Source organism: Celeribacter halophilus (genome assembly GCF_018860305.1).
Lineage (GTDB): Bacteria > Pseudomonadota > Alphaproteobacteria > Rhodobacterales > Rhodobacteraceae > Celeribacter > Celeribacter halophilus_A.
In genome coordinates, this window is the sequence record NZ_JAHKPE010000028.1 from 110,030 (window position 1) to 205,971 (window position 95,942).

94 protein-coding genes (1 of these 94 cut by a window edge) are annotated in these 95,942 nt (G+C 58.6%); 52 read left to right on the forward strand and 42 right to left on the reverse strand.

Translation table 11 applies throughout. The features are described from left to right. The 12 genes from KO492_RS10135 to KO492_RS10190 all read left to right on the forward strand — a co-directional run. Nucleotides 1-3,369, forward strand: partial view of a DUF2126 domain-containing protein gene (locus KO492_RS10135; RefSeq protein WP_216044842.1) — the 3' portion only. 66 nt of this gene lie to the left of the window's left edge; only the last 3,369 of its 3,435 coding nucleotides appear in the window; its start codon lies off the left edge, out of view; its stop codon occupies nt 3,367-3,369. A gap of 28 nt (nt 3,370-3,397) precedes the next feature. Next, nucleotides 3,398-5,818, forward strand: coding sequence for a circularly permuted type 2 ATP-grasp protein (locus tag KO492_RS10140; protein WP_216044843.1), 2,421 nt, complete (start codon nt 3,398-3,400; stop codon nt 5,816-5,818). A gap of 3 nt (nt 5,819-5,821) precedes the next feature. Next, the gene (locus KO492_RS10145; RefSeq protein WP_216044844.1) at nt 5,822-6,712 is read left to right on the forward strand and encodes a transglutaminase family protein; all 891 of its coding nucleotides are present in this window, start codon (nt 5,822-5,824) and stop codon (nt 6,710-6,712) included. A 206-nt stretch (nt 6,713-6,918) separates the two neighbouring features. After that, on the forward strand, nt 6,919-8,094 hold the full coding sequence (locus tag KO492_RS10150; protein WP_216044845.1) for an efflux RND transporter periplasmic adaptor subunit: 1,176 nt from the start codon (nt 6,919-6,921) through the stop codon (nt 8,092-8,094). A gap of 1 nt (nt 8,095) precedes the next feature. Then, nucleotides 8,096-10,042, forward strand: coding sequence for a MacB family efflux pump subunit (locus KO492_RS10155; protein WP_216044846.1), 1,947 nt, complete (start codon nt 8,096-8,098; stop codon nt 10,040-10,042). A 96-nt stretch (nt 10,043-10,138) separates the two neighbouring features. Next, complete coding sequence (locus KO492_RS10160; RefSeq protein WP_216044847.1) at nt 10,139-10,819, forward strand: MotA/TolQ/ExbB proton channel family protein; 681 nt, start codon at nt 10,139-10,141, stop codon at nt 10,817-10,819. Nucleotides 10,820-10,822: 3 nt separating this feature from the next. Further along, nucleotides 10,823-11,200, forward strand: coding sequence for an ExbD/TolR family protein (locus KO492_RS10165; RefSeq protein ID WP_216044848.1), 378 nt, complete (start codon nt 10,823-10,825; stop codon nt 11,198-11,200). A 5-nt stretch (nt 11,201-11,205) separates the two neighbouring features. Then, entirely contained in the window at nt 11,206-11,637 is a 432-nt protein-coding gene (locus KO492_RS10170; protein WP_216044849.1) for an ExbD/TolR family protein, read from the forward strand. Then, complete coding sequence (locus KO492_RS10175) at nt 11,634-12,470, forward strand: energy transducer TonB family protein (protein WP_216044850.1); 837 nt, start codon at nt 11,634-11,636, stop codon at nt 12,468-12,470. Before KO492_RS10170 ends, KO492_RS10175 begins: the two co-directional genes overlap by 4 nt. Nucleotides 12,471-12,579: 109 nt before the next feature. Continuing rightward, nucleotides 12,580-13,473, forward strand: a complete 894-nt coding sequence (locus KO492_RS10180; protein WP_216044851.1) for an NAD-dependent epimerase/dehydratase family protein — start codon at nt 12,580-12,582, stop codon at nt 13,471-13,473. Then, a complete protein-coding gene (locus KO492_RS10185; RefSeq protein ID WP_216044852.1) occupies nt 13,470-14,087 on the forward strand; it encodes a sugar transferase in 618 nt (205 codons plus the stop codon). The genes KO492_RS10180 and KO492_RS10185 overlap by 4 nt, the downstream gene beginning before the upstream one ends. A 132-nt stretch (nt 14,088-14,219) precedes the next feature. Then, nucleotides 14,220-16,118 (forward strand): polysaccharide biosynthesis protein, encoded by a 1,899-nt coding sequence (locus tag KO492_RS10190; RefSeq protein WP_252735475.1) that lies wholly within the window; start codon nt 14,220-14,222, stop codon nt 16,116-16,118. A 70-nt stretch (nt 16,119-16,188) separates the two neighbouring features. On the opposite strand, the gene KO492_RS10195 is transcribed toward KO492_RS10190, so the two are convergent. Further along, a complete protein-coding gene (locus KO492_RS10195; protein WP_216044853.1) occupies nt 16,189-17,589 on the reverse strand; it encodes a calcium-binding protein in 1,401 nt (466 codons plus the stop codon). 169 nt (nt 17,590-17,758) lie between these two features. Between KO492_RS10195 and KO492_RS10200 the strand changes: the two genes are divergently transcribed. Then, entirely contained in the window at nt 17,759-18,055 is a 297-nt protein-coding gene (locus KO492_RS10200) for a DUF5665 domain-containing protein (RefSeq protein ID WP_216044854.1), read from the forward strand. Between the two features lie 141 nt (nt 18,056-18,196). Then, nucleotides 18,197-18,466, forward strand: coding sequence for a 30S ribosomal protein S15 (gene rpsO / locus KO492_RS10205; RefSeq protein WP_066604314.1), 270 nt, complete (start codon nt 18,197-18,199; stop codon nt 18,464-18,466). Between the two features lie 89 nt (nt 18,467-18,555). Here rpsO and KO492_RS10210 read toward each other — a convergent pair whose 3' ends face one another. Further along, nucleotides 18,556-19,308: an SGNH/GDSL hydrolase family protein gene (locus KO492_RS10210; RefSeq protein WP_303578329.1), complete on the reverse strand. Its 753-nt coding sequence runs from the start codon at nt 19,306-19,308 to the stop codon at nt 18,556-18,558. Nucleotides 19,309-19,605: 297 nt separating this feature from the next. Between KO492_RS10210 and pnp the strand changes: the two genes are divergently transcribed. Beyond that, the gene (gene pnp, locus KO492_RS10215; RefSeq protein WP_216044855.1) at nt 19,606-21,738 is read left to right on the forward strand and encodes a polyribonucleotide nucleotidyltransferase; all 2,133 of its coding nucleotides are present in this window, start codon (nt 19,606-19,608) and stop codon (nt 21,736-21,738) included. Between the two features lie 103 nt (nt 21,739-21,841). Here the strand turns inward: pnp and KO492_RS10220 are convergent, their stop codons facing one another. From KO492_RS10220 to KO492_RS10235, 4 genes are all read right to left on the reverse strand, one after another. Further along, nucleotides 21,842-22,735, reverse strand: coding sequence for a glycosyltransferase family 92 protein (locus KO492_RS10220; RefSeq protein ID WP_216044856.1), 894 nt, complete (start codon nt 22,733-22,735; stop codon nt 21,842-21,844). 77 nt (nt 22,736-22,812) lie between these two features. Further along, nucleotides 22,813-23,466 (reverse strand): peroxiredoxin, encoded by a 654-nt coding sequence (locus tag KO492_RS10225; protein ID WP_216044857.1) that lies wholly within the window; start codon nt 23,464-23,466, stop codon nt 22,813-22,815. Between the two features lie 102 nt (nt 23,467-23,568). Continuing rightward, complete coding sequence (locus KO492_RS10230; RefSeq protein WP_216044858.1) at nt 23,569-24,216, reverse strand: RluA family pseudouridine synthase; 648 nt, start codon at nt 24,214-24,216, stop codon at nt 23,569-23,571. Nucleotides 24,217-24,228: 12 nt separating this feature from the next. After that, nucleotides 24,229-24,690 (reverse strand): GAF domain-containing protein, encoded by a 462-nt coding sequence (locus tag KO492_RS10235; RefSeq protein WP_216044859.1) that lies wholly within the window; start codon nt 24,688-24,690, stop codon nt 24,229-24,231. Nucleotides 24,691-24,834: 144 nt separating this feature from the next. On the opposite strand from KO492_RS10235, the gene KO492_RS10240 reads away from it, so the two are divergent. Then, nucleotides 24,835-25,179, forward strand: a complete 345-nt coding sequence (locus KO492_RS10240) for an STAS domain-containing protein (RefSeq protein WP_216044860.1) — start codon at nt 24,835-24,837, stop codon at nt 25,177-25,179. Between the two features lie 58 nt (nt 25,180-25,237). Next, nucleotides 25,238-25,672 (forward strand): ATP-binding protein, encoded by a 435-nt coding sequence (locus KO492_RS10245; protein WP_252735476.1) that lies wholly within the window; start codon nt 25,238-25,240, stop codon nt 25,670-25,672. A 31-nt stretch (nt 25,673-25,703) separates the two neighbouring features. On the opposite strand, the gene hspQ is transcribed toward KO492_RS10245, so the two are convergent. Then, nucleotides 25,704-26,030, reverse strand: a complete 327-nt coding sequence (gene hspQ / locus KO492_RS10250; protein ID WP_066604283.1) for a heat shock protein HspQ — start codon at nt 26,028-26,030, stop codon at nt 25,704-25,706. Between the two features lie 85 nt (nt 26,031-26,115). Here hspQ and KO492_RS10255 point away from each other — a divergent pair, with 85 nt between their 5' ends. Together KO492_RS10255 and KO492_RS10260 are read left to right on the forward strand one after the other, a co-directional pair. After that, entirely contained in the window at nt 26,116-26,997 is an 882-nt protein-coding gene (locus KO492_RS10255; RefSeq protein WP_216044862.1) for an AEC family transporter, read from the forward strand. An 86-nt stretch (nt 26,998-27,083) separates the two neighbouring features. Then, on the forward strand, nt 27,084-27,665 hold the full coding sequence (locus KO492_RS10260) for a lytic transglycosylase (RefSeq protein ID WP_066604706.1): 582 nt from the start codon (nt 27,084-27,086) through the stop codon (nt 27,663-27,665). Nucleotides 27,666-27,677: 12 nt separating this feature from the next. On the opposite strand, the gene KO492_RS10265 is transcribed toward KO492_RS10260, so the two are convergent. From KO492_RS10265 to KO492_RS10280, 4 genes are all read right to left on the reverse strand, one after another. After that, nucleotides 27,678-28,292: a LolA family protein gene (locus KO492_RS10265; protein WP_216044863.1), complete on the reverse strand. Its 615-nt coding sequence runs from the start codon at nt 28,290-28,292 to the stop codon at nt 27,678-27,680. A gap of 75 nt (nt 28,293-28,367) precedes the next feature. Next, nucleotides 28,368-31,343, reverse strand: coding sequence for a DNA translocase FtsK (locus KO492_RS10270; protein ID WP_216044864.1), 2,976 nt, complete (start codon nt 31,341-31,343; stop codon nt 28,368-28,370). A 14-nt stretch (nt 31,344-31,357) separates the two neighbouring features. Beyond that, nucleotides 31,358-32,539, reverse strand: coding sequence for an aminotransferase class I/II-fold pyridoxal phosphate-dependent enzyme (locus KO492_RS10275; protein ID WP_216044865.1), 1,182 nt, complete (start codon nt 32,537-32,539; stop codon nt 31,358-31,360). A gap of 129 nt (nt 32,540-32,668) precedes the next feature. Continuing rightward, nucleotides 32,669-33,997 carry an amidase gene (locus KO492_RS10280; protein WP_216044866.1) on the reverse strand — a complete coding sequence of 443 codons (1,329 nt, stop codon included), beginning with the start codon at nt 33,995-33,997 and terminating at the stop codon, nt 32,669-32,671. 210 nt (nt 33,998-34,207) lie between these two features. Here KO492_RS10280 and KO492_RS10285 point away from each other — a divergent pair, with 210 nt between their 5' ends. After that, the gene (locus KO492_RS10285; protein WP_216044867.1) at nt 34,208-35,443 is read left to right on the forward strand and encodes an FAD-dependent monooxygenase; all 1,236 of its coding nucleotides are present in this window, start codon (nt 34,208-34,210) and stop codon (nt 35,441-35,443) included. An 82-nt stretch (nt 35,444-35,525) separates the two neighbouring features. Here the strand turns inward: KO492_RS10285 and KO492_RS10290 are convergent, their stop codons facing one another. The 5 genes from KO492_RS10290 to KO492_RS10310 form a co-directional block, all read right to left on the reverse strand. Further along, nucleotides 35,526-35,732: a Trm112 family protein gene (locus tag KO492_RS10290; RefSeq protein WP_216044868.1), complete on the reverse strand. Its 207-nt coding sequence runs from the start codon at nt 35,730-35,732 to the stop codon at nt 35,526-35,528. After that, nucleotides 35,732-36,367, reverse strand: a complete 636-nt coding sequence (locus KO492_RS10295; RefSeq protein ID WP_216044869.1) for an LON peptidase substrate-binding domain-containing protein — start codon at nt 36,365-36,367, stop codon at nt 35,732-35,734. Before KO492_RS10295 ends, KO492_RS10290 begins: the two co-directional genes overlap by 1 nt. Before the next feature lie 26 nt (nt 36,368-36,393). Beyond that, nucleotides 36,394-37,296: a thioredoxin family protein gene (locus KO492_RS10300; RefSeq protein ID WP_216044870.1), complete on the reverse strand. Its 903-nt coding sequence runs from the start codon at nt 37,294-37,296 to the stop codon at nt 36,394-36,396. Between the two features lie 54 nt (nt 37,297-37,350). Then, complete coding sequence (locus KO492_RS10305; protein ID WP_066604251.1) at nt 37,351-38,139, reverse strand: exodeoxyribonuclease III; 789 nt, start codon at nt 38,137-38,139, stop codon at nt 37,351-37,353. Nucleotides 38,140-38,366: 227 nt separating this feature from the next. Then, the gene (locus KO492_RS10310; protein ID WP_066604248.1) at nt 38,367-39,053 is read right to left on the reverse strand and encodes a response regulator transcription factor; all 687 of its coding nucleotides are present in this window, start codon (nt 39,051-39,053) and stop codon (nt 38,367-38,369) included. Between the two features lie 168 nt (nt 39,054-39,221). On the opposite strand from KO492_RS10310, the gene ribA reads away from it, so the two are divergent. Beyond that, a complete protein-coding gene (gene ribA, locus KO492_RS10315) occupies nt 39,222-40,310 on the forward strand; it encodes a GTP cyclohydrolase II (RefSeq protein WP_216044871.1) in 1,089 nt (362 codons plus the stop codon). Further along, on the forward strand, nt 40,307-40,807 hold the full coding sequence (locus tag KO492_RS10320; RefSeq protein WP_216044872.1) for a L,D-transpeptidase family protein: 501 nt from the start codon (nt 40,307-40,309) through the stop codon (nt 40,805-40,807). The genes ribA and KO492_RS10320 overlap by 4 nt, the downstream gene beginning before the upstream one ends. Nucleotides 40,808-40,974: 167 nt before the next feature. On the opposite strand, the gene KO492_RS10325 is transcribed toward KO492_RS10320, so the two are convergent. Beyond that, a complete protein-coding gene (locus KO492_RS10325) occupies nt 40,975-41,628 on the reverse strand; it encodes a YggS family pyridoxal phosphate-dependent enzyme (protein ID WP_216044873.1) in 654 nt (217 codons plus the stop codon). Nucleotides 41,629-41,964: 336 nt separating this feature from the next. Between KO492_RS10325 and KO492_RS10330 the strand changes: the two genes are divergently transcribed. The 6 genes from KO492_RS10330 to KO492_RS10355 all read left to right on the forward strand — a co-directional run bounded on the left by KO492_RS10330 (nt 41,965) and on the right by KO492_RS10355 (nt 49,173). Continuing rightward, a complete protein-coding gene (locus KO492_RS10330) occupies nt 41,965-43,149 on the forward strand; it encodes a porin (protein ID WP_216044874.1) in 1,185 nt (394 codons plus the stop codon). A 150-nt stretch (nt 43,150-43,299) separates the two neighbouring features. Next, entirely contained in the window at nt 43,300-43,869 is a 570-nt protein-coding gene (locus KO492_RS10335) for a DUF3576 domain-containing protein (protein WP_216044875.1), read from the forward strand. 102 nt (nt 43,870-43,971) lie between these two features. Beyond that, entirely contained in the window at nt 43,972-46,620 is a 2,649-nt protein-coding gene (gene leuS, locus KO492_RS10340) for a leucine--tRNA ligase (RefSeq protein WP_216044876.1), read from the forward strand. Further along, a complete protein-coding gene (gene lptE / locus KO492_RS10345; RefSeq protein ID WP_216044877.1) occupies nt 46,607-47,092 on the forward strand; it encodes an LPS assembly lipoprotein LptE in 486 nt (161 codons plus the stop codon). Before leuS ends, lptE begins: the two co-directional genes overlap by 14 nt. Continuing rightward, nucleotides 47,089-48,114, forward strand: a complete 1,026-nt coding sequence (gene holA, locus KO492_RS10350) for a DNA polymerase III subunit delta (protein ID WP_066604223.1) — start codon at nt 47,089-47,091, stop codon at nt 48,112-48,114. The genes lptE and holA overlap by 4 nt, the downstream gene beginning before the upstream one ends. Nucleotides 48,115-48,177: 63 nt before the next feature. After that, complete coding sequence (locus KO492_RS10355) at nt 48,178-49,173, forward strand: LLM class flavin-dependent oxidoreductase (RefSeq protein ID WP_216044927.1); 996 nt, start codon at nt 48,178-48,180, stop codon at nt 49,171-49,173. Here KO492_RS10355 and KO492_RS10360 read toward each other — a convergent pair. From KO492_RS10360 to KO492_RS10370, 3 genes are read right to left on the reverse strand one after another with little or no spacing between them, the layout of a single operon-like run. After that, complete coding sequence (locus KO492_RS10360; protein ID WP_303578328.1) at nt 49,157-50,335, reverse strand: TIGR03862 family flavoprotein; 1,179 nt, start codon at nt 50,333-50,335, stop codon at nt 49,157-49,159. The two genes, KO492_RS10355 and KO492_RS10360, sit on opposite strands and share 17 nt — an antisense overlap. Continuing rightward, nucleotides 50,332-50,946, reverse strand: a complete 615-nt coding sequence (locus KO492_RS10365) for an enoyl-CoA hydratase/isomerase family protein (protein ID WP_216044878.1) — start codon at nt 50,944-50,946, stop codon at nt 50,332-50,334. Before KO492_RS10365 ends, KO492_RS10360 begins: the two co-directional genes overlap by 4 nt. Further along, a complete protein-coding gene (locus KO492_RS10370; RefSeq protein WP_216044879.1) occupies nt 50,943-51,698 on the reverse strand; it encodes an SDR family oxidoreductase in 756 nt (251 codons plus the stop codon). Before KO492_RS10370 ends, KO492_RS10365 begins: the two co-directional genes overlap by 4 nt. 116 nt (nt 51,699-51,814) lie before the next feature. On the opposite strand from KO492_RS10370, the gene KO492_RS10375 reads away from it, so the two are divergent. The 3 genes from KO492_RS10375 to KO492_RS10385 all read left to right on the forward strand — a co-directional run bounded on the left by KO492_RS10375 (nt 51,815) and on the right by KO492_RS10385 (nt 55,565). Then, nucleotides 51,815-53,365, forward strand: a complete 1,551-nt coding sequence (locus KO492_RS10375; protein ID WP_216044880.1) for a DUF2125 domain-containing protein — start codon at nt 51,815-51,817, stop codon at nt 53,363-53,365. Nucleotides 53,366-53,452: 87 nt separating this feature from the next. Continuing rightward, entirely contained in the window at nt 53,453-54,799 is a 1,347-nt protein-coding gene (locus KO492_RS10380) for a TldD/PmbA family protein (RefSeq protein WP_216044881.1), read from the forward strand. After that, complete coding sequence (locus tag KO492_RS10385; RefSeq protein ID WP_216044882.1) at nt 54,786-55,565, forward strand: 3'(2'),5'-bisphosphate nucleotidase CysQ; 780 nt, start codon at nt 54,786-54,788, stop codon at nt 55,563-55,565. The genes KO492_RS10380 and KO492_RS10385 overlap by 14 nt, the downstream gene beginning before the upstream one ends. Nucleotides 55,566-55,586: 21 nt before the next feature. Here KO492_RS10385 and KO492_RS10390 read toward each other — a convergent pair whose 3' ends face one another. Then, nucleotides 55,587-56,807, reverse strand: coding sequence for a glycosyl transferase (locus tag KO492_RS10390; protein WP_216044883.1), 1,221 nt, complete (start codon nt 56,805-56,807; stop codon nt 55,587-55,589). Between the two features lie 3 nt (nt 56,808-56,810). Further along, nucleotides 56,811-57,623, reverse strand: coding sequence for an HAD-IIB family hydrolase (locus tag KO492_RS10395; protein WP_216044884.1), 813 nt, complete (start codon nt 57,621-57,623; stop codon nt 56,811-56,813). A gap of 159 nt (nt 57,624-57,782) precedes the next feature. On the opposite strand from KO492_RS10395, the gene KO492_RS10400 reads away from it, so the two are divergent. From KO492_RS10400 to lpxK, 3 genes are read left to right on the forward strand one after another with little or no spacing between them, the layout of a single operon-like run. Continuing rightward, nucleotides 57,783-58,028 (forward strand): DUF4170 domain-containing protein, encoded by a 246-nt coding sequence (locus KO492_RS10400; RefSeq protein WP_066604203.1) that lies wholly within the window; start codon nt 57,783-57,785, stop codon nt 58,026-58,028. A 12-nt stretch (nt 58,029-58,040) separates the two neighbouring features. After that, nucleotides 58,041-59,330 (forward strand): 3-deoxy-D-manno-octulosonic acid transferase, encoded by a 1,290-nt coding sequence (locus KO492_RS10405; protein ID WP_216044885.1) that lies wholly within the window; start codon nt 58,041-58,043, stop codon nt 59,328-59,330. Further along, a complete protein-coding gene (lpxK, locus tag KO492_RS10410) occupies nt 59,327-60,319 on the forward strand; it encodes a tetraacyldisaccharide 4'-kinase (RefSeq protein WP_216044886.1) in 993 nt (330 codons plus the stop codon). The genes KO492_RS10405 and lpxK overlap by 4 nt, the downstream gene beginning before the upstream one ends. Before the next feature lie 3 nt (nt 60,320-60,322). Here the strand turns inward: lpxK and KO492_RS10415 are convergent, their stop codons facing one another. Further along, the gene (locus KO492_RS10415; RefSeq protein WP_066604194.1) at nt 60,323-60,985 is read right to left on the reverse strand and encodes a DsbA family protein; all 663 of its coding nucleotides are present in this window, start codon (nt 60,983-60,985) and stop codon (nt 60,323-60,325) included. Beyond that, nucleotides 60,985-61,512, reverse strand: a complete 528-nt coding sequence (locus KO492_RS10420; RefSeq protein WP_066604192.1) for a DUF721 domain-containing protein — start codon at nt 61,510-61,512, stop codon at nt 60,985-60,987. The genes KO492_RS10415 and KO492_RS10420 overlap by 1 nt, the downstream gene beginning before the upstream one ends. 102 nt (nt 61,513-61,614) lie before the next feature. Between KO492_RS10420 and mutY the strand changes: the two genes are divergently transcribed. After that, nucleotides 61,615-62,664, forward strand: coding sequence for an A/G-specific adenine glycosylase (gene mutY / locus KO492_RS10425; RefSeq protein ID WP_216044887.1), 1,050 nt, complete (start codon nt 61,615-61,617; stop codon nt 62,662-62,664). 36 nt (nt 62,665-62,700) lie between these two features. Further along, nucleotides 62,701-63,840, forward strand: a complete 1,140-nt coding sequence (locus KO492_RS10430; protein ID WP_111481356.1) for an alkane 1-monooxygenase — start codon at nt 62,701-62,703, stop codon at nt 63,838-63,840. Between the two features lie 172 nt (nt 63,841-64,012). Here KO492_RS10430 and KO492_RS10435 read toward each other — a convergent pair whose 3' ends face one another. The 3 genes from KO492_RS10435 to KO492_RS10445 form a co-directional block, all read right to left on the reverse strand. Next, complete coding sequence (locus KO492_RS10435) at nt 64,013-65,113, reverse strand: site-specific DNA-methyltransferase (protein ID WP_216044928.1); 1,101 nt, start codon at nt 65,111-65,113, stop codon at nt 64,013-64,015. 115 nt (nt 65,114-65,228) lie between these two features. Then, on the reverse strand, nt 65,229-65,867 hold the full coding sequence (locus KO492_RS10440) for a ribonuclease HII (protein WP_066604695.1): 639 nt from the start codon (nt 65,865-65,867) through the stop codon (nt 65,229-65,231). Between the two features lie 129 nt (nt 65,868-65,996). After that, complete coding sequence (locus tag KO492_RS10445; RefSeq protein ID WP_216044888.1) at nt 65,997-66,434, reverse strand: hypothetical protein; 438 nt, start codon at nt 66,432-66,434, stop codon at nt 65,997-65,999. Between the two features lie 171 nt (nt 66,435-66,605). Between KO492_RS10445 and KO492_RS10450 the strand changes: the two genes are divergently transcribed. From KO492_RS10450 to KO492_RS10470, 5 genes are all read left to right on the forward strand, one after another. Continuing rightward, a complete protein-coding gene (locus KO492_RS10450) occupies nt 66,606-66,893 on the forward strand; it encodes a hypothetical protein (protein WP_066604183.1) in 288 nt (95 codons plus the stop codon). After that, nucleotides 66,865-67,563 (forward strand): winged helix-turn-helix domain-containing protein, encoded by a 699-nt coding sequence (locus tag KO492_RS10455; RefSeq protein WP_216044889.1) that lies wholly within the window; start codon nt 66,865-66,867, stop codon nt 67,561-67,563. Before KO492_RS10450 ends, KO492_RS10455 begins: the two co-directional genes overlap by 29 nt. A 131-nt stretch (nt 67,564-67,694) precedes the next feature. Beyond that, nucleotides 67,695-68,600 (forward strand): oxygen-dependent tRNA uridine(34) hydroxylase TrhO, encoded by a 906-nt coding sequence (gene trhO, locus KO492_RS10460; protein ID WP_216044890.1) that lies wholly within the window; start codon nt 67,695-67,697, stop codon nt 68,598-68,600. Between the two features lie 89 nt (nt 68,601-68,689). Continuing rightward, nucleotides 68,690-69,433 (forward strand): glycosyltransferase family 2 protein, encoded by a 744-nt coding sequence (locus KO492_RS10465; RefSeq protein WP_216044891.1) that lies wholly within the window; start codon nt 68,690-68,692, stop codon nt 69,431-69,433. Next, nucleotides 69,430-70,236, forward strand: coding sequence for a glycosyltransferase family 2 protein (locus KO492_RS10470; protein WP_216044892.1), 807 nt, complete (start codon nt 69,430-69,432; stop codon nt 70,234-70,236). Before KO492_RS10465 ends, KO492_RS10470 begins: the two co-directional genes overlap by 4 nt. On the opposite strand, the gene KO492_RS10475 is transcribed toward KO492_RS10470, so the two are convergent. The 3 genes from KO492_RS10475 to KO492_RS10485 form a co-directional block, all read right to left on the reverse strand. Continuing rightward, nucleotides 70,140-71,309: an AGE family epimerase/isomerase gene (locus KO492_RS10475; protein WP_216044893.1), complete on the reverse strand. Its 1,170-nt coding sequence runs from the start codon at nt 71,307-71,309 to the stop codon at nt 70,140-70,142. The genes KO492_RS10470 and KO492_RS10475 overlap by 97 nt on opposite strands. A 109-nt stretch (nt 71,310-71,418) precedes the next feature. Continuing rightward, on the reverse strand, nt 71,419-72,237 hold the full coding sequence (locus KO492_RS10480) for a hypothetical protein (protein WP_216044894.1): 819 nt from the start codon (nt 72,235-72,237) through the stop codon (nt 71,419-71,421). Beyond that, on the reverse strand, nt 72,234-73,448 hold the full coding sequence (locus KO492_RS10485) for an acylneuraminate cytidylyltransferase (protein WP_303578326.1): 1,215 nt from the start codon (nt 73,446-73,448) through the stop codon (nt 72,234-72,236). Before KO492_RS10485 ends, KO492_RS10480 begins: the two co-directional genes overlap by 4 nt. Nucleotides 73,449-74,016: 568 nt before the next feature. On the opposite strand from KO492_RS10485, the gene KO492_RS10490 reads away from it, so the two are divergent. The 4 genes from KO492_RS10490 (at nt 74,017) to KO492_RS18890 (ending at nt 76,211) form a co-directional block, all read left to right on the forward strand. After that, nucleotides 74,017-74,382 carry a hypothetical protein gene (locus tag KO492_RS10490; protein WP_216044895.1) on the forward strand — a complete coding sequence of 122 codons (366 nt, stop codon included), beginning with the start codon at nt 74,017-74,019 and terminating at the stop codon, nt 74,380-74,382. Between the two features lie 253 nt (nt 74,383-74,635). After that, nucleotides 74,636-75,574 carry a PepSY-associated TM helix domain-containing protein gene (locus KO492_RS10495; RefSeq protein ID WP_216044896.1) on the forward strand — a complete coding sequence of 313 codons (939 nt, stop codon included), beginning with the start codon at nt 74,636-74,638 and terminating at the stop codon, nt 75,572-75,574. Between the two features lie 40 nt (nt 75,575-75,614). Beyond that, nucleotides 75,615-75,782: a hypothetical protein gene (locus KO492_RS10500; protein ID WP_216044897.1), complete on the forward strand. Its 168-nt coding sequence runs from the start codon at nt 75,615-75,617 to the stop codon at nt 75,780-75,782. Nucleotides 75,783-75,926: 144 nt separating this feature from the next. Continuing rightward, nucleotides 75,927-76,211, forward strand: a complete 285-nt coding sequence (locus KO492_RS18890) for a hypothetical protein (protein WP_216044898.1) — start codon at nt 75,927-75,929, stop codon at nt 76,209-76,211. Nucleotides 76,212-76,247: 36 nt separating this feature from the next. Here the strand turns inward: KO492_RS18890 and KO492_RS10510 are convergent, their stop codons facing one another. From KO492_RS10510 to KO492_RS10535, 6 genes are all read right to left on the reverse strand, one after another. Further along, nucleotides 76,248-77,030 carry an SDR family NAD(P)-dependent oxidoreductase gene (locus tag KO492_RS10510; RefSeq protein ID WP_216044899.1) on the reverse strand — a complete coding sequence of 261 codons (783 nt, stop codon included), beginning with the start codon at nt 77,028-77,030 and terminating at the stop codon, nt 76,248-76,250. A 21-nt stretch (nt 77,031-77,051) separates the two neighbouring features. Next, nucleotides 77,052-78,368, reverse strand: a complete 1,317-nt coding sequence (locus KO492_RS10515; protein ID WP_066604148.1) for a TRAP transporter large permease — start codon at nt 78,366-78,368, stop codon at nt 77,052-77,054. A gap of 84 nt (nt 78,369-78,452) precedes the next feature. Then, the gene (locus KO492_RS10520) at nt 78,453-78,980 is read right to left on the reverse strand and encodes a TRAP transporter small permease (protein ID WP_216044900.1); all 528 of its coding nucleotides are present in this window, start codon (nt 78,978-78,980) and stop codon (nt 78,453-78,455) included. Between the two features lie 3 nt (nt 78,981-78,983). Beyond that, complete coding sequence (gene dctP / locus KO492_RS10525; RefSeq protein ID WP_216044901.1) at nt 78,984-80,069, reverse strand: TRAP transporter substrate-binding protein DctP; 1,086 nt, start codon at nt 80,067-80,069, stop codon at nt 78,984-78,986. Between the two features lie 58 nt (nt 80,070-80,127). Then, nucleotides 80,128-81,639: a class I adenylate-forming enzyme family protein gene (locus tag KO492_RS10530; protein ID WP_216044902.1), complete on the reverse strand. Its 1,512-nt coding sequence runs from the start codon at nt 81,637-81,639 to the stop codon at nt 80,128-80,130. Between the two features lie 28 nt (nt 81,640-81,667). Beyond that, nucleotides 81,668-82,843, reverse strand: coding sequence for a thiolase domain-containing protein (locus KO492_RS10535; protein ID WP_216044903.1), 1,176 nt, complete (start codon nt 82,841-82,843; stop codon nt 81,668-81,670). A 115-nt stretch (nt 82,844-82,958) separates the two neighbouring features. Between KO492_RS10535 and KO492_RS10540 the strand changes: the two genes are divergently transcribed. Beyond that, entirely contained in the window at nt 82,959-83,525 is a 567-nt protein-coding gene (locus tag KO492_RS10540) for a LuxR C-terminal-related transcriptional regulator (protein ID WP_216044904.1), read from the forward strand. A 153-nt stretch (nt 83,526-83,678) separates the two neighbouring features. On the opposite strand, the gene KO492_RS10545 is transcribed toward KO492_RS10540, so the two are convergent. The 6 genes from KO492_RS10545 to KO492_RS10570 all read right to left on the reverse strand — a co-directional run bounded on the left by KO492_RS10545 (nt 83,679) and on the right by KO492_RS10570 (nt 90,480). After that, on the reverse strand, nt 83,679-84,536 hold the full coding sequence (locus KO492_RS10545; protein ID WP_216044905.1) for a fumarylacetoacetate hydrolase family protein: 858 nt from the start codon (nt 84,534-84,536) through the stop codon (nt 83,679-83,681). A 75-nt stretch (nt 84,537-84,611) separates the two neighbouring features. Further along, nucleotides 84,612-85,559, reverse strand: coding sequence for an ABC transporter substrate-binding protein (locus KO492_RS10550; RefSeq protein ID WP_216044906.1), 948 nt, complete (start codon nt 85,557-85,559; stop codon nt 84,612-84,614). Nucleotides 85,560-85,635: 76 nt separating this feature from the next. Further along, the gene (locus KO492_RS10555) at nt 85,636-86,643 is read right to left on the reverse strand and encodes an ABC transporter permease (RefSeq protein ID WP_216044907.1); all 1,008 of its coding nucleotides are present in this window, start codon (nt 86,641-86,643) and stop codon (nt 85,636-85,638) included. Beyond that, nucleotides 86,640-88,166: a sugar ABC transporter ATP-binding protein gene (locus KO492_RS10560; protein WP_216044908.1), complete on the reverse strand. Its 1,527-nt coding sequence runs from the start codon at nt 88,164-88,166 to the stop codon at nt 86,640-86,642. The genes KO492_RS10555 and KO492_RS10560 overlap by 4 nt, the downstream gene beginning before the upstream one ends. A 30-nt stretch (nt 88,167-88,196) precedes the next feature. Next, entirely contained in the window at nt 88,197-88,943 is a 747-nt protein-coding gene (locus tag KO492_RS10565) for an SDR family oxidoreductase (RefSeq protein ID WP_216044909.1), read from the reverse strand. Between the two features lie 13 nt (nt 88,944-88,956). Continuing rightward, nucleotides 88,957-90,480: a UxaA family hydrolase gene (locus KO492_RS10570; RefSeq protein ID WP_252735478.1), complete on the reverse strand. Its 1,524-nt coding sequence runs from the start codon at nt 90,478-90,480 to the stop codon at nt 88,957-88,959. Between the two features lie 98 nt (nt 90,481-90,578). On the opposite strand from KO492_RS10570, the gene KO492_RS10575 reads away from it, so the two are divergent. The 6 genes from KO492_RS10575 to KO492_RS10600 all read left to right on the forward strand — a co-directional run bounded on the left by KO492_RS10575 (nt 90,579) and on the right by KO492_RS10600 (nt 95,747). Next, a complete protein-coding gene (locus tag KO492_RS10575; RefSeq protein WP_216044911.1) occupies nt 90,579-91,277 on the forward strand; it encodes a GntR family transcriptional regulator in 699 nt (232 codons plus the stop codon). An 11-nt stretch (nt 91,278-91,288) separates the two neighbouring features. Next, the gene (locus KO492_RS10580; RefSeq protein ID WP_216044912.1) at nt 91,289-92,338 is read left to right on the forward strand and encodes an aldo/keto reductase; all 1,050 of its coding nucleotides are present in this window, start codon (nt 91,289-91,291) and stop codon (nt 92,336-92,338) included. Next, nucleotides 92,328-92,759, forward strand: coding sequence for an RbsD/FucU family protein (locus KO492_RS10585; protein WP_216044913.1), 432 nt, complete (start codon nt 92,328-92,330; stop codon nt 92,757-92,759). Before KO492_RS10580 ends, KO492_RS10585 begins: the two co-directional genes overlap by 11 nt. Continuing rightward, complete coding sequence (locus tag KO492_RS10590; RefSeq protein ID WP_216044914.1) at nt 92,756-93,598, forward strand: amidohydrolase family protein; 843 nt, start codon at nt 92,756-92,758, stop codon at nt 93,596-93,598. The genes KO492_RS10585 and KO492_RS10590 overlap by 4 nt, the downstream gene beginning before the upstream one ends. Before the next feature lie 665 nt (nt 93,599-94,263). Beyond that, nucleotides 94,264-94,581: a recombinase family protein gene (locus tag KO492_RS10595; protein WP_216044915.1), complete on the forward strand. Its 318-nt coding sequence runs from the start codon at nt 94,264-94,266 to the stop codon at nt 94,579-94,581. Next, nucleotides 94,554-95,747: a recombinase family protein gene (locus KO492_RS10600; protein ID WP_216044916.1), complete on the forward strand. Its 1,194-nt coding sequence runs from the start codon at nt 94,554-94,556 to the stop codon at nt 95,745-95,747. Before KO492_RS10595 ends, KO492_RS10600 begins: the two co-directional genes overlap by 28 nt. The last annotated feature ends 195 nt before the right edge of the window (nt 95,748-95,942 follow it).

Here is a 95,942-nt window from a genome sequence, read left to right on the forward strand (position 1 = left end):
CCGCAAATCATCCGCCTGCGTCCGGCGCCCCATTCACGCACCCGCGTGATTTCCCATTCGCTCAAAGTGACCCCGACGGGGCATTTCGTGAACCACCAGCAAGACCCCTATGGCAACTGGCAATCCCGCTTCGTCTTTCCGGAGCCGGTGCGCGAATTCAAGATCGAGGTCGATCTGGTGGCCGATATGACGGTCTACAACCCATTCGATTTCTTCGTCGAGGAAAGCGCGGAACATTGGCCCTTCGAATATCCCGATGATCTGAAAGACGATCTGGTGATCTATCGCACTCCCGAACCCGAAGGCCCGCTTCTGGCGCAATTCGTCGGTTCGATTGACTATACAGAGACCCGCACGGTCGATTTCCTTGTTGGTCTCAATGCGCGGATTGCCGATTATGTGAATTACACCATCCGCATGGAACCCGGTGTGCAGACGCCGGACGAAACGCTTGAGAAAAAATCCGGCTCCTGTCGTGACAGTTCATGGTTGCTGGTGCAGGTTCTGCGCCATCTGGGATTTGCGGCCCGTTTTGTCTCCGGCTACCTGATCCAGCTCAAACCCGATATCGAAGCACTCGACGGGCCGTCAGGCACGGAACAGGACTTCACCGATCTGCATGCGTGGTGCGAGGTCTACCTGCCCGGCGCGGGCTGGATCGGGCTTGATCCGACCTCGGGGCTTTTGACCGGCGAAAGCCATATCCCGCTGGCCGCAACCCCGCATTACCGCAACGCCGCGCCGATTTCCGGTGGCTATTCCTCTGTCGGCACGCCGGAGGTCTCCTTCGACTTCCAGATGGAGGTCAAACGCGTGGCCGAACATCCGCGCATCACCAAACCTTTTTCGCAAGAGGCGTGGGAGCGCCTCAACGCTCTTGGCCAGAAAGTCGACAAATCGCTCGAAGAGGGCGATGTGCGGCTGACCATGGGTGGGGAGCCGACCTTTGTCTCCATTGACGATTTCGAAAGCGACGAATGGAACACCGCCGCAGTGGGGCCGCAAAAGCGCGGGCTGGCCGACGAGCTGATCCGCCGCCTACGGGACCGTTTTGCTCCCGGTGGCTTCCTGCATTACGGGCAGGGCAAATGGTATCCGGGCGAGAGCCTGCCGCGCTGGACATTTTCGCTGTACTGGCGTCGTGACGGCAAACCCGTCTGGAAAAACCCCGATCTCATCGCCAAGGAAAAGCAGATCACCCCCGCTGGCGCCAAGGATGCGGGCGAGTTCATGACACTGTTTGCCAAGAACCTTGGCGTCGATCCGGTCTGCGCCCAGCCCGCCTATGAAGATCCCGGCGAGTGGATTTTGAAGGAATCCCTCCTGCCGCCCAATGTCAGTCCTGACAACAGCAAGCTCAAGAACCCCGAGGACCGCGCACGCTATGCCCGCGTGTTCGAGCGCGGCCTGACCGAGCCCTCGGGCTATGTGCTGCCGATCCAGCGATGGCAGTCGAAAGCCGGATCGCACTGGCTCTCCGAAGTCTGGAAAACCCGTCGCGGGCATCTGTTCCTCGTGCCCGGCGACAGCCCTGTCGGCTTCCGCCTCCCGCTTGGCGCGCTGCCGCACATTCCGCCGGAGTCATTCCCCTATTCCTACCCATCCGATCCGATGGTCGATCACGGGGCCTTGCCGGACTTCCATGCCGAAGTCTCGGAACGCCGCAAAAAGATCGAGGCCGAAATCGCACGTCTGGCCGCCGAGGAAGCCGTAAAAGAGGCCCAGGAAAAGGCCGATCTTCTGCCGGAAACCTCTCAAGACCATACGCAGATCGTCTCCGAGAGCCAGCGTGACGAAACCGAACGTCAGGCCCTCATCGGACAGGGGGTTGATCCATCCAAAAGCGAGGTCCGCACCGCCATAGCGATTGAACCGCGCGACGGGCGTTTGTGCCTGTTCATGCCGCCTTGCGAGGCGCTGGAAGATTATCTCGAACTCCTGACAACTGCCGAAGAAACCGCCGCCGAGTTGGGGCTGCCGATTCATGTGGAGGGGTATTCCCCGCCCGAAGACCCGCGTCTCAACGTGATCCGCGTGGCTCCTGATCCGGGGGTGATCGAGGTCAATATTCATCCCGCCCATAGCTGGGACGAATGTGTCGCCACCACCGAAGCGGTCTACGAAGAGGCGCGTCTGTCGCGTCTTGGCGCCGACAAATTCATGATCGACGGGCGTCATACCGGCACGGGGGGCGGCAACCATGTGGTCGTCGGCGGCGCGACACCTTCGGACAGTCCGTTCCTGCGGCGGCCCGATTTGCTCAAATCTCTGATCCTCATATGGCAGCGGCACCCGTCCCTGTCCTATCTCTTCTCCGGCCTGTTCATCGGCCCGACCTCGCAAGCCCCGCGCATTGACGAGGCGCGCCATGACACGCTTTACGAACTGGAAATCGCTCTCAGCCAGATCAAACCACCAGCGGAAGGCTCCGTGCCGCCGCCGTGGCTGGTGGATCGCTTGCTGCGAAACATGCTCACCGATGTGACCGGCAACACGCACAGGGCAGAGATTTGCATCGACAAGCTCTACTCCCCCGACGGGCCGACCGGACGTTTGGGGCTGGTGGAATTCCGCGGTTTCGAGATGCCGCCCGATCCGCGCATGAGCCTTGCCCAACAGCTTCTTTTGCGCGCCATCATTGCACGCTGCTGGAATGCGCCGGTGGAGGGCAAACCCGTGCGCTGGGGCACTGTCCTGCACGACCGGTTCATGTTGCCGCATTATCTCTGGGAAGACCTCCTGTCGCTTCTCGCCGACCTGAAACACCACGGTTTCGAGATGGACCCCGAATGGTTCAAGGCACAGGCCGAATTCCGGTTCCCCTTCTGCGGCCAGATCGAGGCCGAAGGCGTGCATCTCGAAATCCGTCAGGCACTGGAGCCGTGGCATGTGCTTGGCGAGACCGGCGCAATCGGCGGCACGGTGCGCTACACGGACAGTTCGGTTGAACGGCTTCAGGTGAAGTTGACCACGCTGCATCAGGACCGCTACCGCGTCATGTGCAACCGCCGACCGTTGCCTCTGGCGAAAACCCAAACGTCAGGCGCGTCCGTCGCAGGTGTGCGATTCAAGGCATGGCAACCGTCCGAGGCGCTGCATCCGGTCCTGCCGGTCAACGCCCCGCTGCATTTCGACATTTACGACGACTGGACGGGTCGGCCCATTGCGGGATGCACCTATCACGTCGCGCATCCGGGCGGACGCAGCTATGACACCTTCCCCGTGAACGGCAACGAAGCCGAAGCACGGCGTCTGGCGCGGTTTGAACCCAACGGGCATTCGCCCGGCAATTACACACCGGCCACCGAAGTGCCGCATCCGGAGTTCCCCTTGACCCTTGACCTCAGACGGCCCATTGGACTTGTCTGAACGTCAGCCATGAGAGACGACACAAACAATGTCGCAGCGCCTTCCCACGGGCTCCGCCACACCCGATCTCTTTGCCGCATACAGGCAAACTCCGGATGTGGCCGACGAGCTTTTCGACGCCACGGGCCGGATGCGGCCTGTCTGGCGGCGTTTTGTGGACCGTTTCACGCGGCTCACGCCGGAAGAAATCCACACCCGTTTCGAGCGCGGTGACCAATACCTCCGCGATGCGGGGGTGTTCTACCGGCAGTATTCCAACGATCCGCTCACCGAACGCGCGTGGCCCTTGAGCCATATTCCCGTGATCCTGCACGAGCAGGAATGGGATCACATCTGCGCAGGGCTGGCACAACGTGCCGATCTTCTGGAACAGGTCATGGCCGATCTCTACGGTCCGGCGCGTCTGGTGACCGAAGGACATCTGCCCGCCGATCTCATCGCACGTTCGCCGCAATGGCTGCGTCCGATGGTGGGGGTCAAGCCCGTTGGCGGCCATTATCTGCATTTTCTGGCCTTTGAAATCGGGCGCTCTCCCGATGGCTCGTGGTTTGTTCTGGGCGACCGGACACAAGCCCCCTCCGGCGCGGGATTTGCGCTTGAAAACCGCATGGCAACGGGGCGGATTTTTCCGGAGCGTTTCCCGCGCGCGCATATCCACAAGCTCGCCGGTTTCTTCGGGGCCTTTCGTGACGCGATGGAGGATCTGGCCTCTGCCTCCTCCAAACGTCCCCGCGTGACGGGGATCATGACGCCCGGCCCGTCGAACGACACCTATTACGAACACACCTATATCGCACGTTACCTCGGGATGATGTTGCTCGAAGGCGAGGATATTGTCGTCGAGAACGGCGAGGCGATGGTGCGCACCATTGAAGGGCTACAACCGCTCGGCCTGTTGTGGCGTCGGATTGACGCGAGCTTTGCCGATCCGCTGGAATTTGATGCCCGCTCACAGATCGGCACCCCCGGTCTGATGGAGGCCGTGCGCACGGGGCATCTGGCGATGGCCAATGCCTTGGGCTCCGGTGTGCTGGAAATGCGGGCGATGATGGCGTTTCTGCCACGGATCAGCAAGGTGCTGACTGGTGCACCGCTTGATTTGCCCAATATCGCGACATGGTGGTGCGGAGGGCGCGCCGAACGTGCCTATGTGCGCGACAATGCCCAGAACATGCTGATCAGCCCTGCCGATGCGGTGGACCTGCCTTTCGATCTGGATGCGACCACCGCGCTTGGCGGAGAGTTTCGCGGCGCGCCCAAAGGGTCGATTGCCGAATGGCTCGACAGCGAAGGGGACAATCTCGTCGGGCAAGAGGCCGTGACCCTGTCCACCACGCCAAGCTGGGACGAGAGCGCCGAAGGCGGTGCGGTGGTGCCGCGCCCGATGACGGTTCGGGTGTTTGCCGCCCGCACGGCAAGCGGCTGGCAGTTCATGAAGGGCGGCTATGCCCGCATCGGACGCTCCGGCGATGCAACCGCACTGGCGATGCAGCGCGGCGGATCGGTGGCCGATGTCTGGGTCGTCTCGGACCGGCCCCTCCCCAAAACCGGACAGCAACTGCCGGATGAAGGGGATTTTCTACGCTCCAGTCCGGGGTGGTTGCCAGCACGAGCTGCGGACAATCTTTTCTGGCTGGGCCGTTATCTGGAACGGTTCGAGGATGCCGCGCGTCTGGTGCGGGCCTACCATCTGCGCTTGGCGGCAACAGACAACCGCAACGATCCACGGCTCAAATCGCTGCATCTCTATCTCGCGGGATACGGGGTCGATCTGGACCAGACCCTGCCCGAGGCGCTGATTGCCCGCGTGATTTCCGCGCGTGCCTGTGCGACCAAGGTGCGGGACCGGTTCTCCTCCGACGGGCTGGCCGCGCTCAACGACCTTTTGAAGACCGCGTCGCGCATGACCGCAACCGTTCAACCCGGCGATGATTGTGCGCGGGCCATGTCGGTTCTGATCCGCAAGATCGCGGGGATCACGGGGCTTGTGCATGAGAATATGTATCGCTCTGCGGGCTGGCGGTTCTTGAGCTTTGGCCGCGCGTTGGAACGCGCCGACGCGATGGCCGCCCTTCTTGCGCAATTCGCAGACGCGCAGGCACCGGAAGGCTCGCTCGATCTGGCGGTGGAAGTCGGCGACTCTGTGATCACCCACCAAAGGCGTTATCGGGTCGAAACCAGCCGCAACGCGGTGATCGACCTCATGGCGCTTGATGCAGACAACCCGCGGGCCATCCTGTTCCTGATCCGCGCCATGCGCATCCATGCGCAGGCCCTGCCCCGCGCCAGCCTGAATGGCCGTCCGTCCGAACTTTTGCGAACGATCCTGCCATTGGAAGCCCGTCTGGCCTGTGCGCATCCGGGCGAAATCACCTCCGACGATTTGCAGGGTATACGCGCCGAACTGGCGGATGTGTCCGATCTGCTCTCTTCGATATATCTGAGGTGAGCCATGCTGTATGACCTGAGCCTGACCATTGATTACAGCTATGACGCCGCCTCCGACCGGACGCGGAACATTCTGCGTCTGCTGCCTTCGGACATGACCGGCGTGCAGAAAGTGCGTCAGAGGCTTTTGACCGTCAGCCCCCTGCCGGACGAACGCCGTGACGGGACGGATTTTTTCGGCAACGAAGTCAGCATGGTCGCATGGCATCACCCGATTGACGCGCTGAGCCTGCAGTTGACAGCACAGATCGAGCGGTTCGAACCGGCGCCCCTGTTGGACCTGTCGGCTCCTCTCAAAGACCTCTACCGAGAAGTGATCGCGCAGAAATCCCTTGCCCCCGCCGCTCCGCATCATTTCCTCGCCAGCTCTCCGCGCGTACCTATTTTGCCGCAGATCACGGCCTATGGTCGGGAGTGTCTGACACCCGACATGACGGCCCTGAAAGCGGTCGAAGCGGTGGGACAGGCGTTACACCGCGACATGCGGTTCGATCCCGAAGCGACCGATGTCGACACCTCGCCCGAAGACGCTTTCGAGAACCGCCACGGTGTATGTCAGGACTTTGCCCATGTGATGATCGCCGCGCTGCGCGGGGTCGGGATTCCGGCGGGCTATGTGTCGGGCTTCCTGCGCACCTTTCCGCCACCGGGCCAGCCGCGCCTGGAGGGTGCGGATGCGATGCATGCCTGGGTGCGGGCATGGGTCGGTAAGGAACATGGCTGGATCGAATTCGACCCGACGAATGACCAGTTTGCCGGAACGGATTACATCACCATCGGCTATGGCCGCGATTATGGCGATGTGGCACCCGTGAAAGGCGCGGTCCGTTCGGCAGGCGGGCACCGGACCCAGCAGGCCGTGGACGTTATCCCCTATGACGGCCCCCCGTCCTGACCAACGAGTCCATGCCGGACAAAATACCTTCACCTTGACCTATGCCAAAGCGGGGCACGCGCCCGACTGCTAGCCGGAGACAAGCACCGTCTGCGGCCCCCCCCCTGTCCTTCCGGCCCCGCTTCGCGACGGAAACCCGACCTGCGGTCGTATCACAGGTATAAACTCCGACTTGATGGCCCTTGTGGGCCCCTGAAAGGTCTCGCATGAAAACGCTGTTTCGTCTGGTCATTGTCGCTCTTGTTCTTCTGGCCGGATATTTCGGCTGGACGCAGTATCGTGGGGAGGGGGATGTTGTCGTGCCCCAGACCGCAACGGTCACGCGCGGCACGGTGCAGGAAACCGTGCTGGCCTCGGGTGTGATCGAAGCCAGTCAACTGGTCAGCGTCGGCGCGCGCACCTCCGGCCAGATCGAGGCGCTTGTCGTCTCGTTGGGGGACGAAGTGGCGACGGGTGACCTGATTGCGCAGATTGACGACGAAGACCAACAAAACGATCTTTTGCAGGCCAAAGCCGATCTCGCCAATATCGAGGCACAGATCGCAGCGAAAAGGGCCAATATCAAACAGGCGGAACTGACGCTGGCGCGGGAAAACAGCCTGCACGCCCAGAATTACGCCTCTCAGGAAGACGTCGAAGCCGCCGAAGCCGCACTTGAAGTCTATCAGGCCGAACTCGACGCGCTGAATGCCCAGAAAGCCAGTGCCGATGTAACGGTCTCCACCGCGCAGATCGCCTTGAACCGGACACAGATCACAGCCCCTATGGCGGGCACGGTTGTGGCCGTGGTCGTGGACGAGGGCCAGACGGTGAACGCGAGCACCGATACGCCGACCATTGTCAAACTGGCCAATCTCGACAAGATGATCGTGAAAGCCGAAATTTCCGAAGCCGATGTGGTGCATGTCGCCGCAGGGCAAAAGGTGAGTTTTACCATTCTGGGCGAACCGGACGCTCCGTTCGAGGCCATCGTGCGTGATGTAGAGCCCGCTCCCTCCGAAATCGAAGACAGCGACACCATCGATACCGATGAGGCCATCTATTACAATGGCCGGCTCGAAGTGGACAATCCGGACCACAAGCTGCGCATCGGCATGACCACAGAGGTCTCCATCGTTCTGGATGAAGCGGTGGATGTGTTGACGGTTCCCTCTTCGGCACTCAACAGCACGCCCGACGGTCGCTATATCGTCGAGATTTACGACGCCGAGACCGGTGAGGTCCGTCCGCAGCCGGTGGAAGTCGGCCTGAACAACAAGGTGACAGCCGAGATCAAGTCCGGTCTGGAAGAAGGCGATGTTGTGGTCACAGGCGGGGCGGTCATGTCCGCGCCAACCTCCTCCAGCGGTGGCCGGATGGGCCCTCCTCCGGGGATGTTCTAAAATGACCGAACCACTTATTTCCGCACGCGGCATCAGCCGTTCGTTTCAGGCGGGGGATGAAACCATCACCGTTCTGCGCGATGTCGACATCGACATCTATCCCGGTGAAATGGTGGCGATCATTGGCACTTCGGGGTCCGGCAAATCCACACTGATGAATATTCTCGGCTGTCTGGACCGCGCCAGCGAAGGAACCTACCGTTTCGACGGCAAGGACGTGCGCGATCTGGAACCCGATGAACTGGCGCAGCTTCGGCGCGAACATTTCGGCTTTATCTTCCAACGCTATCAGCTTTTGCCCGATCTGGATGCGGTGGGGAATGTCGAAGTGCCCGCCATCTACGCCGGAGCCGGTCGCAGCGCGCGCCGCGAACATGCCCGCGCGCTTTTGGAGCAACTCGGGCTGGACACACGTCTTGACCACCGGCCTTCCGAATTGTCGGGCGGGCAGCAGCAGCGGGTCTCCGTTGCCCGCGCCCTGATGAATGGCGGCGAAGTGATCCTCGCGGATGAGCCCACCGGTGCGCTCGACACCAAAAGCGGCGATGATCTGATCCAGCTTCTGCTGGACCTCAATGCCAAGGGGCACACGATTGTCATGGTGACCCATGACCCGAACGTGGCCGAACACGCGCACCGTATTGTCGAAATCAGCGACGGTCGAATCGTGTCGGATACCCGCAAAGAAACAAGCCAGCCCGCCAAGGCCCAGTGGACACGCCCAACCGCGAAACCTGCGGGCATAGGGGCCGGAATGCGCCGCCTCATGGAAGCGTTCAACATCTCGCTCAAGGCCATGCTGGCCCATCGCACACGGTCTTTCCTGACCATGCTGGGGATCATCATCGGGATTGCCTCTGTGGTTCTTGTGGTTGCGCTCGGCAACGGGTCTCAGGAGAAGGTGCTGGAGAACATCAGTTCGCTGGGCACCAACACCATCACCGTGCGGGCAGGTTCCGGCTTTGGCGCACGCGACCAGAACCGGATCGAAACGCTCGTGCCCTCGGATGCCGATGCGCTCGCGCTTCTGGATCTGGCCGATAGCGTATCGCCTGCCGTCTCCTCGTCCTCCACGGTGCGCTACCGCAACACGGAGGCCACCGCCTCGATCAACGGTGTGACCGGCGACTATTTTCAGGTGCACGCCTATGAAACTGTCACGGGCGCAGCCTTCACCGAAGACGATGTGGACAGCTACGCACAGGTCGCCGTCATTGACGAAGATACACAGGAGACGTTCTTCGATGACGGGGTTGATCCTTTGGGAGAGGTCATTCTCATAGGCCATGTGCCCGTGCGCGTCATTGGCGTCGTGCGATCCACAGGGGCCAGTTTCGGACCGTCCTCGCTCAACGTCTGGGTGCCCTACACGACCTCCATGGCGCGGATTTCCGGTCAGGACAATCTCGACAGCATCGGGGTGCGTGTGACGGATGATTACGATATGACACAGGCCGAGACCGAAATTTCCGCACTGCTGACCTCACGCCACGGCACCACGGATTTCTTTCTGTCCAATACCGATACGATCCGCGAAACCATCACCTCGACCACAGAGACGCTCACCTATCTGGTGGCGATGATTGCGGTGATTTCGCTTGTCGTGGGGGGCATTGGCGTGATGAATATCATGCTGGTCTCTGTCACCGAACGCACAAAAGAGATCGGGGTGCGCATCGCCATCGGGGCGCGACGCTCCGATATTGTCAGCCAGTTCCTCATCGAAGCGGTGATGGTCTGTCTCGTCGGTGGTGTATTGGGCATCCTCGGCGCACTGGCTGGCGGCTATCTCATCGAGGAGTTTGCCAGCTCTGTCCGGTTGAGCTTTTCGACAACAGCGATTGTCGTGGCATTCCTGTCTTCGACCCTCATCGGGATCACATTCGGTTACCTACCTGCACGCAATGCCGCACGTCTCGATCCGGTTGTGGCACTGAGCCGCGAGTGACGCGCAGTTCTTGACTAAAAAACTAGGATAACCTATCCCGTGCAAAAGGCCAGCAGTAGGGCTGCCAGCTGATTCAAAAGACACGGGACCTGGCTCATGAATTATGCGGATGTTTTCACCTCCCTTCTCGACTTCCTGCTGAAAGGCGGGCCGTCGATCTGGGCCATTGCGGCGCTATCCGTGATCACTCTGGCGCTCATTTTCTGGAAAATCTGGGATCTGGCCTATCTCGGCGCGTGGCGCAGCGGTTCTCACGGAGAAAAATCCCTCGCACTTTGGGCGACAGGCGACACCAAAGGCGCCCGCGCATTGCTTGCAAACCGGCGTGGTTTGCGCTCGCGCTTTTTGCGCTCGGCCTATGCCGCCCATGAGAATCCCATGTTCGACGACGAAGCCGCACAGGCCGAGACCACCCGCATCGCCAAGAAAGATCTGGAACGCACACGCAAAGGGCTGCGCTCACTTGAACTGATCGCGACGATTGCCCCGCTTTTGGGTCTTTTGGGCACCGTGCTTGGTATGATCACCGCCTTCCAGACCCTTCAGGAAGCCGGTGCCAAAGCCGACCCTGCCATGCTTGCCGGCGGGATTTGGGAAGCCCTTCTGACCACTGCCGCAGGTATGGCCGTGGCGATCCCCGCCTCTATTGCCTTTACAGGGTTCGAAGCCGTGGCCGACCGTTTACGTCACGAGTTGGAAGACATGGCCACCCGTGTGTTCCTGCGCAGCCGTGACAAAGACCGCACCGCCTTGAGCATCGCACAAGCGGCGGAGTAACCGATGGATTTCGGCGCACCCCGGCGCAAACACCGCATGTCGCTCACCCCGATGATCGACGTGGTGTTTCTGCTCTTGGTCTTTTTCATGCTGGCCTCACAATTCGGCAGCCCCGCGCAGCTCCCGCTGACCTTGGGCGGAGGCGCGTCGAGCACTTACACCGGCCCTGCACGGCTGATCCGTATCGGTGAGGATGGCTTGCAACTCAACGGGTCCCCGCGCACCGAGGCGGAGATCATCGCCGCCCTGCCCGATTTGACCGAAACGCCCGAAGACATGATCATTCTGCGCGCCGAAGAAGACGTGCCGCTCCAGCAGGTGATCGAGACGATGGAATGGCTCGGCTCCGAGGGCTACAGCAATCTCGTTCTGGTGGAGTGAGCAAAATGGATTTCTCCGACGCCCCCCGCAAGACCCCCACCGAGAGCGTTGTTCCCATGATCAACGTGGTCTTTCTGTTGCTGATCTTCTTCCTGATGACGGCCCAGATCGCGCCGCCGGAACCGATTGATGTCGAATTGCCCGACGTAGGGATCGAGACCGAAGTGGCCGCCCCCTTTCAGCTTTTCCTCGGAAGCGATGGCACTTTGGCCTTTCAGGAGGCCAAAGGCACCGATGAGGCGCTACGTGCTCTGGAAGTCGAGCGGGTGAGGGCATGTGCCGATGGCGGCTGCGAAGGGCTTGAAGTCCCCTCTATCGCCCTCCACGCGGACCGGAACGTGCCCGCCTCCGAAGTTGCGGCACTCCTGCCAAAACTGACCGCGTTGGGCTTTTCTCAGGTCGAACTGGTCACCAGTCAAAACGGGGGCGCCCCATGAAGCGCATCCTCACAGCCGCCCTCTTTTTGTCTCTGGCTGTCTTTGTCCATTTTGCAGCGGCTGCAATCAGTATGCTGGACACGTCCGAAGGGGCCGAGTCATCGGGCGCGGGCGGGGATGTACATTTGACGCTTCAGGCCTCCGATCTGGCATTAGCCGCTATGGTTGAGAAGTGGGAAACCCCCGTCGAGCAACCGCTTGATGCGCTGGACACGCCCCAACCACCGACCCCCACCACACCGGCCGAACCGCTTTTGGTGCAGCCCGAAATCGACCTTGCGCCAACCGCGAAGCCTTTGCCCCTGCCCGTGCAACCGACTGAAAAGGCGGAGACTTTCGAGGCTCCAAAGCCTCCGACAACACCGCCGCCTCCCAAACCGCCCGCGCCTCCAAAAAAGGTCGAACAGCCCAAGGCCCAGCCAGCCCCCAAGACACAGCAAGCGCGTGCAGGCAGCGACCACAGCAGTCAGGCCACCCGTGCCGCAGGGAGCGGTGGTGGCGCACAAGCGGGTCAAGCCCGCGCTTCGCAAGCCGCAGGTTTAACCAAAGCCGCCCGCCAATCGGCATTGAGCAAATGGCAATCCGTCATCCGTTCCCGCATCGAGCGTCGCAAACGCGCCCCACGCGGGGCGGGTGAGGGCACTGTGACCCTGCTGATCACCGTGGCCAACAGTGGCGCATTGCAGGGTGTCAGCGTGTCGAGAAGCTCAGGCATTTCCGCGCTGGACAATGCCGCCGTGGCAGCCGTGCGCAGCGCCCGTTTTCCGGCGGCCCCTGCGGAGTTGAGGGATCCGGTGTTCCGTTTCCAACTGCCGATGCGGTTTGACTATTGAACTCTTTCGCGGGCTTTATTCTCTCGAATTGACCCGCGAAAGATCAGAATTCAGGTTTTATTAACCTATTTCCCTTAGCATAGGGCCTCCCATCACACGGAGCGCCCTCATGCCTCGCCCTCATATCGCCTTTCTCGGTGCATCCGGCCGCATTGGCCGCTTGTTGCGCAAGGCGGAGCGCATTGATGGTGATGCCAACGCGCAGATCATATGGCAGTTTCGAGGCCATCTGCCCGATGGCACAAAGGGCTTTCTCTGGTCGGATTTTACCGATCCGCGGCCCCTCATTGCTGCGCAAAACAAAACGCCATTCGCGGCAATTCTCGTCTTTACCGGCCCCTCACAACCGGCACGCAAAGATGACGCTGAGGTCATGCAGGCGCATGTCTCCTTGGTGGATCAGGCCATCACCGCCGCAGCGCTGGCAGGCGTTCCCCGCATGCTCGTTGCGTCTTCCTCTGCGGTCTATGGCGCGGGGAAAGGCCGCGCGTTCCGCGAAGAAGATGATCTCGCGCCGATCAATGCCTACGGTGCGGCGAAAGCCGAGATGGAAGACCTGACTGCGCGGCGTGCGTGTGCCGAAGGGCTCGAAATATGCGCCCTGCGCATCGGCAATGTCGCCGGTGCGGATATGTTGTTGGGCAATGCCTCCGCGCGCACCGAAGATGACCCACCGCTTGATCTCGACATCTTCCCCGATGCGGCGGGGCCACGCCGGTCCTATATCGGCCCGCAGACGTTGTTGAAAACGCTTACAGCCTTATCCCTATCGCCGCGCCCCCTGCCCGCACGCCTGAACCTCGCGGCCACAAAGCCCGTCGAAATGAATGCCCTACTCGACGCCGCGCAAATACCCTGGCGCGGGCGACCTCAAAGCGATCTTGCCCATCAGAACATCACCCTCGACTGCTCGGCTTTGGCCGCGCTGTGCACCGGAGTTGATCTTGAAAGCACCGCTCGAAGTATCGTTGCGGAGTGGGCGGCCTGTCTGGAGCAAACATGACTTTGGGAAAACGGCTTTTTGACATCCTGTTTGCCATCGTGCTCGGCGTATTTCTCTTGCCTGTCATGGCTTTACTTGCACTCATCATACTGGTGCGGGACGGGCGTCCTGTATTCTATCTTTCAGAACGCATGCAAACGCCGGATCGGGCCTTTCGTTTGATCAAGTTCCGCACCATGACAGAAATCGTAAACGATCAGGGCGTCTCCGGCGGCGACAAAAGCAACCGGATCACGACCACTGGCGCCATGTTGCGTCGCACGCGGCTGGATGAATTACCGCAGCTTTGGAACATTCTCAAAGGCGACATGTCCTTCGTCGGCCCGCGCCCGCCCCTTCGCCTCTATGTTGAGGACTTTCCGCACACCTATGCCCGCGTGCTGCGCAACCGCCCCGGCGTCACAGGCCTCGCCTCATTGCATTTTCACGAACATGAGGCCCGCCTTCTCGCCTCCTGCCAGACGGCGAAAGAAACCGACCGTGTCTACAGGCGGCGATGTATCCCGAGAAAAGCGCGTCTCGACCTGATCTATCAGAAACACCGAAACATCTGTTTCGACCTTCTTATCCTCTTCAAAACGCTTGCAAGCGTCCTGCGAAAACGTGGAAAATAGCCGTCTCCGGTCGCGCCATTAACCATTTGTAAATGGAAATTTCCTAAAGTGATTGCACGGCCAGCGGAACTTCTGCGCCGATAAAACACTATGGCTTGAAACCTTTGAGGCGCGTGTAACTTGTATAGGAAAATGCTCATCGCCGGCTTGACCTCCTTGCCGAGAAACGTTGTGCGGGCAATCCTACTGGTGACAGACATTGCGGTGCTCGTGATTGCCTTGTCTCTTGGCAATCTCTTCATACATGGCACCGATTTGGGAGGTTGGCCAAGGGTCAACCTTTGGGCTTGTTCAGGCACCCTGCTGCTCGGCGCGGCTCTGATTTTCGGCTTTCGCCTGCATCGCATCAAGCTGGTCACATTCAACGCAAATGATGTCCTGAATATCGCGCGGGCCAATTTTGTGACCGCCGCAGCCTACCTCATGTTCCTCGCCCTTCTCGCGGCGGAACGACCGGTTGCAACAACATTAATCTTCGGCGCAATTTCTCTCGCAGGTATGGTCTCTTCGCGGGCTATCGCCGTGGCACTTCTGAGCCATCTACGCGACCACATGCAGAGGCGCACAAAAGTCGCGATTTTCGGGGCAGGCGCAACCGGTATTCAGCTTGCCGCCGCACTCAACCAGTCCTCAAATACCAGAGTTGTCGCTTTTTTTGACGACAACCCCGCCCTGCACGGCATGGAAATCGGCGGGATTCCGGTATTCCCGTCCAAGAATTTCATGGCGCACATGTTTCATAATTCCATCTCGAAAATGATGATCGCGCTCCCGGACACCGCACAACAGCGACGCGACAGCATTATAAAACAATGTGAATATGCCGATCTGGATGTACAGGCCCTCTCCTCTTTCGCCGACCTACTGGTTGAGCGCGGATCTTCCAAGCTCCGCACGGTTGAGCCTCACGAGGTTCTCAATCGCGACAAGGTTAACCTTGACGCTCCGGAGGTGGCGAAAACCTATGCCGGACGTGTGGTCATGGTCACCGGTGCCGGCGGTTCAATCGGGGCCGAGCTTTGCCGCCAATTGCTCAAGTGTCGGCCCGCAAAAATCATTCTCTTCGAAATTGGGGAATACAACCTTTACAGGATTGAACGGGATCTGCGGGAGCTGGCGCAGCAACATGACATTTGTATCGCTGCGTATCTCGGCTCGGTCACAAATGAAAACCGCCTGCGTCATGTGATCCGCAGAGAAAACGTTGAGATTATTGTCCATGCCGCAGCGTACAAACATGTACCTTTGGTAGAGCACAACGAAGTCGAAGGCGCGCGGAACAATATTCTCGGCACCCGAACACTTGCACATGTCGCTGTTGAGGAAGCGGTCGGACGCTTCATCCTCGTATCGACAGACAAGGCTGTACGCCCCACCAGCATCATGGGGACCACAAAGCGCATAGCAGAACTTCTTGTTCAAGACATTCAAACACGAGCACCGGAAACGACCTTCTCCATTGTGCGTTTCGGCAATGTCCTCGGGTCATCCGGCTCGGTTCTGCCGCTGTTTCAAGCCCAAATCGAATCCGGCGGGCCGGTTACCGTCACCCATCCCGAGGTGCAGCGCTATTTCATGACCGCGACCGAAGCGACCCGGCTTATTTTGCTAGCCGGGGCCTTTGCCAGCGGCGGCGATGTTTTTGTGCTCGACATGGGCAAACCACAAAAAATCATCAATCTCGCGCGCAAGCTCATTCGTCTATCAGGACGTCAGGAGTTTGATCCCAAAACGGGAAAAGGCGATATCGAGATCAAGGTCACGGGACTACGCCCCGGAGAGAAACTTTATGAAGAGCTTTTTATCTCCCCCAAGAACCTGCGTGCGACGCCACATGCAAAGATCTTCCGAGCTGAGGAAGACATTTTAAGTGAGATAGAAATCGCCGGACTAATGCGTGAAATCCAAAACGCCATTGAGAAAGAAGACGCGGGGATGCTGCGTAAACTCTTTGTCACAGAAAGCCAAAAACTGTCCGGCAAACGTACCGCTCAAACAGAGATCATAACCCAAAACGGCACTCACCAGTAAATTGTCCACCCGCAAATTTTCATACACAGAGAACCCTCGATTTCATTGTGAAACCCGTTGCTGGAGCAAATCAAATTATGGGGAAGGTCTCCGAACTGAATTCCACGACAACATCATCCGAAGTGACATTCGGAGCCCCCTGCAACACGGCGACAACATCTCCATTTATGGTCACGTGGCTGGAAAGCCCATCCTCCGTCACATTGACCTCTACATTGGCAGCACTAGCATCTTCATCCCGAGGATCAAAAGTGATCCGCAGCATATCCTCACCTTTGGAAAAGTCGGTGATCACAACCGCATTGCCAACCGGCGTCGCCCCAATGTCGAGCCAGAACCCATCAACTCCGGCCCCGCCAGAGGCCATATCCTGCGTATCCAGCAGAAGCATATCATTCGAAGGACCACCATATAGCAGATCAGCGCCCTCGCCCCCTGCAAGCACATAGGTCGCGTGGACATCATGGCCCGCATAAATCACATCGTCTCCGGCTCCGCCCGATAGAAATACCGTGCCGTCTCCACCATAGATCGTATCATCGCCACCACCCGCATTAACGATTGCCGCATCATCCCCCGCCGCGATGACATCGTCTCCTGCCCCGCCAGTCACGATATTCAGCGCCCCTTCCGTTTCAATCCCAAAGCGGCCATTCTCCAAAGTCAGACGCGCGTCCGTGCCTCCCTGCATCTCGTCATTGGCGAGAACAACAACCTCCCCCTGTTCCGACAACACATATTCGACGACCTCGCCCGTCGAGGCTCCGGTGGCATAAACCTCGGCACCCTCCGGCAATAACACCGCATCATCCTCGCGGCCTACAGGACCGGCCTCGTCAGGTAGATCAGGATCATTGGGGGCCAGCGCCACATCATCTTCCGTGCCCTCCGGTCCGGCCTCGTCCGCAACAGACGGATCATTCGGCGTAATCGGGTCAAAGTCACCCAACTCGCTCAACGCATAAAGGACAGTGCCTCCGCTTTCCGGATCAACCCGTTCGACAGAAATATCACCGGTTGGCAAAACGTCGTGGCCCGGAAATGAGAGAATGGTCTCATCTTGTTCCGTCACATATGACAGGCTTGTCCCGATTGGTTCCGCGTTTTCATCAAGCATTGGCTCAATGGCAAACGCGCCCTCTCCGTCCCCCTCCAGCCTGAAGGTGATATGATCTTCCTCTGCCGTGAAATCAGAAAAGACGGTCTCCCCAGACCCGCGCAACACAAGATAATCATCGCCCGTATCTGCGCCGATTTCGGGTTCAGCAGCCGCGAGGCTATCATCCTCCTCGGGCGTGTCGGCAATGGTTAGTAGATTCTCACCACCGTCTGACATCTCGGAGTTGATGCCCACCTCAAGACCATCCGTGCTCTGCGCTTCATCGTCCGACTCATCCTCAGCCTTCTCACCCAGATCAGCGACCGTCAACGCAGCGGGGACCAATCCTAGCAATGCCAAAGCCCACAACATTTGCCACGCCTCTCACACAATACCCTCATGCGGAATTTAGGTTTCGCCCGTCAAAGCGAAAGAAAATTATAGGGAAAATTTGATCTAACCGGTGGTTAAAGAGGGCTCATTCTCATTTTGAAAAAAATAAGCTACACCAAACACATCAGACATCTGTAAGAGGTCGGGAATGGCAGACGACAAAGTAAACTTATCACAAGATATCAACGGCCTTAGAGACGAACTAGCGCGGTTAAACGGGCACCGGTTCATTCGCGTCTACAATTCCAAATTCCGCATGATGTGGTTTCAGTTTCTAAGAGGGCTCGCGTTCGGCTTTGGCTCTGTCGTTGGTGCCTCGATTGTCGTCTCGATCGTCGGCTTTGTCCTCAACCAGATGGAAGTGGTGCCCATCATCGGTGACTGGGCCAAGCAACTGGCCGGTGAAATCATGACCGAGACCCAGCGCGTGGAAACGGGCCAGTAAAGGAAAAGACTTTCTTTTTTCAGAGAATCCGGCTAAACGCGCGCATTCCTGCACTGAATCTGCGGGACATACTCTCCAAGGGCCCTGCTGGACGACATCCCGGCTTGTGCCATAACTCAATCTTCTCGAAAGGAGACCCCGATGTCGATTACTGCTGAAGAAAAAGCCCGCCTGATCAAGGAATTCGCCACCAAAGAAGGTGACACAGGTTCCCCCGAAGTTCAGGTCGCAATTCTGTCCTCGCGTATTGCCACGCTCACCGAGCACTTCAAAACCCACAAAAAAGACAACCACGGTCGCCGTGGCCTTTTGATGATGGTTGCACAGCGCCGGAAGCTTCTGGACTACGTCAAAGGCAAAGACGAAGCCCGTTACCAGTCCCTCATCGAGCGTCTGGGCCTGCGTCGTTAATCCGACACAGCGCACGTCGAAATTGAAAGGCTCCTCGGATATCCGGGGAGCCTTTTTCGTAGAACCGTTCCGATACCTGCCGAAGGACTTTACCGTGTCTCATCCACCATGCGGATGACTTCCGCCAACTTGTGACCGATCACGCGCGACGCTTTCTTTGACGGATGGATCATGTCCACACCATGAAATGAGCGGTCGCCATCGGGCACCAAATTCGACACATCAAGGAAGTAGACCCCGTCCATAGCCCGCACCATGCGCGCGATCCTAGTCTCGAATTCATCTCCAAGCTCACGACAGGCATCAATCACGGAATCGACGCCCGGAGAGCGCAGATAGCCCAGATAGATGACACGCGCGCCGGTTTCGCGAATCCTCCACACAAGCCGCGGAATTTCGCCGGACTGACCATTGGGCGCGATCATACGCGCCATCTTGCGATCACATTTGCCACAGCCGCAGCCTAGCCAGAGGTCATTGCCGCCCCCGTTTATGACGACCCAATCCGCTTCTTCGCCGCGATACTGTTTCGAGATTTTCATCCCGATCGCGCCCGTCACCGGCAAACCGTAGATGATCCGCGCGCCACCGATTGCCCGATTGTCGACCGGTTCGCCCAGAATTTCGGACATCGCATCCGCGATAGAGCTGTTGGAGATCGCGTGCCACGCCATCATCGAATCTCCAAGCGCCAGAATCCGCGAGGTTTCACTCTCCGGCGCCGCGCGCGCGGACTCGGCCCGCGCCTCGGGCACAGCAAGTCCCGTCATCAAAATACCGACACAAACCACCCCGAAAAGCATGGACATCCGTTTCGGGGTCACAAAATCAAGAAATCGCACAGAATACACCCTCGTCTGTAGCTCAAATTTTCAAAGTCGGCACAGGCCAGAACTGCGTGATGCCAAGAGATCATGTCGAAAATTCGACACGCCGGCAAGAAACGCGCAGATGGGGCCATATTTGCACGAAGTCTTTTACAAAACGCTACTTTTCATGTATGCGCCACATCATCTGAGACGTAACGCAAAAGACCCCGGCGTTGTGAGAGTAAGATATGGGGTCGGCGGCAATGGGGCCGCCACGCAAAACGGGAGACCCGAGAGGGCTCGGGAGTGCTCCCAAACAGGATACGCTGAATGTTCAACGAAGTTAAAAAATCTATCCAGTGGGGCGAAGAAACCCTCACTCTGGAAACGGGCAAGGTTGCCCGTCAGGCTGATGGCACCGTCATCGCCACCCTTGGCGAAACCTCCGTGATGGCCAACGTCACATTTGCCAAGCAACAAAAGCCGGGGCAGGATTTCTTCCCGCTGACCGTGCACTACCAAGAGAAATACTACGCGGCCGGTAAAATCCCGGGCGGCTTCTTCAAACGTGAAGCACGTCCGACGGAAAAAGAGACGCTCACTGCGCGTCTGATCGACCGTCCGATCCGCCCGCTGTTCGTCCCCGGCTTCAAAAACGAAGTTCTGGTGATGTGTACTGTTCTGTCGCACGATCTGGTCAATGACCCGGACATCGTGGCGATGATTGCCGCATCTGCCGCGCTGACCATTTCCGGCGCGCCCTTCATGGGGCCGATCGCCGGCGCCCGCGTTGGTTACGAGGATGGCGAATACATCCTGAACCCGACCGTGGACGACATGCAGGGTCTGCGCAACAATCCGGACCAGCGTCTTGATCTCGTTGTCGCAGGCACCAAAGACGCCGTGATGATGGTCGAATCCGAGGCCTACGAGCTTTCCGAAGACGAAATGCTCGGCGCTGTGACCTTTGCTCACGAGCAAATCCAGCCGGTCATCGACCTGATCATCGATCTGGCCGAAGACGCTGCGAAAGAGCCGTTCGAATTCGAAGCACCGGATTACTCCGAGCTTTACGAAACGGTGAAAGCCGCTGGCGAAACCGCCATGAAAGAAGCCTACGCGATCCTCGACAAACAGGAACGTGTTGCTGCAGTCGCCGCCGCCAAGGAAGCGATCAAAGAAGGTCTCACCGAAGAGCAACTCGAAGACGAGAACCTCGGTGCCGCGCTCAAAAAGCTTGAATCCACCGTGCTTCGCAGCACTGTTGTGAAAGAAGGCAAGCGTATCGACGGTCGTGCTCTGGACGAGGTTCGCCCGATCCAATGCGAAACCGGCTTCCTGCCGCGCACCCATGGCTCCGCGCTTTTCACCCGTGGTGAAACGCAAGGTCTCGTAGTCACCACGCTCGGCACCGGCGACGACGAGCAGATGATCGACGCGCTGCACGGCAACTTCCGCTCCAACTTTCTGCTGCACTACAACTTCCCGCCCTACTCGGTTGGCGAAGTGGGTCGTGTCGGTTCTCCGGGCCGTCGTGAAATCGGTCACGGCAAGCTGGCTTGGCGTGCTCTTCAGGCCGTTCTGCCCGCTGCCACCGACTTCCCCTACACGATCCGTGTGGTCTCCGAGATCACCGAATCCAACGGCTCTTCCTCGATGGCGTCCGTCTGTGGCGGCTCGCTCTCGATGATGGATGCCGGTGTGCCGCTCAAATCGGCTGTGGCCGGTGTTGCAATGGGTCTCGTGCTCGAAGACGATGGCGAATTCGCGATCCTGACCGACATCCTTGGCGACGAAGACCACCTCGGCGACATGGACTTTAAAGTCGCAGGGACCGAAAACGGCATCACATCGCTGCAAATGGACATCAAGGTCGCAGGCATCACGCCCGAGATCATGAAGAAAGCTCTCGCTCAGGCGAAAGCAGGCCGGATGCACATCCTTGGCGAGATGAACAAAGCGCTCTCCGGCGCTGGTGAATTCTCCGCACATGCCCCGCGCATCGAAACCATGCAGATCCCGACGGATAAAATCCGTGAAGTGATCGGCTCGGGTGGTAAGGTGATCCGCGAGATCGTCGAAACCTCCGGCGCGAAAGTGGACATCAACGACGAAGGCATCATCAAGATCGCCTCCGCCAACGGTGAAGCCATCCAGAAAGCTTACGACATGATCCACTCGATCGTGGCAGAGCCGGAAGAAGGCGTGGTCTACAAAGGTAAAGTCGTGAAACTCGTCGATTTCGGCGCTTTCGTGAACTTCTTCGGTAAACGCGACGGCCTCGTGCACGTCTCGCAAATCGAGAACCGCCGCCTGAACCATCCGTCGGATGTCCTCAAAGAAGGTCAGGAAGTCTTCGTGAAATTGCTGGGCTTCGATGACCGTGGCAAGGTACGCCTTGGCATGAAAATGGTCGATCAGGAAACCGGCAAGGAAATCGCTCCGGAGAAAAAAGAGGACTGATCCTCTTCTCCAGTGAAATTGAGAAAGCCCCGCTTCTGGCGGGGCTTTTTGTTGAGTATTAATGGCAGCAAAGGAAACGGATACAGCGTTGCCCGACAAGCGCCTACCGGCTCTCGAACCACCGTTTCGCCACCAGATCCTCGACGCTTTCTGCCTCCGTCTGTTCGACTTTGCGCATCACGCGGCGAAGGTGTGACGCAGCGTTGCGGGTCATGTTAGAGCCGCGTTTGATCTTGGCCTGAAGTTCGCTGTTCGAACGGGTGTAATAGTGATTGAGCTGGATATGATCCGCGGAATAGAACTCCGGTTCTTTTCGGTCCGAGGCAGAGGCTTTCTCCCCCCTGTCATTCACGCTCGCCGTTGAGCCATCCGTTTCAATCGAATGCACCTTGAGCGCCGTAACATGGCACGGATCCACGATCATCTTGAAATTACACATGCCTTTGAGCGAGCTCATCGGGTCCGGATGACGGCGGGTGTAATTCGCGATGATGCCGCCTTCCGGCGGTTCCTCGAAGCCGTTGCGCCCGAACATGTGCCACGGCAGAGAAATATTCACCTCGTTGTCCAGATGGGCCAGACAATCGATCAAAGTCTCGCCCGATTTCGGGACCAGAAATTCGTCAGCATCAATGAAGGTCATCCAGCGGAACTGGTCGCCGAAATTGAGCACGGCATGGGCATAGGCCAGAACCTGATTGTGGATTTCAGCGCCACTGTCCCCGTCGCGGAGCTTCTGGTTCCACGGGATGACGGTGACATTCTGAACGCCCGCCGCCGCCACGATCTGCACCAGAGTGCCATCGGTAGAGCCGTTGTCATAAACATAGAAATGTCGCACACCGGCCTTGAGATGGAACCGCGCCCATTCGCCGATATGGGTTTCCTCATTTTTCACGATGAGAACAATCGCCAAACCTACCCGATCAGGAGAAGGTGCCGGCGGATCAATTGCGATGCGCGAGATGGATTTGGTACGTCGTAAGAAAGATAGCATAAAAAAAACCCCATTCGCGAACATCTTAAAAGAGATCAATGTCCGCGAACAGGGCGATTTTCAAGCAGCTTTAGAGCTTACTTGGGGTCTTTGACAAAACGCAGGTATGGCAGTTTTTTGTCGACCGCACCGAATTTTTCTTCGGCAGCCGCATCATCAAGCGACAGAGCCGCGATCACGTCTTGACCCACGGTCCAGTTCGCAGGGGTTGCGAGCGGAGCACCATAGGTTTTTTGCAGACCATCCAGAGCCCGCAGAACTTCGGCAAAGTTCCGGCCTACGGACATCGGATAGAGCATGGAGAGTTGCAGTTTCTTGTCGGGTGAGATGATAAACAACGCACGCACAGACGCAGCATCCGCAGCAGTAGCGCCTTCATCGAGATAAGCGTCGGCTGGCAGCATATCGTAAAGTTTCGACACGGCCAGATCGGTGTCGCCGATGATCGGGAACCCTGCCGGCGCGCCAGAGAAAGCTTCGATGTCTTTTTTCCACGGACCGTGCTCTTCAACCGGATCGGTAGAAAGGCCGATCACTTTCGTGCCGCGTTTTTCCCATTCATCCGCAAGCTGTGCTACGGCACCGAATTCTGTGGTGCAAACCGGCGTGAAATCTTTCGGGTGGGAGAACAGGATCGCCCAGCTGTCGCCAATCCAGTCGTGGAAGGTGATTTCCCCCTGATCGGTTTGGGCAGTGAAATTCGGAACGATGTCGTTGATGCGAAGACCCATGGTCATCTCCTTTGCAAATGCGTTTCCTTAAACTTAGATACATTCTAAATTTTAAATTTAAACCCCGCAACAGGGGTGCGCGACAATTTTACTCGGACATCATCAAAACGGACACTTCGCGGTGAAGGACATCCCCGCCCCGCCGTCAGGGTGACGCAACCGCAGTTGTTCCGCATGCAGCATCAGACGCGGGGCGGCAAGCGCCTCGCCTGTCGCATAGAACGGATCGCCCATAATCGGATGCCCAAGAGCCAGCATGTGAACCCGCAACTGGTGCGAGCGACCGGTTTTCGGCATCAAACGCACGCGCGTCTGATCGTCCCGATACCGCACCACCCGCCAGTCGGTCACCGCCGCCTTGCCGGTTTCGTGGCACACCATCTGCCTAGGACGGTTTGGCCAATCGACAATCAGGGGCAGGTCCACCGTGCCCGTCTTTTCCGCCATATGACCATGCACCCAAGCCACATAGGTCTTTTTCGTCTGACGCTTTTCGAATTGCAGCCCGATGTGCCGCTGCGCGTGTCGTGTCAGCGCGAAAACCATAACGCCGGAGGTGTCACGATCCAGCCGGTGGATCAGCAGAGCCTCCGGAAACACCGCCTGAATGCGGGACATCAGGCAATCGGCAAGGTGCTCACCCTTGCCAGGAACCGACAGCAAGCCGGAGGGTTTGTTCACCACGAGGATTTCATGATCCATGTGGAGAATGTCCAAAGGCTCTTGCGGTGGATTGTAATCATCTTTCATGTCTGGCGCGTATCATGTCCGGCGGACATTGGCAAAAATCCGGTCCAGCATGGCACCAAGATGCTCTGCATGCTCCTGCGTGAACGCATTCGGGAAATCGCTATCAATATCGAAAACCCCTAAAAGCTCGCCCTTTGCATTTTGCACAGGCAGCACCAGTTCGGACCGTGTTGACGACGCACAGGCGATATGGCCGGAGAAAGCCTCGACATCCGGCACAAGCTGAACCTCCCGAGTGCGTGCACATGCACCACAGACACCTCGGGAAAACGGAATGACAAGGCATCCGTGCCCGCCCTGATAGGGGCCGATCTTCAACACATCCTTCTCAACCACCCGATAGAACCCTGTCCAGTGGAAGCGTTCATCCGACTGGTGCACCTCACAGGCCAGCGTCGCCATCAAAGCCACCTCATCCGTCTCTCCCGCACAAAGCGCATCAATTCGGGCGGACAGGCCAGCGTAGTCGGTCATGATTTTCTCCACTTTCTTCGTCTCGCAAAGCTTTTGGTAAGGTTTTGTCCCTAGGATCAAGCCCAATTTAGCCTTTGCCTTCGACTGGACTTCAAACAAAAGCCCGCCGAACGCAAATCACTTTACGGCAATAGGATATGGCACATGCAACTGACACATCAGGACCTTGATGGGCTGCGCGTTGTTCGCGTCGATGAAACGCGAATTGACGCGGCCTGCGCCATTCAGTTCAAGGATGCGATGCGCGCACTGAGCGACAGTGGGCCCGCGCGTATTATACTGGATATGAAGCGTGTCGAATTTCTCGACAGTTCAGGTCTTGGCGCCGTTGTGGCGGCCCTCAAAGCGATCCGGCACGGGCAAAGTCTGGACCTTGCGGCGCTGCATCCCACGGTGATGCGGGTCTTTCACCTGACCCGTATGGATACAGTTTTCACAATCCATCCGGACGTTACGACGGCCATCGAGGGAATCGCGAATGCATCCTGAGGGGAACCGCACTTGCGAGCCCTCACCAAAGGCCCGCAATGTCCCGAAAGATCATGAGTTGAGGCTGGTTTTGCCGGCAAAAATGGCCGCCGTCCGGCGGGGCCTACAAACGATCAAACATAGCGAAAGGCTTTCGGGACTACCCTTTGACACGCTTTCCAACCTCGAAATCATCCTCGCGGAAGCGCTCAACAATATCGTCAAACATGCCTATGCAGGACATCCGGACGGGATCATCGAACTTTATCTGTCCCGCTCCGAACACGGCCTGCATTGCGTGATATGTGACACAGGCCAGAAAATGCCCAACGGGGAGCTACCGTCAGGTCTTCAATCCGACCTGAGTTGCGCGGTAGCGGATTTGCCAGAGGGGGGATTTGGCTGGTTCCTCATTCGGAAACTGGCGCATGAGGTGGGCTATACCCGTGAAAACGGCCAGAACAGGTTGAGTTTCAGCATGGAGGTCCGAACCAACTCGCCGCCAGAACCGTGACCAAAGCCCGTCCCGCGCGAATGCAGAGCCGTCAATTCAGTTGGAAATGCAGGGGATAGGCCCCGTCACAGAACGGACCGAACAAATCCGGAAGGTCGGGGTGTTCAACCGGTTCGCCCGAATAATCGGCCACGAGGTTCTGTTCGGAAACATAAGCGACGTAATAGCTTTGGTCATTTTCCGCGAGCAGATGATAAAACGGCTGGTCCTTGTCCGGACGAACGTCTTCAGGAATGGCCGCATACCATTCGTCGGTATTGGAAAACATTGCGTCCACATCGAACACCACACCGCGAAAGCTATGCTTGCGGTGGCGCACAATCTGGCCCAGATGATATTTCGCCCGTGTTTTCATCATAACATTGCAACCCCTATAGTTGGTTAGTAGACCCTAAAAACAACGGCTGTCCACGGGGGAAGGCCAAAGAATTGGGAAACAGTCTGTGAACCTTGTCGTGACAGTGCTTGAAATCGTGACCCCGGTGTTCCTTCTGGCGCTGGTCGGGTTCACTTGGGTGAAGACCGGTCACGAGTATCGGTTGGAGTTCGTCACCAAGCTGACCATGACGCTGTCCGTCCCCGCGCTGATCTTTACCGCGCTCGTCAATGCAGATATCGAACCCGCCGCGCTGAAGGCCCTCTCCATTGCCTCCGTGGTCGCATATGGCGGCGTGACGGTTGCCGCGTGGCTCGCAATCAAACTGCTGCGCCTCGACGCGCGCACCTACCTTGCCCCGCTGATTTTCGGTAACACGGGCAACCTCGGCCTGCCGCTTGCGCTGTTTGCCTTTGGCGAAGCGGGATTGAGCTATGCCGTGGTGGTCTTTGCGGTCATGGCGCTTTGGTCCTTCACCTTCGGGGTCTATGTCACGGCGGGCGGAGGGTCCCTCGGCAAGGCCTTCAAAGAGCCTCTGGTCTGGGCAACCGCACTGGGCGCGCTGTTTCTGTGGCAAGGCTGGACCCTGCCCCGTTTTGCCATGAACACGCTCGAACTTCTGGGCCAGATCGCCATCCCGCTCATGCTGATCACGCTAGGGGTCGCGGTGGCGCGTCTGCATCCGCACGGGCTTGGCCGAGCCGCCATCATCTCTCTGGGCAAAGCCATCCTTTGTGCCGGTATTGCCGCGCTGGCTGGCCTGTTCTTCGGACTCGCCCCTGTGCCGCTGGCCGTGCTCGTTGTGCAGGTCGCCACACCCGTTGCCGTGACCTCCTACATGCTGGCGGAAAAATACGGCGCCAATTCCGATGAAGTCGCGGCCCTCGTCGTCTCCTCGACATTGCTCTCCGTCCTCTACCTGCCGCTCCTGCTTGCCATTCTGATCTGAACAGTGGGAAATTGTTCACAGGAATGCCATTTCACAGATTGGCAGAATCCTCTATGATCTCCGGAAATAACAAGCGAGAGGCAGGTATGAGCAGACGTCTTCGCGCATTGGCTTTATGTCTACTGGTTGCCGCCTGCGGTGGAAATTACTCCGCACCGCGCAATCTGGATAACGCCTGCGCCATTGTATCCGAACGCCCGAGATACCATCGGGCCATGAAGAAAACGGAGCGCAAATGGGGCGTTCCGATCTATGTGCAAATGGCCACGTTCTATCAGGAAAGCAAATTCATCGGTGATGCGCGCACGCCCTATCGTTTCGTGCTTGGCGTGATTCCGATGGGCCGTCAAAGCTCGGCCTATGGCTATGCACAAGCGCTGGATGCAACCTGGGACGAATATCGCCGCGAGGAAGGTGGCTGGGGCGCGAAACGCGACCGGATCGAAGACGCCACCGATTTCATGGGCTGGTATATGAACCAGACCTACGAAGACCTCGGCGTCTCCAAAGCCGATGCCCGCGCACAATACCTCGCCTATCACGAAGGGCGGACAGGTTACGCACGGGGCAGCTATCGCTCCAAACCGTGGCTGATGCGCGTTGCCTCCGAAGTGGCCGCACGCTCCGACACTTACCGCAGCCAGCTTCTGGCCTGCGGCAAGCTCTAAACATTACAGGACTCAGTCAATCGGCGTTCCGCGCCGGTTGGCTTCGGCACGGATATTGAACGTGCGATCGGCCACAGAACCGCCAAGCGACATTTTCGTAAGCTGCACGGTTGTCGAGCCGCCCCCCTGATCATGAATGACCCATGCCTTGAGCACGGGAGTCGCGCTAAAGATCAGGTCGATATAGCCATAATCCGGATGGTCCGGATCTTGCGCACGCACAATGGTATCCCCGTTTTGCTCGCGATGGGACACAACCATTTTCGCGGCATTCAGGTCAACATTGCGTTTCAGGATTACGGAAAGCGGGGTCTGGGAGAGAGGAAACCGCTGCGGCGGCTCGTTGGAGCCGGGATCGAATACGGCCACCTGACCGCCGGAAACCAGCACCAATGCGTCGTTATCCCCGCCGTAATCAAGCCGCATCCGTCCGGGGCGTTTGATCGTCACCTCACCTGAGGATCTCGACCCGTCATCATTGGTTTGGACAAAATCGGCCCGAACCGTGCCAAGACTGTTCAGATAGGTCGAGAGCGTGGACAGAGACAGCTTTTCGGCGGCTGCGGGAGCAACAGAAGACAAAGCAATCAGGGCGGCGGGCGCAAGAGCGGTCAGAAATCTTTTCATACCGTAGATATACGCCAGATTTGCCGCCCTTCCACATCTCTTATTCTCACAAGAGAGCGAAAACTGCGTGAAGTCCTATTGCTCCGGCACCAGAATTTCACGTTTGCCCACATGATTGGCCGAGGACACGACGCCTTCATCCTCCATCTGCTCCACCAGACGTGCGGCCTTGTTGTAGCCGATCGCCAGTTTGCGCTGGATATAGGAGGTGGAGCATTTGCGGTCCTTGATCACGATGGCCACGGCCTGATCGTAAAGCGCATCCTCGCCGCCTGTGTTGCCACCGGTATTGAGGCCCAGAACAGCGTCGATACTTGCCGCTTTTTCGTCTTCCGGCCCCTCGACCACGCCGCCGACATAATCGGGCGGACCGTAAGCCTTGAGATAGGAGACCACCTTTTCGACTTCCTCATCCGAGACAAATGGCGCATGGCAGCGCTGGATACGTCCGCCGCCAGCCATGTAGAGCATGTCACCCATGCCCAGAAGCTGCTCCGCCCCCTGCTCGCCCAGAATGGTGCGGCTGTCGATTTTGGAGGTCACCTGGAAGGAAATCCGCGTCGGGAAGTTGGCTTTGATCGTCCCGGTGATGACATCGACCGAAGGCCGCTGCGTTGCCATGATAAGGTGGATACCCGAGGCCCGAGCCATCTGCGCCAGACGCTGGATGCAGGCTTCGATTTCCTTGCCGGCCACCATCATGAGGTCGGCCATCTCGTCCACGATCACAACGATATAAGGTAGGGTTTCCGGTTGAAATTCCTCGGTCTCGAAAATCGGATCACCGGTCTCGTCGTCAAACCCCGTCTGCACGGTGCGCGAGAACAGCTCGCCTTTGGACAGCGCCTCTTTCACGCGACCGTTATAACCGTCGATGTTGCGCACGCCCATTTTGGACATCTTGCGATAGCGGTCTTCCATCTCCGCCACGACCCATTTGAGCGCCACAACCGCTTTTTTCGGGTCGGTCACAACCGGAGACAAGAGATGCGGGATGCCGTCATAAACGGAAAGCTCCAACATCTTCGGGTCAATCATGATCAGGCGGCACTCATCCGGCGTCAGACGGTAGAGCAGCGACAGGATCATCGTGTTGATCGCCACGGATTTACCGGAACCGGTGGTCCCTGCGATCAGGAGGTGGGGCATTTTCGCGAGGTTGGTGACAACCGGATCGCCGCCAATGTCTTTCCCGAGCGCCAGCGGCAAGGACAGCTTGCCATCGCCATAGTCACGGGTCGAAAGAATTTCGCGGAAGGACACCATTTCACGATGATCGTTCGGCAATTCAATCCCGATCACGGAACGTCCCGGCACGGTAGAAACCCGCGCGGACAGCGCCGACATGGAACGCGCGATGTCATCGGCCAGACCGATCACCCGTGAGGCTTTGAGACCCGGCGCGGGTTCCAGCTCATACATCGTCACAACAGGACCGGGGCGCACGGAAACGATCTCGCCCTTGACGCCATAATCATCCAGAACGCTTTCGAGCATCCGCGCGTTTTCTTCCAGCGCCTCGTCAGACAGGGTGTGACGCGGAATATTGACCGGATTTTCCAATAGGGACAGGGGCGGCGTCTCATATTCGGCTTCTTTCGGGTCGAATTTCAACGTCGGCTGCGCCTCGGCCTGCGCCTGTTTGCTCGGGGCAACCGGTTTGCGCACAGGGTGCTGAACCACGCGTTTCGGCTCCGGCACGGCGGGCGCGGAAGGCTCGTAGCGCACAGGCTGCGGAGCCACATATTCCGGTGTTTCCAGCGCCTCTTCGGCAACAGGCACCTCATGGAAGGACATGGCATCGTATTCGACAGGGCCCGGTTCATAGCCGAAGCTCTGCGGCTCATACCCTTCCGAGGCAGACGCGACATGCATCTCGGCCTCAGGCGCAGGTGCGGCAGAAGCTGTGGGGTGATCGGCACTCACAGACGGATCAAAGACAATCGGAGCCGGCCCCTTGCGATATTTGGCAGCGGCTTTTTGCGCCGCCGTCAGCGGAGGCTCGACACGCGAATTTCCCACAACCGCCCCGCGCGGCACAGCACGCGCCCGCGCGCTGATGGCCGAGGAGATTTTCGAGCGGATGCGATCATCCTGTCCGGGTTCTGTTTTCACATCCGGCGCCAGATCAGGCTCGATCAATTCGGGCTCCAAATCCTCGGACGCATTGCGTTTCAAAAGGCTCGGCACTTTGGCAAGGATCGACGGTTTCAGTTCGGGTTGCACCGGATCGCTTTCGACAAGCGGCTGTTCCGCGCGAATGACACGATGGGTCGCGCGCGGCTCCGGTTGCGCCATTTGCGCCTCGAAAGCAGCCTGTTGTTCTGCAAGCATCTGACGTTCAGCACGCCGTTCCTCGCGGCGGGCCGCAGCACTCCGCGCGACCTGCTGCCCCACGGAGACAGATGTGCGCGCGCCCCGTCCAAGCAGGTGCAGGACCAGAGCATAGAGAGACACCATGCCAACAAGCAGGAACCGCCCCGCCAGACGCAATTCCACCATCGTGACACCAAGCGCAAAGAGGCCCAGCGCCACGGTCCCGAAAAAGGCAAGGAACGCGAGGGCTTTCAGGCTGAACGCCGCGCCGAAGGGCAAAATCTGGATGAGCGCCGCAAGCACAGTGTCGCCAAACAACCCGCCGAAGCTCTGAGGTGCGGTCGAGGCATGGGTAGAGGCATAAATCGCGGCCACGGCAATGGCGATGGGCACGAACACGGCCCGCGAAAGAGCGCGTTCTTCACCGCGATGCAGCACGAAGCGCAGCCCCCAAGCCACAAAGCCCAGCACAAATCCCCAGGAGGCCACACCGACAATAATCATCAGCGGTGAAGCGACAGAAGCCCCCAAGCGCCCCAGAATATTGTGCACCGGAGCTTCGGTGGCAGACAGCCAGCTCGGATCCTCGGGCACATATGAGCCCAGCATCAGCGCAATCAGAAACCCCAGCCCCAAAAGCCCAAGGCCGATAAGCTCTTTGCCGCGTCGCTCCAAAAGCGCCTGCGTGTTTCTGTCGAAAAGCGGATCGCGACCACGCGCCTGATAGGATGCCATGACTGCCTCTTACCTTAACCGTACAAACAGTCGCGAAGCCGGATAAGCCCGCGCTGTGTTTCTTCTTTTGGGGCCACAAGTGCGACCCGGATGTAATGCTTGCCGGGGTTGTCCCCGTCCACGTCCCGCGACAGATACGCGCCGGGCAACACCCGAACGCCAGTTTCTGTCCAGAGCTTCATCGCAGCTTCTTCACCGTCATTGACGGGCAGCCAGAGGAAAAATCCGGCCTGCGGCGCCTCGGCACCCTGAATGCCGGAAAACACCTCGTCTGCCATATCGAATTTCTCGGCATAGAGTTTGCGCGAGGCGATAACGTGATCCTCATCGGCCCAGACCCGCGCCGACACGGCCTGAATTGGTGTCGGAAGCGGTGCGCCGGAATAGGCGCGCAGGCGGCGGATATGACTTATATTTTCGGGACCGGACGCCACAAAGCCGGAGCGCAACCCCGGCAGGTTGGAGCGTTTCGACAGGGAATGGAAAATCACCACACGTTCGGGATCAGCCCCCATGTCGCGCGCAACTTCCAAAGCGCTCACAGGCGCCTCGTCGCGGTAGATTTCCGAATAACATTCATCCGAAAAGACTTTGAAATCATGCTTCTCGGCCAACGCAATCAGATCGCGCAGATAGGCACGCGACGCAATGGCCCCCTGCGGATTTGACGGCGAACAAATATAGGCGATACTCGTGCGATCCAGGGTTTCGGCAGGCAAACCGGCGTAATCCGGCAGGAAACCGGTTTCCCGCGTGGCCGGCACAAAGACAGGCTCGGCTCCCACAGTCACGGCTGCGACCGCATAAACCTGATAAAACGGGTTGGGCGTCAGAACGACGGGCTGTTTGCCATTCTTGTGTTCAGGGCACAGCGCAATACAGGCGTTCATCAGCCCCTCGCGCGTACCGTTCAACGCCATAATGTCGGCCGCGGGCGCCACAGAAACGCCAAAGCGCCGGTCAAGCCAGCCCGCAATCGCAGACAAAAGGTCGTCCGTGCCATTGTTGTTCGGGTATTTTGCAAAGCCGGAGAGATTCTCCGCCAGCACATCTCCCACGAAAGGCGGCATCGCATGACGCGGCTCGCCAATGGTCATATGCGTCACTTCACCACCCGGAGCATGCGCGTCGAGAAGATTCCGCAAACGCGGAAACGCATATTCCGGCAGGTTGGAAAACCGCTCAGGAAACGTCATGAAACTGCTACTGCCTCTGTTTTTCCGGATCTTTTTGCCCGGGTGTTTGAGGCCAAGATAACGAGAGCGCAGCCTTTGGTCCAGAGAAAGACGCCCTTGACAGGCGTCCCTGTGGAAAAGCTGTGACTTTTAGGCCAGCGCCTTTTCTGCCGCAGCACCCAGCCGCAACAACCGCGCCTCGCTCATGGGAGGCGTCTGGAACAGGATACCACAAGACGGAATACCCGTAGGAAGCGTCAACGCCGCCAGTCCCATCAGGTTGCCGACACGGGTGTTACGCAACGCCAGAAGGTTCTCCGTCACATAATAATCCGCATCCGTCATCAACCGCTCTGCATCCGGCGGCAGGATCGGAGCCGTGGGCAGGATCACCGCATCATATCCGGCGGTGGCCTTGAGATAGTCATCGCGCAGACGGGCGAGTTTCTTCCAACCGGCCACGAAATCCGCCCCGTTAAAACTGCCCCCTGCGCGGAATCGTTCCAGAATACGGGGATACATGACATCGGGATTGGCCTCGATCCGGTCGCGCCACTCGGCATAGGCCTCCGTGGTGAACAGGATGCCGGACAGGTCCATCGCCTCCGTCACGGCCTCGACCGGCGCGCGGGTGATCTCTGCCCCCGCGGCACGCAGCTTTTCAACCGCCGCTTCAAACGCATCCAGCGGGGCGTCACGAATATCGTCGAAAACAACATTTTCCAGCACCAGAAGGCGCTTCCCCTCAAGCGATGCGCCTTTGAGATCGGGGGCCGGAGACCCGTCGAGAATGGCGAACATCTCAGCGGCATCTTCCACCGTTTTGACCAATGGCCCCACCGTATCAAACCCCGCCGCCAAGGGCACAACGCCATCAAGAGGGATACGACCGGACGTGGTCTTGAGCCCCACAAGGTCATTCCACGCCGAAGGGATGCGCACGGAACCGCCCGTATCGGAGCCGACAGCACCGGGGGCCAGACCGAAGGCGACCGATCCGGCCGCGCCGGAAGACGAGCCACCCGACACAGCATCAGTATCATTCACGCAAGGCGTGGTGGCCGTCACCGGATTGAGCCCGAGACCGGAAAAGGCCAGTTCCGACATATGGGTCTTGCCCAAAGCGACCAGACCGGCATTCGAAGCGCGGCGCAGCACTTCGGCGTCCCGCGTCGGGATGCGGTCTTTGAGAAGCGCGGAGCCCGCTTCCGTCGCCACGCCCGCCGTATCAAACAGGTCTTTCCAAGACACAGGTACCCCGTCCAAAAGCCCGCGACGCACACCGCTTTGCGCCCGTTCATACGCGGCCTGTGCCTCGGCCATTGCGCGCGTTTCCATGAAGCGGGCATAGATACGGTCGGAAAAAGGATGCGCTTTCGCCGCGTCCAGAAAGGCCGCCGCCACGTCGCGCGGGTCAATATCGCCCGATCCGATGGCCCGCCCCAAATCGCACATGCTCATCTTCGTATAATCGACCATCATCTCGCCCTTTTATATGTCCTTGCGGCAACCTAAAGCCATTCGCGGTCAACTTGAAATACAAATTGATTGCAAAACCTGCACTACATCAAGACCTTGCGCTGTGCTTTCGGCAAATCTGTGATTTAGGGTTTCACGAAGCGCTCTCGCGGCGCTACATCGCATGGACAAACCCGCACGGCGCGTCATATTTGCGGCAAGGAGACAATCATGACCTCATCCAAGACAAAGCCAAGTGATCTCATCATTGTCGGCGGCGGGCTGAACGGACCTGCGCTGGCGCTTGCTGCGGCCAATGCCGGATTGACTGTGACGCTGATCGACAGCCTCCCCAAGGCCGCGCGCATGAATGACCAGTTCGACGGGCGCGGCTATGCGCTCTCGCTGGGGTCACAAAAGCTGCTCAAAGCGATCGGGCTTTGGGAGCGGGTGAGCAAGATGGCCCAACCCATTCTCGACGTGAAAGTCACGGACGGCAAACCGGGCGAAGGTCCTGCCCCCTTCATGCTGGAGTTTCGTGATGGCGAGATCGACGAAAGTCCGATGGGCTACATGGTTGAAGACCGGTTCCTGCGTCAGGCTATTCTCGACTCACTGGATGCGCAGCCCCGCATCACACAGGTTGAAGGACTGGTTACAGCGCAAGAGGTTGATTTGCATGGCGCCAGCGTGACCTTGGACACGGGCGCGAAGATCAACGGCAAACTGATCGTCGGCTGTGACGGGCGCAAATCGGGCACCGCCGAACGCGCAGGCATCAAGCGCACCGGCTGGGGCTATGGCCAGACGGCGCTGGTCTGCGCGATCCAGCACGAGCGACCCCACGAGGGCTGCGCCCATCAATATTTCCTCCCGTCGGGCCCTTTGGCAATCCTTCCGCTGCCGGGCAATCAAAGCTCTATTGTCTGGACCGAAAAGGACAAGATGGCAGCCGACATTCAGGCGCTGACCGACGAGGATTACCTCGCTGTCTTGCGCCCTCGCTTCGGGGATTTTCTGGGCGAGATTTCCCTCGTCGGCAAACGGTTCACCTACCCTTTGAACATCACGCTTGCGAACAGCTTTACCGCGCCGCGCGTGGCGCTGGTCGGCGATGCCGCGCACGGGATGCACCCGATTTCAGGACAGGGTCTCAATGCCGGGCTCAAGGATGTCGGGGCGCTGACCGAGGTTCTGGTGGAGGCGCACCGCCGTGGCGAAGACATCGGGCGCGAGGATGTTCTGGAACGCTACGCACAATGGCGGCGGTTTGACGTGGCCACGATGGCTCTGATGACGGACAGTTTCAACAAGCTGTTTTCAAACGACAACCCGATCCTCCGCCTCGCACGGGACCTCGGGATGGGCGTGGTCAATTCGGTCACAGGACTGCGCCGCGCAGCCATCCGTGAGGCCGCTGGCGTCAATGGCGATGTGCCCAAGCTATTGCGCGGAATCGCACTTTGAGAGCCTGAGTATTTGGCGGCACAAAGGAAACGCCGGAGAGAAGCGCGTGCAAGAGGCGCGTGTCACAAGAGCATCCGGAGGATCAGCCCTCCAGTTGACGCGCTTCCGAGACCAGCATAATCGGAATACCGTTCCGGATCGGATAGGCAAGACCCGCCGTTTTCGAGATCAGTTCTTGCGCCTCGGGGTCATATTTGAGAACCGCATGGGTCTGCGGGCAGACCAGTGCCTCCAGCATCCGGCGGTCAAAAGCCTGTTCTGTTGTTTCGGGCGTTACGTCATTGCTCATCACATCATATCCTCGCTGGAGCCGCCATGGAGGGCGAATTCCATAAGCGTTACCAGAGTTTCTCGTCGGGTGGAAAGAGATGGCGCTTCCAAAAGCGCCTGTTTGTCCTCTGGCCCGAAAGGACACAGCATCGACAGGGAATTGATCAGCAGCTCGTCATCCGCCTGACCGAGGCTTCCCCAGTCGGTTTGCAATTCCTCCTCGCAAAAATAGCGTTTCAAGAGGCTCATGAAAGCGGCGCGATCCAGCCCCGGATCGGCCTCTGCCGCGCCGAGATCTTGGGAGAAATCAGCCCAGTTCACCGTGAATTTCCGGTAGGGAGAGAAACCGGTTTCCTCGGACATAAGCCGGAACCGCGACACGCCGGAGAGGGTGACCATATAGCGCCCGTCTTCGGTTTCGGAGAAAGCGGTCAGGCGTCCCGCACATCCGATCGAATTCAGTTTGCCCTCCCCTGCCCCGCTGCGCGGCTGCACCATACCAATCAGGCGCGTAGGGGTTTTCATGCAATCTTCGACCATCTGCAAATAGCGGGGTTCGAAAATATGCAGCGGCAACCGCGCCCGAGGCAGCAAAAGCGCACCGGGCAGCGGAAAGACAGGGATCGTCTCTGGAAGGCTTGCAGAAGTCAACATTGCCTTAAACTAGACCGCAAACACGATCAGGCAAACAACATGGAAGAAAGTTTGCGCCGGCCGGTCAGGGCAATCGGATCATTGGGCTTGAGACTGTCGAAGATTTTGAACAGTTGCTCCTTGATCGCCCCGTCATTCCAGTCGCGATCCTGCTTGAACGCCGCCAGAAGCGTTTCAACTGCAGCTTCGATCTGTCCATCTGCGTGTTGCGCCACAGCCAGATCAAGACGCGCCTGCATATCGGACGGGTCGGCCTCGACCTTCGCAGCCAGTTCTGCCACGGGACCGGCATTCGCCGCCTCTTTCGCCAAAGCGATCTGGGCATGCACGGCTTCAATCGCCGCATCGGAGGAAATCTCCGCCGCTATACCATTGATCAGGGCTTCGGCCTCTTCGACCTCGCCTTTGGCAAGATGGCATTTGGCCAGACCGGCATAGGCCCCCGCGAGCTTGTCGTCTTCTTCGAGGATCGCCGCATAGGTTTGTGCCGCATCCTCGATCTCGCCCGCCTCGAACATTTCGTCCGCAGCCGCAACCGCGTCGCTCAGGCTTTCGTCGACATTGAGCGCCACAACCTTGGCCACAAATTCCTTGATCTGCGACGGCGGCAACGCGCCTTGGAACCCGTCCACCGGCTGACCTTTGAAAAAGGCATAGACCGTCGGGATGGATTGCACGCGCATCTGGCCCGCGATCATCTGGTTTTCGTCGACATTGACCTTGGCCATTTTCACAGCGCCACCAGCGGCATTGACCTCCGCCTCAAGTGCCGGTCCAAGCTGTTTGCACGGGCCGCACCAAGGGGCCCAGAAGTCAACGATCACAGGTGTTTCTTGCGAGGCTTCAATCACCTCCGCCATGAAATCGGCTTCGGAAACATCTTTCACATACGCGCCATGAGCGGCGCCGGTAGATTGTCCGAGATCCATATCGGTTCTCCTTTGTATCTGTTTGGCCCTTATATGCGCCTTCCGGCATCGGTTTTAAAGGTCGAAGGTGGCGAAGACCGGCGCATGGTCGGAGGGTTTTTCCCAGCCGCGCGCATCGCGCAGGACGCGGCTCGAATGTCCGGCGTTGGATATGTCCGGCGTTGCCCAGACGTGATCAAGACGACGCCCCTTGTCCGCAGCATCCCAGTCCCGCGCACGATAGGACCACCAGCTATAGAGCTGGCCCTCGGGAATATCCTGTCGAGTGATGTCGACCCAGTTGCCAGCCTCCTGCGTCTGCGCGAGATGCTCAACCTCAACAGGCGTATGCGACACGATTTTCAAAAGCTGCTTGTGATTCCAGACATCGTCCTCACGCGGCGCGATGTTGAGATCGCCCACGAGAATAGATTTTTCCGGTTTTTCGGCGTGGAACGCATCACGCATCTCGGTCAGATAGTCGAGCTTCTGGCCGAACTTTTCGTTGATCTCGCGGTCCGGCTTGTCGCCACCCGCAGGCACATAGAAATTGTGGATCGTAACGCCGTTCTCAAGTTTTCCGGCGATGTGGCGCGCGTGGCCCAAGGAGGCGTAATCCTCGGCCCCTGCTTCCACCATCGGAATTTTCGACAGGATAGCAACGCCGTTATAACCCTTTTGACCCCGCGCAACCATGTGGGTGTAGCCCAGCGCCCTGAAGCCCTCCATCGGGATTTTGTCGACCGGCGACTTACATTCCTGAAGGCACAGCACATCGGGAGCTTCTTCTTCGAGAAGTTTGAGCACGATCGGTTCGCGCAGGCGCACGGAGTTGATGTTCCATGTGGCAAGGGTAAAGGGCATATCCGGTCCTCAGATGCAATTTCGTCAAACCCTATCCCTATGGACCGGATGACTCCACCCGAAAGCCGCAGGGCTGAGCGCAAAAAAATGCCCGACACAAAGGCCGGGCATAAGTCGTGGAACGAGGGACTGCACATTATCACCCCGATGTGCGCGGGGTCTTCACGGGACTAACTCGTGCAGGCGCAGGAAAGTTCCCGCACAAGTGATTTTTTTCGATTGGCACGTCAGGAGGCCAGACGATACCCGCCCGCTTCGGTCACCAGAAGCCGCGCGTTCGAGGGATCGGGCTCGATCTTCTGACGCAGGCGGTAGATATGGGTTTCAAGCGTGTGCGTCGTCACTCCTGCGTTATAGCCCCAGACCTCGTGCAAAAGCACATCCCGCGGCACCACGCCATCTGTCGCACGATAGAGGAACTTGAGGATATTGGTCTCTTTTTCGGTCAGGCGGATTTTCTTGTCATCTTCCGTGACCAGCATCTTTTGCGCCGGTTTGAACGTATACGGTCCAAGCTGGAAAACGGCCGCTTCGGATTGCTCGTGGGTCCGCAACTGCGCACGGATACGCGCCAGAAGCACCGGAAATTTGAACGGTTTGGTCACATAATCATTCGCACCACTATCAAGCCCGAGGATCGTATCCGCGTCTGTGTCATGGCCAGTGAGCATCAAAATCGGCGCTTTCACACCCGATTTGCGCATCCGTTTGCAAAGCTCGCGCCCGTCCGTGTCCGGCAGGCCCACGTCCAGCATGATGAGGTCGTAATGACCTTCCTTGGTCTTTTCCATGCCGCTTGCGCCGCTGTCCGCTTCGAACACGTCGAAATCTTCGGTCATCACCAATTGCTCGCTCAGCGCCTCACGCAGATCGTCGTCATCATCCACGAGCAGGATTTTTTTGAGAGTGGCCATCACACTGACCTCCTTTGTTTGTGCATTGAACGTGATGTGCGCGCACAGGCGGTCCAAAACAAGATTTGCAACAATCGTCTCACGCAAGCGTGTGAAAACGACCGGAAATGTTTCACTTTGTGACAAAGATCGCTACATGGGAAGCCAGATCAAACCACGGACCCGCTTATGAGCCTCGCCCCCAGCCTTTCCGAACTCATCGCCCGCGCCCGCTCCGATTTGCGGATGGGTATGCCCGTTGTTCTGCGTTCCGACAGCGGGGCGGCGCTCGCGATTGCCGCCGAAGACCTGTCTGCCGCGCGGCTTGACGATCTGCGCGGGCTTGGCGAGGCTTTCATGGCGATCACCGCACGGCGGGCCGAGACCCTGTCTGCGCGAGCCTATGATGGCGACCTGGCCCGGCTCATCCTGCCGGATAACGTGGATGTGGACTGGATCGAAGCGGTGGCCAACCCCGCAGATGACCTGACCCACCCGATGAAAGGCCCGTTTCAATCCCTGCGCGGCGGCAAGGCACAATGCGCCCGTGCAGCGATTGCACTGGCGAAATCCGCGCGCCTTTTGCCCGCCGCTGTGATGGTCGGGATCGACAATGCCTATGAACTGGCGGCCACGCACGGGCTGACGCTCCTGCCCGTCGAACCCGCCCTGCCGCTCATGGCCGATCTCGCACCGCTGCATGATATGATCCACGCACGCGTGCCCTTGCTGGCCGCGGAAAAATCCCGCGTGCATGTGTTTCGGCCCGATGATGGCGGCGAAGAGCATTATGTCGTCGAAGTCGGCCGTCCGGATCGCAGCAAACCCGTGCTCGCACGCCTGCATTCCGCCTGTTTCACCGGCGATATTTTCGGCTCGATGAAATGCGATTGCGGTCCCCAACTCAACGCCGCGCTTGCGCAGATGGGCGAGGAGGGAGAGGGCATCCTCCTGTATCTGAATCAGGAAGGCCGCGGCATCGGACACGCGAACAAAATGCGGGCTTATTCCCTTCAGGATCAAGGGTTTGATACGGTCGAGGCCAATCACCGTCTGGGCTTTGAGGACGACGAGCGGGACTTCCGCATCGGCGCTGCGATTCTCAAGGAGATGGGGTTTTGGGGGGTGCGGTTGATGACGAATAATCCGAAAAAAATTGCGCGGATGGAGGATCAGGGGGTCATGGTGACAGAACGCGTGCCGCTCAAGGTCGGGGAAAACCGCTATAACGAAGCCTATCTCGCCACCAAGGCGCGCAAGTCGGGGCACCTGCTATGACCCGCCCGTTCTCGCCCACAGACATCGTCGTCACACGCTGGGGCGCGCGGTTTATGGGGCGGCGGCTTCCCTGCTCCATCGGCAAGGGCGGGATCACCGATACCAAGCGCGAAGGCGACGGGGCCAGCCCGCGCGCCAGCCTCACACTCCCCGCACTCTACTACCGCGCCGACCGTATTTTTTCCTTACAAGGCAACAAGATAGGCCCGCGTGACCTGTGGTGCGACGCGACCGACCACCCCGCCTACAACCACCTCACACGCGCCCCGATCAAGGCCAGTCACGAGCGGATGCGCCGCGCCGACAGGCTCTATGATCTGGTGCTGATCACCGACTGGAACTGGCCTGATGCCACCCCCGGAAAAGGCTCCGCCATCTTCGTCCACCGCTGGCGCAAACCGCGTCACCCGACCGAAGGATGCGTCGCGTTCCGAGCCGATCACCTGCGCTGGATCGCGGAACGGGTCACGCCGAAAACACGGCTGATCATCCGCTAAAACGCGGTCTGCATCCCGTCGGATATGTGTCGGACTTACGTCGGGCACATTATTAGACTGGAAAATTAGACTGGAAATTAGACCGGATCAGGCAGAATCAGACAGAAAGCCACACCGAAATCCGGCGCCCGAATCCGGCCCGAAAGCCCGACCAGACTCAGCCCGCCTCAGCCATAGTCCCGCGCGCCAAAGATCGCGGAGCCGACCCGCACATGTGTCGCGCCTTGCGCAATCGCGGTCTCGAAATCCCCCGACATACCCATAGACAGACCTTCGATCCCGTTGCGCGCCGCGATCTTTTTGAGCAAAGCGAAATGCAAGGACGGCTCCTCATCAGCGGGCGGAATACACATCAAACCCTCGATCTCAAGACCCAGATCCCGACACTCCTGTATAAAGCCATCCGCATCCGCAGGCAGAACACCCGCCTTTTGCGGCTCCTCGCCGGTGTTCACCTGAACAAACAGACGCGGACAATGACCCAACTCCCCCGCCAGCCGCGCAATGGTCTTGGCCAGCTTCGGACGGTCCACCGTATGAATCACATCGAAAAGCTCCATCGCCTGACGCGCCTTATTGGTCTGCAAGGGGCCGATGAGATGCAACTCGACACCGTCATACTGTTCCTTGAACGCAGGCCACTTGCCCGCCGCTTCCTGAACCTTGTTCTCGCCAAAGACCCGCTGCCCCGCGTCCAGCACCGCCGCGACCCGTTCGTTCGGCTGCACCTTGGACACAGCAATCAACTGCACACTGTCGGGCGCACGTCCGACCCGCTCGACCTCCGCCGCAATCCGTTCCCTGATCTCTGCAAGCCCCATTCCGGCCTCCTTAAAACTTCTGCGATTCCTGCCTTACACACGCTCATCCACACGCTCATGCGCGGCAAAACCGCCATATCCAGACACCAGATCGCATTTTGCCAAAATCCTGTGCAGGATCATACAGGCACGACCTGCCCCTTTATTCATAGGGGTTCTTAGAATGCAGGCTGCACGTCATGCAACAGGTGTGTGACCAAGTTGCATCATTTTCAAACGCGCTTTCCACGGACCGCCGCCTTTTCTTGACCCAAAACGCTTCTCGGCGCATTTGAATGCTCAGGTGTCGGGTAAGCCGGCATGTCTGATATTCATACAATTCCACGAGGGAACAAAATGAAAAACATCCTTCTTTCTTCCGCAGCGATCGCCCTGCTCGCAGGCGCCGCTTCCGCAGAAGTAACTTGGTCCGGCGACGCCGAAATCGGTTACAACGATGACGTCGAAGATGGCTTCTACTACGATGCCGGCCTCTACGTGAACCTCTCCCAAGAGCTGAACAACGGCTGGACCGCATCTGCGTCCCTCGACGTTGACCTCGAGTCTTCCGCTGACGACACGTTCTCCATGGGCGACGTGGACACTTCCGACTGGGTTCTGTCCATCTCCAACGACATGTTCGGCCTGTCCTTCGGTGACGTTGACACAGCTTACGCCTCCTTCTCCGGCGTTTCCGCTCTGTACGACAACGACCTTTTCGCACCGGCAGACGCCGCTGACGATTTCGAAGAAATCTACGACACCACCGGTGACGGCGAAGGTGATGACGGCGCGACTGCTGGCATCTTGCTGACCGCAACTTATGGCGACTTCTCCGCTGCTGCGTCCGGTATCGTGATTGACGAGTTCACCGAAGCTGGTGGCATTTACACCGCAGTCGACAAATCCAACGGTGACATCGAATACGGTCAATTGGCTCTCGCCTATGACTTCGGCATGTTCAACGCTGGCCTGCTCTATGCAGAAGACGCTGTTAACCTCGTCGCTGACGACGAAAACATGACTGTCCTCTCCCTCGGCGCAGCTTTCGCTGGTGCTGACTTCGGCTTCTCCTACATGGACACCGATGATGTCACAGGTTTCGGTCTCGACGTGTCCTATCCGGTTGGTCCGGTCACGCTCGGCGCTTACTACGTCTCCTATGACTTCGACTCCGCTACCGGTGTAACCGAAGACGACGCTTACGGCGTCTCCGTGGACTATGCTGACGGCCCGATCACGGTTGCTGCTTACTACGAAGAAATCCTCGGCGAAGAAGAATACGCTGTTGAAGGCGCATACGACTTCGGCATGGGTCTCGTTGTGACTGCCGGTTACATCGACGGTGACGACACCGACGACAACGACTTCGCATCCTACATCGTAGCTGAATACGACCTCGGCGGCGGCGCATCCTTCCTCGCGTCCTACGCTGATGCGACCAACTACGACGAGTCCGGCGACCTTGACGACATCGACACCGGTGTTAACGGTTACGAGCTGAACTACGGCGCTACGCTGGCTCTGTCCTTCGAATTCTAATTCCTGACGGAATTGAAATTCTTTTAGGGCCGCTCTTCGGAGCGGCCCTTTCCTTTTGTGAGGGGCCTTTTGCCTTGAGGCATTTTCGGGCCTTGTCCCTTTTGCGCTTGGGCGATACGGTTGCGGCGATATCTTGAAAGGGAGCCTTTGATGTTTCGCCCACCCTATGTTTTGGCCTCTGCGCTGATTGCCGGTTTCACGCTCACAGGCTGTGGCGCTTTTGACAGCGTCGGCTCTATCGGGGACAGCACCGGTTCCCTGCCGTTTTCCGGCGGCAAGAAGGAGACGGTTGTCACCACGGATGGCACGGTAGAGACCGTGGACACCAAGACCACGGGTCAGGTTGTCGAGATTCCCAATGGCGAGACCATCGTGATTGAACAGTCCAAGCGGCGCACGATTTTCGGTGGCGGGCGCGGATCTGTGTCCGACACGGTTCAGGTGAACAAATATATCTGGAATGCGGCGCTGGATGTGTTGTCCTTCCTGCCTGTGCAGGAGGCCGATCCGTTCACGGGTGTGATCATCACCGGATACGGCACGCCTCCGGGTGGCGGTCGCGCCTATCGTGCGGTGATTCATGTGACCGATCCGGCGCTGGATGCGCGCACGTTGAACGTGTCGCTTTACACGCGCGGCGGTGCGGTGAGCGACGAGACGGTTCATGCCGTGGAAGATGCGATTTTGACCCGCGCGCGGCAGTTGCGGTCGGGCAAGTAAAGTTGCGAAGTCAACAAGGCCTCTGGACCCCGGAGAGCCAAGGATTTATGACCACGCCGGGCCCAGGATGCCCGGCGTTTGTCTGAGATTAAGGATGTGACCATGAGCCGCTACGCGCCCAGCGAGATCGAACCGAAATGGCAGACCGCCTGGAATGAGGCGGATGTGTTCCTCGCCCAGCGGGACGAGAGCAAGCCGAAGTATTATGTCTTGGAGATGTTCCCCTACCCGTCGGGGCGCATACACATCGGGCATGTGCGCAACTACACGATGGGCGATGTTGTGGCGCGGTACAAGTCTTCGACCGGTTTCAACGTCTTGCATCCGATGGGCTTTGACGCCTTCGGGATGCCTGCGGAGAATGCGGCGATGGCCTCGGGCGGTCATCCGAAGACATGGACCTACAACAACATCGACACGATGGTTGACCAGATGAAGCCTCTGGGCCTGTCGATCGACTGGACGCGGATGTTTGCGACCTGTGATCCGGAGTATTACGGCCAGCAACAGTCCATGTTCATCGACATGCTGGACAAGGGTCTGGTCTACCGCAAGAACGCCACGGTGAACTGGGATCCGGTGGATATGACGGTTCTTGCCAACGAGCAGGTGATTGACGGCTGCGGCTGGCGCTCCGGTGCACCGGTGGAGCGCAAGGAGTTGACCCAGTGGTTCTTCAAGATTTCCGACTATTCCGAAGACCTTCTGAGCGCGATTGACGGGCTGGACGACTGGCCGGACAAGGTCAAGACGATGCAGAAGAACTGGATCGGCAAGTCGCGCGGCTTGCAATTCGCCTTTTCCGTGACCGAACCGACCGCCCACACAGACCGGATCGAGGTCTACACGACCCGCCCCGACACGCTGATGGGCGCGTCCTTTGTTGGGATTTCGGCGGACCATCCGCTGGCCAAGGAACTGGCCGAGCAAAACCCCGAGATCGCGGCCTTCTGCGAGGAATGTCGCAAGGGCGGCACCACGGAAGAAGCGATTGAAAAAGCCGAAAAGCTGGGGCTGAACACCGGCCTGACCGTGCGCCACCCGTTTGACACCTCTTGGGAACTGCCGGTCTATATCGCCAATTTCATCCTGATGGATTACGGCACCGGCGCGATTTTCGGCTGTCCGGCGCATGACCAGCGCGACTTCGACTTCGCGACCAAATACGGCCTGCCGATCAACTATGTTTTTGCCCCCGTCGAGGGCGAGTTGGACGAAAGCGAAGCCTTTGTCCCGCTCAAATCCGAAAAGGTGAAATACCTTCGCGGCTTTGCAGGCGACGAGGTCCAGACCGGCGAAGAGGCGGTGAACAGCGCGGTTGATTTCTGCGAAAAGAACGGCGTCGGCCACGGCGTCACGAAATACCGCCTGCGCGACTGGGGCCTGTCACGGCAACGCTACTGGGGCTGTCCGATCCCCGTGGTGCATTGCGAAAGCTGCGGCGTGGTGCCGGAGAAGAAAGAGAACCTGCCGATCGAACTGCCCTTCGACGAAGATGGCAAACCGATTGATTTCTCCATCCCCGGCAACCCGCTCGACCGTCACCCGACATGGCGCAACACGACCTGCCCGAAATGCGGCGGCGCGGCCCTGCGCGAGACGGACACGATGGACACATTCGTGGACAGTTCGTGGTATTATGCCCGTTTCACCTCGCCCCGTGCGACCACGCCGACGGTGAAAGAGGATGCGGACTACTGGATGAACGTCGACCAGTATATCGGCGGCATCGAACATGCGATTTTGCACCTGCTCTATTCCCGCTTCTTCGCCCGCGCGATGAATGAGACAGGGCATCTGCCGGATAAATCCCGCGAACCGTTCAATGCGCTGTTCACGCAAGGCATGGTGACCCACGCGATCTACCAGACCAAGGGCGAGGACGGTCGTCCCGTCTATCACTACCCCGAAGAGGTAATTGAATTCACCGACAACAGCGGTAAAAAACATGCTGTTTTACGCGAAAACCTTGGCGACACAGCAGAAGCTGCTGCGAGACTTGCGCAAGCACACATGGAGGGCAAGCTTCAAGAGAGCGATTTGGTGGAGATTGTGCCCTCCGCCAAGATGTCCAAATCCAAGAACAACGTGGTTGATCCGGTCGAGATCATCAAACAGTTCGGGGCCGACACCGCACGCTGGTTCGTGCTCTCCGACAGCCCGCCCGAGCGCGACGTGGAATGGACCGCATCCGGGGCCGAAGCGGCAAGCAAACACCTTGGCCGTGTCTGGCGACTGGCAGCAGAGCTGGACAACGCGCCGGAAAGCGGAAAAGGCGACGAAGAGTTGCTGCGCGCCACGCATAAAGCCATGCTCGAAGTCACTCAGGGCATCGAGAGCTTCGGCTTTAACGCCTCTATCGCGAAACTCTATGGCTTCACCAACACCATCGCGAAATCCAAGGCCGGACGCGAAGCCAAACGCTTTGCGCTCAAGACACTGGCCCAACTCATGTCCCCCATGACCCCGCACCTCGCGGAAGAAATGTGGTCCATGCTGGGCGGCGAAGGTCTGATTGCGCAAGCGCCATGGCCGGTGCCGGATGAGGCCATGCTGGTTGAAGACACAGTCACACTTCCGATCCAGATCAACGGCAAACGCCGCGATGAAATCTCTGTTCCGAAGGATATGCCGAAAGAAGAGGTTGAAAAGCTGGTGCTGGAAAACGATGCTGTGAAAAAGGCGCTCGATGGCGGGTCGCCGAAGAAACTCATCGTTGTACCGGGCCGCATCGTCAATGTCGTCATTTGATCGCAGAACAGTTCTGATCTCGCTCGTAGCCCTCGCGGGCTGCGGCTTTACCCCGGCTTACGGGCCGGGGGGCACAGGTGCGGCCTTGCGGGGCAAGGTGGACATCGCCGCCCCGAAGGGACGCCAAAGCTACAATCTCAGCAACCGGCTGATTGACCAGTTCGGCCCGACAGAGACGCCGCTCTATCGTCTGACCTATGACATCACAACGGAAGAGAACGACATCGGGCTGACCCGTGATGGCGACATCAACCGCTATCACATCACAGGGACGGTCAAGTTCACCCTGAGCGACATTGCCACGGGCCGGACGCTTCTTGACAGCAGCACCTCGAATTTCACCTCTTACTCGGCGACGGGGAATTCGGTCGACACGCTGACCGCCACGCGCGATGCCTATGAGCGGCTGATGACGATTCTGGCCGACCAGATGGTGAGCGAGATCATCGCCACGGTCGAGCTGCCCTCATGAAACTCTCCGCCCGCGACGCGCTGTCCTATTTCGCCAAGCCCGACAAGGGCAAGGCGGGTGTCCTGCTCTACGGGCCGGATGCCATGCGAATCGCGATCCGGCGTCAGGAGATTATCGAGGGGCTGATCGGCAAACAGGGCGAAGAGGAAATGCGCCTTACCCGCATGTCCGGCGCGGAATTGCGCAAGGACAAGGCGCTTTTGATGGACGCGCTCAAGGCGCAGGGGTTCTTTCCCGGTGCCCGCGTCGTCTTTGTCGAGGATGCCACCGACCAGATCACGGATGTGACCAAGGATGCCTTGTTCGACTGGCGCGAAGGTGATGCGCAGATCGTGATCACGGCGGGCAGCCTCAAGGCCAGTTCCAAGCTGCGCAAGCTCTTTGAGGGCCATCCCAGCGCCTATGCCATTGCGATCTATGCCGACCCGCCCTCCCGCGCGGAAATCGAAGCGACCCTTGCGAAAGCGGGGATCAAGGATGTGTCGCGCGATGCCATGACGGATATCGAGGCGCTCTCGCGCACGATTGATCCGGGAGATTTCCGGCAAACGCTTGAAAAGCTGGCGCTCTACAAGATCGGAGACCAGACGCCGGTGTCGAGCGAGGATGTGCTGAACTGCGCCCCCGCCACGACAGAGGCCGAGGTGGATGATGTGCTCAACACGGTCGCCGAGGGGCGTGCCAACGAGTTGGGGCCTTTGATGCTCAAGATCGCGGGGCAAGGGATTGATCCGGTCGCGCTGTCGATCTTTACCATGCGGCATTTCCGGACCTTGCATGCGGCGGCGTCCGATCCGGGCGGCGCGGCCTCCGGCATTGCCCGCGCGCGTCCGCCGATTTTCGGACCGCGCCGTGACCGGATGACGCGACAGGCGCAGAACTGGGGCATGTACAAGCTGGAAACCGCGCTTGGCATTCTGACCGACACGGATCTGACGTTGCGCTCCGCGTCGAAAGCCCCGACCATGGCGGTGATGGAACGCGCGCTCATCCGGCTTGCTATGTTAGCGCACCGGCGCTGAGCGCAAACGCGGTTTGAACGCCGGCGCAAACATCCCAGATAGGGAGAAAAGGAGCCGCACATGATCCCCTATTCCCTACTTGATCTCGCCCCCGTGCCTGAAGGTGTTACCACTGCGCAGGCGTTGAAAAATTCCGTCGATCTGGCGCAACATGCCGAAAGCTGGGGCTTTAACCGCTACTGGCTTGCCGAACATCACAACATGCCGGGAATTGCCTCTGCCGCCACGGCGGTGCTCATCGGGCATATCGCGGGGCAGACCTCGACCATGCGGATCGGCGCGGGCGGGATCATGTTGCCCAACCATGCGCCGTTGCAAGTGGCCGAAGCCTTTGGCACTCTGCGCGAATTGTATGGCGACCGCATCGACCTCGGTCTCGGACGCGCTCCGGGCACGGATATGTCCACCGCCCGCGCGCTGCGCCGCAACCTGATGCCCGGCACCGCCAATGGCGAGACCTTCCCGCAAGATGTGCAAGAGTTGCTGGGCTATCTGGGCGACATGCCCGAAGACGCCCCCGTGCGCGCCTTTCCGGGGACGGGCACCCATGTGCCGGTCTGGATGCTCGGCTCGTCGACCTATGGCGCGGAACTGGCGGCGATGCTGGGCCTGCCCTATGCTTTCGCCTCGCATTTCGCCCCTGCGGCGCTGGATCAGGCGGTCAAAATCTACCGCGACCTGTTCCGCCCCTCCGCCTATCTCGACAAGCCGCACTTCATGCTGGCGACCAATGTCTTTGCCGCCGACACCGAAGACGACGCGATCTATCTGCGCTCGTCGATGATGCAGGCCTTTGCCAACCTGCGCACCGGCAAGGCCGGAAAACTGCCGCGCCCTGTGCGGGACATCTCGACCGTTGTTCCCGCGCAATTCCTGCCCGCGCTGGACGCCATTTTCACCGTCTCCGCCACGGGCACGAAACCGATGGTCAAAGACAAACTCGCCGCACTGATCGCGCGCTACCAGCCGGATGAAATCATCATCGCGGCCAATATCCACGACCATACGGCACGGCTCAGATCCTACGAGATTGCCGCCGAGGTCATGCGAGAGACATAAGCGCCCCTTGCGCGGCGCGCCGTCCGGTGGCCAGACAGGCGGTCAGAAGATAGCCACCCGTCGGCGCGTCCCAATCGAGCATCTCGCCCGCAAAGAACAGCCCCTGTTTTTTGCGGGATTCGAGACTGTCCGTCAGGCTTTCAAACCGGACACCGCCCGCCGTGGAAATGGCCTCGTCCATCGGGCGCATCTCCAACCCCGTGATCTCCAGCGCCTTGAGCGATGCGGCCAGATCGTCCGGCTGCGGTCCTGCGAATTCCATGAGCAAGGCGATCTTTTCCGGCGACAGGCGCAGGGCGCGTTTCAGGAACTTTGTAAGGGTTTCCTTGGGTTTGCGCTGGGTTAGTCTCTGTTCCAGCTTGTCAGAGGACCAGTCCGGCAACAGATCGAGAACCAAGGGCGCGCCGCCTCTCAGGCCACGGGTGACGCTGTAAATCCCGCCGCCTTCCAAACCGCGCTCGGAAATCACGAACTCCCCGCGGCTCTCATAAGCCCCGCTGCGCAAATGCACGCCTTTGACCGGATGGCCGAAATGCCGCGCCATGTGGCTGCTCCACGCAAGCGTCACGCCAACATTGGACGGCGCAAAAGGACGAAGCTCCACATAGTCCTGCACCATCTCCACCCACGCGCCATTCGAGCCCAATCTGGCCCAACTCGCCCCGCCAAGCGCGAGAATGACCACCTTGACCGCGACCTCGACAGAGCCTTGCGGCGTGGCAAATCCCACCCGTTCTCCCAGCGCCTCCATACGCCAGTTGCGGCGCAGATCGACGCCCTGATCCGCCAGCCGCCCGAGCCATGCACGCAGGAGTGGAGAGGCTTTCATCGCCTTCGGAAAGACACGACCCGACGAGCCAGTAAACATCTGCTGACCCAGCGCCTCGGCCCATGCGATCGCCTCTTGCGGGCCGAAGTCTTCCAAAGCCTGCTGCAAGACGGGATGCACGGGCGCATAGGCGTGCAAGAACGGCTCGAATGCCTCGTTTTTCGTCAGGTTCAGACCCGATTTCCCCGCCATGAGGAATTTGCGCGCGGGGGAGGGTTTCGCCTCCGCCAGAAGCACATGATGCCCTGCCGCCGACAACACATCCGCCGCCATCAATCCGGCAGGCCCCGCGCCGACGACAAGCACATCACTGTGTTCCACGCGCTGCGTCACGGATTAACCAGCGCCTTGATGCCCGCGATATGCGCAGGCGCGGCGGCCATTGCGGCCTCGCCCAAGACGGCCACGGCATCCTGCATCTCCGAAGCGGGCACAAGCCGGTCCACCAGCCCCCAAGACAGAGCCTCCTCTGCGGGGATTTTCTGACCAGCCATCAGGATCATCTTGGCCCGCGCGGGACCGATGAGTGCGGCCAGTCGCTTTGGGTCGGAGGGCTGCGGCAGAAATCCGAGTTTCATCACCGGATAGAAGAACTTCGCATTCGGATCAGACAGGCGCAGATCACAAGCCAGCGCCATGCCGAAGGCTCCGCCCGCCAATGTACCATTAAGCGCGGCGATGGTCAGGCAGGGCAGAGCGGCGATCTTGCCCGACAGGTCCTCCCACAAGGGCGAGGTCGCAAGACCGGCGCGGGCTTCGTCGAGATCGGCACCGGCGGAAAAGACCTTTCCCGCCCCTGTCAGCACAAAGACCTTCGCCTGATCTGCGGCCTCGTCCACGATCCCGATGAGCTGTGACAGCATGTCAGAGGTCAGGGAATTGGCCTTTTCGGGCCGGTTCAGGGTCACAACCCAAAGCGCACCATCGCGGTCAATCTGGATCATGCCACCACCCCGATCTTGCGCCGGAACGCCTCGTCGCGAAGTTGCAATTCCTCTCCGAGATGGGCGTCCGCCGCGTCCGAGCACATCCACAACAGCGCCTGCGCGGGCCAGTCGGGCGGGACATGGTCGGACCAGTCAAGCTGGCTCACCGCGTTGATGCCGGAGGCTTTGATTTCCCGCTGCATTCGGGTCGCAACCGTGCCCGGAGACAGGCCCATCGCGCGGATACCGTTGGCACGTTCTTCAAGGTCCAGCATGGCGGTCAGCATGGCTGCACCCGCTTTGGAGGTGCAATAGGCGCTCCACCCCTCGACAGGGCGATGGGCCGCGCCGGAGGAAATGGTCAACACCGTGCCACCGCCACGGGCCACCATGGTCGGCACCACGCGCCGCACGGCGTAGAACACGCCTTTGACATTGATATCAATAAGTTGGCTCCACGCCTCGGGGTCAAGCGCCTTCAGATCGCCAATCGGATCAATCACACCGGCGTTGTTTATGAGAATATCAACGGGGCCGAAATGGTCCTCGATGCTCTGCATGGCCGCGTCCAGAGCCGCGTAATCCGAAATATCGCAAGGCACCGCCAGAGCGCGCGGGCCGATCTCTTCGGCAATGATAGCAATCGCGGGCTGGCTGCGGGCGATCAGGGCGACATTTGCCCCCTCGGCGGCAAACAGACGCGCTGTGGCCTCTCCGATCCCGCGGCTTGCGCCGGTGATGGCAACGGTTTTTCCATCGAGTTTCGACATTGTGAACCTTCTCCCTCTTTCATTTGCGACTTTAGGGTCTTGTGTCGGCGGGTTCCAGTCTTGACCCTCCGCGCAAAGCACGAAACTGTACGCGCAAATGTTCAAGGAGATTAATCATGCGTTCCCTGTTATCCGCAACGGCGCTCACCGCGCTCTGTTTCTCGGCCACCCCGATGTTTGCCGATGTGACCCCTGAAGACGTCTGGAGGGCCTATAAGGAGATGATGGTCCAATCAGGCACAACACCGACTGCCGAAGTCGAGCGCGACGGCGACACTCTGGTGGTGCGCGACATGGTCTATGGCATGACAATAGACTTTGCCGGCGCTTCATTTTCCGACACAACAACAGTACCTGAAATCCGCTTTCAGGAGCGGCCCGACGGCACCGTCGCTATGTGGTTCCCCGCCCCGCTCACTTCAGTTTTTGTCGAGCCGGTCGCGGAGGGGTTAGACTACTCCCTAGAAGGCAATGTTATTACAACGCGTTCGACCACCCATCTTAACGGAACCTCCATTGTCTCCGGCACGCCCGACAACATGCTATTCACCCTCGCGGATAATAGCGTTGAACTAATCGACGCACCGGTAATACTAAACGATGAAATGGTGCACTCAGGATTTACAGCCAAGCTTTCCGGTATTGCAGGCACCTACAGCATTGTACGCAGCTATGACCCGATAAAGGCGCATATAGATATAACCATCGCTGCCATGAGCTATGAAGCCGAGGAAAGCACTCCTGAAAGCGGCGATCTGGTTGAAATGGGTTTTACAACCAGTGACATGACCATCAAAGGCCAAGTCACGATGCTTCAGGGCAACGAAAAGGACATCATGCATACGCTCGTAGGCATGAGTGATGTAGATGTGAACCTCGGTTTTGCCGACAGTTCCACCTTTGTCGCCGTGACGAGCGACGAGCCGAATTCCGGCATGGACATAAAGGCAACCTCCGGTCAATCGACCCTTGGGCTGACGCTCAAAGGCGGTGCCATCGGCTATGATGCCACGGCGGGGGATGTGAACATCACCGTGGGCGGCCCGCAGATTCCGGGCGGTCAGGTCGAGGTCGCGATGAAGGAATACAGCACCGCGCTGCTCTTCCCCCTCGCCGCGTCTGACGCGCCGCAACCCTTTGAGGCCAAGATCGGCCTTGAAGAGGTGGTGCTGCCCGAAATCGCATGGATGATTGCCGATCCGTCCGGCCAGTTGCCCCATGATCCGGCGAGCCTGCGCCTTGCGTTTGAAGGCACGCTGGAAAATGGCGTGAACCTCTTTGATGCGGAGGCCATTGCGGCCCTTGAAGCGAGTGGCGACAAAATGCCCTTCACGCTGCAAACCCTCGAACTGCCGGAGATTTTCCTCAGCCTCGCAGGGGCCTCAATCGCTGGCGAAGGCACGGGCAAGTTTCTCGACAAAGAGCCCGCCGTCGCCGGTGGCATGCCGCCTTTTGCCGGAAACCTCTCGCTCAAACTTGTGGGCGTGGCGGATCTGATCGGCAACCTGACGGCCACGGGCATCCTGCCCGCAGAACAGGCGATGTCGGCACAGATGATGCTGGGGCTGTTTGCCCGTCCGGGGGATGTGGCCGGTGAACTGGTCTCTGAAATCGAGATGACCGAAGACGGCCAGATCATCGCCAACGGGCAGCCCCTGCCCTTCTGATCCCCGATCCTGTGACAACGCCCGCTTGCGCTTTTGGCGCAGGCGGTGCATCTGATACAAAGACGCGACGAAGAACGGAGAGACGCCATGGCCCGGAACCTCAAAGACCTGACCGAGGCGCTTCTTGATGCGGCACAAAAGGCCGGAGCGGAAGCGGCGGATGCGATGGCGGTGGAGGGCACATCCCTGTCGATCAATGTCCGGCAAGGCGCTCTGGAACAGGCCGAACGCTCCGAAGGCGTGGACATCGGGCTGCGGGTGCTGATCGGCAGGCGGCAGGCTTGCGTATCAGCCTCCGACACACGCCCCGAAACCCTGACCACAATGGCCGAACGCGCCGTGACGATGGCGCGGCTTGCGCCGGAAGACCCGACAGCGGGGCTGGCCGATCCGTCCCAGATCACCACAGACACGGACGCCAGCGCGCTCGAACTCTGTGATCCGTCCGACGAACCTTCCCCCGAAATGCTCAAAGAAGATGCGCTGCGTGCCGAAGCGGCGGCGGCGGCATTCGAGGGCGTCTCCCAAGTTGACAGCGCGGCTGCGGCCTACGGACGGCGGCAGGTTTACATGTCGGCAACAAACGGGTTCAGCGGCGGCTACGCACGCTCGGACCGTATGATTTCCACAGTGGCCATTGCGGGCGAAGGCGCGGGAATGGAGCGCGATTATTGCGGCGAGAGCCGGATTTTCGGCGCCGACCTGCCCAGCCCCGAAGAGATTGGCCGCACAGCCGCCGAACGCACAGTGGAGCGGCTTGGCGCACGCAAACCCAAAACCGGTGCCTATCCGATGCTGTTTGACGAACGGATTTCGTCGTCGCTGATCGGGCATCTGCTTTCTGCCATCAACGGTCAGGCCATCGCCCGTGGCGCAAGCTGGCTGCGCGATGCGATGGGGGAGCAAGTCCTGCCCTCTACCCTGTCCCTGATCGAAGACCCGCACCGCCCGCGGGCCTCTGCCTCGCGGTTGTTCGACGCCGAAGGACTGGCCACGCGCAAACATGCGCTGGTCGAGAACGGGCAACTCGCCTCATGGGTGCTGGACCTTGCCACCGCACGCAAACTGGGCCTTGAGAGCACCGCCAATGCGGCGCGCGGCGTGTCGTCTCCGCCCTCGCCTTCTTCCGGCAATGTGAGCCTGACCCAAGGCGACAAGAGCCGCGACGAGTTGATCCGCGAGATGGGCACAGGGCTGTTGATCACCTCCATGATCGGGGCCTCCATCAATCCGACCACGGGGGATTATTCCCGTGGCGCAAGCGGGTTCTGGGTCGAGAATGGCGAGATTGCCTATCCTGTGAACGAATGCACTATCGCCGGAAACCTGCGCGAGATGCTGCAAACGCTGGTGCCCGCCAATGACGCGCGGCTGCATTTGAGCCGTGTCGTGCCGTCGCTTCTGGTGGAAGGGATGACACTTGCCGGCGACTGACGATCTCGAACTGCTGATTGAGGCCGCGCGCAACGCCGGAGAGATCGCCCGCCCCTATTGGAAGGCCGATCCCGAAGTCTGGGACAAGGGCGGCGGGCAAGGTCCTGTGACCGAGGCCGATCTGGCCGTGGACCGGATGTTGCACGAATATCTCCTGTCGGAACGCCCCGAATATGGCTGGCTGTCCGAGGAAACCGTGGACACCACGTCCGAACGGCTGGGCAAGGAGCGTGTCTTTATCGTCGATCCGATCGACGGCACCCGCAGCTTTATCCACGGGGATCACAACTGGGCGCATTCTCTGGCCATTGCCGAAGAGGGCGAGGTGATTGCCGCCGTGGTCTATCTGCCGCTGCGCGACCGCCTGTTCACCGCCGTCAAAGGTGGCGGCGCGGAGTTGAATGGCGAGCCTCTTCAGACAGGACAGCGATGCGACCTTGATGGTGCCTCCGTTCTGGCTCCGCGTCAGCATCTTGCGGATGAGCATTGGAAGGGCGGATCACCGAAATTCATTCACAAATACCGCCCCTCTCTGGCCTATCGCCTCACCCTTGTGGCGCAGGGGCGATATGATGCGATGTTCTCGTTTCGCGGCACATGGGAATGGGACGTGGCGGCGGGGACATTGATCCTCACGGAGGCCGGAGGGCAGGTCACCGACAGGCACGGCATCCGCCCCCGTTTCAACCAGCCGCACCCGCAGCTTGACGGGTTGGTGGCGGGATGCCCTGCACTGGCCAATGGCATCCTCGCACGGCTCAAGTGAGCCTGACCGGTTTAGCCGCGCCTAGCGATACTCGGCCATATCCTCTTCCACAGCGCGGGTCATGGCGGAGATAATGTCGGGGTCCGCCGAATGCACCCGCGACCAGTTGGGAATGAAGGGGGTTTCCATCGGATTGTCGAGGAACACGCTGCCCGCGAGGATGATGTTATTGGCAAAAAGTTCGACGGCTTTTTCCTCGGCATGGCGGTCCACATAAAGCCCGTTCATGCGCGCATCGTTGAAATAGGTCTCAATGAGGTCCAGCGCGCCGCGATAGTAGGTCGCCTTGATGGAGCGGAAAATCTCTTCGGAAAACACCGTGCCATCGGCGGCCAGCTTGCGGTAGAGCGCCTTGCAAATATCGACGGACATCCGCGACAGGCCGGTTTTGGCATCTTCCTCGCTCAAGTCCTGATGTTTGTGATCGTAGCGGTCGGAGATTTCGACCTGACAGACCGCACGCGGGCTGAGATTGCGCCACGCTTCGGACAACAGCCCGATTTCCAGCCCCCAATCCGAGGGGATACGCATGTCCGGCAGGATCGAGGTGCGCATGGCGAATTCACCGGCCAGCGGATAGCGGAAGTCGGCCAGAAAATCGAGGTAGTCCCGAGGCCCCAAGACCTTGGCCAGCGCCTGAATCATCGGAGACACCAGAAGCCGCGTCACGCGTCCGTTGAGCTTGCCATCCGCGACACGGGGGTAAAACCCTTTGGACATCTGATAGGGAAACGTCGGGTTGGCGACCGGATAGACCAGACGCGCCAGCATTTCGGCGGAATAGGTCACAACATCGCAATCATGCACGGCCACCACGGCGCTGTCGGCGCGCGAGATGGTGTAGCCCATGCAGAACCAGACATTGCGCCCCTTGCCCGGCTCGGAGGGGGACAGGTCCATCGCCTTGAGCCGCGCGTCCACTGCCGTAAGCCGCGGACCATCGTTCCACAGCACCACATGATCGGCCTTGAGGCGCGAAAAGAACTGAAGCGCGTAGCGGTATTGTTCTTCGGTGGCGCGGTCGAGACCGACGACGATGCGGTGGATGAAATCCACCTTGTTCAACTCGTCGATGATATTGGGAAGCGCCTCGCCCTCCAGCTCGGAAAACAGCGATGGCAGGATCAGCGTGATCTTGCGGCTGGTCGCGAAGGCGTTGAGTTCTCGTTTCAGGTCCTCTTCGGAATTGATGCGAAGGTTATGCAGCGTCGCGACATGTCCGCCCTGATGAAAATCCGCCATTTCTTAGCCTTTCTCGGTTCTTTGAACGTCCTGTGCGATGCGCTCAAGCACCGCTATGTTCCAGCCTTCCGGCCCCGGCGCGTGCGTCCGCGTGATCCGGCCTGCCGCTTCTCCGGGCAAGACCGGAAGACCCGGCCCGTGTGTGTTTCTCACGATGACACCATGATCCGCCGCGCAGATCATTTCCACATCATTCGGCGCATCGCCTAGGGCCATTGTCTGCGGGCGCGGATGATATTGCGCTATGATCTCGGTCATACGGTCGGCTTTTGTTGCCCCGAAAGACAGGGTCAGATAGCGCCCGCCCTGACGCGCCGTGATGCCCTTTTCCTGCAAAGCGGCTTCGAATCGCGCCAGCGCCTCCTCGGTGCCATGCCAGAGCCCCGGCTCGGAGAATTGCCTTTGCGCCGCCAGAGCCGCCTGCGCCAAGGGAAGTCCGGTGTTCTCGGCCACCTCCGCAACACTCCAGTCGGAAAACCCCGTGAACGGTGCACGCAGATCGGTGGGCAGATCCGCCAGCGCCGCCAGAATCGCCTCATGATCTGTCCGCTCCGCCAAGGCCTCCGCCCCCGGTGCCAGAATCCCCGCGCCGTTCTCAACAATCGCAGGCGCATGATCGAAACCCAGATCATGACGCAACGCGGCAATCTCAGCGGCGGTTTTGGAACTGGCCAGAATCAGAGGCAGGCCAAGGCGTTTCATCTCTGCCAGAGCGGGCTTGGCTGCCGCCCATGAATAGCTGTCATGATCCAGCAAAGTCCCGTCGAGATCGGAAAACACGATCAGGCGTGGCGCGGTCTTGGGGTCCGTTGTCATAGGGTCATGATGCCGCTCGCGCCCGCCAAGGAAAACAGGCGATCGCAAAAAAGATGAAAAACTGCAATATATCGCCTAAGATTTAAGCACGAGACGGAGGCTGCTTGACCCCTCCGCCGATTGGACTAGGGTGCGCCCATAACATCCCGGAGAGTTATCATGGCACAAAGACTGCACCTCGTGTTCGGCGGCGAACTGGTCGATCCCTCCAAAACCGTGTTCCGCAATGTCGATGACATTCATATCGTTGGCATTTTCCCCGATTATGAATCCGCACATAACGCGTGGAAAGCACAGGCCCAGCGCACTGTGGACAATGCCCATATGCGCTATTTCATCGCCCATCTGCACCGTCTGCGCGATGAAGAGCAAAACGCATCGCCCACCGAAGAACTCGGAGCGTGAGGACTGGGCCAGATGGCCAAGCCCTTCCCCTATCTGCTTTATTCGGCGCTGAGCCGGAAATCGGAGCGGCACCACGTCGACCAGCTTGACCGGCTGGTGGCGTCTGGTGCCGTGACGCAAGCCGCCTATGACCAAAGGCTTGTCCGGAACCAGCCGAAAAGACCGAAGGGCGAGTTGCTCTGGCTCCATGCCGCCACACCCTATGCGCTGCGTCCGGCGATGGAACTGTTTCACCGGATCAGCGAGGACCGCCCCGACCTGTCCGGTCTCATCACCATAGCCCCCGACATGACACCGCCCGCCGGAGCGGAGGACGAGAACCTGTATTTCTCGCGGCTTCCGGAAGATGACTCCACGACCATCCGGCGGTTTCTGGCCCGCTGGACGCCCGATAGCCTTGTCTGGGTCGGCGGCCGGTTCCGGCCCAATCTGTTGCGCATCACACGGGACTGCACCATTCCCGCCATTGCCATAGATGCCCCCAACAGCGCGGCCAGCCTCGACATACCGCTTTCCATTCCGGGTCTGCGCAAACATGTTCTGGGCTGTTTCGACCATGTGTTCGCCGCCACAACGGAGGCCACCCTCCCGTGGCGACGCGCAGGTATTCCCGACGCAAAAATCGACGCCTTGGGACATCTCGAAGAAGGCGGTCGCGCCCCCAGTCTCGACGAGGAGACGCTCGCCCGCCGCATGGCCGAGATCGGCACGCGTCCGAGCTGGTTTGCCGCACAGCTTGAAAGATCGGAAGTCGGGGAAATCATTCGCGCCCACAAACGGGCCTTGCGACGGGCGCACCGGCTTTTGCTAACCGTATCCCTGTCCAATCACGCAGTGACAGACAGCGTTCTGACCCAACTCCAAAACGCCGGAATGATCGCCGTTGCCCTCGACCAAAGCACTCCTATTCCGGAATCGGCACAGGTTGTCATCGTCCCGCAAGCAGACGGCAACGGGCTATGGCACCGGATTTCTCCGATCAGCTTTATGGGCCGGTCTTTCGGCCCCTTCGGTGGGATTGATCCCTATCCGGCCACGGCGATGGGCTCGGCTATTTTACACGGGAAAAATGTGTCGGACTACACCACGGCCTATGCACGACTGGCCGCAGCCAAGGCCGCGCGGTCCGTGCATGATGGCTACGAGTTGGGCGAGGAAGTTGGCCGCCTGATGTCACCGGATCAGGCCGCCTTGATGGCTGGTGCGGCGTGGGAAGTGGCCTCCACCGGCACCGAAGTCACGGATCGTGTGGCCAATCTGGTGCAGGATTTTCTCGACCTACGCGAAAGGACGGAGGCATGAAGCAACCGCTGTTCTGGTCCAATCCTGCCGAAGCCCCCGGCTGGCAGGCGCGGGCTTTGTCGCCACTCTCTGCGCTTTATGCCAAGGCCACAGCCCATCGCCTGAAGCGTCAGGGCTACCGCGCCTCGGTGCCCGTGATCTGCGTCGGCAATATCAACGCGGGCGGCACGGGCAAGACTCCGACCACCATCGCCCTTGTTCAGAAGCTGATCGCTGGCGGACATACCCCGCATGTTGTCTCGCGCGGCTACGGCGGAACGCTCGAAGGGCCGGTGCGCGTGAACGAGCGCCAGCACAGCGCGGATGAAACGGGCGATGAGCCTTTGCTGCTCGCAGCTTTCACACCGGTCTGGGTCGCAAAGGATCGTGCCGCAGGCGTGCGGGCAGCCGAAGCGGCGGGGGCGGATGTCATTGTGCTCGATGACGGGATGCAGAACCCTGCGGTCGAAAAAGATCTCACCCTCATCATCGTCGATGCCCATCGCGGATTCGGCAACGGGCGCGTCCTGCCCGGTGGCCCTCTGCGCGAACCGGTCGCGGTCGGCATGGCGCGCGGGGATGTCCTGATTTCTATCGGAGATGATGCGGCTCAGGACAGGTTTTCCGCAAGTTGGTCAGACAGCGTGACAATTCCGCGTGTCCGCGCCGTGCTGGAACCGCTGCCGACCGGATTGGACTGGGACGGGCTGAAGGTCATGGCCTTTGCCGGAATCGGGCATCCCGAGAAGTTCTTTCAAACCCTGCGGGAGCTGGGCGCGGACCTTCTGCGCTCGGAGGCGCTCAAGGATCACCAGCCCCTGTCTGTCCCACTGATGAAACGCCTCGAAATCGAGGCTATGGCGCTTGGGGCGCAGATGGTCACAACGGAAAAAGACGCGGTGCGTTTGCCCCGCGCCTTTCGCATGAAAGTGGTCACTTTGCCTGTGCGCCTGAACGTGCCGGACTGGACGCCCGTTGACACACATCTGGGCCGTTTGGGACTAAACTAGCCCTTATTCGGCCAGTTTCGCGTCGAGAATTTCCTTGAGATCGGCATAGCTCATATTCGAGTGCTTTTCACCGTCGATCACAAGGCTCGGCGTGGCGTTGATGTCATATTCTTCGACTTCTTTGGTGAATTTCGCGTAGAGTTTCTCCGCCATATCACCATCATTCAGACATGCATCAAGGTTCTCGTCGGTCAGACCTGCACGTTTGCCGATCTTGCGCAGGTTCTCGACGATTTCCATCGTGTCCTTGCCGCCTGCGAGCCATTCGGATTGCTCTTCATAAAGCATCTTCTGAATGCCGAAGTAACGCATATCGCCGCCACAACGCGCCACCATAGAGGCCCAGAGACCGAATTTGTCAAAATAGACTTCACGGTAGACAAAGCGCACCTTGCCCGTGTCGATATAGTCTTTCTTGAGCGGCTCGAAGACAGCGCTGTGGAAGTTCGCACAATGCGGGCAGGTGTAGGAGGCATATTCGATCAACTCGATCGGCGCATCCGCATCGCCCAACACCAGATCGGGGATGTCCGAAGTGTCCACATCGGTGGCGTCTTGCGCGAAGGCGGGCGTGACCACGAAACTCGTGACAGCAGAGGGGTTCAGCAAAAGCGTGCCACCAAGCGTAGCCAAGGCGGTCGTGATCATGAATGTGCGGCGATTCATCAGTTTTCCTTTGTTTTCTGTCGGGTCAGGAACGACCCGGCAAATTTTTCAAGTGCTTGACGCAGACCATCATCCTGAACACCTTCGGCGAGGGCTTTGGCGCATGAACGGGTTTCCGGCGTCAGTTCCGGTTTGGGCTTGGGTTTGTCGGTCTCGAAAACCGCGCGCCCTTCCGCAAACCCCATCGGAGCGGTTTGCGTGATACGAATATGGCTGATCGCGTTGTGACCGTAGACGGCGTTCACGCGATCCCGAATTTTCGGCAATTCCGCCTGCAACATCGGCGCATAGGCACCGGTGGTCAGAAGCGTCAGCGTGGCACCGAACCCGCCTTTGCCATAAGACACTTTCACAGGGCGACACATGGCTGCGATCTCGGGGCCAACGCTTTCTTCCCAATGGGTCAAAAGCTTTGACTGCGAAAACCCGCGCGCCTCGGAGGCCGCCTGAATCCGCCGATTCAAAAGACTGGACGTTCTCTCGAACCCCCGCTTGCGCCTTTTTACACCGGATTGTATCTCAGCCATGATTTCCCGTCTGGTCTATCTTCATCTGCCCCCTATTCTAAAGAGACAGGCGCAACACGCCAGAAGAAAGCAGATGACAGGACCTAAAGATTGCGTGACGGAATGAAACACAGTGACATCGCAACGCCGCTTTTGAGGTGGTATGACGCACATGCGCGGGTTCTGCCGTGGCGTGTCTCGCCCGCAGGGCGCGCCGCAGGTGTGATGCCCGATCCCTATCGGGTCTGGATGTCCGAGATCATGCTGCAACAAACCACTGTGGCCGCCGTGAAATCCTATTTCGAACGGTTCACCGCGCTCTGGCCCTGTGTGATTGATCTGGCCAATGCCGAGGATGACGAGGTCATGGGGGAATGGGCGGGGCTTGGATATTATGCCCGCGCGCGCAACCTTCTGAAATGTGCGCGGGTCATTCGGGACCGCTATGACGGTCACTTCCCGCAAACCCGCGCCGAATTGCAGAGCCTGCCGGGGATCGGACCCTATACCTCCGCCGCGATTGCTTCCATTGCGTTCAACCGGCCCGAAACCGTGGTGGATGGCAATGTCGAGCGGGTCGTGTCCCGCCTGTTTCGCATCGAAACCCCGCTGCCCGCCGCCAAGCCTGAGCTCACGAAACTGGCCGAAACCCTCACGCCACAGGATCGCGCGGGTGACTACGCGCAGGCAATGATGGATTTGGGGGCCACCATTTGCACCCCGAAATCGCCGGATTGCGCCACCTGCCCCCTGGTTGACAGCTGCGCGGCTCATGCAGTCGGGGATGCGGCCCGTTTTCCGCTCAAGACACCGAAGAAACCAAAACCCACCCGCCACGGCCATGCCTATGTCGCACGCACGACACGCGGGGAATGGGTGCTGGAGAAACGTCCCGACAAGGGGCTTTTGGGCGGTATGTTAGGCTGGCCCGGCACGCATTGGGCGCAAGAACATGCCACCGAAGCCCCGTTCAACGCCGAGTGGGACGAACTTGGCGACGTGCGCCATACCTTCACGCATTTCCACCTCGTGCTGACGGTCCATGTCGCGGAAGGTGTGACAAATCCGCCCGATCACTACACATTGCGCGGAGAGAACGCATTTCGGCCCTCTGATTTGCCTACAGTGATGCGAAAGGCATTTGACCTTGCCCATGCAAAGCTGGAAATTTAATCCGAAACGCGCAGGCCTCTGCGGGAGTTTGATCCAATGAATATGGCCCAAATCAGTTTTCGAAACGCGATGCCCTTCTGGCTGTCGCTCACGGTTGTTCCCTTTATCTGGCTCGGAGCCATTGTCGGGGGATGGACGGTGATCATCGTGCCGCTTTACGCGTGGTATATGTTCGGCTTCCTCGACGGTATTCTGGGGCTCAACACCGACAATCCGGACCCGAATACAGAGGAGCGCGAGCTGTTCTGGTATCGGGCGATCACGATCATCTGGTTTCCGGTGCAGTTTGTGAACATCTTCGGCCTGATCTGGTTCGTGACCCACACAGATCACCTGTCCACACTGGAAACCATCGTGGTGTTTTTCGGGCTGGGCGTGTCCTCCGGCACCACGGGCATGGTCTATGCCCACGAGCTTTGCCACCAGCGCAACAACATGGAGCGCTGGCTGGGGGATTTGCTTTTGGCATCCGTGCTTTACTCGCATTTTCGCACCGAACATCTGTTGGTGCATCACAAACATGTCGGCACGCGGCGCGATGCGGTGACGGCGCTCTATAACGAAGGATTCCACCACTATTTCCTCCGCGTCCTGCGCGAATGTCCCCGTTCGGCATGGGAGGCGGAAAAGGCCATGCTGGCGCGTAAGGGGCTATCGCCGTGGAACCCGCGCAACCCGCATTTCCGCTACTGGACCCTGCAAATCCTGATGCTCATTCTCGCCACGCTGCTTGGCGGTGTGCCGGGGCTGTTGCTCTTTATGTGGCAGGCCATCGTTGCCATATGGCAACTGGAACTGACCAACTATGTCGAGCACTACGGCCTGACCCGCCGGCATCTGGGCAATGGCAAATACGAACACGTCAAACCGCACCATAGCTGGAATGCGGCGCATATGGCGACGAACTGGCTGCTGATCAATCTGCAACGCCATTCCGACCACCACTACAAACCCGACCGGCGCTTTCCGCTTTTGCAGAATTATGACGAATCCGAAGCGCCGCAACTGCCCTATGGCTACACGCTCATGGGGGTGGCTGCGATGATCCCGCCGGTGTGGCGGCGGATGATGAATCCGAGGGTCAAGGCATGGCGCAAACAGCATTATCCCGACCTTGCCACCTTTGAGGATTGGGAGCCTTACAAGAACGGCACCAACCCGCTTCCCCGTCTCTGATGACCACAAAAAAGCCCCGCTGATGAAACAGCGGGGCCAGGTTGGTGCCGCGTAGTCAGGTCGCAGGCACCAGGCGGTAACTTTGTATTTTGTGTAAAATCTGCTGTCGGAAAGGCGTCGGACAAGTGTCGGACATCTGTCTGGCACTTGCCCGTTCGGGCCTCATGACCCGTTATTGCATCTCCGCGCGGATTTGCTGGCGCAGCACGTCGATCGGAACGTGTTTGCCATCGCGCTTGAAGGTCCAGTAGGTCCAGCCGTTGCAAGACGGTGCGCCTTCGAGATGGGCGCCGACCTGATGGATCGAGCCTTTCACATCATTGGAGACCAATGTCCCGTCGGCGCGCACTTTGGCGGTGCTGCGACCGTTCATGGAGACCAGCTCTTCGCCCGGACGCAGCATCCCGCGCTCCACGAGCTGACCGAAAGGCACACGCGGCTCGGCACGTTTCGAGGTCGAGACACGCAGCGCGTCCTTGTCGAACTTGCGCACGGAGGCGATGCGTTTTTCGGCCACCTTGCGATATTTCTCTTCGCGTTCGATCCCGATGAACTCGCGGCCCAGCATCTTGGCAACCGCACCCGTGGTGCCCGTGCCGAAGAACGGATCGAGAATCACATCGCCCGGATTCGTCGTGCCGACGATGACACGGTGCAACAGGCTCTCCGGCTTTTGCGTCGGATGGGCCTTGTCACCGTTTTCATCCTTGAGACGCTCGCCGCCGTTGCAGATCGGCAGAACCCAATCGGAACGCATCTGGATGCCTTCGTTGAGGGCCTTCATTGCTTCGTAATTGAACGTGTATTTCGCCGCTTCGTTCTTTGACGCCCAGATCAGCGTCTCATGCGCGTTGGTCAGGCGCTTGCCACGGAAGTTCGGCATCGGATTGGACTTGCGCCACACAACATCGTTCAAAATCCAGTAACCCTGATTCTGAAGCTCCGCGCCGAGGCGGAAGACGTTGTGATAGGAGCCGATCACCCAGATCGCGCCATTCGGCTTGAGGATCCGGCGCGCGGCCTTGAGCCATTCGCGGGTGAAATTGTCATAAACCTTGAAACTGTCGAACTGGTCCCAAGCATCATCCACCGCATCCACTTTGGAATTGTCCGGACGGTGCAAATCCCCCCGCAGTTGCAGGTTATAGGGCGGATCAGCGAAAATCAGGTCGACCGACTCTTCGGGAAGAGCGTTCATCACCTCGATGCAATCGCCAGCCAATATCTCATTGATCGGGAGCGAATTCGCTCCCTTGCGGATCGTTGTCTTCATCTTCTGCCTCATAATCGCGCCCCTTATGGGACGTCGTTTTAACGCGTCATTTTTGACGTCATTTATGGCTCTAAAGATGAGTCATTGCTGATTCCCAGTCAATTTCTTTTTCGAATCAGTCACTTAACTTTTTATCTTGATACAAGATGTTGTGTATCGGTTTGAAGGAACGTCTATGGTGTGGGGTCACACCAAAATCTCGGAGTCCCTCCAGATGCAGTTTGGTACCGTAACCTGCGTTTTTCTCCCAACCATATCCCGGATACTGTTGCGCCAAATCCACCATCAGCCTGTCACGCCAGATTTTCGCAACAATCGAAGCGGCAGAAATCGACACAGAACGGGCATCGCCTTTGACAATCGCCTCGGCATCCAGCCCGAAAGCTGGCGGCACCTTGTTGCCATCGACCAGCACATAATCGGCGCCCCCCTTGAGACCCGCCACGGCACGTTCCATCGCGCGCAGGCTGGCCTGAAGGATGTTGATCTCGTCAATCTCCTCGACCGAGCAGGAGGCAATGGACACATCGGCTCTGGCGCAAATCTCGTCATAGAGCCCCTCGCGCCGCTTGGCACTCAGGGCCTTGGAATCATTGAGACCTGCGGGAATGTCGTCGGGGTCGAGCCAGACCGCCGCCGCCACCACGGGACCGGCCAAGGGGCCACGGCCCACCTCGTCCACCCCGACAATACGGGTATAACCACGCCGCGCGGCGGCCTCTTCGAAACTGTAATCAGGGACTGTTTTTACCATACCCTTGTGAAGCCCATAGCGCCCCGTTGCGCAAGAAAAAACGGGAGGGACCAGCCCTCCCGCAAGGTGACGCGACACATGGGGACACGAAATCGCGTATCTGCTCGATTTGATACTCGGACTGTCCGCTTAACGCCGGACGCTGTAGCCGAAATTGCTCAGGCACCCGACATCATAGGCGTCTTTCTTGCCCTGACGTGTGTTGACGCGGGTCTCACAGGCGCGCGGAAGCTGCGCGGTTTTGACCTTGTGGCCTTTCTGGCTCTTCAGGCAGTTTTCCATCGCCACCAGACGATGCTTGCCACCATTGCCCGCGCTCATCACACATTGGTTCGGGATTTGAACACTGTGGCGCACAGGGGCGGGCCGTTTGTTGGAATGTGAACTGGAGACGGTCACTTTCGAGTCGTTTTTGTCATCCAGCGCCTTGCCGATCACAAAGAGAGTCAAAAGCCCGCCCAGCGCCAGAGCCGCCTCTTTTTCCCCTGCACGCGCCGGAGCGGCGGAGAACCCTGCGGTGGCGACGGAGAGCGCGAGAAGCCCTGCGGTAAATCTGGTCAGTTTCATCAGTCGTCCTTTCAAATCCTGTGGCCCTGCGGTTGCGGGCAATGAGGTGATGGGACGGTGATGGCCTGTTTCGCGAAAATCGCTCAATAACAGCGGAATGTCATCGGATAACAACCGCGAAAACCGGCTTTGCTATTGAATAACATCTTTGAAACTCACAAGATCGCAGGCATGAAAAAACTCGTTCTCCCCCTTATCTTTGCGCTCGCCACCCTTCCGGGTCTGGCCGATGCGGCCTGTTACGCCAGCTACAAGGCCAAACGTGACAACCCGCTCAAACTGCATTTCGGTGTGGCTGAGGTGAGTGACAGCCAATGCACGAAAGCCGCCGCTGCAAAGGCGCTTTCCCCCCGCCTTGAAAAAGCGGGCTGGCATCTTTTGTCCATCGTCGCGATGATCCCGAAAGACAAACTGGGCGAGGTGAAGGCTGATGCTGGCGACTATTTCCTCCGATACTGACAGCCGCAAGGTGTCACGGGTGGCGATCTACGGGATTGTGGCGATTGTCGCGATCCTGCTGGTGGCGGCCGTGTTGCTGTTTTTGAACCTGCCGGATGCCAACGCCTTCAATGCGCGGGTCGAGCGGATCTTTGTCGAGAACGATTTGCGGACGCAGGCGGAGATCAAACTTCTGGAGATTCTCGCGCAATCGGGCACCTCCTTTTCCGATGTGCTCACCTCATATCGCATGGTGATCTTTGTGCTGCTGATCTTCTCCACCGCCCTGCTGATCGCGGCGCTGGTGTTCCTTGTGATGATCGTCGCGTTGAGCCGCCGGATGAGCGAGATCGAGAAACGCGGGATCGAAGTGTCGTCTCTGTTGATTTCCAGAGCGGAGAACACCGTCTACCTGAACAACATGGAATTCAAACTGACCCCAGCCGCCATCGAGACACTTTCGGTGCTCGCAGAGGCGCGGCTTGATGATGATGTGCTTTCAGGCGCGGAGATTGAAGCGGTGATTTCAGGTCGCAAGGAATCGGATTGCGACGAGGCCGCAGGGGCCACCCGCATCAAACGCCTGCGCGACACGCTGGGCAACCAGATGGTGAGCGAGCTTCTGGTGAAAAACATCGCGCGCAAGGGCTATATGCTCTCCTGCCCGCGGGACGTTATCAAGATGGTCTGAGACGCGGGTCCGGCGCAATCGGCCTGTGTGTCTCTCCCTGTGTCTCTCCCTTTGCGACACAAGGTCATTGCGACCGGCTTTCGCGTTCTCGGGGCTTGCCTGATCTCACGCACAGGCGTATCGAACACGGCATGTTTACAGTCTGCGCTCTCTATCACTTCACCCGCTTCGAAGACCCCGCCGCTTTGCGCGAGGGTCTGTTGGATCTTTGTCTGTCCGAAGGGATCACCGGATCGCTGCTTTTGGCGAAAGAGGGGATCAACGGCACGGTAGCCGGTCCGACGCCCGCCGCGATTGACCGGCTGGTGGCGCATATCCGCACGCTGCCGGGATGTGCCGATTTCGAATACAAACTTTCAACGGCGCAGGACCAACCGTTTCTGCGGATGAAAGTGCGGCTCAAGAAAGAGATCGTCACGATGGGGCAGCCGGATGTCGACCCGAAAGCACGGGTCGGACATTATTGCACCCCCGAAGAATGGAACGAGTTGATCTCCTCGGATGATGTGGCCGTGATCGACACGCGCAACGATTACGAGGTCCAGATCGGCACGTTCAAGGACGCCATCGACCCGCAGACCAAGACCTTTCGCGAATTTCCGCAATGGTGGGAAGAGAACAAGGACCGGTTCCACAACAAACGGATCGCCATGTTCTGCACCGGCGGCATCCGCTGCGAGAAATCGACGAATTACCTGTTGGGCCAAGGGATCGACGAGGTCTATCACCTCAAGGGCGGCATCCTGAAATATCTCGAAGAGGTGCCCGAGGAAAAGAGCCTTTGGGAAGGGGAATGTTTCGTCTTCGACCAGCGGGTCTCGATCGGACACGGGTTGGCCGAAGGGCCGCATGAACTGTGCCACGCCTGCCGCCGCCCGATTCTGCCCGAAGACAAACAACGCCCCGAATATGAAGAGGGCGTGTCCTGTCACCAGTGTTTCCACGAGACCGACGAGGATCGCAAAGAGCGGTTCCGCGAGCGCCAGAAACAGATCACACTGGCCCGCGCACGCGGAGAGCGGCATATCGGCGGCTGATCTGCGTATTTCGGGGACGTCTCAAGGTTTTGTTAACCAAATTCGTCTTTCATGGACCCCGAACGTCTTAGCGGTGGGGCCCGACATACATGCGACAACCTCCTTTGGTGTCCGTCATCATTCCGGCGCATAATGCTGCGGGGTTTCTGGCCCGCGCGGTGCACTCGGTGCAGGCCCAGAGCATGACCGATTGGGAAGCCCTGATCATCGACGATGCCTCGGAGGACGAAACCCGCACCCTTGCCGCACAGTTTCAGGCCCAAGACCCCCGCATCCGCGCCCTCTCCCTTGCGCAGAACCAGGGCGCGGCAGCGGCGCGCAATACGGGGATAGACGCGGCGCAGGGGCGCTACATCGCCTTTCTCGACAGTGACGACAGCTGGTTGCCGAACAAGCTGGCGCGGCAACTCGCCTTGATCAATGAAACCGGCGCGGCCCTGTGCTACGGGGCTTTCTGGCGGGATCGGGGCGCGCGCAAGCGGCTTGTCAAACCGCCAGCCCGCCTCGACAGGGCGCAGCTTTTGCGCGGCAATGCAATCGGTTGCCTGACGGCGATGTATGATCGGGCGCAACTGGGGCGGCGCTATTTTCCGGATATGGCGCTGAGACAGGATTGGGCGCTCTGGCTCGACATTCTCAAAGAGACCGGTTTTGCCGTGGGCGTGACAGATCCGGTGGCCACCTATCATGCGCGCGCGGGGTCTCTGTCGTCGAACAAATGGAAAGCCCTCGCCGCCAACTGGCGGTTTTATCGGGATGTCGAAAGGATCGGGGCACCCAAAGCCACATGGCTTTTGGGGGAAAGCAGCCTGCGGCGCGTGTTGCGAGGATGAGCCGGTCCAACGCAGACATCACCGTGGCCATTGCGACCATCGGGACCGGAATTGAGCGGCTGCGCCTGCCCGAAGCCCGTGCAGGTCTCACCTATCTGATCCTTGTGCAACAGCCCCCGTCGCAGATCGTAACGCCCGAAGTGAAACGGGCGGATGTGCGGGTGGAGACGCTGCCCTCTGTCGGTCTCTCTCGCAGTCGCAATGCGGCGATTGACCTGTGCGAGACGCCGTTTCTGCTCTTTGCCGATGATGATATGGCGTTGAACCCGAAGGGCATTTCCACGCTTGCCGCCCATTTGGAACAGGACACGGAGCTCGCCCTCGCCGCCGGTTGGCGCGATACGGCGTTTCATGCCTACCGCCGGAGCAAGCAGCGACATGCGTTAACACTGTTCAATTCCGGCCGCGTCTGTGCGCCGGAATTCATGGTGCGGGTGGACAAGGTCAAGCAGAGCAATCTGCGCTTTGACACCGGTTTCGGAGTCGGCGCACCGCTGCCGACGGGAGAGGACTATATTTTTGTCACCGACCTTTTAAAACGCGGGCTGAAAGCGCAGTCCTTTCCGATCAAAACAGGCCATCATATCGGCGACAGCACCGGCCGGAACTGGCAGGATGCGACGCTTTTGCGTGCACGCCGCGCCGTGTTGTCGCGCGTCTTCGGCCCCCGCGCGCCACTGGTCGCCTGTGCCTATGCCCTGCGCCACTACCGCAAGTTCAGCGGCCCCGACGCAGCTTTCGCCTTTTGCTGTGACAGGCTGGGACCGACGACCTCCCATGACACATCAGAAGGGCGCAGATAGGTCTCCAGCGCAACCACAATGTGATAATAGCTCGACGCCGGCATGTGATTAGACACCACCTCTCCCGTCTGCATCCGCAATGTGTCATACCACCCGCCTTTCATCGGGGGAGACAGGTAATCCGCAATGAACCGCCCCATTATATCATCTGGGGTGAATGTCTCGGGCAAGGCATAGCCTTTGCGCGACAGGACCAAGGCTGCTTTGAGCAGTTCGGTTTGCGGCCATAGGCGACGGGTGTCAGACATCGGCACGCAGGTGTCCGGCAGAAACCCGCGCTGGTCGCATGTCGCCGCCGCCCGCAAGAACATTTTCTCCAGATCAACACCGTGGCGCTGGCCGGTCACTGTTTCATAGTGATCCAGAAGATAGATCCATTCGACCCCATGCCCCGGCTCGATCTGCTGTGCATCGTCGCGATATGGCGTCCAGTCCGCCGCGAAGAATTCCAGAACATCACCCTCGGAAGTCAGGACATGCGTCCGGAACAGGGACAGACACTCCTGCGCCATCTTCAGAAAACGCGGCTCTTGCGTGATGCGGTAGATTTCGGTTGCCGCCTCGAACAGGTGCATATGCGGGTTTTGGCGGCGCGGAAGCGGGTGGTCCGCCGCCTCGTGCCATCCCTGATCCGCCTTCAAGAACGCAAGCTGCCGCTCCACCCATGCCAATTCTGCCGACATTTCCCGCCCCGCGTCAATCAGGGCCGAAACCGCCAGCAGAACAAAGGCCAGATCATATAGATCGTGTTTGACCTGAGCGATTGAAAGGTCCGGATTGAGCGTGGCGACCAGATGACCGGTCTGTGCGCACACGCCTCGCGTCAGACCGGTCTGGAACAGATCATAAGCGGCAGTCAGAAGTGTCGGGTCGCTCTTTTGCTTTGCGAGCCGCGCGAAGCAATAGGATTGGCGGAACTGGACACGGATGCGACGCTGTAGATCGGGCAGAGGGTCCCCGTGAACCGATAGCGCCTCCCACGACAGGCCGCTTTTCGGATCCAGACCAGTTCCCCGCCAAAGATCGGCGGAGGTGTTATAAAGCCAGTTTTCTGCCCACTCCTGCCAGCGCATTCTCGACCTCTTTTTCAACCGTTTTGCGAAAACCCCGAGTTGCGTCGGTCGGAACATGACGTGCAACGCATTGACCCGAAGGGCTTTCACATTGGGATGGTGCCCCAAATTAGTTACGAAATGGTTTAAGCACCCCTATGCGCACCCTGTCTGAAAGACGCATTTGCGTGCTTCGAATCCTGCGCAGGAGGCGCAAGAGGTGGATCGGATATGCCCCGCTAAACGGCACCCAGTCCGAGGGGGGCTGACGCCTGCGACGATGGGGAATGTCGCCCTGCCTCACGGGGGCCACGGGCAAAAATTCCGCCAAGCTGCCCGCGCAATTCGCGTGATGAATCTCCACATCGGGCTGTCGGGCGAGCAGCCGGATCAACTCCAGATCCAGAGTATGATTGTGCAGCCTGACATCCACCCCCCGCTCCGCAAGGTCGCGCCCCATGAGCGCGCGTTGGTGGGGGCCGGGGTGATACATATAGCGTTGCGTACTGGAATAGAGGTCAATGCCCGCGACCACAAACCTGCGCGCGCCCGCAGCGTAAGCGATCAGAAGAGCAAGCGTTCCGGTCATCGGCTTGACATCAAAGCGCGCCATCACAGCCTGCGCCTGTGCCGCGAAACCGTAATCGGCATAGAGCGGCATGTCGAAATAGGGAACCGGCAGGATTTTCCGCCCCGAACGCACAATGCGCGGATTGAAACTGCTCCACCCTCTGATGTCATACTCGTCCAGACAGGTCTTCAACGTGGACAAGGAAAACGGAGCCACGCGCGGATCACCGGCGGCCAGAAACAGGTCGACACGATTGCCCAGCCATGTCTCCGGCTCAAAATAGAAATTGTTCATCCGTATGATCCGGTCAGAGGCGAGCACCTGACCGGGGGTGACGTCTTTGATCGACGGTCCGTTTCCCGCGACGACAACTGTCATATCGAGGCTCGGGACCTGCATGCCAGAAGGCAGTCGCAAAGGCTGCGCAAGGCGCCATTGCCGCCCGGATGAGGCAAAACCCAGTCGATTTCCCGAAGCACATCAGGGTGGGAATCCGACGGCCCCGCAGATAACCCCGCCTTCCGGATCGGCCCGAGATCATTCACATCATTGCCAACGTAAAGCACATCCTCCCAGCTCAACCCCTGCTTGGACAGCCAAGTCTCCAGCGCCGCCACCTTGTCATCCACCGCGTGAAACACTTCAATTCCGAGCTTTTCGGCGCGGCGCAGGACAACCGGATTGCGTTCCTTGGAGAGGATCAGGAGCCTGTAGCGCCCGCTCGCGCGCAGCATGGACAGGCCCATGCCATCCCCGCGCGAAGTCACGACAGATTCGCGACCGGTCTCGTCCACGATCACCTTATTGTCCGTGTGAACCCCATCAAAATCCATGATCAGCGCCTTCACCGCAGCGAGGCGCTCGGCCCCGATCATCGGCTGTTTTCCTGTATTTGCGATCATGGAGCACAGGTCGAAATCAGCGAGGGTGTCGATTTCAACCGGCGGGTGATCGACGGGAAAGAGCGCGACAGTGCCGCAAAACCTCTGGCCGGTGCGCACAAAGGCCTCCGCATCAACGCAATAGATCGCGCCGCTTTCCCGAAAGCTCGGCGGCAAGTCCTGACGCCGTTTGCGCTGCGCCCGTTCATTGTGATTCAGACCGACACCGAAACCTGCCTCGTCATACCCCCACAAAAAGGAATGATCCGACAGGACGGACAGCGCACAATCGGCCCCCTTTTGCTCCATTTCAGCCAGACAACCGTCTATGTCCGCCCCCGTTGTGAAGGGTGACGTGCATTGCAGAAAGACCAAACGGTTCAACGCCGGATGCTCACGTTTCAATTCGTGATAGGCATGCAGCCAGCCGACCTCGGAACTCGCGGTATCACCGGAAAGCTCCTCCGGCCGCCAAAGAACCTCTCCGCCATAGCGACGAGCCTCCCGCGCGATCTCCTCATCGTCGGTGGAGACGATGACATGATCCACACCCTGCGCGGATTTTCCCGCCATGACAGACCGCCCGACAAGGGAAATCCCGCCCACAGGCCGCAGGTTCTTGCGCGGCACACCTTTGGAGCCGCCTCGCGCCAGAATAATACAGGCCGTTTTCACAGATGTGACAGGCGGGGTCTCAAATCGTGTCACGAGCGCCTCTTATTAAAATCTTAAATACGGAAAACCCGACCTTTTGCTCTTGCAGGAGCACTCTGGAGGTTTTCCCCGTCACAAAAGAAATAAGCCAAATGTACTAACGAATTGTTAATTCCGACGATCAGGCAGGGGGCCACCCGACACTCAGAAGGAATAATGATGAAAAATTTACCTTTCCGCCGCGCTGATCCTTTGCACAGGCATGGCCCAAGCTGACGAATACTACCTGCTCAACGGGACAGAGATGTTCTCTTGCACATTTAACGGCGGCGCAAAGGCGGTCGAACTGTGCGACGCGGTTTGGGAAGATGGCGACATGGCCTCCTACGGTTTTTTCAAATCCAATAGAAATGTTGAAAAAGAGATCCGAATTCCCCTCAAAAACGCAACGAAAAATTTATGTTTTGAATTTAGAAAGTCGTTGATAAGGTCTGGCAGAGGAATAAACGTCATCGGAACGGGAGGCCCTTCGATACGAGCATCACGGATCGCACATTCTGTCGTGTTTTGGCGGGGAGGCTCCGTATGGTTGCGTTGATGGGGAAGTAGATAAGCGAATTTCATGCTCAAACGGGTATCGCATAACATTCACAGGGTCGCAGTTGTTGCTCTGTTGACCGTTGCGCTTGTCGCGACGGCGTTTGCCCATCGCCTCCCAAGCCCCTCCGACCTCGCGATCGAAGCATATGTCATCGCGGGCGGTGATATATCAGACCTCTGTGGCGGCTCGGGGTCGGACGGCCAGACAAGCCATAGCGATTGTCAGGCCTGCCACATCATCGGCTCCGTCCTTCTTCCTGATCACCTGCCGAGCACGGTCGAAGCGGATTACATCTTTGTCGCAACGGTGGTCGCGCCACAGGAACGCCGCGCCATTCGCGCAGTTCTGGATCCTGCGCGCGGCGTAAGGGCACCGCCGCTGGCCTGATCCGCCTTTATACAGATCACTCCAACCCATCGTCGCACCAGATGTGCAAGACCCGATCAAACCCGCATTTTCTGCGGCTCCTGACGGCTCTTGGCATCACGCAAACCGTGTCACCTCTGACACGCGACATGGCCGCGACACCGCAGCCGGGTTTGGACTGACTGGTTTAAGGCGCCCCCTTGGGTCTTGGCGACACACAAGCCCGCCCCCAACCGCACCAATCACCCGAACACCACTCCAAAGGATACCCGAAGTGCCCTTTTCACCCATAATGCGCCGCCGCATTCGACAACTTCACCGCTGGATCGCACTGGCCTTCTCACTCCCCCTTCTCATTCTGGCCCTGACCGGATTTCTCCTCAGCTTCGAGCCGTTGCTAAACAGCATGTCTCGCGGAACCGACAACCTCACCGCAGCGCGCAGCATCGAATTGCTGCAATCGGTTGATCCGCAAGGGAAAGCCAAAACCGTGACCCATCGCGGCTATGAAGGAACTCTGGAGGTCGCAGGCCCCGGACTGCGCCCGATGGTTCTGGACATCGAGACTGGCGAGGTTACGCAGCACGGCATAATCGCCAGAACCTTCATCCTTTCGCGGCAAATCCATAAGGCATTTGTCGGCGATTTGAGCTGGCTTGTCCTGATTTCCACTATCGCTATGGGCGTGCTGATTGTCCTTGGTTTGCTGATGGGCTGGCCGCGTCGGGCGAACACGGTCTCCGGCTGGCACCGTGTCGGCGCGTGGATCGGAATGCCGCTGCTGGCGATCACAACGGTTACCGGAGTGTTGATGAGTTTCGGCGTCACCATGGGCGGCGGTGGTGCCGCCCCGATGACGATGGGCAGGCTCAGTGAACCGATGTCAATGGTGCAGGCCGTGCAAGCGGTTGAGGCCCAACAAGACTTGTCGGCAATGGCCTGGATCCGTCCCGCCGGACCACGCATCATGATGCGTTATGCCCAAGGCGACCGGTTTCAGGGCTATTTTGTGACCCCCGACGAGATCGTAGCGGTGCCCAGAAACCTGCCACGCGCCATTCACGAAGGCCTCTGGTCGATCCCTCTCGGGCTGGCGATGAACCTTATCGTGTCCATCCTGACCACAGGCCTGATCCTGACCGGCTTGATCATATGGCTCCGTCGCCGCCGCCCCGCCTCATCCCTCGCGGCTTACCAAAACGTCCCCCGATAACTTTCAGCCTCTCTCAACTCTTCTAAAGGAGATTCAAACCATGAAACATATTCTCGCACTTTGTGCTGCCACGGCGCTTGCGTCACCGGCATTTGCGGAACAACCCGTCACCATCAACTTCGCCGCCGAAATTGATGGCAAGGCGTTTTCCTGCACCGAGACTTACGACAATCTTGGCAGTACCGACGGCACACTACAGCCCCTATGACCGTTTCAAATACTGGGGCGAGGAAGGTGCTTTGTCAGATACGGCCAAACGCGGTGAACGGTTGTTCTTTGGTCATCGCTTTGAATGTTACCACCGCCATGTCGCGTGCTTTTCACCGACAACCAGCAAACCACGCGCAGCGCGATGCCCGAGACAGGAAGCCACAATACCGGCCTCTACAACATCAACGGGACGGGGGCCTATCCTCCTCATGCGACAGGGTTCTACGAGTTCACCGGCGACCCTGCGGATATGGGACGGTTTCTCACCCCGAGCCTGCGCAACGTGGCCGCAACCGCGCCCTATTTCCACGATGGGTCGGCCGAAACACTCGAAGATGTTCTGGCACTCGATGCACGCAAGCATCCGAAATTGCAGGAAACGGACACACATGCGGTCGAAAAACAAACCCGCAGACCCTCACTATAAACGAGGGGACCACTGGGGCATGTGACCTGCGACATCTCAAGCTTCCAAATTGCCTGTCTGCGTCATCCCCGTCGCCATATAACCGCCATCAACGGTAAGCACCTCGCCGTTGACATAGGATGCAGCGGGGCTGGCCAGATAGGCCACAGCCTCAGCGATATCTTCCGGTTGACCTCGCCGACGAGCGGGCACCATATCGAGGACACGCGACCACGTTTCCTCGCTATAAGCGTTCAATGTCATGGGGGTCTCAATTACGCCCGGAGCAATGGCATTGGTGGTGACACCTCGCGGTCCCAATTCGAGGGCGAATTGCCGTGTCAGCCCCAATATAGCGGCTTTCGATGTGCCATAGGCGACCCTCCCGACCCCTGCTCGCAGGCCCGAAATCGAGGAAATATTAATAATTCGACCATAGCCACGGTGAGCCATGCCCTGTGCGACATACTGGCTGACCTGGAAAGTCCCCGTGACATTCACTTCCATAACCTGACGCCATGAGGCTTGCGAAAAGTCCAGCAACGGCTCGACCAAAATCAGCCCAGCGCTATTGACCAGAATATCGATGGGGCCGAATTGATCTTCAGCATCAGAAACCGCTGCGGGCAATCCCTGCGCATCTGTCACGTCAAGCGCTATGGCAATGGCCTCTCCTCCTGCAGTTTTGATTTCATGCGCCACTGCACGCGCCGCATCGATATTCAAGTCACTGACTGCCACCTGCGCGCCCGATTGCGCGAGGCGCAGCGCACTGGCTCGCCCGATGCCCGATCCGCCGCCAGTGATAAATGCCGTTCCATATGTCGTTCTAGTTGTCATTGGTCACTCCCTTCTCACACTTCAACGCGCCATCATGGTGTCAGGAAGCCACGTCACGATTTGCGGAAAGCAAAAAAGCAAAACAATGGTCACCATTTCGATGGCAACAAACCAGAGTGCCCCTTTGAAAACATCCGGCAACGGCGTGTCCCGATCAATCCCCGCAATGACGAAACAGTTCAGTCCGACCGGAGGTGTAATCAAACCGATCTCGCACATTTTGACGCAGAGAATACCAAACCAGATCGGATCAAAGCCGAGGCCGGAAACAGTCGGGAAAACGATGGGAAGCGTAATCACCATCATCGAGAACGCGTCAAGAAACATCCCGAGCGGGATATACAGCAACAACAGGACCGCAACGATGACATGGGGTGGCACCCCGCTTTCTGTGATGGCGCCTGCAATCATTTGCGGGACCTGAACAAGGGTCAGGAAATAGCTGAATATACCCGCCCCGATCATGGTAAAGAGGATCATGACTGTGGTCGTCGCGGTAGACCGGAAACTCTCGGAAAGATTCCGCCCGAGATTGCCGCGTGCTGACTTCGCACATAACAGCATAATAAATGCTGCGAGCGCCCCGATAGCACCGGCCTCTGTGGGGGTGACCAGTCCGAGGTAAATTCCGCCAAGAACGATTGTGAAGAGAACAAGAACCTGCCACGCCTGTGTGGTGGTCGAAAGCCGCTCTCCCCACGAAGCTCTCGGCGCACGGGTGGAGCTATCTTGCACGCGGTGACCGATCAGCGCCACGCCAAGCATAAAGGCAACTGTTGTGATGAGACCGGGAACGAAACCGGCAATCAACATTTTGCCCGCCGAGACTTCAGTCAGAGCCGCATAGAAAATCAACAGAACCGACGGCGGGATCAACACGCCCAGAACGCCTCCGGCAGCCACAGCCCCAGCGGCCAGACGGCGGTCATAGCCCTTTGCCTTCATCTCGGGGATAGCCACAGCCCCCACCGTCGCCGCAGTCGCAACAGAGGACCCTGAGGTCGCCGCAAATCCTGCCGACGTCAGGATGCTCGCCATCGCCAGACCGCCGGGCAAATGGCCGACCCATTTATTTGCCACATGGAAAAGCCGTTTCCCGACCTGCGCATGATGCGCGAAGGCCCCCATCAGGATAAAAAGCGGGATCACCGTGAGCGCATAATTCGCGGTGTGGGCGAAAGAAAAGGATTTCAAGCGGGCCAGCAAAAAGGCCAGATTCTCAACCATCACGATGCCGAAAGCTCCGGACAGTGCCAAGGCGGCAAAGACCGGCGTCCCAAGCGCCATGAGGAAAAAGATTAGCCCGACGGCAAGCGCCGTGATGAGTGTCACATCCATTGTCGAAGTCCTGTTGTTGTAAGGCGCGTCACCGGCATTAAAGCAGCGGCGCGCACTGGGGTGGTCAAAGAGCCGTTCCCCAAATCAGTGCAGATCGGACGGAATACGGTCCACTTCTGGTAAGGCCACCTGTTTCAGCGCGATGCGCAGGGCATGCACAACCGCCTGAAGCGCGGCAAACCATAGCCCGACAGCCACCGCGATTTTGGCCCACCAGATCGGCACCTGAAAATAGCCCCAGCGGAATTCGCGGATCGAGAAGGAATAGATCGCTTCCTGCGTCGCGGGCCATGCCAGCATGGCAAAGGTTAGCCCCGCGAAGAGCCATGCCAGAGCAGTACAGCCACGAGACCACGGGCCGGGCAAGACATCGGTCAGCATCGTGACACGAATATGCCCGTCATCAAGCAAGGTTGCCCCCAGCCCCATGAAGACCACCATCACCATGGACATTTCCGTCATTTCGAAAAGCCCCGGCACAGCACGACCAAAGAGGGCGCGGGCCACCACATCCAATGTGATGGCCACCATCATGAAGGCAAGAAAGCTCAATGCCACCCATGATGTGATCCGGGCAATCCCGTCAAGCAGGCGGTTCAAACGCGCCAGCATGGCTTACAGACCTGCCGCGATTTCGACCGGACGCTTCATCGTTCCGGTGCCGGCATGGCGTGCAATGGCCTCTTCGACGACCGCTTGCATTGCCGCACCGTCAATTCCGTTCGGCTTGGCGACTGTTTCAATCCACTTCTCCACCTGAGCAGGCTGGACCGTCGCTTTCGCATCTGCCTTTTCTGCGTCAGACAGGGATGTGAAGCTGACCCCTTCCGAGAGGGCCTTTTGCACATAATCTGCCAGAACCTTGTTGTAGATTTCAGAGAATTTACCGCTGTAAAGCTCATCGGCCAGATCGGTACAGACCTGTTGATGCTCGGCAGGAAGACCTTCCCAGACACGGCGGTTCATCACCGTCACGGCAGGCGCATGCGGGCCATCCCCGATGTCGTGGAAATTCGGTGCGATCTCGTGCAATTTATAAGCCACAGCGGTGACGAAGTCGAAACCATAGACACCATCCAGCACGCCGCGCTCAAGTGCTTGGTAGACTTCACCGGCCGCCATTGGCACCGCGATGCCGCCGAACCCTTCAATGACATCTGTGGCCACGCCATAGGCGCGAATTTTCTTGCCCTTGAGATCGGCAAGAGAGGTGATCGGTTCGCGCAAGATCAGCGGCGCGTAGTTCCAGTTGGTCCAGTAGAGCACTTTAGAGCGGTGACGCTCTTCCCATTCCTGACGCAGTGGCGCGAAGTTTTCATAGACATCACGGCACACCAGTTGCAGTTCGTCCGCACGTTCCATCCGGAAATACCACTCAAGCCCGCGCGTGACAGGAAGTTCGGCTTGATAATACCCCGGCGCAATCAGTGTCGTCTCGCTTGTGCCATCCCGAACAGCGCCGAGATGTTCACCAACCTTGTTAAGGCTACCGGCCCAGTAGTATTTCATACCAATTTCGCCGTTTGTCCGCTTTTCCAGCTCTTCAAAGAACCAGCGGTCCACCCAGGATGGTCCGGCCGTTTCGCTCACATAGCTGTCGAATTTCAGCGATGTCGCCGCCTGTGCCAGACCAGGCAGGCCCGAGATCAGACCAGCGCCCGCGAGAGCGCCCGAGGTTTTCAGAAAGTCACGTCTTTTCATGGTGTTTTCTCCTCCAATGAGACCGAGCTCCTCCTGCCCGGTTGCCTTGTTGTACGGCCTAGGCCGATGCCGTCTTGGAACATGCCTGGCTGCGCAGTTCCGTTTTCAGAACTTTTCCGTAGCTGTTCTTGGGCAGTTCCTTGACGAATTCGTAATGTTTCGGGCGTTTGAATGCCGCGATATGTTGTCTGCACCAGCTGTCAAGCTCCGGCACGCTGGCGCTTTTACCTTGCTCGAACACCACATAGGCGACCACTTGTTCGCCCCAATCCGGTTCGGGCACACCGATCACGGCGACTTCAAACACGGACGGATGACATAAGAGAGCTTCTTCGACTTCGCGGGGATAGATATTCGTCCCCCCCGAGATAATCACATCCTTCGAACGATCTGTGAGATAGAGAAAGCCGTCCTCGTCCAGATGCCCGAGGTCACCTGTATGCAGCCAACCACCGGCCAGAGCCTGCTCGCTGGCTTCGGCATTTTTCCAGTAACCCTTCATGACAGTCGGCCCTTTGACGCAGATTTCTCCTGTCGCTCCCGCGGGCAAAGGTGTTCCGTCACTCCCCAGCACAGCAAGCGTCACCGCGCCTTGGGCAATTCCCACAGAGGCACGGCGGGCCTGCCAACGCGGATGCGTCTGGTCCGCGACCAAGTCACGCCCCAGAACGGAAATCGTCATAGGAGTTTCCCCCTGTCCGTAAATCTGGACAAAACGAGGACCGTAACAGGCAAGGGCTTCGTTGATGTCATTGGCATACATCGGCCCCCCACCATAGATGATCGTGCGAATACCCTCGCCGGTAAATCCCTGCGCCTTCGAGGCCGCGATCAACCGTTTGACCATGGTCGGCGCAGCAAAGAACACCAAATTCCCGCGCGTCCTGGCCAATCCGATGATCTCGTCACTGTCAAACCCGTGCGAAGCAGGAATGAGATGCGCCCCGCCCGCGCGGATGTGCGCAAACATATACAGCCCCGCTCCGTGAGACATCGGTGCAGCGTAGAGCATGTGATCTTCGGCTTGGGCGCAATCGACATCCAAAGCGTAGCACAGAGTCATCTGACGCACATTTTCATGGCTCAGCATAACCCCTTTGGGCGTTCCCGTGGTGCCGGACGTGTAAAACAGCCATGCCAGATCCTGATCTTCGACCGGCACAGGAGCAGAGATCTTTTGGTCCTGCGCGGCATCCGTGCAAAGGGCCACTTCCTGAATGTCGGCTTTGTCCGAAAAGACTGCGCCACTTTCTGTGAATACAAGTGCCGCCTCCGCGTCCCGAATGATCCATTCGGCTTCACGCGGGTGTAGCTTGCAGTTGATCGGAACAACCACGGCCCCGAGCCACCAGCACGCATGAAGCACTTCGATATATTCGGGGGCGTTCTTGGCAAATACCGCCACGCGATCTCCCGCCAGAATGCCATATTCTTCCCGCAACCACGCCGCGCGGTTGCACGTCGTTTGCAAAAGCTCGGCATAACTCTGACGCAACACATCCCCCTCATAAAGAGCTGGGCGGTTCGGCCATGAGAGTGCCGTCTGATACAGCCAATTTGCGATATTCATCGTCTTTTCAGTCCTTGGATCATCTGGATTAGGCGCGGTCGGCCTTCAAAATCGTTGCATAATTGGCGACAGCTGCCCCGCCCATGTTGAAGGCAAGCCCCCATTCGGCGCCTGCGCGCTGGATATCCCCTGCGCGACCGGTCAATTGCCGGAACCCCAAAGCATGCATGGACACACCTGTTGCGCCGACCGGATGACCTTTGGCTTTGAGGCCGCCTGAAAGGTTCACGGGAGTGCGACCATCCGCATAGACAGTGCCCTCGCTCAGCGCACGCGCGCCCTGCCCTTTGGGCGCAAGCCCCATAGCTTCGTAGATCAGCAATTCAGCGGGGGTGAAACAATCATGAACCTCGGCGAAATCGAGATCGGACACGGTGATCCCCGCCGCATCATAGGCCATCTGAATCGCCCGCTCCGGTCCCTCGAAAGCGACGAAATCACGGCGGCTCATCGGCAGATAGTCGGAGACGTGTTCTGCTGCGGCCATCAAAACCCGCGCAGAGGCATCTGCGGCATGGGCCTCGCCCGAACTCAGGATAATGGCGGCGGCACCATCGGTGACCAAGGAGCAGTCGCTCAAACGAAGCGGCGGCGCGATCAACGGGTTTCTCTCGCTCACTTCGCGGCAGAACTCGTAGGGCAATGCCTTATGCATATGCGCCAACGGGTTTTTCATCGCGTTCTCATGGTTCTTTGCGGCAATCCGCGCAAAGGTATCCATGGGATCGCCGTAGCGTTCTGCATATTGCCGGGCTGCCACGGCAAAGACCTGCGGAAAGCTCAGCCCTGCTTCGGCTGTATCATTCTGATAGCCCGCCCCAGCCAGTGCTGTCGTCACATCAGGCGTCGAGCGATGGGTCATCTTTTCTGCCCCCACGACCAAGACATTTCGGGCACGTCCGGCGCGAATGGCATTCATGCCCGCGTGAATGGCCGCAGCCCCGGATGCACAGGCATTTTCACAACGTGACGCCGGCTTGAACCGCAAATCAGGATGGGCCTGCAAAATCAGCGAAGACGCAAAACCGTCCGGCACCAAACCGGAATTGAAATGCCCCAAGAATACAGCATCAATCTCCGCTGGAGGAATCTGTGCCTCCTCAATCGCTTCACGGGCAGCTTCGACAATCAACGCTTCGAGACTTTCCTCCAAACGACCAAAGCGCGTGTGACCGGATCCGGTAATATAGATGTCTGTGGTCATGAAATTTCCTCCTGCACATAGGGTCATGCAAAAATCGCATAGCAGCAATTCGTAGAATTACGTATAAATCTACGTATCAACTACGTAGATGCATCTGCAGCAAAGGGCAGGACTGATGAATTACGATCAAATATCCGGTGCCGACCTGGATCTCACAGGTTTCATGGATGCCCCGATCGGACTCATGGTTCTTTCAAATCGGGTTATTCAACGTGTGAATACAGAGATGGAGCGCATCTTTGGCTGGACCCGTGACGAGCTTGAGGGGCAATCCATCCGAATTCTTTATCCGTCGAGTGTCGACTACGAAAAAACCGGCGCGAAGTGGCAACGATGGCTCAAGGGGCGCCCACGCTATGCGGACGAACGTTTCATGCAATGCCGCAGCGGGGAAATCATCTGGACCCGTGCAGCAGGGCGAACCCTAACTCCGACAGACCCCTTCCGCCTTATGGTCTGGACGTTTGAACATCTGGAAAACAAACCGGCCACGTCCGCGACATTAACCCCGCGTGAACGCGAAGTCGCACGATATATCGTAAACGGCTACACCAGCAAAGAAACGGGACAGGCCATGGGCATTTCGCCACGCACGGTGGAGGTGCATCGTAGCTCGGTCATGAAAAAGCTCGGGGTGCAGAACGCCGCCGAACTCGTCGCTAAAATGATTGTGCAGAGTTAGGTGGAAGGCGACCAAGTATTTAATCTAGGTCGCCCTGCTTAAAGCTTTACGCAAAACCCTGCATCACAGATTTTCAGGGGGCGCAGCGTAATGTGTTGATGTGACAGAAAGCTCCGATCTCAAGCGATGACACATTCAGGGATCACACCATTATTATTTCGCGTTCCGCACAGTCTGTGTTTGCACGCCAAGCCCCTCAATTCCGAGACGCATGATTTCCCCGCCCTTGAGATATTTTGGTGGTTTCAAACCCATGCCGACACCCGGCGGAGTTCCGGTCGAAATGATGTCACCCGACTGCAGGCTCATGAATTGCGAACAATAGGCGATCAGGTGCGGGACTTTATAGACCATTGTAGCGGTCGAACCGTTCTGATGGCGCACACCGTCAACTTCCAGCCACATCGCGAGGTTGTCAAAATCACCGACCTCATCAGGCGTCACCAACCACGGGCCCGTCGGGCCGAACGTGTCACAGCCTTTGCCCTTGTCCCAGGTGCCCGCACGCTCAATCTGATATTCGCGCTCGGACACATCATTGATGACGCAAAAACCCGCAACGTGATCCATCGCATTGGCTTCATCAATATAACTGCCGCCCTTGCCAATCACGACACCCAGTTCAACTTCCCAATCCGTTTTCTTGGACCCGCGCGGAATGATCACATCGTCATCGGGACCGATGATGGCCGAAGTCCATTTGTTGAAAATCACTGGCTCAGGCGGCACATCCATCCCGCTTTCGGCGGCGTGATCGGCATAGTTCAACCCGATGCAGACAAACTTTCCGGTTTGGCCGACGCACGGTCCCAGACGCAGATCGCTTTGCGGGATGCCCTCCACAACAGGAAGCGTTGCAATGTCGAGCGATTTCAAACGCGCGATGGTGTCAGGTAGAAGCGCCGTTCCCGCGATATCCGAGACATGGCCTGACAGGTCGCGGACACGGCCCTCCGCGTCCAAACAGCCGGGTTTTTCCTGGCCCGCGGGGCCGTAGCGCAATAATTTCATGATGTCCTCAGACGTTGGTTTGCAAAAAGAAAAGCGTCGCGGCCTATTTATACATGAGCCGCGACAGAGTTCAGATCAATCGTACAGAACGGCCTGAATTTCAGGGTTATCGATATTGGACTGGTCATAGTAGTAAAAGCCCGTATCGATGATTTCCGGAATCTCTTCGCCATTCATCGCAGCAATCGCCGCCTTGACAGTCTCATAGCCAATTCCAACCGGATTTTGAGTGATCGCCCCCGCCATCAGACCCGCACGGATCGCATCCGTCTGCGCTTTACCGGAGTCGTACCCGATGATGACAATGTTCTCGGAACTCATTTCGCGCACGGCGTTCACGATACCAATCGCGGAGCCTTCGTTGGTCCCGAACATACCAGCCAGATCAGGGTTGGCCGTCAGAATAGCTTTGGCGACTTCGGTGGATTGCAACTGATCCCCCGCCCCATACTGAACACTGACCACTTCGATGTTCGGGTAACTGGCTTCGATCTGGTTCAGGAAACCATCACGACGGTCAATCCCGGTGCGGCTGGTTTGGTCATGGGCGACAACGGCAACCTTGCCTTCCCCGCCGAGGAATTCGGCCATTTTGTCAGCGGCCAAAGCAGCGGCTGCAACATTGTCTGTCGTGGCTGTGGCAACGGGAATGTCGCTATCCACACCGCTATCAAATGCAATGACAGGGATGCCGGCATCGTGAGCTTGGCGCAGAAGCGGGATGGCCGCCTGACTGTCGAGTGCTGCAAAGCCGATGGCGCCGGGGTTGTTGGCCAGAGCGGCGGCCAACATGTCGATCTGACGATCCACCATGGTTTCATTGTCCGGACCCTCAAACGTGATACGCACGCCAAATTCGTCGGCGGCTTGATCGGCACCGGCTTTCACGGCCTGCCAGAACTGGTGCTGGAAGCCTTTCGAAATCAACGGGATGTAGATTTCATCTTGCGCAAATGCAGCGGGCGCAGATGCAATGGCAATTGACGCACTGAGTGCGGCGATAAGGGAGCGACGTGACAACATGATGGTTCCTCCTGAGTTGTCGATCAAGCCCGGTTCTCCTCCCGGACAGAAAAGTCTTGGTTCGGCATTCGCGATATTACTTCGCGTTCTTTCGGCGCATCATGTCGGCATAAACCGCCAAGATGATAATCGCGCCTGTGACGACGGTTTGCCATTCTTGAGCCACCGAGAGGACACGCAGACCATTGGTCAGCACCGCCATAATCAGCGCACCGATCAGCGAACCAAGGATGGAGCCACGGCCACCCGACAGCGATGTGCCGCCAATGACCACGGCCGCAATGGCTTCAAGTTCGTATCCAAGCCCCAGCGCAGGCTGTGCAGAGTTCAAGCGCGAGGCAATCAACAGCCCCGCAATGCCCACGATGGAGCCCGCGAGCGCATAGATCGCGATCTTCCAACGCTGGGTGTTCACACCGGACAAGCGGACGGATTCTTCATTCGACCCAAGGGCAAAGCAGTAGCGGCCCAACACGGTGCGGTTCAGAATGTAGGCGGTGACGCCCGCCACGATGAACAGGATCAACACGCCGTTGGGGATCGGCAAGGACGGGATCACATCGCCAATCAACGAGCCGCGAGAGATTTCGCTAAACCCAGGTGTGTCGTTGAAATAGATCGGACGGGTGCCGGAGATCACAAGGCTCAACCCCTTGAGGATCAACATCATTCCAAGGGTTGCGATGAATGGCGGGATGGCCATTTTGGCCACGAATGTGCCGGAACATGCACCACAAATCGCGCCCGTCAGAACGGCGGCCAGCACGCCAAAGGGCAAAGGCAAGCCGGCGTAAGTCAAAACAACGCCGGTGATCACCGCGCAGAAGGTCATCATGGTCCCAACGGACAGGTCGATCCCGCCAGTGATGATCACCAAAGTAACCGCAATCGCCAAGACGCCGTTCACCGAAGTGGCCTGCAAAATCGCCAACATGTTGGAGGTCTGCATAAAGTTCGGGGATGCGATGGCAAACCCGATCAAAAGCACGACCAAGCTGGCAAAGGCCAAAACCCGCTGGTGGGTGCCCGCAGCAACGATCCGGGACAGGACGGACTTTGGCGCATCTACTGTTGTGGTGGTCATACTAACTCCTCCGCGCCATTCAACGCGCTGTCGCGTTGGGTGGCCAATTCCATGATCTGTTCTTGTGTGGTGTCCTCGCCGCCGGGCAAGATGCCGGTCAGGCGGCCTTCGCACATGACGGCGATGCGGTGGCTGAGACGCATGACCTCGGGCAACTCCGACGAAATCACGATGATCGCGCGGCCCTGTGCCGCAAGGGCTTCGAGCAACGCATAAATTTCGGATTTCGCACCGATGTCGATGCCACGCGTGGGTTCGTCAAAGATCAAAACATCGCAATCGCGCAACAGCCATTTGGCGATGACGACCTTTTGCTGGTTCCCGCCCGAAAGCAGGCGCACGTCTTGCATGTCCGAAGGTGTGCGGATGCCCAATTGCTCGATGTATTTGACCGCGACGTCTTTCATCGCGCCCTCATCCAGCACCCCCGTCTTGCTCGTGAATTGTCCAAGATTGGCCATCGCAATGTTGGCGCGCACGGTCATATCGACAGCAAGACCAAAGTGTTTTCGGTCTTCCGAAAGATACCCGATCCCCGCCTCGACAGCGGCATGAGGCGTGCGGATGTTCACCGGCTGACCCGCAACCAAAATCTCGCCCGCATCGCGCGGGTCGGCACCAAAGATGATCCGAGCCACCTCTGTGCGGCCTGCGCCCATGAGACCGGCAAAGCCCAATATCTCGCCCTTGCGGACATCAAAACTGACATCGCGAACCTCGTGTCCGCGCGACAGGTTGCGCACGTCCAAGGCGATCGGGCTTTGTGACAAATCGGGAATGACCGGCCCATTTTGGCTGACTTCGCGACCGACCATCAGATGAATGATTGTTTTCAGTGGCGTGTCGGCGGCCTCGACCGTGTCGATATAGGCCCCGTCGCGCAGAATGGTTACACGGTCGGCAATACGTTTGATCTCGTCCATGCGGTGGCTGATGTAGACGATACCAACACCGTCCGCCTTGAGCTTTGCGATGACATTGAACAGCTCCGAAATTTCCGTATCGTTCAACGCCGCTGTCGGCTCGTCCATGATCAAAACGCGCGGATTGTAGGATAGGGCTTTGGCAATTTCGATCAATTGCTGACGCGCAATCGTTTGAGTGCCGACCTTTGTGCGCGGGTCCATATCCAGATTGAGCGAAGCGAAAATCTCTGCCGTTCTGGCATTGAGCGCATGCTCGTCCAAACGTCCAAAGCTGCGGCGCGGCTCGCGTCCGATCAGAACGTTTTGAGCCGCCGTCAGGTCATGCATCAGGCTCAGTTCCTGATGAATGATCCCGATGCCAAGATCCTGTGCAGCGCGCGGGCCATCGGGGGAAACGGGCTTGCCATCGACAAACATCTCACCCCCGTCCGGCGTATAAATACCGGACATGATTTTCATCAATGTCGATTTTCCTGCGCCATTCTCCCCCATGAGCGCATGGACTTCTCCGGGTTTCAGATCGAATTGCACCGCTTTGAGCGCATGCACGCCCGGAAAGCGTTTTTCGATCCCCCTCATCTCCACCAGAAATGTCATGTCGCGTGCCCTCCCAAGCCGACGTTTTTGCTAGATCGTGCAACCACCATCGACCAAAACACTTTGTCCGGTGATGAAACTGCTGCCGTCGGACAAGAGATGCACGACGGTCGGCGTGAGATCATCCACTGTGGCCAAACGGCCCATCGGTTGACGCGCGATAAAGTCTTTTTCGGCCTGAACAGGATCCGGTGCAGCTTGGATACGCCCCTGCAAAGCAGGGGTGTCGACCGTGCCGGGGCAGAGTGCGTTGCAGCGCAGGTTTTGGGCTACAAAATCGGCGGCAATCGCTTTGGTCAAGCCGATCACAGCGGCTTTCGTCGCGCCATATGCGGTGCGCTGGACAAAGCCTTTTTCGGACGATGCCATCGACGACATGTTCAGGATAGAGGCGCTGCCTTCGCTTTCAGCGCGGCGCAACAGGCCGGGCACAAAAGCGCGACACATGCGCACCATGGATGTAATGTTGAGGTTGAGCGAAAACTCCCATGCGGCATCATCAAGTTCCAAAATGGACCCGTGATGAACCACGCCCGCACAGTTGAACAAGCCGTCAAGATCAGGAAGCTCGGCGGCCAGCGCATCAATGGCGGCGACGTCAGTCACATCCAACACACGGGTTTCAATGCCCTCTACGCCGGACATTTTAGTCAACAGATCGGCGTTCACATCCGTGGCGTAAACCTTAGCGCCCGCTTTCGCACAGGCCAGCGCGCTCGCCGCGCCGATGCCTTGGCCCGCCGCCGTAATCAGAATTGTTTTACCCTTGAGTGTCATATTGCCCCCATGATCACATCACCGCGCCAATTTGCCATGGCACGAATTCGACCCCGCCAAAGCCGAGGTCTTCACTCTTTGTCTGCTCTCCGGATGCCACGCGAATGAACATCTCGAAAATTTCCCGCCCCTTGTCCTGCAAGCTGACCCCTTCGCTGACGATGTCACCGCAATTGATGTCCATATCTTCGGACATTCGGGCGTACATTTCAGAATTGGTGGCGATCTTAATGCAGGGCGTAGGCATATACCCCGACACCGACCCGCGGCCGGTCGTAAACACAATCAGGTTTGCGCCGGAGGCGATTTGGCCAGTCACAGAGCACGGATCAAAGCCGGGACTGTCCATAAAGACAAAGCCTTTCTTGTCGATCTTTTCGCCAAACAGATAAACATCCGTTAGGGGTGCACTGCCACTTTTCGCCACAGCCCCGAGCGACTTTTCAAGGATCGTGGTCAGCCCCCCACGTTTGTTGCCGGGACTGGGGTTGTTGTCCATCTCGCCTTTGTTGCGGGCAGTGTAATCTTCCCACCAGCGCACGCGATCAATCAGTTTTTCACCCACCTGAACCGTCGCCGCACGGCGGGTCAAAAGGTGTTCGGCGCCGTAAATTTCAGAGGTTTCCGACAGGATCGTTGTTGCACCATGGCGCACCATCAGGTCCGACGCAACACCAAGGGCCGGATTGGCCGTGATGCCGGAATAGCCGTCAGAGCCACCGCATTGCATCCCAACCATGAGATGCGAGATCGGCGCAGGTTCGCGTGTCGCCATGTTCGCCTGCTCGGCGATGCCGCGCAATTCCACGAGACCTTTTTCAATCGTCTTGCGCGTGCCGCCCTCATGCTGGATCGTCATATAGCGCAGCGCCCCATCGGCGCGGATCGGACGGCCTCCGACAAGCGCGGACACTTGCATGACCTCACAACCAAGCCCGATCAACAGAATCCCGCCAAAGTTGGGGTGCTGGGCATAACCGGACAACGTGCGGAACAACGTGTCGTAGCCTTCGTTTTCGCCCGACATGCCACATCCGGTGCCGTGCGTGATCGGAACAATGCCGTCGATATTTGGGAAGTCGTCCAACAGTCCGGATTTCTCGGCCGCTTCTGCAATGAATTTCGCAACCGAGCCGGAACAGTTCACCGAGGTCAGAATGCCAAGGTAGTTGCGGGTACCGACCTGACCATCCGCCCGATGGTAGCCGTTGAAGGTGCGGACCTCAGGGGTCGCCTCAAGCGCCACAGCCTCACTTGCGTGGGCGTAATCCTGAGAATGGTCGCCCATGCCGAGATTTTGCACATGGACGTGTTCGCCAACCGCAATGTCACATGTCGCCTGACCGATAATCTGGCCGTAACGCAGGACGTTCTCACCTGCTTTGATGGGCGCTATCGCAACCTTATGCCCGCGCGTGACAGATTGTAAAAGAGTCACCCCTTCCGGCATGCCCAGATCCCCTGCCGCGATGTCATCCAGCGCAATAGCAACATTGTCTTGCGGGTTCAGCGTCAGCATGCGGGGCCGTTCTGTCATGTTCGTATTCCTCTGGCCCGCAGTGGGCATGTCCGTTAATCTAAACTAGCTTGACTTGCGACATGTGTCAACTAACATGTCAGTTAGAGGAATACAGAATGCCATTACCAGATCACATCTTAGATATTAACAGTTTAGACGGCCCCCTCGGGCAACGCGTCTATACAGTGCTGCGCACCAACATTCTGGAAATGGCACTGAAACCGGGGGAGGTTCTGCGCAAAGGCGCACTCTGCGACAAGTTGGGCGTCTCGCGGTCTCCTATCGCCGAAGCATTGGGGCGACTGTCTTCGGACGGGCTGGTTGATATCATCCCGCAATCCGCCACCCGCGTGTCGCGCTTCTCTTTAGCAGAGCTTTTGGAGGAGAACTTTCTACGCGAAGCTGTAGAAGTCGCAGCAGTGGCACGCGTCGCCAGCGATCACACCGACGACCAACTCACGAGACTGTCCCGCAACCTGCGCTTTCAGGCGTTGCTTGTGGAAGACGAGGACTTTCAGGGTTTCTTTGAAGCTGATCTGGAGTTTCACGAACTGATCCTGAGCTTTACCGGTTTTCCCAAGGTCAATCTTGTCGCTGAAGAAATGACCCTTCAACTGCGCCGCGCGCGCAAGTTGATGCTTCCCGATCCGGGCCGCCCGGCTCAAGCCGTAGCAGAACACCAGGACATTCTAAAGGCGATCGAGGCCAAAGATCCCGATGCAGCCCGCGCTACGATGACCCGCCACCTTCGCCAGCTGACAAAACGCATCGCGCCGCTTGAACGCGAACATCCGGATTACTTCCGCACAACCTGAATTGAGGGACCATGAAACTGGCCACAAAAATCCCATTGAACCAACGCACCGCATCCCCCGTTGCGCTGACCCGGCTGGGGTTTGGCGGCGCGCCCTTGGGCAATCTCTATCGCAAGATTGAAGATGACGAAGCACAGGCCACCCTTGATGCCGCTTGGGACGCGGGCATCCGGTATTTCGACACTGCCCCGCAATATGGATTGGGGCGCTCTGAAATGCGGTTTTCCGAGGCCCTTCGTCGGTTTGACATCGACGCCCTCACGCTTTCGACTAAGGTGGGCCGCGTGTTGGAAGACTGCCTCATTGATGACGTCACACCCGAAGCCTTTGTTGATGTGCCGCAAAAACGGATCGTCTTTGATTTCACCTATGAAGGCATCATGCGCAGCTATGAGGATAGCATCCAACGCCTCGGGGCGGATCAGATCGACATGCTGTTCCTGCATGACATCGATTCCGGAACCAACGGTCAGGCGTTTGAGGACAATAATCTGCGCCAATTGTTCTCTCAGGGCGGCTATCGCGCCCTCTCGGAGCTGCGTGAGGCTGGTAAGATTTCAGCCATCGGCGCGGGTGTGAACACCTGGCAAATTTGTGAACGGTTACTGGGGGAGGCTGAGTTTGACGGCTTCCTTTTGGCCGGACGCTATACGTTGCTGGAACAAGACCCGCTCGACAGTTTCCTGCCGCTGTGCATCAAACGTGATGTCGGAATCATTTTGGGCGGTCCGTATAATTCGGGCATTCTGGCGACCGGAGCCATCGAGGGTGCGCGCTACGATTACGCCCCCGCGCCCGAACATATCCTTTCGCGCGTCCGTAAACTTGGCGAGGTCTGCGCCGCCCATGACACGCCGCTGATTGCCGCAGCATTGCAATTCCCGCTGGGCCACGAGGCCGTGAAAACCGTCATTCCTGGTGCTTCCACGCCTGATGAAGTGCGACAGAACGTGGCGATTTTCGAAACATTAATACCACAGGCGCTTTGGTCTGACCTCAAGGGGGAAAGCCTCATTCGCCCCGATGCACCAACACCCATGGAGCCTGATCATGCTGCATAACATTCCTCCGCTTCTCTCCCCCGACTTGCTTCACACCCTGCGTGCAATGGGTCATGGCGATGAGATTGTCATTGCCGACGCCAATTTTCCGGCCACCGCACTCGGCACCCGCTGTCACCGACTTGACGGGGTCAGCGCCACAGATGTTTTGGAAGCCGTGCTATGCGTCATGCCGCTAGACAGCTATGTGCCTAACCCGGCGTTGGTCATGGAAAACGTAGATGATCCCGATGCTCTGCCACCCATCGTCGCGACGTTTCAGAACATTATAAACACATCAGCGGATAACCCGTCCGCTTTGGGTAAATTGGAACGTTTCGCATTTTATGATCGCGCCAAGACTGCCTTTGCCATCGTCCAAACCGGCGAGACACGGCTGTATGGCAATATCATCCTGAAGAAAGGTGTGATTGGCACATGATCATCGACGCACATCAGCACTTTTGGCAACTTGCGCGTGGCGATTACGACTGGTTGACGCCAGAGCTTGCGCCACTCTACCGTGACTTCATGCCAGAAGATTTGATGCCGCACCTGCAACGAAATTGTGTTGACGGAACAATTCTGGTGCAGGCTGCCCCGACAGCTGCGGAAACAAAATTTCTGCTAGAAATCGCCGACAACACACCTTTCGTTTTGGGTGTGGTTGGCTGGACTGACTTTACGACCCCCTCGGCTGCTGATGATATTGCAGAACTTGCCAAACACCCAAAACTCGTGGGCCTGCGACCGATGATCCAGGACATCGCCGACGACAACTGGATGCTGCGTGATGATCTCGCTCCGGCCTTTGAAATGATGGTCCAAGCCAACCTGACCTTTGATGCACTCGTACGACCGCAACATCTTTCGCAACTTCGCGAACTTCTGTCACGCTATCCGAAAATGCGCACTGTGATTGACCATGCCGCAAAACCCCGAATTGCAGATGCTCTGTTTGACGATTGGGCCAACGACATAGCCACTATCGCAAAAGAAACAGAGGCTTTTTGCAAGCTGTCCGGCCTTTTGACTGAAGCAGGCAAAGACTGGAAGGCAGCAGATGTGGACCTCTACGTTGCACATCTTCTGGAACATTTCGGGCCGGAAAGGCTACTTTGGGGAAGCGACTGGCCAGTCCTGACCCTTACCTCAGATTATGACACTTGGCGTGAATTGGCCGATGCCCTCATACCAAGTGAACGTGCCAGAAGTGCCATTTTTAGCTCAAGCGCCATCGATCTGTATAGGCTTTCCGAGCGACAACTCACTGCTTCTTGAATACGGTGTATGACACTGAGGAAGCATCACAAATCTTGGTGCTCATCACGGCGAGACGCGTGAACGGACACCCGGCTCATTTCGAACATCCCAACCTATTCCTTTTAAACATAAGGCGCCCCGATGCCACACCTGTCTGACGTCAGCGCTTATGGGACCAAATAGCGGTATTTGGTCCCATAAGCGCTGACGTCAGACAAATCCGGATTTTATAGATCTGGCAGGTTCAGCGACCGGCACAAGCCGCGCCCGAGCGGAAAGTTTGCGAATTAGTTTTTTTCAAACGCCTGTTTATCCACAATTTTTTCGCGGTTTAACTTCCATTTCCGCCATTCTGGCCACCCCATGAGGCTCTCGATGTTTTACAATGATGATACAACCGCCGGAGCACGCACCGGCCTCAATGACATCATTTTATACCGTCTGGCGCAGCGCCGGAACGGGCGGGAGACCTCGGCCAATGGCACGGGACCGGAAGAGACATGCAAACGACAAGGGGACGCCTATGGCACCCCCTGTTGCTGTCTCACCCTCCCCGTCAACCACCACAGAGCCTCACCCGGCGTTGGTTCAAATCGCGCGCATTCTGGCACGACAGGTCGCACAGGCCGACATTGCCGCTCATAACTCGCTTCACCGGGAAGATTCATCGGAGAACTAAGCACATGCCCACCCCACCTCTTCGCGCTGCCATCTACGCCCGCTATTCCACAGACATGCAATCTCATGCCTCCATTGAAGACCAGCTACGGATCTGCCACGGGCTAATCTCGGACCGTGGATGGATCACAGTTCAAAACTATTCCGATGCGGCAATTTCCGGCACATCCCTTCAAAGGCCGGGCTACCAAAGCCTTATTGAAGACGCACAGAATGGCCACTTCGACGTGGTCGTGGCCGAGGGGCTTGATCGCATCAGCCGCGACCAGGAACACACTTCCGGCTTCTACAAAAAATGCAGTATCTTGGCATTCGCATTGTAACCGTGGCGCAAGATGAAGTGAGCGAGATGGATATCGGCTTCAACGGCGTCCTGTCTGCGATGTTCCTGAAAGACCTCGCCGCCAAAACCCACCGCGGTCTGGAAGGACGCATCCGCAAAGGCAAATCTGCAGGCGGCATCTGCTACGGCTATAGCGTCACCCGTGCGTTTCACGAAGATGGAACCCCCGTCACCGGAGAACGTGACATCGATCCCGAACAAGCCGCCATTGTTCGGCGCATTTTCGAAGAATATGATGCAGGCCATTCTGCCCGTACAATTGCAGCACGTCTCAATGCCGAAGGCATCTCCACGGGCACCGGCAAAGGTGCAGGCAAAAATTCCGACACATGGGGTCCGTCCACAATCATGGGCAACTGGAAACGCGGCACAGGTATCCTGAACAACGAACTCTACATCGGCAAACTCGTCTGGAACCGCCAGACGTTCATCAAAAATTCGGATACACAGAAGCGACAGGCACGCCTGAACCCGCCTGATCAATGGGTCATCAAAGCCGTGCCCCACCTGAGGATCATTGATGACGATCTATGGGACCGCGTCAAAGCCCGTCAATCCGCCATTCGCGCGAACATGAACCCTGCAGGCGTTTTGAATGCCGACATGCGTCCCGAGAATGCGCGGCGTCCGCGTTATTTGTTTTCAGGATTGCTCAAATGCGGCTGCTGTGGCTCGAGCTATACCTTGATCAACAAAACGCGCTACGGATGCGCCGGCGCCCGCAACAAAGGTGGCGCCATCTGCACCAATCGCGCCACGATTACGCGCGAGACACTTGAAGACCGCGTGCTCACAGGCCTGCGCGATTGCCTGCTCCACCCCAAACTCTTGGAAGTCTTTGTCGAAGAATACCACCGCGCCTTTAATCAGACTGCCGCCAGCGCAAACGCATCGCGCGAGAAGGCACGTCGGGACCTCGCGACTGTCGACAAAAAGATCAACGGCATCATGCAGGCGATTGAAGACGGGTTCTATCAATCCAGTATGAAAGCGCGTTTGGCTGAGCTCGAACACAAGAAGCAGGCCCTGAGCGACGTTCTGGAACGCAGTTCCGAGCCCCCGTCCTCCGCCTGCATCCGAACCTGGCGGATGTTTACCGGACCAAAGTGCGCAACCTGTCGTCGGCCTTACAGGATCCGTCCCTGAAGACCGAGGCAACCGAGGCGCTGCGCGGATTGATTTCCCAGGTAAGGATGATGCCCGACGAGATTGCCCCAAACGGCCATCACATTGAACTGGTTGGAGAATTGGCGGGCATTCTCGGTTTGGAGGGTCTGGATACGACAAAGCCCGCGCATATTGCACGGGCAGGGTCGATTACACTGGTTGCGGGAGTAGGAT

Bases quoted from the DNA above. Each gene is read 5' to 3' on its own strand.
- KO492_RS10140 (WP_216044843.1), top strand. From the start codon at position 3,398: ATGTCGCAGCGCCTTCCCACGGGCTCCGCCACACCCGATCTCTTTGCC.
- KO492_RS10145 (WP_216044844.1), top strand. From the start codon at position 5,822: ATGCTGTATGACCTGAGCCTGACCATTGATTACAGCTATGACGCCGCC.
- KO492_RS10150 (WP_216044845.1), top strand. From the start codon at position 6,919: ATGAAAACGCTGTTTCGTCTGGTCATTGTCGCTCTTGTTCTTCTGGCC.
- KO492_RS10155 (WP_216044846.1), top strand. From the start codon at position 8,096: ATGACCGAACCACTTATTTCCGCACGCGGCATCAGCCGTTCGTTTCAG.
- KO492_RS10160 (WP_216044847.1), top strand. From the start codon at position 10,139: ATGAATTATGCGGATGTTTTCACCTCCCTTCTCGACTTCCTGCTGAAA.
- KO492_RS10165 (WP_216044848.1), top strand. From the start codon at position 10,823: ATGGATTTCGGCGCACCCCGGCGCAAACACCGCATGTCGCTCACCCCG.
- KO492_RS10170 (WP_216044849.1), top strand. From the start codon at position 11,206: ATGGATTTCTCCGACGCCCCCCGCAAGACCCCCACCGAGAGCGTTGTT.
- KO492_RS10175 (WP_216044850.1), top strand. From the start codon at position 11,634: ATGAAGCGCATCCTCACAGCCGCCCTCTTTTTGTCTCTGGCTGTCTTT.
- KO492_RS10180 (WP_216044851.1), top strand. From the start codon at position 12,580: ATGCCTCGCCCTCATATCGCCTTTCTCGGTGCATCCGGCCGCATTGGC.
- KO492_RS10185 (WP_216044852.1), top strand. From the start codon at position 13,470: ATGACTTTGGGAAAACGGCTTTTTGACATCCTGTTTGCCATCGTGCTC.
- KO492_RS10190 (WP_252735475.1), top strand. From the start codon at position 14,220: ATGCTCATCGCCGGCTTGACCTCCTTGCCGAGAAACGTTGTGCGGGCA.
- KO492_RS10195 (WP_216044853.1), bottom strand. From the start codon at position 17,589: ATGTTGTGGGCTTTGGCATTGCTAGGATTGGTCCCCGCTGCGTTGACG.
- KO492_RS10200 (WP_216044854.1), top strand. From the start codon at position 17,759: ATGGCAGACGACAAAGTAAACTTATCACAAGATATCAACGGCCTTAGA.
- rpsO (WP_066604314.1), top strand. From the start codon at position 18,197: ATGTCGATTACTGCTGAAGAAAAAGCCCGCCTGATCAAGGAATTCGCC.
- pnp (WP_216044855.1), top strand. From the start codon at position 19,606: ATGTTCAACGAAGTTAAAAAATCTATCCAGTGGGGCGAAGAAACCCTC.
- KO492_RS10220 (WP_216044856.1), bottom strand. From the start codon at position 22,735: ATGCTATCTTTCTTACGACGTACCAAATCCATCTCGCGCATCGCAATT.
- KO492_RS10225 (WP_216044857.1), bottom strand. From the start codon at position 23,466: ATGGGTCTTCGCATCAACGACATCGTTCCGAATTTCACTGCCCAAACC.
- KO492_RS10230 (WP_216044858.1), bottom strand. From the start codon at position 24,216: ATGAAAGATGATTACAATCCACCGCAAGAGCCTTTGGACATTCTCCAC.
- KO492_RS10235 (WP_216044859.1), bottom strand. From the start codon at position 24,690: ATGACCGACTACGCTGGCCTGTCCGCCCGAATTGATGCGCTTTGTGCG.
- KO492_RS10240 (WP_216044860.1), top strand. From the start codon at position 24,835: ATGCAACTGACACATCAGGACCTTGATGGGCTGCGCGTTGTTCGCGTC.
- hspQ (WP_066604283.1), bottom strand. From the start codon at position 26,030: ATGATGAAAACACGGGCGAAATATCATCTGGGCCAGATTGTGCGCCAC.
- KO492_RS10260 (WP_066604706.1), top strand. From the start codon at position 27,084: ATGAGCAGACGTCTTCGCGCATTGGCTTTATGTCTACTGGTTGCCGCC.
- KO492_RS10265 (WP_216044863.1), bottom strand. From the start codon at position 28,292: ATGAAAAGATTTCTGACCGCTCTTGCGCCCGCCGCCCTGATTGCTTTG.
- KO492_RS10270 (WP_216044864.1), bottom strand. From the start codon at position 31,343: ATGGCATCCTATCAGGCGCGTGGTCGCGATCCGCTTTTCGACAGAAAC.
- KO492_RS10275 (WP_216044865.1), bottom strand. From the start codon at position 32,539: ATGACGTTTCCTGAGCGGTTTTCCAACCTGCCGGAATATGCGTTTCCG.
- KO492_RS10280 (WP_216044866.1), bottom strand. From the start codon at position 33,997: ATGGTCGATTATACGAAGATGAGCATGTGCGATTTGGGGCGGGCCATC.
- KO492_RS10285 (WP_216044867.1), top strand. From the start codon at position 34,208: ATGACCTCATCCAAGACAAAGCCAAGTGATCTCATCATTGTCGGCGGC.
- KO492_RS10290 (WP_216044868.1), bottom strand. From the start codon at position 35,732: ATGAGCAATGACGTAACGCCCGAAACAACAGAACAGGCTTTTGACCGC.
- KO492_RS10295 (WP_216044869.1), bottom strand. From the start codon at position 36,367: ATGTTGACTTCTGCAAGCCTTCCAGAGACGATCCCTGTCTTTCCGCTG.
- KO492_RS10300 (WP_216044870.1), bottom strand. From the start codon at position 37,296: ATGGATCTCGGACAATCTACCGGCGCCGCTCATGGCGCGTATGTGAAA.
- KO492_RS10305 (WP_066604251.1), bottom strand. From the start codon at position 38,139: ATGCCCTTTACCCTTGCCACATGGAACATCAACTCCGTGCGCCTGCGC.
- KO492_RS10310 (WP_066604248.1), bottom strand. From the start codon at position 39,053: ATGGCCACTCTCAAAAAAATCCTGCTCGTGGATGATGACGACGATCTG.
- ribA (WP_216044871.1), top strand. From the start codon at position 39,222: ATGAGCCTCGCCCCCAGCCTTTCCGAACTCATCGCCCGCGCCCGCTCC.
- KO492_RS10320 (WP_216044872.1), top strand. From the start codon at position 40,307: ATGACCCGCCCGTTCTCGCCCACAGACATCGTCGTCACACGCTGGGGC.
- KO492_RS10325 (WP_216044873.1), bottom strand. From the start codon at position 41,628: ATGGGGCTTGCAGAGATCAGGGAACGGATTGCGGCGGAGGTCGAGCGG.
- KO492_RS10330 (WP_216044874.1), top strand. From the start codon at position 41,965: ATGAAAAACATCCTTCTTTCTTCCGCAGCGATCGCCCTGCTCGCAGGC.
- KO492_RS10335 (WP_216044875.1), top strand. From the start codon at position 43,300: ATGTTTCGCCCACCCTATGTTTTGGCCTCTGCGCTGATTGCCGGTTTC.
- leuS (WP_216044876.1), top strand. From the start codon at position 43,972: ATGAGCCGCTACGCGCCCAGCGAGATCGAACCGAAATGGCAGACCGCC.
- lptE (WP_216044877.1), top strand. From the start codon at position 46,607: ATGTCGTCATTTGATCGCAGAACAGTTCTGATCTCGCTCGTAGCCCTC.
- holA (WP_066604223.1), top strand. From the start codon at position 47,089: ATGAAACTCTCCGCCCGCGACGCGCTGTCCTATTTCGCCAAGCCCGAC.
- KO492_RS10365 (WP_216044878.1), bottom strand. From the start codon at position 50,946: ATGATCCAGATTGACCGCGATGGTGCGCTTTGGGTTGTGACCCTGAAC.
- KO492_RS10370 (WP_216044879.1), bottom strand. From the start codon at position 51,698: ATGTCGAAACTCGATGGAAAAACCGTTGCCATCACCGGCGCAAGCCGC.
- KO492_RS10375 (WP_216044880.1), top strand. From the start codon at position 51,815: ATGCGTTCCCTGTTATCCGCAACGGCGCTCACCGCGCTCTGTTTCTCG.
- KO492_RS10380 (WP_216044881.1), top strand. From the start codon at position 53,453: ATGGCCCGGAACCTCAAAGACCTGACCGAGGCGCTTCTTGATGCGGCA.
- KO492_RS10390 (WP_216044883.1), bottom strand. From the start codon at position 56,807: ATGGCGGATTTTCATCAGGGCGGACATGTCGCGACGCTGCATAACCTT.
- KO492_RS10395 (WP_216044884.1), bottom strand. From the start codon at position 57,623: ATGACAACGGACCCCAAGACCGCGCCACGCCTGATCGTGTTTTCCGAT.
- KO492_RS10400 (WP_066604203.1), top strand. From the start codon at position 57,783: ATGGCACAAAGACTGCACCTCGTGTTCGGCGGCGAACTGGTCGATCCC.
- KO492_RS10405 (WP_216044885.1), top strand. From the start codon at position 58,041: ATGGCCAAGCCCTTCCCCTATCTGCTTTATTCGGCGCTGAGCCGGAAA.
- lpxK (WP_216044886.1), top strand. From the start codon at position 59,327: ATGAAGCAACCGCTGTTCTGGTCCAATCCTGCCGAAGCCCCCGGCTGG.
- KO492_RS10415 (WP_066604194.1), bottom strand. From the start codon at position 60,985: ATGAATCGCCGCACATTCATGATCACGACCGCCTTGGCTACGCTTGGT.
- KO492_RS10420 (WP_066604192.1), bottom strand. From the start codon at position 61,512: ATGGCTGAGATACAATCCGGTGTAAAAAGGCGCAAGCGGGGGTTCGAG.
- mutY (WP_216044887.1), top strand. From the start codon at position 61,615: ATGAAACACAGTGACATCGCAACGCCGCTTTTGAGGTGGTATGACGCA.
- KO492_RS10430 (WP_111481356.1), top strand. From the start codon at position 62,701: ATGAATATGGCCCAAATCAGTTTTCGAAACGCGATGCCCTTCTGGCTG.
- KO492_RS10435 (WP_216044928.1), bottom strand. From the start codon at position 65,113: ATGAAGACAACGATCCGCAAGGGAGCGAATTCGCTCCCGATCAATGAG.
- KO492_RS10440 (WP_066604695.1), bottom strand. From the start codon at position 65,867: ATGGTAAAAACAGTCCCTGATTACAGTTTCGAAGAGGCCGCCGCGCGG.
- KO492_RS10445 (WP_216044888.1), bottom strand. From the start codon at position 66,434: ATGAAACTGACCAGATTTACCGCAGGGCTTCTCGCGCTCTCCGTCGCC.
- KO492_RS10450 (WP_066604183.1), top strand. From the start codon at position 66,606: ATGAAAAAACTCGTTCTCCCCCTTATCTTTGCGCTCGCCACCCTTCCG.
- KO492_RS10455 (WP_216044889.1), top strand. From the start codon at position 66,865: ATGCTGGCGACTATTTCCTCCGATACTGACAGCCGCAAGGTGTCACGG.
- trhO (WP_216044890.1), top strand. From the start codon at position 67,695: ATGTTTACAGTCTGCGCTCTCTATCACTTCACCCGCTTCGAAGACCCC.
- KO492_RS10465 (WP_216044891.1), top strand. From the start codon at position 68,690: ATGCGACAACCTCCTTTGGTGTCCGTCATCATTCCGGCGCATAATGCT.
- KO492_RS10470 (WP_216044892.1), top strand. From the start codon at position 69,430: ATGAGCCGGTCCAACGCAGACATCACCGTGGCCATTGCGACCATCGGG.
- KO492_RS10475 (WP_216044893.1), bottom strand. From the start codon at position 71,309: ATGCGCTGGCAGGAGTGGGCAGAAAACTGGCTTTATAACACCTCCGCC.
- KO492_RS10480 (WP_216044894.1), bottom strand. From the start codon at position 72,237: ATGACAGTTGTCGTCGCGGGAAACGGACCGTCGATCAAAGACGTCACC.
- KO492_RS10490 (WP_216044895.1), top strand. From the start codon at position 74,017: ATGCTCAAACGGGTATCGCATAACATTCACAGGGTCGCAGTTGTTGCT.
- KO492_RS10500 (WP_216044897.1), top strand. From the start codon at position 75,615: ATGAAACATATTCTCGCACTTTGTGCTGCCACGGCGCTTGCGTCACCG.
- KO492_RS18890 (WP_216044898.1), top strand. From the start codon at position 75,927: ATGCCCGAGACAGGAAGCCACAATACCGGCCTCTACAACATCAACGGG.
- KO492_RS10510 (WP_216044899.1), bottom strand. From the start codon at position 77,030: ATGACAACTAGAACGACATATGGAACGGCATTTATCACTGGCGGCGGA.
- KO492_RS10515 (WP_066604148.1), bottom strand. From the start codon at position 78,368: ATGGATGTGACACTCATCACGGCGCTTGCCGTCGGGCTAATCTTTTTC.
- KO492_RS10520 (WP_216044900.1), bottom strand. From the start codon at position 78,980: ATGCTGGCGCGTTTGAACCGCCTGCTTGACGGGATTGCCCGGATCACA.
- dctP (WP_216044901.1), bottom strand. From the start codon at position 80,069: ATGAAAAGACGTGACTTTCTGAAAACCTCGGGCGCTCTCGCGGGCGCT.
- KO492_RS10530 (WP_216044902.1), bottom strand. From the start codon at position 81,639: ATGAATATCGCAAATTGGCTGTATCAGACGGCACTCTCATGGCCGAAC.
- KO492_RS10535 (WP_216044903.1), bottom strand. From the start codon at position 82,843: ATGACCACAGACATCTATATTACCGGATCCGGTCACACGCGCTTTGGT.
- KO492_RS10540 (WP_216044904.1), top strand. From the start codon at position 82,959: ATGAATTACGATCAAATATCCGGTGCCGACCTGGATCTCACAGGTTTC.
- KO492_RS10545 (WP_216044905.1), bottom strand. From the start codon at position 84,536: ATGAAATTATTGCGCTACGGCCCCGCGGGCCAGGAAAAACCCGGCTGT.
- KO492_RS10550 (WP_216044906.1), bottom strand. From the start codon at position 85,559: ATGTTGTCACGTCGCTCCCTTATCGCCGCACTCAGTGCGTCAATTGCC.
- KO492_RS10555 (WP_216044907.1), bottom strand. From the start codon at position 86,643: ATGACCACCACAACAGTAGATGCGCCAAAGTCCGTCCTGTCCCGGATC.
- KO492_RS10560 (WP_216044908.1), bottom strand. From the start codon at position 88,166: ATGACATTTCTGGTGGAGATGAGGGGGATCGAAAAACGCTTTCCGGGC.
- KO492_RS10565 (WP_216044909.1), bottom strand. From the start codon at position 88,943: ATGACACTCAAGGGTAAAACAATTCTGATTACGGCGGCGGGCCAAGGC.
- KO492_RS10570 (WP_252735478.1), bottom strand. From the start codon at position 90,480: ATGACAGAACGGCCCCGCATGCTGACGCTGAACCCGCAAGACAATGTT.
- KO492_RS10575 (WP_216044911.1), top strand. From the start codon at position 90,579: ATGCCATTACCAGATCACATCTTAGATATTAACAGTTTAGACGGCCCC.
- KO492_RS10580 (WP_216044912.1), top strand. From the start codon at position 91,289: ATGAAACTGGCCACAAAAATCCCATTGAACCAACGCACCGCATCCCCC.
- KO492_RS10585 (WP_216044913.1), top strand. From the start codon at position 92,328: ATGCTGCATAACATTCCTCCGCTTCTCTCCCCCGACTTGCTTCACACC.
- KO492_RS10590 (WP_216044914.1), top strand. From the start codon at position 92,756: ATGATCATCGACGCACATCAGCACTTTTGGCAACTTGCGCGTGGCGAT.
- KO492_RS10595 (WP_216044915.1), top strand. From the start codon at position 94,264: ATGCCCACCCCACCTCTTCGCGCTGCCATCTACGCCCGCTATTCCACA.
- KO492_RS10600 (WP_216044916.1), top strand. From the start codon at position 94,554: ATGCAGTATCTTGGCATTCGCATTGTAACCGTGGCGCAAGATGAAGTG.